The sequence below is a fragment of the Streptomyces sp. TRM49041 genome (assembly GCF_008271805.1).
In the GTDB taxonomy this organism is placed as follows: Bacteria; Actinomycetota; Actinomycetes; order Streptomycetales; family Streptomycetaceae; genus Streptomyces.
The window spans coordinates 111,048-213,511 of sequence record NZ_VSRY01000171.1 but is presented as its reverse complement, the minus strand read 5'-3'; the positions used below and the strand labels follow the sequence as shown (position 1 = coordinate 213,511).

Below are 102,464 nucleotides of genomic sequence, written 5' to 3'. Positions count from 1 at the left end.
GGGCAGGTCCCGCCGCAGGCCGCCGCCTCGCCCGCCCCGGCACCGGCGCCCGCGACCCCCGCCGATCCCTCCGCCCCCCTCGCGACGGGCTCCGGCGGCGGCGCCACGTCCTGGGCGCAGCAGGTCCATCAGCTCGCCCAGCCGCAGGGCCCCGCACAGCCGCAGCCCCCCGCCCCGGCCATGCCCACGCCGGTCCCCGGCCCCGACGCGGCAGCCGCGCAGCAGCCGGTCGTCCCCTGGAAGCCCCCGGTCAGCGACCCGTTCCTGAGGGCCGCCCAGGAGCGGGCCGCCGCCCGCCCGGCCGGGCTCGGGAAGCGGCTCGCGGCCCGCGTCGTCGACACCCTGGTCCTCGGCGCGCTCGCCGGTGCGGCCGCCGCGCCGTTCGTCATGAAGGGCGTCGACCACATCTTCGACAAGATCGAGCAGGCCAAGCGCTCCGGTGAGACGGTCACCGTCTGGCTGGTGGACAGCACGACCTCTGTCCAGTTCGGCATCGCGCTCGCGCTGCTCCTGGTCCTCGGTGTGCTGTACGAGGCGCTGCCCACCGCCAAGTGGGGCGGCACGCTCGGCAAGAAGCTGTGCGGCCTGGAGGTGCGGGACCTCGAGTCGTACGAGCCGCCGTCGTTCGGCGGGGCGCTGCGCCGCTGGCTGGTCTACGGGGTGCTCGGCCTCCTGGCGATCGGTGTCGTCAACGTGCTGTGGTGTCTGGTCGACCGGCCGTGGCGGCAGTGCTGGCACGACAAGGCGGCGGGCACGTTCGTGGCCAGGCGGTAAGCCTTCCCCCGAACGGCACATGACCGGATGCGGGTGTCGGCGGGGCGGGATGCACTGCCCCCATGAGCAACGAACCGCCTAAGTCCGGCCAGCCGCCCGAGGACGACCCGTTCCGCAAGCGCCCGCAGCAGCCGTCGGAACCCCCGGAGGGCGACAGCGCCCCACCGCCCCCGCCCCCGCCCGGGGGCGGGGGGTACGAGGGAGGGCCGCCGGGCGGCGGCGGACCGTACGACGGTGGGCCGTACGGCGGAGGGCCACCCGGGGGCGGGCCACCCGGGGACGGGCCGTACGGCGGTGGCCCCTACGGCTACGGCGGCACCGACCCGCTCGCAGGGATGCCGCCGCTCGGCGACACCGGCAAGCGCGTCCTGGCGCGCCTCGTCGACTGGCTCATCATCTTCATCCCGCTCGCCGCCCTCGGTATCCCGTTCGGCATCTACACCCGGGTGACCGACGACGGCAACGACCTCGGCGACGTGTGGACGGGCGACAACACCGGCGGCCAGTGGGCGTTCCAGCTCATCTCGATCGTGGCGTACGTCGCCTACGACACGCTCATGACGTCGAAGCGGAACGGACAGACCGTCGGCAAGCGGCTGATGGGCCTGCGCGTCGCGATGCTCAACGACGGCAGCGTCCCGACCACGAACCCCGCGCTGATCCGGGCGCTCGTGCTGTGGCTGCCCGCGCTGATCTGCTGCGCCTGTCTGTGGCCGCTGCTCCTGCTGATCATGATCCTCGTGGACAAGCCCTACAAACAGGGCTTCCACGACAAGGCGGCCAAGACGGTGGTGGTGTCAACGACGTAGTGAGGGCTGCCGTTCCGGGGCCGCGTCGGGCGTCGCCGCCCCCGCCCCGGTACCGGCCCCACGGGCACGGGCACGGGCACGGACGCGGGCGCGGAGCGGCGCGGCGAGCGTGACGCTCAGTCCGAGCAGCAGCGCGGCCGCGCCGACGAGCGCGATCCCCGCGCCGGTGGTCGTAGGGAACAGCAGGAGGAGGGCGACGGTCGAGCAGACGACAGTGGCCGAACCGTAGGCGAGCTGTGCGGCGGTCGGACGCGGCATGGCGGTTTCCGTCCTCGTGGTGGAGTCTCGCAACGCGGTCGCACTGATTGACGACTCTACGACGGTGGATGCCCGAGGGGAACCGCCAGTAAGCGTGACCTAACCCACCGTGCCGATGTATCGGGGGCGCACAGGGGCGTGGATCACAGGGGAGGCGGCGTCAAGTGTCCCGCACCGTACGTGAGATCGACGTCGCCACCGCCGTACCGTCGAGCCTCGTGACGACGGCCGGGCCGGCGACCGCCGCACAGCCGAGCCGGGCCGCGAGCGCGCCGACCGTATCCTCACGGTCCTGGTCGCGTTCGGCGACAGGGCCGACGACACCACCCGGTACGACCCGGACGGGCTGAACGGCGCCAAGCCGCCAATCGTCGAGTACGGCGGCACACCCGGGCCCCGGCACGACGAGATACCCCGGCCGGACCGGACCCCGGACAACTCCGCGGACTGGCGACCCGACTGCGACCGCGCGCCCACTACGGGAGGCTGTACTTCGGCGAGGGCCCCGGCGCCGAGTCGCTCGAGACGTAACTGCGAGCAGGTCTCCTGGGCCGCCCTTCGGTCGAGGGTGAGGTCTCGGACCGGGGCCTGGTGGAGTACGACGAGGCCCGCTACGCCCGCGCCGTTCGGCGCCGCGGCAGGGCATCCCCTGTTCCGCGTCGAAGCCGTGACCGGCCCGTTCTCCCTGTCCGGTATGCGGACCGGGGTTTCCATATAAGGCACTTGGCCTGTGCAAGTCAAGACTGTCTTTTCTCGCGTAAGTCCGGTCGAATGTCGTCCACTTGTGGCGCGACACCGCACGCGGATAAACACGTGACCCCCCATCCGCGTTGGCGGTGCGCAGGGGAGGAAACATACAAGTGACCAGCAGACGACGGGCGTTCCGCGCGTCCGCGGTGTTCGTGGCCCTGGCCGCGACCGCCGCCACCGCCGGAGCCCTCACCACGGCACAGGCCGACAACCGCCCGGATGCGGGCATCGAGCGCCACGACCCGGCGCCGGGCGCGGTCGAGGAGGGCCACGCCCACGAGAACGAGAAGGCCGCCGCGGTCGACCACGACCTCGAAGGCCCGTTCAGCGAGAAGCAGTCGAAGCAGCGCGAGGCCGCCCTCGAACAGGTCCTGGCCGGCGACTCCAAGGTGGAGAAGCGCGGCAGGTCCCAGGTCGTCAAGCTCGACGACAAGAAGTACGTCGAGCTCGGCCGGGAGAAGACCGACAAGATCTTCACCATCCTCGTGGAGTTCGGCGACAAGGTCGACACCGAGACGCTCGTCGACCGCAAGGACGACGACACGGACGAGCCGAAGCCGAAGTACGGCGGCACGCCCGGCCCGCTGCACAACCGGATAGCCAAGCCGGACCGTACGAAGGACAACTCCACGGCCTGGCAGGAGGACTACGACCAGAAGCACTTCCAGGATCTGTACTTCGGCACCGGCAAGGACGCCCAGGGCAAGCAGAAGCACTCCCTCAAGACCTACTACGAGCGCACCTCGTCCGGCCGGTACTCGGTCGACGGCGCCGTCTCGGACTGGGTCAAGGTGGAGTACAACGAGGCCCGCTACGGCTCCAACTACTGCGGCAACTCCAACTGCTCCAACGTCTGGGACGTCGTCCGCGACGGCGTGAACGCCTGGGCCGCAGACCAGGCCGCCAAGGGCAAGTCGAACGAGGAGATCAAGGCCCAGCTGGCGCAGTACGACCAGTGGGACCGCTACGACTTCGACGGCGACGGCGACTTCAACGAGGCCGACGGCTACATCGACCACTTCCAGATCGTCCACGCGGGCGAGGACGAGTCGGCCGGCGGCGGCGCGCAGGGCGGCGACGCGCTGTGGGCGCACCGCTGGTACGCGTACGGCACGAACGCCGGCAAGACGGGCCCCGAGGGGAACAAGGCCGGCGGCACCCAGATCGGCGAGACCGGCATCTGGGTCGGCGACTACACGATGCAGCCGGAGAACGGCGGCCTCGGTGTCTTCGCCCACGAGTACGGCCACGACCTCGGCCTGCCGGACCTGTACGACACCTCGGGCCGCGCGGGCGCCGAGAACTCCACGGGCTTCTGGTCCCTGATGTCGTCCGGCTCCTGGCTGGGCACCGGCAAGGACTCCATCGGCGACATGCCGGGCGACATGACCGCCTGGGACAAGCTGCAGCTGGGCTGGCTCAACTACGAGAAGGCCAAGGCGGCCACCAAGTCCAGGCACAAGCTGGGCGTCGCGGCGTACAACACCAAGAACCCGCAGGCGCTCGTCGTCGAGCTGCCGAAGAAGAGGGTCACCACCCCGATCGTCAAGCCGGTCCAGGGCGCCACCCAGTGGTGGAGCAACATGGGTGACGACCTGAAGAACACCCTCACCCGGTCCGTCGACCTGACCGGCAAGGCCAAGGCCGAGCTGACCCTCGACGCCTGGTGGGACATCGAGGACGAGTACGACTACCTGTACGCCGAGGTCTCCACGGACGGCGGCACGCAGTGGACCGCTCTCGACGGCACCGCGGACGGCCAGGCCCTGCCGAAGGACGCGAGCGGCGCCTCGGCGCTGACCGGCGTCTCGGAGTCCTTCAAGAAGCTGGCGTACTCGCTCGACGCGTACGCGGGCCAGAAGGTCGACCTCCGCTTCCGCTACCAGACGGACGGCGGCGTGGCCCAGAAGGGCTTCGCGGCCGACAACATCGTGGTGACGGCCGACGGCGCCGAGCTCTTCTCGGACAACGCCGAGACGGAGGCCCCCGGCTGGACGTCCAACGGCTTCTCGCGCATCGGCGAGGCCATCACGGACGACTACCCGCAGTACTACATCGCCGAGAACCGCCAGTACGCGTCGTACGACGCGACCCTGAAGGTCGGCCCGTACAACTTCGGCTTCACGGGCGACAAGGCGAGCTGGGTGGAGCACTACCCGTACCAGACCGGCCTGATGATCTGGAAGTGGGACACCTCCCAGAACGACAACAACACCGCCGTCCACCCCGGTGAGGGCCTCATCCTCCCGGTCGACGCGCACCCGAAGCCGCTGACGTGGGCGGACGGCACGCTGATGCGCAACCGCATCCAGTCCTACGACTCGCCGTTCAGCTGGTACCGCACCGGCGGCATGACCCTGCACAAGGCGGGCGTCGAGCGGCGCGTCGGCGGGCAGTGGGGCAACCCGGTCTTCGACGACCGCAAGGGCGTCTACTGGTTCGAGAGCAACCCGCGGGCGAGCGTCAAGGTAACTGACACCAACACCCGGATCGCGATCGTCCAGCAGCCGCGCAACGGCCGGACGATCACCGTCAAGGTGGGTCCTTCGACCAGGTAAATCGGTAAAACCGCAGGTCATAGCTTGATCGGCCGTCGCCCCCTAGCGGGGCGGCGGCCGATCGTGTTTAGGTGCACCTGACCGACTCTTATTGACACACGTCTCACGGGGGAGCGCTCAGCCATGCCCGGTGGTGGTTTCTGCAAGTTGCCCGGCGGCAGCGTGGTGGTCGCGCTGAGCCTGCCGAATCCGGCGGGGGTCGGCGAGGTGAGGATCCTGGTCCACGCGGGTAACCGCCCGAGGGCGCTGACCCGTCTGAGGAACCTGGGGCTGCGTGTCTACCTGCGCGGCAACACCCATCCCCCCACCCCGGACGAGATCACCGCGGTCCTGCACCACCCCGACGGCCTCCTGTGGCGCACGGCGCCGAGCAGCGCGCAGGAGCTGTGGCACCCGATACGGGCGCTGTTGCAGCCGTAGAGGCCCCTGACGCCACGCGGCTCGCCACGCGGTGCCGCGCGGCACCACGCGGCGCCGCGTGGCGTCCTCAGACGACCGGCTTGCCGCTGAGCTCCACCCCGGCCGCCCGGAGCTCCTCAAGCGCTCGCTGAGTGCTCTCCTCGCCGACCCCGGCCGTGAGGTCCAGCAGTACCTGCGTCCGGAACCCCTCGGCGACGGCGTCCAGCGCGGTCGCCCGCACACAGTGGTCGGTGGCGATCCCCACGACGTCCACCTCGGTCACGTCGTGGGCCCGCAGCCAGTCGGCGAGGGAGACGTCGTTCTCGTCGGTGCCCTCGAAGCCGCTGTACGCGGCGGAGTAGGCGCCCTTGTCGAACACGGCGTCGATGGCACCGGAGGCGACGGCGGGCGCGAAGTTCGGATGGAACCCGACGCCCTCGGTGCCGGCGACGCAGTGCGGCGGCCAGGAGCGGACGAAGTCCGGGCGGTCGGCGAAGTGGTCGCCCGGATCGATGTGGTGGTCCCGGGTGGCGACGACGTGCTGGTACACGACCCCGGCGGTCTCGCCCACCAGGTCCGTGATGGCGGCGGCGACATCCGCGCCCCCCGCCACCGCGAGGCTGCCGCCCTCGCAGAAGTCGTTCTGAACGTCGACGACGATCAATGCGCGGTGCATGGCGGTTGTCCTTCGGTGGGGGAGCGGTCGGTGGTCGGGAGTGGGGATGGTGTCGAGCGTAGAGACTTCCCGCACCCAGCGGGAGGGGGCGCATCCCGCTGTGGCAGGGCGTTCCGCTACGACGCCCCCGCGACGTACTCCGTGGTGATGACGGGCTCCCCACGCGACAGCTGGACGGCGGACAGCGGCAGCCCCGCCCGCGCGGCGATGTGCCGGGTCCGCGCCGCCTCCAGCGGTTCGCGCGCGACGACCTCGCCGGACTTGACCAGCCGGGCCTGCAGCCGGCGCTCGACCAGCTCGGGCGGCATCGTCCCGGTGCCCACGACCTCCGCCTCGGCGACCCCGTCGGCGTCCACCCGCCGGGCGGCCCACTTCCGGCCCCCGACGGACGCCTTCCCGCCGAGGGACCTCTTCGCGACCGGCCGCAGCGGCGCGGCGAGGTCCGCCGAGTCCGCCCGGGCGACCAGCTTGTAGACCATCGAGCAGGTCGGGTGGCCGCTCCCGGTCACCAGCTGCGTCCCCACCCCGTACGCGTCCACCGGCGCCGCCGCCAGCGAGGCGATCGCGTACTCGTCCAGGTCCGAGGTGACGACGATCCGTGTGTCCCGCGCCCCCAGCTCGTCCAGCTGCTGCCGCACCCGGTGCGCGACCAGCAGCAGGTCTCCCGAGTCGACGCGCACCGCGCCCAGCCCGGGCCCGGCCACCTCCACCGCGGCCCGCACCGCCTCGGCCACGTCGTATGTGTCGACGAGCAGCGTCGTGCCCCGCCCGAGCGAGTCCACCTGCACCCGGAACGCGTCCCGCTCGGTGTCGTGCAGAAGGATGAAGGCGTGGGCGGACGTGCCCACGGTCGGGAGGCCGTACCGGAACCCCGCCGCCAGGTCGGACGTCGAGTCGAAGCCGCCCACGTACGCGGCCCGCGCCGCGGCCACCGCGGCCAGCTCGTGCGTACGGCGGGCGCCCATCTCGATCAGTCCGCGCCCGCCGGCCGCCGCCGACATCCGGGACGCGGCCGCGGCGATCGCCGAGTCGTGGTTGAGGATGGAGAGGATCACCGTCTCGAGCAGGACGCACTCCGCGAAGGTGCCCTCGACCCGCAGGACCGGCGAGCCCGGGAAGTAGACCTCGCCCTCCGGGTAGCCCCAGATGTCCCCGCTGAAGCGGTACTCCGCCAGCCAGGCGAGCGTCGCCTCGTCGACGATGCCCCGCTCGCGCAGGAAGCCCAGCACGTCCGGGTCGAAGCGGAAGTTCTCCACGGCGTCCAGGACGCGGCCGGTGCCGGCCACGACTCCGTACCGCCGGCCCTCGGGGAGCCGCCGGGTGAAGACCTCGAAGACCGAGCGCCGGTCGGCGGTGCCACCCCTGAGGGCGGCCTGGAGCATGGTCAGCTCGTACTGGTCGGTGAAGAGCGCGGTGGACGGCACAGCCACCGGAAGCCCTAGGTCCGCAGCGTTCATGCCAGGAATCGTACCCCCAATACTCGTCAGAGTGACGATTTCTCGGTTTGTGCGGCCCCCCACCCTCAGTGGCAGCATGGACCGGGTGAGTGTTGCTCCCGTAGAGATCGAACGAACGGCACCGGCCGAAGAGAACTTCGCCGTGACCGAACCCGACGTGCCGTGGGTGACGATCGTCCACAACGACCCGGTCAACCTCATGAGCTATGTGACGTATGTCTTCCAGACGTACTTCGGCTACTCCAAGGACAAGGCGCACAAACTGATGCTCGACGTGCACCACAAGGGCCGGGCCGTGGTCTCCAGCGGTACCCGCGAGGAGATGGAGCGCGACGTGCAGGCGATGCACGGATACGGCCTGTGGGCGACGCTCTCCCAGGACCGCGGCTGATGAGCGGGCACTTCGAGGCGCTGCCCGGCGGCGGCGCGGCCGTCCCGCTCGACGAGGTCGAGATCTCCATCCTGCGCTCGCTGGCCGTCCAGATGCTGGAGCTGATCGGCCCCGGCGACGAGCCCGCCAAGGGCGAGGACCCGCTCGCCGCGCTCTTCCAGGACGGCCCCAGCGAGCCGCCGTCCGACCCGGCGCTCGCGCGCCTCTTCCCCGACGCGTACGGCGACCCGGACGCGGACGGCGACGGCGACGCCGCCAAGGAGGAGGAGCTCCGCGCCGCCTCCGCCGAGTTCCGCCGCTTCACCGAGAACGATCTGCGCGCCCGCAAGCGCGAGGACGTGCTCACCGTCGTACGCGGCCTGGACGCTCTGGCGGCGCGCGGGCAGGAAGGGGGCCGTCTGGAACTCACGACCGACGAATCACGCCACTGGCTCGGCGCGCTCAACGACCTCCGTCTCACCATCGGGACCAGGCTGGAGGTCACCGACGAGGACGAGAGCAGCGACCTCTACCGGCTGCCCGACTCGGATCCGCGCAAACCGATGGTGATGGCCTACTTGTGGCTGGGCGCACTTCAGGAGACTCTCGTCGAAACACTCCTGCCGTAGCCTCCCGCGGGCGGGAGTGGGGCCCTCGTGCGCCATGACGCGCCGTAATAGGTGCAGGCCAGGGCCGTCCGCTACACGGAAATCCAGCCCGCCGCGGCGTCCGCTCAGCGAACTACGGATTCCGCATAACGATCGCATCACCGCTCCTGCACTTCTCTTCCCCCGGGCCGCTTCGACCCGACATTGTGTGACCCGCATCACGCAACGATCAGTGAAACACGTGGTAAAACTTCGCAACTCCACAGCGGGGCCCCCAGCCGTGCCGTGGAGTGAGTGGATCGGTTCCAGCCACTCCGCACCACCTGTGTGACCCACGTCGTCCGAGTCCGCGGCCGACGGGGTGGCACATCGCCGGATCGGACAACGGCGTTCGCTCAACCGCACCCCTCACTGCTGTGCCCTGCCAGCAGATCCCCTGCGCCATTGAGGTAGTCAGATGTCACTCGACTCCATCACCGCAAACATCGACAAAAGTGTCAGCGAGTTCTTCGAACCCATCTCCAAGGGGCTCGGCGAGATCGTCTTCTACTCGGTCCCCGTAGGTGGCACCGAGCTCCCGCTCATCGTCGCCTGGCTCGTTGTCGCTGGTCTGGTGTTCACCGGCTGGTTCGGGTTCGTCCAGTTCCGCAAGTTCAAGCTCGCGGTCAACGTCGTACGCGGCAAGTACGACGAGAAGGGGTCGACCGGTGAGGTCAACCACTTCCAGGCGCTGACCGCCGCCGTCTCCGGCACCGTCGGTCTCGGCAACATCGCCGGTGTGGCCGTCGCCGTCTCCATCGGCGGCCCCGGCGCCACGTTCTGGATGATCCTCTGTGGTCTGCTGGGCATGGCGTCGAAGTTCGTCGAGGTCACCCTCGGTGTGAAGTACCGCGAGGTGCACGAGGACGGCACCGTCTCCGGTGGCCCGATGCACTACCTCCGCAAGGGTCTCGTCGACCGCTTCGGTGAGGGCGCCAAGACCGCGGGCAAGGTGCTCGCCATCGCCTCGGCCGTCATGGTCCTGTTCTTCGGCCTCTTCGGCGGCAACCTCTTCCAGGCCAACCAGAGCTACACGCAGCTGGCGTCCGTCACCGGCGGCGGCTCCTCCACGTACGCGCTGTTCTTCGGCCTGCTGATCGCCGCCCTCGTCGGCCTGGTCCTCCTCGGCGGCCTCCGCTCCGTCGCCTCGGTCACCAGCCGTCTGGTTCCGGCCATGGCGATCATGTACATCCTGGCCTGCCTGGTCGTCATCCTGACCAACGTCACCGCGCTGCCGTCCGCCGTCTCCACGATCGTCTCCGAGGCGTTCAGCCCGACCGGTGTCGCCGGTGGTGTCATCGGTGCCCTGATCATCGGCTTCAAGCGCGCCGCCTTCTCCAACGAGGCCGGTCTGGGCTCCGCCCCGATCGCACACTCCGCGGTGAAGACCAAGCACCCCGCGAGCGAGGGCCTGGTCGGTCTGCTGGAGCCGTTCATCGACACGGTCGTCATCTGCACCATGACCGCGCTGACCATCGTCATCGCGCGCCCCGAGAGCTGGCTGAAGGCCCGCGAGGGCGAGAGCATCGGCGGTGTCACCATCACGTCGGACGCCTTCGCCACCGTGATGCCGTGGTTCCCGTACCTGCTGACCCTCGCGGTCCTGCTGTTCGCCTTCTCCACGATGATCACCTGGGGCTACTACTGCCTCAAGGCCTGGACGCACCTGTTCGGCCGCAGCAAGGCCAGCGAGCTCACCTTCAAGGTCATCTACTCGCTCTTCGTGGTCCTCGGCTCCCTGATGTCCCTGGGCACGCTGATCGACCTGGCCGACTCGGTGCTCTTCCTGCTGGCCGTGGTCAACATCATCGGCCTGTACCTGCTGGCCCCGATCGTCAAGAAGGAGCTCAACTCCTTCCTGGAGTTCGTCCGTCGCCGCGACGCCGGCGAGGAGCCGGAGGAGCGCGAGGAGGAGCCGGTCAAGTCCCTCTGACCGGGCCGCTCACCGCTCAGTACGCCACGACGCCCCCCGTACCGGTCCGCCGGTGCGGGGGGCGTCGCGTTCGCCGGGTGTTCGCTCAGCGGACGCTCAACTCCGTATAACGATCTGTTAATGACAGCCGCACCCTTCGCCCCGCGAGGTGCGGCTTTGTGATGTTTCACCTGTGCGCCGGCTCACAGGGCACTTCGTCCCATATGCGTACGGCCGTGATACATCTGCACGACCGCCCGGGACCGCCACCCATGTGTCCCGGGGGCGCCACGGCCGGCCGACCGCCGGCGGCACTCCAGCCATGTCCGGGGGGATCAGCGTGGAGAAAGGCGCAGCGAAATCATGACCTCACTGCAGGTCGAGAACGACCGGAGCGGCGACGAGGCCGCCGACGGGGCAACGGGCCGGGCCACCGAAGAGGCAACGGGCCAGGCCACCGCCGAGGGCTACCAGCGGGGGCTCGGTGCCCGTCAGATCCAGATGATCGCCATCGGCGGGGCCATCGGCACCGGGCTCTTCCTCGGCGCGGGCAAGGCCATATCCAAGGCCGGCCCCAGCCTGATCCTGGCGTACGCCATCGCCGGCCTGGTCATCTTCTTCATCATGCGGGCCCTGGGCGAACTCCTCATGTACCGCCCGGTGTCCGGCTCCTTCTCGGAGTACGCCCGCGAGTTCGTCGGCCCGTTCGCGGGCTTCGTCACGGGCTGGACGTACTGGCTCTTCTGGGTCGTCACCGGCATCACCGAGGTCACCGCGGCCGCCACCTATATGACGTACTGGTGGAACATCCCCCAGTGGGTCTCGGCGCTCGTCTTCACCGTCATCCTGTACGGCGCGAACCTGATCTCCGTGAAGCTCTTCGGCGAGCTGGAGTTCTGGTTCTCGATGGTCAAGGTCACCGCCATCATCGGCATGATCCTGATCTGCGCCGGCATCCTCACGCTCGGCTTCTCCGACGCCGGGGACACCGCCTCCGTCAGCCACCTCTGGTCGCACGGCGGCTTCTTCCCGACCGGCGTCGGCGGCACGCTGATGACCCTCCAGATCGTCATGTTCGCCTTCCTCGCCGTCGAGTTGGTCGGCGTCACGGCGGGCGAGTCCAAGGACCCCGAGACGACGCTCCCCAAGGCCGTCAACACCGTGCCCTGGCGGATCGCCGTCTTCTACGTCGGCGCGCTGATCATGATCCTGTCCGTCGTGCCGTGGACCGAGTTCCAGCCGGGCGTGTCCCCGTTCGTCGCCGCCTTCGAGAAGATGGGCCTCGGCGTCGGCGCCGCGATCGTGAACTTCGTGGTCCTCACCGCCGCCCTGTCGTCCTGCAACTCCGGGATGTACTCCACCGGCCGGATGCTCCGCGACCTCGCCCTCAACGGCCAGGGCCCGAAGCTCTTCACCAGGCTGACCCGCTCCGGCACCCCGCTGGTCGGCACCACCTTCTCCGCCGCCCTCATGCTCGTCGGCGTGTGGATCAACTACCGGTGGCCCGGCGACGCCTTCAACAAGGTGGTCTCCTTCGCGACGATCTCCGGCATGTGGGCCTGGGTGATGATCCTCGTCAGCCATGTCCGCTACCGGACGCGCGCCGACCGCGGAGAGCTTCCGCAGTCCTCCTTCAAGGCCCCGGGCGCCCCCTGGACGAGCCTGTTCGCGCTGGCGTTCATCGGCCTGGTGATCGTCCTGATGGCCGTCGACGAGAGCGCCCGCGTCTCCCTCTACTGCGCGCCGGTCTGGGCGCTGATCCTGGGCGTCGCGTACTTCTTCCCGAGCCGCCGCGACCCGGGCGGAGCGGCCTTCAAGCGTCGCTGAACCCCCGGAATCCAGCGCTCCGTCCAGCATGTGGGCCCGGCCGTACCGTTCCTCGGTACGGCCGGGCCCGTCTGCTTATCCTGAACCCCATGCTGACCATCACACGGGCTCTGTACGACCAGATCGTCGCGCACGCGCGTGCCGACCACCCGGACGAGGCCTGCGGCGTGGTCGCCGGCCCGGCCGGCTCCGGACGCCCCGAGCGTTTCATCCCGATGCTCAACGCCGCCCGCTCACCCACGTTCTACGAGTTCGACTCGGGCGACCTGCTGAAGCTCTACCGCGAGATGGACGACCGCGACGAGGAGCCGGTCGTCATCTACCACTCGCACACCGCGACCGAGGCGTACCCCTCCCGTACCGACATCTCGTACGCGAACGAGCCCGAGGCGCACTACGTCCTGGTCTCCACGGCCGACACCGACGACGCCGGACCCTTCCAGTTCCGCTCCTTCCGTATCGTGGACGGCGAGATCACGGAGGAAGAGGTCAAGGTGGTGGAGACGCACTGACCTGCGACGCACAATGCCGGGATCCGTATGCTGAGCCGACATCGTCCGGCATGCGAGATCACACTCTGGTCCGCGGACCGGGAATCGATACGATGACCGCATGGTTTCCATCGACGTGAGCGAACAGACGCCGGGCACCGTCCTGCTCGTGGCGCGGCTGCACGTCGACCTGTGCCGCCTCGCGAGCGCCATGTGTCGCAGCGGCGCCGCCGCCTGAGCCGCGGCCACCGCGCACGATCCCCCGAGCACCACGCACCACGCGACCGCGTGCGCCCCGACCACGGGCGCCCGGCCCGCAGCACGTCCTGCCCTTGCCTGCCGCCTTCCCACAGGAGCCCACACCATGGCCATCGAGGTCCGCATCCCGACCATCCTCCGCACCTACACCGCCGGCGCCAAGGCCGTCGAAGGCAGCGGAGAGACCCTCGCCGAGCTGTTCGCCGACCTCGAGTCCCGTCACACGGGCATCCAGGAGCGCATCGTCGACCGTGCTGCCGGCGGTGAGCTGCGCCGCTTCGTGAACGTGTACCTGAACGACGAGGACGTCCGCTTCCTCGACGGCATCTCCACCAGGCTGGCCGACGGCGACAACGTCACGATCCTCCCGGCCGTGGCAGGGGGATCTGCCGCGGCGGAGCCGCGTCCGGCCGGTGCGGCGGCCGGACGACGGGCGGGAATGGTCTGACATGCGCTACGACAGCCCCCTAGCAGCCGTAGGGAACACCCCGCTGGTCCGCCTGCCGCGCCTGTCCCCCTCGGACGACGTACGCATCTGGGCCAAGCTGGAGGACCGCAACCCGACCGGTTCCGTCAAGGACCGTCCCGCCCTGCACATGATCGAGCAGGCGGAGAAGGACGGCCGCCTCACTCCGGGCTGCACCATCCTGGAGCCCACCAGCGGCAACACGGGCATCTCGCTCGCGATGGCGGCCCGCCTCAAGGGCTACCGCATCGTCTGCGTCATGCCCGAGAACACCTCCCAGGAACGGCGCGACCTGCTCGCCATGTGGGGCGCCGAGATCATCTCGTCCCCCGCGGCGGGCGGCTCCAACACGGCCGTCCGCGTCGCCAAGGAGCTGTCCGAGCAGAACCCCGACTGGGTGATGCTCTACCAGTACGGCAACCCGGACAACGCGGCGGCGCACTACGCCACGACCGGCCCGGAGATCCTCTCGGACCTCCCGTCCATCACCCACTTCGTGGCGGGCCTCGGCACGACGGGCACCCTGATGGGCGTCGGCCGCTACCTGCGGGAGCACAAGCCCGACGTCAAGATCGTCGCAGCGGAGCCGCGCTACGACGACCTCGTCTACGGCCTGCGCAACCTCGACGAGGGCTTCGTCCCCGAGCTGTACGACGCCGCCGTCCTCACCACCCGCTTCTCGGTCGGCTCCGCAGACGCGGTGACCCGAACCCGTGACCTCCTCCAGCAGGAGGGCATCTTCGCGGGTGTCTCCACGGGGGCGGCGCTGCACGCCGCGATCGGCGTCGGCAGGAAGGCTCTGAAGGCGGGGGAGCGGGCGGACATCGTCTTCGTCGTCGCCGACGGCGGCTGGAAGTACCTGTCGACCGGCGTCTACACGGCCCCCACCACCGAAGCCGCCATCGAAACCCTGCAGGGCCAGCTCTGGGCGTAGCGCCCTGTCGCGCGATCCCCTGCGCAGCCCCCTGGGCGGGGGCGCCCGTCGTGCCCATCCCGTTCCGCCCTGCGGAACGCCTGCCCGCAAACCGGAACGGCATGACCGCCGCGAGGGCGGTGCGCCGGCCGCCGGTCCGCTGTCGGTATGCGTTCCGCCAGGGGTGACGGGTCTCCCCCCGCTCCAGCGAAGCCGCGAGCTCGGGGGAGGGCGGGCACAGCGGACCGGCCGGTGCCCTGCCCGGCGTGCCCCCGCACCCCGCGCTCCCGCACCCCGCGCTCCCGCACCCCGCGCTCCCGCACCCCGCGCTCCCGCACCCCGCGCTCCCGCACCCCGCGCTCCCGCACGCGCGCCCCCGCGGGCGCGTCCCTCAGTCCGCCGCCAGGTGCCGCACCTGGTCCCAGACCAGCGGGTCCACGGAGCCGACCCGGCGGCGGAACTCCCACAGCGGGACGTCCCGCAGCTCGTCGGTCTCCAGGAAGCTGGCCCGCCCCCGCGCGTCCCCCACGGACCCGGGCGGCAGCGCGATCACCCCGCCCCGCTCGTCCCGGTACTTGCTGGTGATCTTCGCGACGACCGCCGAGTCCCCCCGTACGGCCAGCACCAGACAGGGCCGGTCCTTGGACCCGGGCCCGTCCTCGAAGGGCACGTCCGCCCACCAGATGTCCCCCGGCTCGGGCCGCCGCGCCGGCAGGGTGCGGATACGGGGCCCTCGGGCCCGCGCGGGAGGCCGCCTACGCCCACCGGGGCGCCGCCCGGCCCGCCCCCATCCGTCGGCCACGGCCGCCACCAGGGCGATCACCACGACGGCGCCGAGCGCCAGCCACCAGGACGTGTCCATACCTCCGGACGTTACCGGCCCACGCCGCACCCCGCGTCCATCCGAACCGGTGACAGCACGGGTGAGTTCCCCCACAACGGGCCACTGCGAAGGAGCGCCCCGCCGCGCAGCGCCTTACGCTCGACGCACCGCACGACCTCCCCCGTCAGCGCTTCCCCCGCTCCCGTCCACGGAGGTTCACGCTCCATGAAGCTCACCGTCGTCGGCTGCTCCGGGTCGTTCCCGTCCGCGGATTCGGCCTGCTCGAGCTACCTCGTAGAGGCCGACGGCTTCCGGCTGCTCCTCGACATGGGCAACGGCGCCCTGGGCGAGCTGCAGCGTCACTGCGGTCTCTACGACCTCGACGCGATCTTCCTCAGCCACCTGCACGCCGACCACTGCATCGACATGTGCGGGTACTTCGTCGCGCGCTACTACCGGCACGAGGGCGGCCGCTGCGACGCCATCCCGGTGTACGCCCCCGACGGCGCCGAGCAGCGGCTGACGACCGCGTACGCGGACACGCCGTCCCCCACGTCGATGAGCGAGGTGTTCGACTTCCACACGCTCAAGCCGGGCGTGTTCGACATCGGCCCGTTCCAGGTGCGCACGGAGCGGGTGTGTCATCCGGTCGAGGCGTTCGGCATCCGGATCGAGCACGGCGGCAAGGTCCTGACGTACTCCGGCGACACGGGCGCGTGTGACGCCCTGGACGAGCTGGCGGCGGACGCGGATCTGTTCCTGTGCGAGGCGTCCTTCACCTACGGCAAGGAGGACATCCCGGAGCTTCACCTGAACGGCCGGGAGGCGGGCGTGCACGCGGCCAGGGCCGGGGCGAAGCGGCTGGTCCTGACGCACATCCCGCCGTGGACGGACGGCGAGCGCAATCTGGCGGACGCCCGCGCGGTCTATCCGGGCCCGGCGGAACTGGCCCGGTCGGGCGCGGTGTACGCGCTGTAGAACGCGGGAAGGCCCCGGGACCTGGAACGGTCCCGGGGCCTTCGCCCTGCCGTAGGTGGCCGGCCGGCGGGCCGGCGGCGGCTACTTCGCCTCGGCCTTCTGCAGCTCCGCCAGCTCCTCGTCGGACTCGCGGCCCGGCGTCGGCAGGTTGAACCTGACGATCGCGAAGCGGAACACCGCGTAGTAGACCGCCGCGAAGCAGAGGCCGACCAGCGCCAGGCCCCACGGGTTGGACGCGATGCCGAGGTTGAGGAAGAAGTCGACCGCGCCGGCGGAGAAGCCGAAGCCGTCCCGCATACCCAGCGACCAGGTCAGCGCCATGGAGACACCGGTCAGCACCGCGTGGACCGCGTACAGCACCGGCGCGATGAACATGAAGGTGAACTCGATCGGCTCGGTGACACCGGTGACGAACGAGGTCAGCGCCAGCGAGAACATCATGCCGCCGACGACCTTGCGGCGCTCGGGACGGGCGCAGTGGACGATCGCGAGGCAGGCCGCCGGGAGGGCGAACATCATGATCGGGAAGAAGCCGGTCATGAACTGTCCGGCGGTCGGGTCGCCTTCGAGGAAGCGGGCGATGTCGCCGCTCTTGCCCTGGAACTCACCGGCCTGGAACCACGGGAAGGAGTTGAGCAGGTGGTGCATGCCGACCGGGATCAGCGCACGGTTGGCGACACCGAAGACGCCCGCGCCCACGGCTCCGGAGCTGACGAGGCTCTCGCCGACCCAGTGCAGGCCCGCGCCGAGCCACGGCCAGATCAGGCCGAAGACGATACCGGCGAGCAGACCGGCGAAGGCGGACAGGATCGGGACGAGTCGGCGGCCGCCGAAGAAGCCCGCCCAGTCGGGCAGCTTGGTGCGGTAGAAGCGCTGGTAGAGCAGTGCGACGATGATGCCCATGACCACGCCGCCGAGGACCTTGGCGTCGACCGCCTGCTCCACCATGACGATCTTGCCGTCGACGATGGCTTCCTTCTTGGGCAGGCTGCTGTCCGTGAAGGTGGCGAGCACGTTCTTGAAGACCAGATAGCCCGTCACCGCCGCGAGGGCCGTCGAGCCGTCGGACTTCTTCGCGAAGCCGATCGCGATGCCGACGGCGAAGAGCAGCGCCATGTTGTCGAGCAGGGCGCCACCGCCGGCGGCCATGTATCCTGCGATCTTGGTGATGAAGGTCGGGAACGACTCCCTGCCGAGCATGTCGGGCTGGCCGAAACGCACCAGGAGCGCGGCCGCCGGCAGCACGGCGACCGGCAGCATGAGGCTGCGGCCGATGCGCTGCATGACAGCCATCGCGCCCGCGCCCTTCTTCTTCTCCGCCGCAGGGGCGGTGCTGGCCGTGGACATCAACTTCCTCCAGTGGGCAAGGCGCCGCCCGGCATGAGGACAGGGGGACGGCGGCGTCTCGGGGGGAACGCGGCACGGGGCGAGGCCGCGTGGTCTACACCAGTAGTGGTGTAGACCTGTTGTAGCACGGTCGGGGATAGATAAGGAACCTGCAAATCCGTAACGCGTTCCCTACAGCCCGTACGCCCTCGCGAGAGCGTTATGGCCTGGTGATGTCGCGCTCGATCTCCGCCTCGACCTCCACGGGCTCGCGGCCAGGCGTCTGCAGCTTGAAGACCGTGATCGCGAAGCGGAACACCATGTAATAGACCACCGCGAACCCCAGGCCGATCGGGATGATCAGCCACGGCTTGGTGCCCAGGTGCCAGTTGACGATGTAGTCGATCAGCCCGGCCGAGAAGCTGAAGCCGACGTGCACCCCCAGCGCCCAGGTGATCACCATCGACGCGCCCGTCAGCAGCGCGTGCAGTCCGTACAGCAGCGGCGCCACGAACATGAACGAGAACTCGATCGGCTCGGTCACACCCGTCACGAACGACGTCAGCGCCACCGAGGGCATCAGCCCCGCCACCTCCTTGCGGCGCTCGGGGCGGGCCGTGTGCGCGATGGCGAGCGCGGCCGCCGGGAGGCCGAACATCATGATCGGGAAGAACCCCGACATGAACTGCCCCGCCGTCGGGTCCTCCGCGAAGAACCGGGTCAGGTCCCCCTGCACCACGGTCCCGTCGGGCCTGGTGAACTCCCCCGCCTGGAACCAGAAGAACGTGTTGATGAACTGGTGCATGCCGACCGGGATGAGCAGCCGGTTCGCCACGCCGAAGATGCCCGCGCCCCACGCGCCCAGGCCGATCAGCTGCCGCGCGAACCACTCCAGCGCATCGCCGACCGGCTCCCACAGCAGCCCGAAGGCGACACCCAGCAGGACACCCAGGAACGCCATCTGGATCGGCACCAGCCGCCGCCCGTTGAAGAACCCGAGCCAGTCCACCAGCCTGGTCCGGTGGTACCGCTGCCACACCGTGGCCGTCAGCAGCCCGATCAGGATGCCGCCCAGCACGCCCGGGTTCTGCGGAACGCCCCCGGGCGCCTCCGGGGTGACCGTCCCCTCCTGCGGGAACGCCGCCAGCACGTTGAAGTAGACGAGGAAGCCGACCACGGCCGCGAGCGCCGTCGAACCGTCCGCCTTCTTCGCGAACCCGATCGCCACGCCGATGCAGAACAGCAGCGGCAGCCCGAACGAGCCGTCGAGGATCGCCGTACCGCCCTGCAGCAGTACCTCCGAGACCCGGTCCCAGAACGCGCCGCCCAGATACGCCGAGAACAGATTGCCCAGGCTGACGAGGAGGCCGGCCGCCGGCAGCACGGCCACCGGGAGCTGCAGGCTGCGGCCGACCTTCTGCAGCCCCTGGAAGAGCGCGCTCCACCGCGACCGGCGCGGGCCGGCGGCGCTCTCCTCGCCCTCCGTGCTCATCGGCGTCCTCCCGGAGACAGGACTGGTGTAGACCAGTTGCGGTAGGCTCCCGGAAGCCCGGCCACGGGCAGGGTGCCGGTGATCGTCATCATGGGGTACGGAGCAGGACCTCGCCCGTGTAGATGGGTCAACCGTGAGTTACCGTGACGAACGCGGACCTAAGGCTCTTCGAAGGACAGGGAGAAACACATGGCCACCAAGGCTGAGAAGATCGTCGCCGGGCTCGGTGGGATCGACAACATCGAAGAGGTCGAGGGCTGCATCACCCGGCTGCGCACCGAGGTGGCCGACGCCGCCCTGGTCGACGAGACCGCACTGAAGGCCGCCGGCGCACACGGCGTCGTGAAGATGGGCACCGCCATCCAGGTCGTCATCGGCACCGACGCCGACCCGATCGCCGCCGAGATCGAGGACATGATGTGAACCGCCGCTGACCGCGGCAGCACGACCGGGGCCCTTCCCGCGGCCGTATGTACGCCCACGGCGACGTACGCCCACCTCCGGAACGGGCCCCGTCGCACGCGCCCGCTTCGCCGGCCGTCGCACTCCCCGGCGCACCGGCCCGGAGCGGGAGAGCCTCGGACACCGCCTAGGCTCTCCCCATGACGCGAATCGACGGCCGCACGCCCGAACAGCTCCGCCCGGTCACCATCCAACGCGGCTGGAGCAAGCACGCCGAGGGCTCCGTACTCATCTCCTGCGGCGACACCAGGGTCTTCTGCACCGCCTCCGTCACCGAAGGCGTCCCCCGCTGGCGCAAGGGCAGCGGTGAGGGCTGGGTCACCGCCGAGTACTCGATGCTGCCGCGCTCCACCAACACCCGCGGCGACCGCGAGTCCGTCCGCGGCAGGATCGGCGGCCGCACGCACGAGATCTCCCGCCTCATCGGCCGCTCCCTGCGCGCCGTCATCGACTACAAGGCGCTCGGCGAGAACACCATCGTCCTCGACTGCGACGTCCTCCAGGCCGACGGCGGCACCCGCACCACCGCCATCACCGGCGCGTACGTCGCGCTCGCCGACGCCGTCGCCTGGGCGCAGAAGCAGAAGCTCGTCAAGGCCGGCCGCAAGCCGCTCACCGGCACCGTCGCCGCCGTCTCCGTCGGCATCGTCGACGGCACGCCCCTCCTCGACCTCTGTTACGAGGAGGACGTCCGCGCCGAGACCGACATGAACGTCGTCTGCACCGGCGACGGCCGCTTCGTCGAGGTCCAGGGCACCGCCGAGGCCGAGCCGTTCGACCGCAAGGAGCTCAACGCGCTCCTCGACCTCGCCACCGGCGGCTGCGCCGACCTCGCGGCCCTCCAGACCGAGGCCCTCGAAGCCGCCGCCCTCTGAGCAACCCCGCCGCCACCGCGCGGCGTCTCATCGAACACGGGTGTATGAGACGTCCCGTACGCCCGTAACACCAGGGAGGGACCCGCACATGCGCCACCACCGCACCACCACGCTCGTCGCCGGCACCGCGCTCGCGCTCACGATGACGCTCACCGGCTGCGGCGCGTTGGACAAGGCAATCGGCTGCGTCCAGACCGCCGACGCCATCGCCACCAGCGTCGACCGCCTCAGCCAGGCCGCCTCCAACGCGGGCGACCCGACCCAGATCGAGGAGTCCCTGGCCGAGATCGACAAGGAACTGGCGACCCTCAAGGACGAGACCGGCGACGCCGATCTGTCCAAGGCGGTCGACGACCTCTCGAAGGGCGTCGAAGAGGTCCGCACCGCCGTGAAGAACGGCGACGCCACCCCCGACCTCAAGCCGGTCACCGACGCGGCGGCCGAGGTCGGCAAGGTCTGCACCTCCTGACCGGGTGACCTCCTGACCTCTCGACCCCCTGACCTGCGGACCGCGTGACCTCGCGGTCCGCAGGAGGCGTCGCGGTCCACAGGAGGCGCGGTCCGCCGGAGACCGGCGGACCGCGCCTCGCGATACTGGACCCCATGACCCGTCTGATCCTCGCCACCCGGAACGCCGGGAAGATCACCGAACTGCGCGCCATCCTCGCCGACGCCGGGCTCGCGCACGAGCTCGTCGGGGCGGACGCCTACCCCGACGTCCCGGACGTCAAGGAGACCGGCGTCACGTTCGCCGAGAACGCGCTCCTCAAGGCCCGCGCCCTCGCGCGGGCCACCGGGCACCCGGCCGTCGCCGACGACTCCGGCCTCTGTGTCGACGTCCTCGGCGGCGCACCCGGGATCTTCTCGGCCCGGTGGGCCGGCACGCACGGCGACGACAAGGCCAATCTGAACCTGCTGCTCGCCCAGCTCTCCGACATCGCCGACCCCCACCGCACCGCGCACTTCGCCTGCGCCGCCGCCCTCGCTCTCCCCGACGGCACCGAGCGCGTCGTCGAAGGCCGCCTCGACGGCACCCTCCGCCACACCCCCGCCGGCACCGGCGGCTTCGGCTACGACCCGGTCCTGCAGCCCGACGGCGACACCCGCACCTGCGCCGAGCTCACCCCGGACGAGAAGAACGCCATCAGCCACCGCGGCAAGGCATTCCGCGCCCTGGTGCCGGTCGTCCGCGAGCTGCTCGGCTGAGGCGCGGCGAGCCGAGCACATACACCGAAGGCGCAGCTCCAACGAGCTGCGCCTTCGGATCAAAGGTCTGGTGCGGCCGGAGGGACTCGAACCCTCACGGGTGTTACCCCACTGGGACCTAAACCCAGCGTGACTGCCAATTCCACCACGGCCGCCGACCGCCACATCGTAGCGGCCCGGGAATCCCGGACGCGGTCAGATACCCAGGTCCTTGATGATCTTTGCGACATGCCCGGTCGCCTTCACGTTGTACAGCGCGCGCTCGACGTTGCCGTCCTCGTCGACGATCACCGTCGACCGGATGACACCCTTCACCGTCTTCCCGTACAGCTTCTTCTCGCCGAACGCGCCGTACGCCTCCAGGACCTTTTTCTCCGGGTCGCCGACCAAGGTGACCTTCAGGTCCTCCTTCTCGCGGAACTTCGCCAGCTTCTCCGGCTTGTCCGGCGAGACACCGATCACGTCGTAGCCCGCGCCGGCGAGCAGCTCCAGGTTGTCCGTGAAGTCGCACGCCTGCTTCGTGCAGCCCGGCGTGAGCGCCGCCGGGTAGAAGTACACGATGACCTTGCGGCCCTTGTGGTCCGCGAGCGAGATCTCGTTGCCGTCCGCGTCGGGCAGGGTGAAGGCGGGGGCGGTGTCGCCGGGCTGCAGTCGCTCGCTCATGGCTCGGGGTCTCCTCAACGGGGATACGGGCGGTACCCGACCGAGCCTAACGGGGGTCTGTGACAGCCCCGGGCCCGTCGAGCTGACAAACTGTCCATGACGGAGCCACCCAGAGATCCACGACCACCTACGGAGGCGACTCGGTGTCGGACGCCAGGACCCCCGCGCAGATCGAGGCGGACATCGTCCGCCGGCGCGAGCAACTCGCCGTCACGCTCGACGAGATCGGCGTACGGATGCACCCGAAGACGATCATCGGCGACGCGAAGGCCAGGGTGGCGTCCACGGTCGACGAGACGGCCGGCCGGGCCTTCGTCGCCGTCAACCGGGCCGTGACCGATGTCAAGGCGCGGTTCGTCGCCGACGACGGCACCCCCCGCCTGGAGCGGGTCGTCCCCGTGGCCCTCCTCGCGGTCGGCGTCATCGGGCTCATCGCCGTGTCGTCCCGCAGGCACAGGGGCTGAGGGCCCCTGGCGCGCACCCGGGGCGGCCGGGCCAGGTAAGTTCGTGGGGTGAGCGAGAACACCCACGACAAGTTGCCCATCCGGATGCTCCACGACCGGGTGCTGGTCCGGTCCGACGTCCCCGAGGGCGAGCGGCGCTCGGGCGGCGGCATCCTCATCCCGGCGACCGCCGCGGTAGGCCGCAGGCTCGCCTGGGCCGAGGTGGTCGCGGTCGGCCAGAACGTCCGGACCGTCGAGCCCGGCGACCGCGTGCTGTACGACCCCGAGGACCGTGCCGAGGTCGAGGTGCGGGGCGTCGCGTACGTACTGATGCGGGAGCGCGACCTGCACGCGGTCGCCGCCGACCGCTTCGAGGGCTCGGAGGACTCCACGGGCCTCTACCTCTGACGTCTGCCACCGTCGACAGCACCTGCCATGGCCGGCGTTCTGCTCATCGCCGCCGGTCCGCTGGAGGTCGGCCGGTCGGTCGGTATGAGGTTCACCGACGGTTTCACCCGGCTCCGGCCGAGCCTCCTCACCGGCCCCGGCCCCGGCCCCGGCCCCGGCCCCGGCATCGTCGCCGGCATGGCGCTGCCGGCCCGGGCCGCCAGGACCTGCCGATCGGCACCGCGTACGGCGTGCGGAATCGGCATGGGCGCGGCCGGTGCGGCGGTCGTCGGGGTCTATCCGTCCTGAACGAGCCCGGGACCGCCGCCCGGATCTTCTTCTCCTTCTGCTGCTGGTCGTGGTCGGTCGCCAGATCCTCCGGCGGTCACGGTCTCCGCGTGGACCCGGGGCCGCCCCACCACCCGTCGTGGACGCCCTCCTGGAACGGCGCCCAGGGCTCCTCCTCCTGCGGCTCGAACGGAGGCTGCGGCCACGGCGGCCGGTCCGCCTCCCACGGCAGCTCCTCCATGTACCCGGCGCCCTCCGGGACCTGAAGGTCGAAGTCCCGCGCCGGGGTGTCCGCCAGCGCCGTCCCGGTGTAGTGCGCCCAGATCTCCGCGGGCGCGCCGCCCCCGTTGATCCGGGCCAGGCCCATCGCCCCGTACAGCGGCATCTGCGCGCCCGTCTTCGGGTCCTGGCCCATCAGCGCGACCACGGTCGCCAGGTCCGGCGTGTAGCCGGCGAACCAGGCGGCCTTGTCGTCCTCCGCCGTGCCGGTCTTCCCGGCCGCCGGCCGCCCCACCGCCCGGGCCGCGGTACCGGTGCCGCCCTCGACGACGCCGCGCAGTACGGCCGTCGTCGTGTCGGCGGCCTCCCGGCTCACGGCCTCGCGGACCGTGGCGTCGGTCGCGGGGAGCGGCAGCGGCTGGTCGCCGTGCGGGTCGATCCGCTCGACCTTCTCGACCAGCGTGTACAGGCCCCGCATGCCGTGGTTGGCGAGCGTCGCGTACGCCTCCGCCATGTCCAGGACGCTGGCGGAGGCCGGGCCCAGCGCGATCGACGGGGACGCCTTGAGGTCCGGGGTGTCGGCGGGCAGCCCGAGCGCGATCGCCGTCCGCCGCACCTTCTTCGGCCCGACGTCCACCGCGAGCTGCGCGTACACCGCGTTCACGGACCGGTCGGTGGCGGTACGGAGGGGGATGCCGCCGTAGCTGACGTCGTCCTCGTTGGCCGGGGCGTACGGGCCGCCCTTCCAGCCCTCCACGGGGCGCTTGTTGGTGCCGTCGTACACGGTGTTCGGGGTGATCGGCTCGCCGTACTGCGTGGTGGCGCCGTTCGCGACGGCGGACGCGAGGACGAACGGCTTGAAGGTGGAGCCGACCTGGTAGTCACGGCGGGTCGCGTTGTTCACATACTGCTTGGTGTAGTCGAAGCCGCCGTACAGGGCGACGACTTTGCCGGTGGCGGGTTCGATGGAGGCACCGCCGACCCGTACGTACCGGTCGGTGGGGTTGGCGTCCGGTGCGAGCCGGTCGAGGACCTGCTCCCGCACGGCCTCGGTGAAGGCGTCCATCTTCTGCTTCTGCAGCGTGGTGGTGATGCGGTAGCCGCCGGCGGCGAGTGCCTCCTTCGAGACGACGCCGTGGCGGGCGAGGAACGCGTTGACGGCCTGGACGGCGTATCCGCCCTGGCCGGCCAGGCCGGCGGTGGGGCGGGACGGCAGCACCGCGGGGAAGGTCAGGCGGGCCCGCTCGGCCGCGGTGAGCCAGCGCTCCTGCACCATCGCGTCGAGGACGTAGTTCCAGCGGGCCAGCGCACGCGCGCGGTTGGCGGGCCGGGCGCCGACGTCGTACGCGCTGGGCGCGTTGAGCAGCGACGCCAGGTACGCGCCCTCGGCGGTGTCGAGGTCCTGGACGTCCTTGCCGTAGTAGGCGCGGGCGGCGGCCTGGACCCCGTAGGCGTTGCGCCCGTAGTAGCTGTTGTTCAGATACCCCTCGAGGATCTTGTCCTTGCTCATCCGCCGGTCCAGCTTGATCGCGATGAAGAACTCCTTGACCTTGCGGGTGACGGTCCGCTCCTGGCCGAGGTAGTAGTTCTTCACGTACTGCTGGGTGATGGTCGAACCGCCCTGGGTGCCCTTGCCGGTGAGGGTGTTCCAGCCGGCGCGGAGCATCGCCTCCGGGTCGACTCCGGGCTCGCTGTGGAAGTCGCGGTCCTCGGCGGCGAGTACGGCCTGCCGCAGCGGGCGGGGGATACGGGCGAGTGGCACGCTCTCCCGGTTGACCTTGCCGCCCCGCGCGAGGGGGCTGCCGTCGGCGTAGAGGTAGACGTTGGCCTGCGCGGTGGCGGCGGGGTTGGCGGGCGGGATGTCGACGAGGTGGTACCCGGCGAAGAACGCGCCGACGAGGCCGAGCGCGAGGAGCAGGAACCCGCCGAGGGTCATCCGCCAGGTCGGCACGAGCCTGCGCCAGCCGGTACGCCGCCTTCGCGCCCGGCCCCGGCCCCCGCCGCGGGACCGGCGGGAGGGCGCGGCGGGGTGGCCCGGGACGGTCGGTGTGTGGACGGTGGGGTCACGGGGCTCCCAGCCTCCGGCTGAGGGCTGCGGCGGGTCGTCGCTCATGGGTCTCCGGCACGGTCGCGAACGTGGTGACTGTCCGACTTGTGGTGTTTTGTAACGCCCTCTCATAGTGCACTCCGCGCGCCCCCATCCCGCGCATCCCGCCGCCGGGCCAGCCGAAAAGCGGTCGCGGCCCCCGTCGGCCAGGGGCTAGGCTCACCCGCTTCGGCGGAGAGGGGGAGGCGGCGACATGCGGCTCTACGCGGCCGTGCTGACCGGCGGGTTCCGGCGCCATGCCACCTACCGCATGGCGACCGCGGCCGGGGTGTTCACCAACACCGTCTTCGGGTTCATCCTGACGTTCACCTATATGGCCCTGTGGAACGAGCGCCCCCGACTCGGCGGCTACGACATGTCCGAGGCGCTCGCCTTCGTGTGGCTCGGCCAGGCGCTGCTCGCCGCCTGCTCCCTGATGGGCGGCGGCTTCGAGGACGAACTGATCGAGCGGATCAAGACGGGCGACATCGCCGTGGACCTGTACCGGCCCGCCGACCTCCAGCTGTGGTGGTTCTCGGCCAACCTGGGGCGCGCCGCGTTCCAGCTGCTCGGGCGGGGGATCGTACCGATGGCCGTGGGCGCACTCGCCTTCGACCTGGCGCTGCCCGAACACCCCCTGACCTGGCTCGCCTTCCTGGTGGCGGTGTTCCTCGGGGTGACGGTGGGCTTCGGGATCTGGTTCCTGGTGGCGCTCACCGCCTTCTGGCTGATGGACGGTGCGGGGGTGGTGCAGGTGGCGTGGCTGTCGGGGACGTTCTTCTCCGGGATGCTGCTGCCGCTCACCGTCTTCCCGGGCGTACTCGGCGAGGTGGCCAGGGCGTTGCCCTGGGCGTCGATGCTCCAGGTGCCGGCCGATGTGTTCCTGGAGAAGCGGACCGGCTGGGCACTGCTGGAGGCGTACGTCTTCCAGGCGGGCTGGGCCGTGGTGCTGCTGGCGGCGGGGCGGGCGCTCCAGGCCGTGGCGACACGCCGGGTGGTGGTGCAGGGTGGCTAGGAGCACCAGGGCGGCCGCGACGGCGGAGGGCCTGCGCGTGTACGGGCTGATCGCGGCCATGTGGATCCGCTCGACGATGACGTACCGCTTCTCCTTCGCGATGACGCTGCTGTCGAACTTCACGGCGACGCTCTTCGACTTCGTCGTGATCCTGCTGATGTTCACTCATGTGCGTGGCCTGGGGGGCTTCTCCTTCGCGGAGGTGGCGTTCCTGTACGGGACGACGAGCACCGCGTTCGGGCTCGCGGACCTCGCGCTGGGCCAGGTGGGGCGGCTCGGCCGGCGGGTGCGGGACGGCACGCTCGACACGCTGCTGGTGCGGCCGGCGCCGGTGCTCGCGCAGGTGGCGGCGGACCGGTTCGCGCTCCGGCGCCTCGGCCGCGTGACTCAGGGGCTGCTCGTCCTCGTCTGGTCCCTGGTCCTGCTGGACGGGGTGGAGTGGACCCCGCTCAAGGCGGCGATGATCCCCCTGACGGCCGTGACCGGCGCCCTGATCTTCGGCTCCGTCATGACGGCGGGCGCCGCGTTCCAGTTCTGGGCGCAGGACGGCGCGGAGGTCGCCAACTCGTTCACGTACGGCGGGAACACCCTCCTCCAGTACCCGCCGACCATCTTCGCGGGCGAGCTGGTGCGCGGTGTCGTCTACGTCGTACCGCTGGCGTTCGTGAACTGGGTACCGGCCCTGTATGTGCTGGGCCGCGACGCCCCGGCGGGCCTGCCCGCGTGGGCGGCCTTCGCGTCGCCGCTGGTCGCGGCGGTGTGCGTGGGCCTGGCTGGCCTGGCCTGGCGGGCGGGATTGCGTTCGTACCGAAGCACGGGGAGCTGACTGGTGAGCACGCTGGAACCGGACTTCATCGATCTGGAAGACGTCGAGAAGGTCTTCGACGTACGCCGCAAAGTGGGGCTCCTGCGCCGGGAGAGACGGCAGGTACGGGCGGTGGACGGCATCACCTTCCGGGTGGCGCGCGGCGAGATGGTCGGCTACATCGGCCCGAACGGCGCCGGGAAGTCGACCACCATCAAGATGCTGACCGGCATCCTCACCCCGAGCGGCGGCCGCCTGCGCGTCGCGGGCGTCGACCCCTCCCGGGAACGCACCACGCTGGCCCGCCGCATCGGCGTGGTCTTCGGACAGCGGACGACCCTGTGGTGGGACCTGCCGCTGCGCGACTCGTACCGGCTGATGCACCGCATGTACCGCATCCCCGACGCTCGCTTCCGCGAGAACCTCGACCGGTGCGTGGAACTCCTCGACCTGGGCGCGCTGCTGGAGGTGCCGGTCCGTCAGCTGTCGCTGGGGCAGCGGATGCGCGGCGACATCGCGGCGGCGCTGCTGCACGACCCGGAGGTCCTCTACCTGGACGAGCCGACGATCGGCCTGGACATCGTCTCCAAGGCGAAGGTGCGGGAATTCCTCCGCGACCTGAACGCCGACCGTGGCACCACGATCCTCCTCACCACCCACGACCTCACCGACATCGAACAGCTCTGCAAACGCGTGATGGTCATCGACCACGGAAGGCTCATGTACGACGGCGCCCTGGGCGGCCTCCACGAGGTGGGCGCGAGCGAGCGGACCCTGGTGGTGGATCTGGAGCGCGAGCTGCCGCCCATCGAACCGGCGGGCGCGCGGGTGGTCCGCGTGGAGGGCCCGCGCCAGTGGCTCGCGTTCCCCGCCTCGTCGTCCGCGGCGCCGCTCGTCGCGGAGATCGCCGCCACGTATCCGCTGGTCGACCTGTCGGTCCGCGAACCGGACATCGAGGCTGTGATCGCGAAGATGTACGCCGATCGGCTGTCGGCCTAGTCTGGGGACATGACGGACCCGGACAAGCTCCCGGACAGGCTCCCGGAGAACCTCGCCGCGATGCGAGCGTCGGACACGGAACGTGAGCAGGTCGCCGAGCGGCTGCGGGAAGCCGTCGCCGAGGGCCGCCTCGACATGCCGGAGTTCGAGGAGCGGCTGGACGCGGCGTACCGGGCGAGGACCCGCGGCGAGCTGGAGCCTCTGGTCCGGGACCTGCCGGCACCGGCCTCCGGCCCCGCGCCGGTATCGTCCTCGCCCCGCGGCACGGGCGCGTGGGCGGACCGCATCGGCCGGCCGGCCACCTCACGTGGCGCGGTCGCGGTGTGCGGCGGCTTCGGGCGGCGCGGCAGATGGAGCGTTGGCCGGGCCTTCACCGCGTTCGCGCTCTGCGGCGGCGGGGACATCGATCTGCGGGACGCGGACTTCGAGGACCGGGAGGTCGTGATCCGCTGCTTCCCGATCATGGGCGGTGTCGACATCGTCGTGCCCGAGGACCTGCATGTCGAGGTGACCGGTTTCGGCTTCATGGGCGGCTTCGACGACCGCGGCGCGGGCGGGGGCACGCCCGGCTCGCCGCGCGTGCGGATCACGGGCTTCGCGCTGATGGGCGGCGTGGACGTGAAACGGAAGCCCCGAAAAGGTGAGAAACCCACCGGGCAACTGAAAAAGTAGCCGCCCGAGGAACTAGCGCCACGCCTCAGGAGTACCTGAAATAGGGCAGGAGGCGGACGAGGGCGGAGCGAATGACCGGAACCGGCACGAAGACGCAGGTGGTGGGCGGCGCGGACCCGGGCGGGAGCGTGGCGTTCTCGTACACGGCCGAGGACGAGGAGAAGCGCCGCGGGGTCCGCCGTATGAAGGCGATGGCGACGGCCCTGCTGCTCCTGGTGGCGGTCGTCTACACCCTCGCGACATGGGCGAAGTCCGCCGGAGTGACCGGCTGGCCGGCCTACGTGGCGGCGGCGGCCGAGGCGGGCATGGTGGGCGCGCTGGCGGACTGGTTCGCGGTCACGGCCCTCTTCCGGCGCCCGATGGGCCTGCCGATCCCGCACACGGCGATCATCCCGACCAAGAAGGACCAGCTGGGCGCGTCGCTGGGCCGCTTCGTGGGCGAGAACTTCCTCTCGGGCGAGGTCGTACGCACCCGCCTCCACTCCCTGAACATCGCCGGCCGCCTCGGCGTCTGGCTGGCGGAACCCGCGCACGCGGACCGCGTCACGGCGGAACTGTCGACGGCGCTGCGCGGTGCCCTGACCGTCCTGCGGGACGCCGACGTCCAAGCGGTCGTCGGCGAGGCGATCACCCGGCGCGCCGAGGCGGCCGAGATCGCCCCCGGCATCGGCAAGACCCTGGACCGCGTCGTCGCCGACGGGGCACACCACCGGGCCGTGGACCTGATCTGCGCCCGCGCCCACGACTGGCTGATCCTGCACGGCGACTCGGTGATGGGCGCGGTGCAGGGAGGAGCCCCCGGCTGGACGCCCCGCTTCGTGGACCGGAAGGTCGGCGAACGCGTCTACAAGGAACTCCTCCGCTTCGTCACGGAGATGCGCGACATGCCCGGCCACCCGGCACGCGGCGCGCTCGACCGCTTCCTCGTGGACTTCGCGTCGGACCTCCAGTCGGACACCGACACCCGAGCGCGGGTGGAACGCCTCAAGTCCGACCTGCTGGCCCGCCCGGAGGTCCAGGACATCATCGCGTCGGCGTGGGCGTCGGTACGCGCCATGATCATGTCGGCGGCGGAGGACGAGAGAAGCGAACTCCGCCTGAGGGCCCGCGCGTCCCTGCTGTCCCTGGGCACCCGCCTGAAGACAGACCCCCAACTCCAGCGCAAGGTGGAGGGCTGGCTGGAGGAAGCGGCGGCGTATGTCGTCACGACCTACCGCACCGAGATCACATCGCTCATCACCGACACGGTGGCGAGCTGGGACGCGGACCAGACATCCCGCAAGATCGAGGCCCACATCGGCCGCGACCTCCAGTTCATCCGCATCAACGGCACGGTCGTCGGCGCGCTCGCGGGCCTGCTGATCTACACCGTCTCCCACTCCCTGGGCGGATGACCGGCCCCTGCCGACCGGCCACCCGCCCAGTTACTACGGGGAGGTGCCGTTACATACGTACGCACCCCGAGCGCTGTTCAACCCTCGCGTCGCGTCACCATCCACGAGGCCAGCGCCATTCCCCCGGCCATGGAGAACACCGCAGGCCACGCCCCCACCTTCTTCGCCAACGGATGCGACCCCGCGAACGCCGCCACATACGCCGCACTCAGCCCGGCCGCCGCGACACCCCCACTGCGCCGCTGCCACTCCCGCGCGGCCACGACCCCGGCCGCGGCCAGCGCCACCCCACCGAGCGGCCGCTTCTTCGTCCACCGGGCGATCCCGTACCCCCCGACAAGCCCACCCGCAGCAACAGCCCCCACCGGCACCTTGGCCATCGCACTTCCCTCCAGCCGCGTCGATCTACCTCCCACGAGGCTAACGCGGGGCCGGGCGGCCGGGGCCGGGGCCGGCCGGGCGGGAGCCTGGGCATCGAGGTAGAGGTCCGGGAGACACGCTGTTCGACGTGCTGGTGGGCGACGGCGAGGCGCTATACGGGATCGCCGGGGAGGCTCTCGTACGTCGTGCGTAGGGCGGTCACAGTCGGGTGCCCTGTGGGCAGGGGGACGCCGTCGATGGCGGAGATCTCGCGGACGCCGACGGCTGTGTTCGTGGCGAAGGCCGCCTGCATTTCGTGTGCCGAAGGCAGCGGGACCGGTGCCGTGGCGTGCTGGTCGTGGTTCTGGAGGAGCTTCATCGTCACGCCCGGGAGGAGCCTGCCCGTCGGCCAGAGGACCTGGCCCTCCGTGTGGATGAAGCCGATGTTCCAGGTCGGGCCCTCGGTGACCTCGCCGGATGCCGGGTCGTGGAACAGTGCGTCGTCGAAACCCTGGAGTCGGGCCGCGCGGCGGGTGTGGAGGGGGCCGAAGAGGGCCGTGTGCTTGATGGCCGGCTGATCGCGGACGTACGGGGTGGACTTCACACGCAGGGGCGGGAGCGGGAGTGCTGCCGCCGGGCGGGTGGTCACCAGGACGTGAGGGGTCGCGAGGCCGGTGGCCGGGTCGGCGATGTCCAGGGCGGGGTCGTAGATCGTGATCCGTACCAGGCAGGGGTCCGGCTGGGCGGCGACCGCTCGGCGGAGGTAGGCGCGGACCCGGTCCGTGTCCAGGGGCGTACCGAAGACCGACCGGCAGTCGCGTTCCAGGCGCTCCAGGTGCAGGGCCAGGCCGCGTACGCGGTGGTTCTCCACTCGCACGGTGGTGAAGTGGCCGTAGTTGGTGAGGGCAAGGGCCTTGAGCGCCTCGGGGGTGGCGGGGGCTCCGTCGAGTTCCATCACGTGGCCAGTGTGTCAGCGGGGGTGCGGGAAACCCCTGGTGCGCCAGGTCGTGCCGTCCGGGGTGATGAGCAGCGCCTCGGTGTCGGGGAGGGCCTCCAGCCAGGCGCGGGCTCGGGTCGCGCCCATCGCGTACGCGGCGGTGGCGCAGACGTCGGCCGTGGTGAGGGCGGAGGTGATGACGGTGACCGAGGCCAGGGCGGTCGCCGGGGGCTCGGCCGTGTGCGGGTCCAGGATGTGGCAGCCGCGTTCCGCCGGACCCGAGGTGGCCACGGCCAGGTCGCCGGCTCCGAGCGACTCCACGATCGCCACCAGCGCGCCCGGGTTCAGCGGGTCACTGACGCCCGTACGCCACGGGCCGCCCAGCAGCTGTACGTCCCCGCCGCCGTTGACGCACACCGAAGAGGCGCCGCCATCCGCCGCCAGGGTGCGGGCCGCGCGTTCCACCGCCCAGCCCTTCACCAGGCCGGTCGGGTCCCACGCCGGGCCCGCGTACCGCGGCGAGAACCAGCCGCCGGTGATCCGCTCCGCCTCCTCGCACAGGGCCATGACCTCGGCGAGGTCGGGGTGGTGGTCGTCGTGCGCCGGATTGCCGCGGGACAGTCGGCTGACCTGGCTGTCCTCGCGGTACGTCGAGAAGAGCCGGTCCGCCTGGTGGAGGGAGGCCACCGCCGCGGCCAGGGCGTCCCGGGCGCGGACCTCGTCGGCGTAGCCCCGTACGTCGAAGGAGAAGACGGTGCCCATCGCGTGCTCGACGTGGCGCAGTCGCGACGCCGGTGAGGGCAGCTCAGGCACCGGCCCGGTCCAGGGCGCTCTGGAGGGACTGCCGGTAGCCGTCGCTGGTGTACGTGGCGCCGGACACCGTGTCGATGTCCGCGCTCTGCGCCTGGACCGTGGCCTCGTTGAGCTTCGGGATGGCCGTCGACGAGATCTCCCTCGTCCTCGGGGACGACGACGGCGACTTGACGGCCCTCGCAGCGGTGATCCTGCTGCCGGTGAGGGTGATCTGCACCTGGATCGGGCCGTGCGCCGTCCCGATGGCCGCGCCCGTGACGGTACGCGTCGTGGGGGCGGGCGGGGCCGAGGTGGTCTTCGGCGCGGAGGGCGTTCCGGCGCTCCTCGTGGGCGAGGGGGAGGCGGATGCCGGTGCGGACCGGGGTGAGGTCGTGGAGGCGGCCGGTTCGCCCGGGCGCGGGGAGGAGGCCGTCGTACGTGACGGCGTCGGTGAAGGGGACAGGGCACCGGTCGAGGCCGTCGCCGCTGCCGCCGGGGCTTCCGCCCGTACGACCGTCGTCGGCTTCAGCGCCAGCAGCAGCACGATGCCGGACACCGTCGCCGCGCCGGCCAGGACCGCGCGGCGGAGCGGGTGGGACTTCTTCATGGACACGGGCTCACCGGCTCAGAACTCGAAGGACTCGTGGTGGATACGCCGGTCCGGCACCCCGGCCTCGCGCAGCGCCGCATACGACTCCTCCGCCAGGCCGGGCGGGCCGCAGACGTACACGTCGTGCCGGGCGACGTCCGGCAGGATGCGGCGCAGCGTCCGCGCGGTGATCGTGGGTCGTCTGCCGTCCGGGCCGTTGACCATGTACAGGAGCTGGGCGCCGCGCGCGTCGGCGATGGCCTCCAGTTCGTCGCGCAGCGCCAACTCCTCGGGCGTACGGGCCCGGTAGAGCAGCGTCAGGTCGCCCGGGCCGCCCGGCAGCGTCTCGAACAGTGCCCGCAGCGGGGTGATGCCCGCACCGCCCGCGAGCAGCAGCACCTTGCCGCGGCTGCGGCGCGCGGCGGTCATCGCGCCGTACGGCCCCTCCGCCCACACCCGCGTGCCCGGCTTCAGCGCGGCAAGCGCGGCGCTGTGGCCGCCGACTGCCTTGACGGTGATCCGCAGCAGGTCGGGGCGGGGCGGCGCGGACAACGAGTACGGGTTGGCCGTCCAGCGCAGCCCCGGCGTCAGGAACCGCCACCGGAAGAAGTGGCCCGGCTCGGCGCCGAGCCGGTGCAGCCGCTGCCCCCGGATCAGTACGGAGACGATGCCCGGCGCCTCCCGAACGACCGACTCGACCCGCATACGGTGCTTGAGATTGAGCCGCACGGGGGTCAGCACCCGGTACCAGAGGACCAGCACACCGGCCGTGCCGTACAGGGCGTACCAGGTGATGCGGGCGGTGGCGTCGTCGCCGATGAACTCGTTGCCGGTGGTGAGCTGGTGCCAGAAGGCGAGGTAGACGGCGGCGTACGTGAGGAGGTGCAGGTAGTACCAGATCTCGTAGCGCATCCGGCGGCGCACGGCGCCCGCGGAGACCAGGCCGACGAGAAGCAGGCCGACCGTGCCGGCGGTCGCCTCGACCATGTCGGGGTACTCGGTCACGACGGTCACGGTCTGGCGTACGACACCGGTGTCGGACTGGAGCGCGTAGCCGTACAGGGTGAGGGCCACATGCGCGATGACGAGTGACAGCGCGTACCGGCCGCTCATCGCGTGCCAGCGCGCGACCCGGTCGGAGCCGACCCGCCGTTCCAGCGCGGGGACCCGCGCCATCTGCGCGACGACGAGGGCGATGACGTACGCCGCGAGGAGGCCGGTGATCCGGCCCGCGTGCACCAGCCAGTCGCCGAGAGTCGCGGGGACGGCGGGAGTGTTGCGCCACCACAGCCACAGCACCACGGCGCCGCCGGCCCAGGTGAGGGCGAGCAGGGGCACGGCCGGGGAGCGCCGGGGGCGTATCCGGCGCATGGCTTGCCGCCGTCCGGCGCGGCTCTGCTGCAGTGACGTCAAAGGCGTCTTCCCTCTTCCCTCCCGTCCTGCCTTCTACTGCGTCGTGCGGACCGGGCATGTTACCGACGCATCGGCGGCGGCGCGCGGCAGTGGCGCGCACGGCAGGCCCTGCACGGCGACGCGGGGCGCGGGGCGGCGGGTCCGGTGAACCCGGACGTACGCGTGACTGCGGGGGTGCACGGCGTGTACGACCAGGACGTCCACCTTGGGGACCGCGGTCAGCGTCGCCGGGGTCCGGGCCTGATCGGCCCCGTACAGCGATAACGCCGCCTCCCCGGTGAGGAGCGCGTCCGGACCCGCGTAGAGCAGCGCGGCGCGCAGCCGCTGGTGCGGGGTCGGCGGGGCGTCGACGCGGAGCAGCACGACCCTCGGCAGCACCCGCTGCCACGACCCGCCGGGCCGACACCGCTCCGCGACGACGTATGACGCGCAGCCGATGTCGTGGAGCTGGTGAACGGTGGCGAGGCCGTCCTGGGCGAGGACGAGGGGGTCGGTGGCGAAGCGGTCGTAAGCGGAGAGGTCGGTCATGGGCGATCTCTGCCCTACGAGCAGGGGAAACTACCCACTGTGCAGCTTCTGTTACGCCTGGCCGACGGTCCGACGGTGTGGACACCGGCCCCTCCCGTCGGCTCCTCCCGCTGGGGACTGTTCCTTCGCGCCTGTCCTCGACGCGGCAGGACCTTGCCACGCGAGACCCTCCGCGCGGGCGACCGATCCGTGAACGATGGCCATCCTGCGGCTGCGGCCGGTCCGCTGGTCGATTACCTCACTACACCTCCTGTCGTTCACGTCAGCGCCAATGGCTGACTCCGCCGGGCTCAGTGGTCGGTTCGGCTGTCGCACCGGGCAGCTCCGTCCGCCCGAGAGCAGTGCGGGAGTCGGGCTCCGGCCCATACCCTGTGAGTGTCGAGTTGCACAGAGGAAGGGCAATGCCTTGTCATCTGATGCCACCCCGGACCCGTACGCAGACCCGGTCCGCTTCGGTCAAAGGGTCCAGATCCTCCGCACTCGCCGAGGCATGACCCGCGAACAGCTCGCGGGGTTCCTCGGCCACCACGCTTCCTGGGTGAAGAAGGTGGAGACCGGAAAGTTGAAGATGCCTCGCCTGCCGGAGATCCTCCGCATCGCCGAAGCGCTCAGGGTCCGCAACCTCAACGATTTGGTGGGGGATGCTTCCGGGGCCGATGTCGAGTTGTTCATCGGCCCTGGTCACGCGAGGCTCCCCGCAGTGGCCGCGGCCATCAACGCCTTCCCGCTCAGCGCGGAAGAGCCCGCTCCTCGAATCGAGCATGTGCGCGCCCGCCTGGCCAAGGCCTGGGCGTCTCGGCACTCGTCCCCCAACCATCGAGAGGTACTGGGAGACCTCCTGCCAGGCCTGATCAGCGACGCGCAACTCTCCGTACGGCAGGCGGAGTCGGCCGCCGACCGGCGGGCGGCGCAGGCGGCGCTGAGCGAGGTCTACTCGCTCGCGCAGTTCTTCCTGGCCTACCAGCCCGAGCCGGCCCTGCTGTGGCGGGTAGCCGAGCGTGCCATGGTGGCGGCCCAGGAGTCGGAGGACCCGCACGCGATCGGGGTCACGGCGTGGCTGACGGCGCAGGCGCACCGGGACAGCGGCCCAGCGCACTTCGATGCCGCGGACGACGTCACCCTGCGGACACTGCGCTACCTCCAGCCGCTCCTACCAGATGCCCCGGTAAAGGTGCGCGCCATCGCGGGCGCCCTTACCTTCGAAGCCGCCTATACGGCCGCGAGGCGCCTGGAGACCGGCACGGCGTGGGGCTGGTGGGACCGTGCCTCTCAGATGGCCGGACGGCTCCCGCAGAGCTACTCGCATCCGGTGACGAGTTTCGGGCAGCACATCATGGGCGCCCACGCGGTGACCGTGGCGGTCGAGCTACGGAAGGGGGGCGAGTCGGTGCGGCAGGCCGCCGGGGCGGAAGCCGACGTCATTCAGTCTCGGCCCCGCCGGGCTCGCCACCGGATCGAGCAGGCTCGGGCGTACCACCTGGACGGGCAGTACGAGACGGCCGTATCGACGCTGGAACAGGCGCACAAGGCGGCACCGGAGACCATCCGCTACAACGGCTACGCGCGACGCATCGTGCTGGAGGAGACGGAGTCGCGGGTGCCGGAGCGCCGGCAGCGGGCGGCGCGGCTCGCGGTGAAGATCGGGATGACGGCCGCGTAGCGAGGGGGCCCGAACCGGGCCCCAGATCCGACTCCCACGCTCCTACCGTCGGTGTCACCACCCGCTGACCGACACTGACAGGGAGCAGACCCGCTATGACGTTGTCGCCGGACCACACGGCTCCAGCCGAGTGCGGCTTCCCGCCGTATGCGCGCCCGCGTCGCCGCCTGATCGAGAAGTGCCGGTGAGCGCCGTGAGCCGGCCACCGACCGGACTGCCGTCTCCGGCCCTGCTCACCGAGTTGCAGAGGTATGGCGTGAGCTGCGTGCATTGCGGCGTGATGCTGACCATGGGCGCCGCCGTCGAGCTGGGCACGCGGTATCACGAGGTCGACGCGGTCACCGGGCGCACGGCCTGGTACCCGCGCTCCTGCCAGGACTGCCACACGGAACGGGGTGCGGCATGAGCGTACGCGGCGTCATCCGCCTGGCCGACTGGACGATCGGCCCCGACCGGGCCACCGACATGCCCGCACCGACCCGCCGCATCGAGTGCACCACGTGCGGCAGACCGTCCGCGCCCAGCCCGAGCCAGGTCGTAACGGACCGGTGGGCGATCGACCACGCGGCTCGCACCGGACACCGCGCCTTCCGGGAACTCGCGGCAGCTTTCCTCCGCGTCAGCCCCGCGCCGGGAAACCCGCTGCGGCGGAAGGAGGGCGACCGGTGACAACACAGAGCGTCCCGCGGTACTGCAGGCACTGCGACTTGATCATCGAGGGTGAGGCGGAGGAGTTCATCCCCGACTCCGCGTCCGGCGCGCGGCCGACCGAGTACTACCACCCCACTTGCGGGCCCGCCCAGACACCGCACAACCACCGCAACCCTTACGCCCCGTACGGCAAACGTTGACGCTGCCCGCTGTGCCCGCTGCCGCCACCAGAGAACGGTCGGCCAGGGCCGCGACGCATGGCCCCGCACCGAGTCTGCTCATATATGGGTGAGTTCTCGGTATTCGCCCATGTCGGGGGAGTATCGCCGGTAGCTTCTGCGCGGCAGAGCACTTGACCACGGCCGGAGGACACCCATGCCCAGTGCCGCTCCCATGACCGCAGCCGAATACTGGGACAAGTACAGGCCCCACAGAGGAGAAGGCCGGCAGCGCCGCCCGACTGCGGAGTCCTTCGATTGGACCGGAGTCACCGGCAATGGTCCCGGCGCGGAGATCCTGGGCGACCCGAACAGCGCGCTGGACATGGGCCCCGCCGAGGGCGAGAACGCCGCGTACCTCGCGCGTGCCGGTGTCGACGTCGTCGCGGTCGACTTCTCCCCGGTCCAGGTCGCCCGCGCCCGTGAATTCTGGAGCGACGTCCCCAACCTTGAGTTCGTCCAGGCCGAGGCGTGCGTCTTCCTGGAGGAAGACCACCGGCTGTTCGACGCGGTCTATTCCACCTGGGGCGCGGTCTGGTTCACCGACCCCGAGGAACTGTTCCCCCGCGTCGCCGAACGCCTCACCCCAGGTGGCACCTTCGCGTTCTCCCACCGTGAACCGATCAACGGCCAGTACGGCGCCCAGAAGCTGGGCGGGAAGTGGCTGGAGGGTCGCGAGACCGAGTTGACCGTGTATCGCTGGCAGTACACCGCCGCCCAGTGGACGAACCTCCTGAAGCGCCACGGCTTCACCGGCATCCAAGCTGAGGTACTGCCCCACCCGGAGGCCGGCACTTTGGGCACCTTGCTCGTCGAGGCGCACATGATCTGACTGAGGTCGGAGGCAACCAGTTACGGACCCCACATGCCGCCTACCTGTGGTCAGGAAGATCCACGCCCCTGACGAACGCCTGCCAGGGATGGCTGGCAATCGCCACGACTGTGTCATCCACCTGCTTGGAGTCCCGGACGATCACGCCTTCCTCTGTCCAGGCGCATTCCACGCACTCGCCCCCGGAACCGTTGCTGTACGAGGACTTGAACCACGACGGATGGGCGGGTGCTATGTGGGGCTGACTGTTCATTTGGCGTATTCCTTCACCAAGGACCTGATCAATTGGGTTGAGCGCTGAGGGCTCGCCGCGCTTGCTCTCAGCTTGTCGAACGCCTTGCCGTACTCACTGACGTCGTGCTCCTGCTCCAGGTAGACGGCGTCCGTGATGCCGTCCCGGTACACAATGTCCGGGTCTTCCGGGTCGGGGAATCTCAGCATGGTGAACGGCCCTGTCGCCGGGTAGGAACCCGCGTCGAACGGCAGCACCTGAATCGTGACGCTTGGGAGTTCAGCTCCCTCCAGGATGCGTTCGAGTTGTTCGTGCATCAATCCCTGGTCGCCGATGACGTTCCGCAGGGCTGCTTCATGCACGATGAACCAGGCGTCCGGTGCACCCGGTCGTGTCAGCATGGCCTGGCGGTCCATGCGGATCTTTACGGCACGCTCGACGTCGTTGTCCGAGAGTTGGTTGGTTGCGCGATGCAACTCAGCGGCGTAGGCGGGCGTCTGCATGAGGCCGGGGAGGAACTCGCACTGGTACTGGCGGAACGTGGAGATGTCCTGTTCCAGGCCGATGTAGACGGAGAACCAAGGGGGGACCCCGCTGCTGCCATGGGCCTGCCACCAGCCTCGTGTCTTCGCTTGGCGGGCCAGCGACTTGAGGAACTCGCGGAGATCGTCGTCGGTGCCGTAGAAGCGGCATAGGGCGTCGATGTCGGAAGGCTGGACCCTTCCATGTCCGGTCTCCATACGGTTGACCTTGGAGCCGCTCCAGTCGAGGGCATCCCCCACTTGAGCGCAGGTGAAGCCGTTTGCTTCGCGGAGCTTCTTGAGCTCGATCGACAGCCTTCGGCGACGCACTGTAGGCGACCCAGCCATTCCTGACTCCCTCTCACCGATGGATGCTCAGTCTCTTGGGATGGTCGGCATGACCGCAATCACTCTTTGGTGGGAATCCCGCTATGCACATTGCAAGGCGGGATGATTTCGCCCCATCCTGACTGGGCGTGAGGCTCCGGTCACAGGCGGAGTTCCGGGCGGAAAGGGACAGACGTGATCCAACAGACCTGCATGTCGCGGCAGCCATGGCAACTACCGTTCCTGGCCGAGGCAGAGGAGGTGGCAGGTATTCGGAACGTGCTCCGCGTGCACTTGAGGCTTTGGGGGCTCAGCGCACAGACCGAGGCCGCGCAGGTATGCGCCAGTGAGCTGGTCGGCAACGTCATCCATCACGTCGGTGCGGGCACGCCGACGACGCTTGCTGTCTCCATGAACGGCACGTATCTGCGTATCGAGGTGCACGACCCCGACATCCGCGCCCTACCAACCCTCATGGAGGCCGCGCCGGATGCTGAGCGAGGCCGCGGCATGGCTCTAGTCAACGCCGTCGCGGACCGGTGGGGCGTACTGCTGCGAGCCGACCGCAAGGTGACATGGTGCGAGATCGCCACCGCTTTGTCCTCGCCGCATGGGCACGGCGGCGGCGTTCGAGTCACCCGAGCCGAGGAGATGATCACCATGTACGGCGCGGCCAAGGCGCCGCGGACCGCGAGCCGTACCCTGCTGAATCTCGCCGCAGCTGAGGAGGCCGCGATCGATGTGATCGCCGACCTCCTCCACTGGCTTCAAGCCCACGGCTGCGATCCTGACGAAGCACTGGACCGAGCACAACGGCACTTCGAGGCGGAGATGTTGGCGTAGGCGGCTTGCCGAGCGGTCTTAGCCAGCGGCGATCGTCGCGTACGTGTACACATCGGCCGGCAGGGCGTGCTGGAGGTCCCATGTGATCGCCATTGGCTTGCTGCCGGTGTGCTCCACGTAGGTCGCCGGGCCGAGCAGCATCCAGGGCTGGGCGCCGCCGATGTCCTTGTGCTTGTAGCGGCGGACGAAGAGCAGGACGTGGCTGCCTTCAGCGGCGTGGTTCTGGTAGCGCCGGCCAGTGGGGGAATTCTCTGGTGTGGTGCTCTGTGACTCCCAGTGGAAGCGGGTCTCGCTCAGTGCGTAGTCGTGGTACCTCGTCTGTGGCGAGAAATCCTTCTCGTCTTTCTCCAGCGTGATCAGCAGCGCGTCGGTCTTGATGGACTCGCACCACTTGACGCCCTCGCGGAAGTCGCCTGGCAGGTAGCCGCCGATGACGGACTGGCCCAGTGCCGGCAGAATCTCTTCGCGGCTGTATGAGGCGTGGATAGTGAGCGGAATACCCGCGTGGTCGCCCAGGAGCGGGATCGGGGCGTGGTCGGTGTGCTCCAGGTTGTACGCCAGTACCTGGCGGAGCTCGTCGCGTACCGCCTGATGTCGGCGGAGTGCGGCGAAGCCCTCGTCGTAGGTGGTGAATTCGCCACGGGTGGGGCCGCCGACCGGCCAGAACTGGAAGAAGAGCATGCGGGCGTATGCCTGAGCCTGAGGGTCGAGGTCCTCATACACCGGAGCGTCATCATCCAGAAGGCGGGTGTACGCCGCGACCCGCAGTGGGTCGTCCACGTGTAGGAAGGCCGGGATTCGCTTCAGTAGCGCCTCTTCCCCGGTCGGTGCGTCGCCCATGCGGAGCCCGGACTTCCGCAGCAGGTTCGTCCAGGAATTGCCCTTGCTGCGGTAGAGGTCGCTGAGCTCCCTGCCGCTCTCCTCCAGGTAGCGGCTGAGGGTGGGCAGGGCGTACTGCGCGACCTCGTGGGCGAGCGCTTTGGCGCTCACTCTGATCTGATCCTTGATGTTGGCGATAATGACGCTCTTGGCCTTCTCCTCCAGAAGGATCTGGCAGCCGGAGGGCAGCTGGGGGAAATCGTGCTCGATGTTGGCCAAGAGGCGCTTGCGGGTGAGGTTGGTCAGAGCTCGGAACTGGTTCTCGAAGCGGAACTCCTTCCGGTGCTGACCGATGAAGTCCAGGACCGTCAGCACGGCCTTGTCCTCGGTGCGCCGCAGGCCGCGGCCCAGCTGCTGGAGGAAGATCGTGGCGCTGGACGTGGGGCGCAGCAGGAGGAGCGTGTCGACATCGGGTATGTCGAGCCCCTCATTGAGGAGGTCGACGGAGAAGATCACCTGGAGGTTTCCCGCCCTGAGGTCGTCGAGCGCCTGTTTGCGCTGCTCTGGCGGGGTCTCGCCGGAGAGCGCGACCGCGTTGAGCCCCGCGTCACGGAAGACACGCGCCATGAAGTGGGCGTGGGGGACCGTGACGCAGAAGCCCAGGGCGCGCATCTTGCCCGGGTCGGCGATCTTCTCTCGGACATGCTTCACGACCAGGGCCGCACGCGCATTGTTGCCGGTCAGGATGTTGCCGAGGGCGTTGGTGTCGTAGCCGCCCCTCTTCCACGCCACCGCGCTCAGATCGGTGTTGTCGCTGATTCCGAAGTAGTGGAAGGGGCTGAGCAGATCGTTCTCCAGGGCCTCCCAGAGGCGCATCTCCGCTGCGATCCGCCCATCGAAGAACTCGTCCTGGATGTTGTCGCCGTCCATCCGCTCGGGGGTGGCTGTCAGGCCGACGAGCTCTTTCGGCCGGAAGTGTTTGAGGATGCGCCGGTAGGTCCGAGACGTTCCATGGTGGAACTCGTCGATCACGATGACATCGAAGTGGTCGGGCGCGAGCCGTTCAAGAGCGGCTGGGCCGAGTGACTGCACGCTGGCGAACACGTGTGTCCAGCGCTCAGGGATCTCACCGCTGTGCAGGGGTTCACCGAAGTTGGGATCGATGAGGACGTCCTGGTAGGTCCGCAAGGACTGTTGCAGGATCTCCCTGCGGTGGGCAACGAACAGTAGCCGCAAGTCGCGACCATGCCGCTTGCGGAGCTGCTTGTAGTCCAGCGCGGCCATCACTGTCTTGCCCGTGCCGGTGGCGGCCACCAGGAGATTCTGATGCCTACCGTGAACTGCGCGTTCCACTTCCAGGCGCTCCAGCATGTCCCGCTGATGCGGGTACGGGCGTACTTCGAGGCCAGACAGCGTGACGGGGCGTGAGGTGGTTGCGGAGGGCGAGCCGCCGGCGATCCGCAAGGCGTCGTCAAGCCGGTCCCGGTCGCGCTCGGGGTCATACGTCTCGAAGGACGGGTCGCTCCAGTACGCGTCGAAGGTGCCCTCGAACTTCCTTAGCACGTCGGGCGTGGCGATGGACGACAGACGCACGTTCCATTCGAGGCCGTCCAGGAGCGCGGCTTTGGACAGATTCGAGCTGCCGACGTACGCCGTGTCGTACCCGGTGTCGCGGCGGAAGAGCCACGCCTTGGCGTGCAGTCGAGTCGTCCGCGTCTCGTAGTTGACCTTCACTTCGGCGTTGAACTCCCGCACAAGGCGGTCCAACGCCCGGCGTTCGGTGGCGCCGATGTAGGTGGTCGTGATGACACGGATCGGCACATCACGTTCACGTGCCGCCTTCAGCGACTGCTCGATGATCCGCAGCCCGTGCCACTTCACGAAGGCGCAGAGCAGGTCTACGCGGTCGGCGGTGGTGATCTCGGCGCGCAGCTCAAAGCCGAGGCTCGGGTCGTCCGGGGCGTTGGTGATCAGCGCAGTATCGGATAGAGGAGTCGCGGGGCGGACGGCATACACGCCCGGAGCCTCCTGGCGGACGAGCGCGAGCAACTCGCGCGGGCCGTCGGCCACCATATCCACCCACTCCTTCGCGCCCTCGAGGGTGCTGATGGAGTCCAGGATGTGGTTTGCGGCATGCACACGTTCGTCAGGATGTAGGCCTTGCAGCACCCGGCGCACGGTCTCCGCGACGTGCCTCGCCAGGACGTGTGGAGTGGACTCCGCGCTCACGCTGTCGCTGATCTGACGCCAGCCGTGATCGGCGATGTCCGCCAGCTGCCGTTCCACGCGCATGGTGATGAGCTGCTCGTACAGCCCCGCTGACAGGGCTGACGTGGCGGTGCTGATCCGCGTCATAGTCGCTCCGCTCCCGAGAAGGCGTGATCACGCTCCCTCGGTTCTACCAAGGACCACTGACAGCGCGGTTACGCATGAGGAAAGAGGTCAGCCGTAGCCACACTCGACGATTGAAATCGTCTTGCATTTTGATCGTATAGGCATAGTTTTTGATCGTGTCTCTTCATGATTTGCTCATACGTGTGGCGGAGATCTATGAGCCCTACGGCAAAGCCTCCAAGGACCGGCCAGGCCAGGCGCTGCTGTTGGAGGTGAAGGGGCGCGACGATCTGCCCCTGCCTCCGCGGTGCCACGCCGAGGGCTATGGAGGCCAGGGATTCGCGAGTACGACTCCCTGGATCGGGGTCTTCGATCGGTCCATCAACGAGGAGTCGCAGGACGGGCTGTACCTGGCCTACATCTTCGATACCGCCCGCACTTCGGTCACACTCACGCTGCAACAGGGGGTGACCAAACTTCAGGACACATACGGCAGGGGGGACGCCCTCCGTCGGGTCTTGGCGGCCCAGGCGAAGACGCTGCGGGCAGCTTTGCGGCCGGCGCTGGCGCGGCAGTGGGGGGACGCGCTGCGGCTGGACGCGGCGAGAAGGCACTGGCGGCCCTACGCGTACGAGAGCGCCAATGTGGCAGCCCGGCGGTACGAGGTCGCCCACCTGCCCTCGGAGAGCATGCTGGCGGCGGACCTGCGGGATGCGGCGCAGCTACTTCAGGACGCCGCCGCAGCCCACCGCTTCCTGCGGGTCGAACCGCCGTCGGCGAAGGAGCCCGTGATCGAGTACCCGTCCGCCAATCATGCGAGCGACGACCCCCTTGCCGGGTTCAAGGCGAAGAGCAGCGACGGCTACGTGGTCGAAGTACAGGGCGGCACCTACGCCCGGGAGCAGCGGCACGAAGCGCTGATCCGCAGCTTCGCCCACCATGCTGCCGCCCGCGGCTTCGACGTGTATAGCGAGAACATGCACCCGCGCGACCTCGTCCTGCGCCACCGCGGCGAGCCAGCCAAGGAGTGGCTGGTCGAAGGCAAAGTCGTGAAGAAGGGCGGCGCTCGCCTCGCCGTGCGCGAGGCAGTGGCCCAGCTCCACGAGTACCGGCACTTCGCATACCGCCGACATGGCTATCCGGACCCGCGCATGCTGGCCCTCTTCACCCAGGACATACAGCACTACGCCCCCTACTTGGAGACGCTCGGCATTGTGTCCATCTGGGAGCGCCCCGAAGGGGGATGGTCGGGGTCGCCGCGTGCTGAGGAGATGGGTGCCGGGCGGCTCTTGAGCTAGACCCGTATTTCGCGGGTCGTTGATTCGTATGGTGTGACCGGCCCGGGGGTGTCCCGGGCCGGGGTGTGGCGTTGGTGGGGTGTGTCGATGACTTCCCGGTCCCCGCGGCCACGGTCTCAGCGTCAGCGTCTTGAAGTGGCGGTGACGTCCGTGGTGGAGAAGCGTCTGGGCGCTCTGCCCGTCGCTGCCGAGTTTCTGCGCCGGCTGGATGTCGCCGGGATCGTCGACGAGGTGTGTCCTGGTGGCGCGAGTGCGCTGGTGACGCACGGGCAGGTGATCGAGGCGTTGGTGGCCAACCGGCTGACTTCGCCCGCGCCGCTGGTGCGGGTGGAGGACTGGGCCAGGTGCTGGGCGGTGGACGAGGTCTTCGGGATCGAGCCCGGTCTGCTCAACGATGATCGTCTGGCCCGGGCACTGGATGCGATCGCTCCGCACCTGGAGCACATCGCGGGCACGGTCGGGGCGCGGGCGATCGGCGGGTTCGGGATCGATGTGGCCCGGATGCACTGGGACATGACCAGCATGTCCGTGCACGGGGCCTTCCCGGCCCAGGGTCAGGACGAGGACTTCCCCGTCATCGGCTACGGGCATCCCAAGGACCGGCGCTTCGATCTGAAGCAGGTCCAGGCCGGGCTCGCGGTGTCGGCCGACGGCGGTATCCCGCTCCATGCCCGGGTCTTCGGCGGTGGTGCGGCCGAGGTCAGCCAGGTCGTCGGCGCGATGAAGGACCTGCGGGCCATGGCCGGTGAGCGCGACTTTCTGATGGTCGCCGACTCCAAGCTGGTGTCCTACTCCAACGTCCGTGCCCTGCTGGCGGCCGGGGTTCAGTTCATCGCCCCGGCCCCGGCCGTGCAGGTCAAGGACGAGGTCTATGCCGCTCTCGATCTCGCGCAGGCCACCGTCGTGGACTGGACGCCGGACCGGGAGGCGGGCAAGCCGCCCGAGCGGCGCGAGACCTACCGTGTGCTGGAGGACACCCACACCCTGACCGGGCCCCGCAAGCGCGACCCGGTGTTCACGGTGCGGCGGATCCTGGTCCACTCCACCGCGAACGCCGCAGGCCAGCAAGCCGCCCGGGACAAACGCCTGGCCAGGGCCGCCGAGGACCTGAACAAACTCACCACTGCGGCCGGCGGACGCCACTACAAGACCCGGGAGAAGATCGTTGCCCGGATCGGTGTCATCGCCGCCAAGCGCCGTGTCACCTCTTGTCTGCGCTGGACCGTCACCGATAACGAGGACGGCACCCCGGTCCTGGCCTGGCACTTCGACACCGGCGTGCTGAAGGCCGAAGCCGCTGTCGACGGCTGGTACGCACTGCTGACGTCCGTCCCCGCCGACCAGGCGGACGCCGGGCAGGCCCTGATCCACTACAAGGGTCAGGGCGCGGTCGAGCGCAGATACCACGACTTCAAGGGCCCGCTCGCGGTCGCGCCGGTCTTCGTGCAGCACAACCGGCGTGTTGCCGCCCTGATCCAGGTCATCTGCCTGGCCCTGCTGGTCTTCTGCCTGATCGAGCGCCAGGTCAGACGGGCGCTCGGCCCCGAGCAGACCATGAGCGGCCTCTACCCCGACAACCGCCGCGTCCGCCCCACCGGCCGCATGATCTTCTACCACCTCGGCGAACTCACCCTGCGGATCGGCAACGTCACCGACCCGCCCACCGTCCAGATCACCCGCGGCGTCCAACTCCACCTCCTCGACCTCCTCGACACCGACATCGGACAGACCCGCTGGCCACAGACCTGTGGCTGAGCGCTTCAGCCAGCCTGTGAGTGCGAGAGTCGGCCCCCTCGGGCAGGTGCACCGCCCCGGTACTGGGCGCGGGCAGACTACGCACATGCAGCTCCCCGCCGAAGCCGTAGCCACCGCCGTGTTGCTGGAGGTCATAAGGATCTCCGAACTCCCGACAAAGCGGGGCGCCCCGTATCCCGGCAGGGCGGGCGCCCACTGGATCGGGAGCGAGGCAGCCGGGGTCCTGGCCTTGATCGAGAGCTTGCCCGGCAGTGAGCAGCACCGCTGCGGCTTCTCGCCGGGCTGGAGCGTCCGGGCGTACGCGGACACTCTCGACCTGGCGCTGTTCGAGGCGGCGTTCTGCTTCAGCTGCCATGAAGTCCGCATGTATGGAACCGCCGTGCCACCCGCACTGGCCACGCAGTTCTTCGACGCGGGTGCCCCGCAGGCTCACGCCCTCCTGGCCCTATTCCGCGAGGCAGCCCCGTAGCCGGTCGGCCCCAGTCACGACCTGAAACGGTGACCTGCGAAGTCCGGGGCTAGACGGCCGCGGGAGCCGCTCGGTGACGAGACGCTGCCACGGCTACTCCTTGCCGTGGCACTCCCCGTACGCCGTCCCTGAGCCGCACCAGCAAGGGCCCGTGCGGGACGGGGGCCAGGGGGTGGCTCGGCCTCGGGCGGCGAGGGTGGTGGCGTACTGGGGGAGGAGGTCGGCGTTGGACGGGGACGCTGTCTCGGAGGCGGCGAAGGCCTCGTAGGAGGGGACCGTGCCGCGGACGATGCCGAGGTTGGGCGTGCCCGCGGATGCGAGCTCGCGGAGGGACGCCTCCAGGTCGGTGAGGTGGGCCTCGTACGTGGGGTACTCCGCCTCCAGCTCCGGGTACGCCGCCAGCAGTTCGGTCAGCTCCTCGCGCGGCCACAGCAGCACTGCCACGGGGAACGGGCGTGACAGCGCCGTACGGTACGAGCCCAGCTCGCTGCGCAGGCGGGTGATCTCCGCCTTCAGCTCCGCCGGGTCCGACGAGCCCAGCGCCCAGGTGCGCTTCGGGTCGTGCAGCTCGTCCAGCGGGACCGTGCCCAGGTGCATGCGGTCCGCCAGGACGTCCCAGTCGTCGTGCCAGAGGCCCAGCAGGCGGCGGACGCGGTGCCGGGAGGTGAGGAGGGACTGGGTCGGATACGTGACCTCCTCGTCGTGCGGGAGCGGGGCCAGCGCCCGCGCCGCCGCAGTGAACGTCTCCTCCGACGCCTCCAGCTCGTCGTGCGCCTCCAGTGCCTCCCCGATGATCTCCCACGCCGTCGCGTTCGTCGGCTTCATCGCCCGCAGGCCCTCGATGATCGCCCGCGCCTCCGCCTCGTGGCCGTACTCCCACAGGTTGGCGGCCTTCAGCGCCCGTACGAGATGGGGGTTGTCCGGGGCCGGGGGAGTGGACAGCAGGGTGTCGTAGAGCGTCGTCGCGCGGGCGCGGTCGCCGGCCAGCTCCAGGTGCGCGGCCGCCCGGAGCAGCAGCGGCTCGCGGTCCCCCGGGTACTGCGTCGCGGTGCGCAGCAGCCGCTCGGCTTCGTTCGTGTGGTCAGCAGGCGTGTCGAGGCGCATGGTCACCACCGTACTGCTGTACGGCAGTGCTCTGGTGGGTTGTGGACGGACCACCTATGGTGCGCGGGTGTCACGGAGGCGGGTGGTGTTCGCGAGGGCGTGGTGGGGCTGTGGCGAGGCGCTCGTCACCGTCGGGGTGGTCGTGCTGCTCCTCGTCGTCCACCAGTTGTGGTGGACCAACCACCAGGCCCGGGCCGGTGCCCAGCGGCACGTACAGCTTCTCCAGCGGGAGTGGGAAGGGGAGGGGGAGCGGGAGGGAACGGGCGAGGGCTCGGGCGAGGGGGGACGCGATTCCGCCGCGGGCGCTTCGCCGTCGCCTTCCGCCGCCGCACGCTCCCACCCTCCCACCGGCGACGCCCGCGCCGGCACCGCACCACCCCGCACCGCCTACGCCCTCCTCCGCGTCCCCTCCCTCCGCCTCACCGTCCCCGTCGCCCACGGCACCTCCCGGCGCACCGTCCTCGACAAGGGCTTCGCCGGCCACTACCCCGGCACCGCCGAACCCGGCCGCCCCGGCAACTTCGCCGTCGCCGGCCACCGCAACTCCCACGGCGAGCCCTTCCGCCGCCTCGACCGGCTCCGTGAGGGCGACGAGGTCCTCGTGGAGACCCGGGACGCCGTCCATACGTATGTCGTCGACACCGTGCTGCCGCGGACCTCGCCCCGCGACGTGGGCGTCATCGCGCCCGTACCGCGGAGCCTCGTGCACCCCGCGTACGGGTACGAGCGCCCTGGCCGCTATCTGACCCTCACCACCTGCACCCCCGAGTACCGGGCCACCCACCGGCTCATCGTCTGGGGCGTGCTCGCCCGGTCACGCGCGCGGTGAACTCCTGTACGGTGACGGGGAGAACAGTCGTGTCGAGGGAGAGGGGAGGCAGCGTGTACGGGGTCCTCCTGCGGCTGCTGCCCGTGCTCCTCGCCGCCGTCCTGCTCGTGGACGGTTCACCGCTGTCCCCCCTCTCCGCCGTCGCGCTGGCCGCCGCCGCGCTCGTCACCTGCGCCGTCATCGGCGGCCGCAGCGCGCCCGCCGTGCCGCCCACCCGGGTGCGCACCGCCCTCCGCGACCGTGACCGGCGTACCGCCTTCCTGCCGCAGCGCGACCCCGACGCCTCGGGGCGCCCACGGCCCCGGGCGCCCGGCCGCCGCCTCCCGGCGGCGGTCGCGTAACAGCCGAGAAGGCTCCCTTCGCGCGTTCCGTCGTCCTGCCGTTCCGCATGTCCTCTGTCTTCTTCGTCGGCACGACTGGACCCGTGGGGTTTGCTTTGTCTGTCTTTGTGGCTTTTCTCGAGTGGCTTTCCGCGCTGATCTCCGCGCCCGCCGCGATCGTCCTCATCACCCTCCTCGTACGCACCGCCCTCCTTCCGCTCTCCCTCGCCGCGGCGCGCGGGCAGCGGGCCCGTACGCGGCTCGCCCCGCAGGTCGCCGCGGTGCGGAAGAAGTACGCCAAGGATCCGGAGCGGCTGCAGCGGGCCGTACTGGACCTGCACGCGCGCGAGAAAGTCTCGCCGCTGGCCGGGAGCCTGCCCGGGCTGCTTCAGATTCCGGTGTTCTTCCTCCTGTACCACCTCTTCTCCCGGACCGAGCTCGCCGGGTACTCGCTCTTCGCCGCGCCCCTCGGCGGGCGCTGGACCGACGCCCTCGCGCACGGCGGGGTGCTCGGGCCGTCCGGCCTGGTCTACCTGGCGCTGTTCGGGCTCGTCGCCGGCGTCGCCACCTATACGTACCGGCGCACCAAGGAGCAGATGGGTGCCGTCGAGGCGGGTGACGGTGTGCCGGGGATGGGGGCGATGGTCAAGGTGATGCCGCTGCTGTCGTTCGGGACGCTCGTGACCGTCGCCGTCGTGCCGCTGGCCGCCGCGCTGTACGTCGTGACCAGTACGACATGGAGTGCTGGGGAGCGGGCCGTGCTGTACCGGCCGGGGTCCTCGTCGGGCCCGACGGACCCGTCGGGCCCGACGGACCCTGTGAAGCCGGCGAGGCCGTCGGACTCGGCGCGACGCTCTTCCGGTCGGTCCGGCCGCCTTCGGTCCAGTACGTGAACACGGTCTTGCGGAGTGATCCGACCTCTTGGAGGATCAGCCAATCCTGACGATGGCCGCACTCCATCGGCCGGGGCTCACCTCGACCACAGGGAGACAGACCATGAAGCTGTTGCGTGTCGGCCCGGCGGGCGCCGAACGGCCCGCACTGCTCGACCAGGACGGCATCCTGCGCGACCTCTCCGGACTCGTCGCGGACGTCGACGCGGCCCTGCTCTCCGACGCGGCCGCGCTCGACCGCGTCCGGGCCGCCGCCGGTGCGGGCGTCCTGCCCGTGCCGGACGACGCCGCGGGGCTCCGGATCGGCCCACCGGTCGCCCGCGTCGGCAAGGTCGTGTGCATCGGGCTGAACTACCACGACCACGCGCGCGAGACGGGTGCCGAGCCGCCCACCGAGCCTGTCGTCTTCCTGAAGGCGGCGGACACGGTCGTCGGGCCGGACGACCCGGTCCTCGTCCCGCGCGGCAGCCGCAAGACGGACTGGGAGGTGGAACTCGCCGTAGTCATCGGACGTACCGCCCGCTATCTGGACTCGGCGGAGGACGCCCTGGCGCATGTCGCCGGGTACGCGGTCGGCCACGACGTGTCCGAGCGGGAGTTCCAGATCGAGCGCGGCGGCACCTGGGACAAGGGCAAGAACTGCGAGACGTTCAACCCCCTCGGCCCCTGGCTCGTCACCGCCGACGAGATCCCCGACCCGCAGAACCTGCAGCTCCGGCTCTGGGTGAACGGCGAGCTGAAGCAGGACGGGACGACCGCCGACCAGATCTTCCCGGTCGCGGAAGTCGTGCGGTACGTCAGCCGGTTCATGACGCTGTACCCGGGTGACGTCATCAGCACCGGTACGCCCGCCGGCGTCGCCATGGGTCGGCCGGAGCCGAAGCCGTACCTGCGGGCCGGGGACGTGGTGGAGCTGGAGATCGAGGGGCTCGGGCGGCAGCGGCAGGAGTTCGCGGACGCGTAGGGGTACCAGGGGCGGGGAGGCGGCCGGCGGGCGTCAGGGCTTCGCCGCCCCTCCTGGTGCGGGGCCGGCGGGCGCAAGGGCTTCGCCGCCCCCTCCCGGTGCGATGGCCGGTGGGCGTCAGGGCGTCGGTGCCTCGCACCGGGAGGCGGGTACCGTCGTCCACCTCCCGGGCCGTCACAGCGTCACCGTCACACCCTCCCGCGCCGACCGCCGCGCCGCCTCCAGTACGTCCAGCGCCGCCGCGGCCTCCTCGGCCGTGACCGGCGGGGCCGTACCGTCCCGCAGGGCGGCCGCGACGGCCGCGTAGTACGCCGGGTAGTCGCCCGGCACCGTGCGCACCGGCCGTCCGCCGCCCGTCACCGGCGACTCGCCCGCGCCGATCCGCCCCCACAGCGACTCGGGCTCCACGCCCCAGTCCTGGCCGGCGGACGGCCGGGCACCCTCCCGCAGGGCGCCCTCCTGCGGGTCGAGGCCGTACTTCACGAACCCGCCCCGCGACCCCAGCACCCGGTACCGCGGCCCCAACTGCGCCGCCGTCGCGCTCACGTACAGATGGGACCGCACCCCGCTCGCGTGCGTCACCGCGATGAACGTGTCGTCGTCCGCCGCCGCGCCCGGCCGCCGTACGTCCGACTCCGCGTACACCCGCACCGCCGGGCCGAACAGCACCAGCGCCTGGTCCACGAGATGGCTGCCCAGGTCGTACAGCAGCCCGCCGATCTCCTCCGGCGCGCCCGACTCCCGCCAGCCGCCCTTCGGCAGCGGCCGCCACCGCTCGAACCGGGACTCGAAGCGCTGTACGTCGCCCAGTTCACCGGCGCGGAGCAGTGCGCTCAGCGTCAGGAAGTCGTTGTCCCAGCGGCGGTTCTGGAACACGGAGAACAGCAGGCCCCGCTCCTCCGCCAGGGTCGCGAGCGCACGCGCCTCGGCCGCCGTACCCGCCACCGGCTTGTCGACCACGACCGGCAGACCGGCCTTCAGGGCGGCCGTCGCGAACGGGACGTGCGTCTTGTTCGGGGACGCGACGACGACCAGGTCCAGCTCGTCCGCCCGTGACCAGAGCTCCTCCGTGGACGCGGCGAGGTGTACGTCCGGGAACTCGGCGCGGGCCTGCCGCCGCCGCTCCTCGTTCGCCGTGACGACCGTGTCGAGCACCATGCCCTCGGTCGCGGCGATCAGCGGGGCGTGGAAGACGGACCCGGCCAGGCCGTAGCCGACGAGTCCGACACGCAGAGAGCCGACGGAGCCGACGGAGCCGGGGGCGCCAGGGGAGCCAGGGGAGCCGGCGGAGCCGGCCGAGCCAGGGGTGTCCGGGGTGTCCGGGGAGTCAGAGCGAGTGGTCATGTCGAGCTACTTAAGCAACGCTGTTGCGTTACCGCAAGCCTCGCCGCCAGAATGCGGGCGTGAACCTCTCCGGCCTCCGCAGCCACAACACCGCGCTCGTACTCGGCCTGCTGCGCGCCGCCGGCGAGGACGGGGTCAGCCGACTGGAGCTCGCCGAGCGCACCGGGCTCACCCCGCAGGCCGTCAGCAAGATCACCGCCCGGCTGCGGGACGAGGGCCTCGCCGCCGACGCCGGGCGCGGCGCGTCCACGGGCGGCAAGCCGCGCACCCTCCTGCGCCTGGTCCCGGGCGCCGCCCATGCCGTGGGCCTGCATCTGGACCGGGACGAGCTGACCGCGGTTCTCGTCGACCTCGCGGGCGTCACCGTCGCCGCGCGCACCCGCCCGCTGGATCTGGGCGCGGGCACCGACGAGGTCCTGGGGGTGGCCGCGACGGAGGTGGCCGCGCTGCGGCGGGACGGCACGCTCATGGGCGTCGGCGTGGCCATGCCGGGGCCGCTCGACCACACCACGGGGGTGACCCACCGGGTGACGGGCTTCCCGGCGTGGGACGGCTTCCCACTGCGCGACGCGCTGCGGGACGCACTGTCCGAGGAGCCGGGCGACGACCTGCCGGTCGCCCTCGACAAGGACACGAACGCGGCGGCGCTGGCCCTGGCGCTGAGGGGCGGGGACCCGGTGCCGCCCGGGCCGTCGTTCGCGTACGTCCACGTGGGTACGGGCCTGGGCGCCGGGCTGGTCCTGGGCGGCGGCCTCCACCGGGGCGCGCGGACCGGCGCGGGCGAGTTCGGGCACCAGACGGTCCAGCTCGACGGCGTGCCGTGCGGGTGCGGGGCGCGCGGCTGCCTGGAGGCCCTGTGCCTGGCCGCCCTGGCCCGCGGCGACCTGGAGGAGGCGGCCAGGGTCCTGGGCGTTGGCGCCGCGAACCTCGCCGGCCTCCTGGACATCGACCGCGTCCTGCTGGGCGGCCGGGCCGTCGCGGCGGCGCCGGAGCCGTTCGTACGGGGCGTGGGCGCCGCCCTCGCGGCCCGCGCCCACCGCGCGGGCGAGCCCGCGGTGCCGGTGGCTCTGGCGACGGGCTCCCCGCACCTGGTCGCGGAGGGCGCCGCGCATCTGGTGCTCGCGCCGCTCTTCGGGCGCTGAGGGGCTCGGGGCGGGAGCGGACCGGGACTAGGCGGGAGCGGACCGGGACTAGGGGCCGGACCGGGGACTGGACCGCTGGGGGAGGCGCCCATTGCGCTGATCGGGCGCAATCGACCGCCGGGCCGGGGCGGCGCCCCGTACCGCGTGGGACATCTGAGAAGACGGAGACGACCGACGGCGAGCAGCAAAGGCCATCCCCATGCGACTGCGCAGCACCGCCGCCCTGGCCGCCGGAGCAGCAGTCTCGACCCTGGTGGTCGTCATGGCACCGGCCCTGGCGCATGCAGCCCGGCCCCACGACGTGACGGTCGCGGGCCGTGAACCCACCTGCGGCGACACGAAGGCCGCCGCCTTCCCGATCCGCACCCGCATCAAGGGCGGCCCGGCGACCTACCGCCCCGGGGCGGCCCCCCAGGTCTGGCACGTCGAACTGACGAACACCACCGCACAACCCTGCCGCAACATCCATCCGGTGATCGTCCTGACGGACCGAGCGGGCACCCTGACCCCCGCCCAGGTCCGCCTGAACTTCTCCACCACGGCCGGAGCCGGTCACCGCCCGGTCCGGATCGAGCACACCGACCAGAACGAGCTCGTCGGCGTACTCGACGACGACACCGACAACGCTTTCGCCGGCTTCACGGTCCCCGCGCGCGGAACCGTCCCCGTCCCCGTCAGCCTGGGTTTCACCGCGGCCGCCCGCCCCGACGAGGTCACCGCCAGAGCGGCGATCGTCCAGCGCAGGGGCGACGACGGCGACTGGGTGGGCGAGTCCGCCGCCTACCGCTTCGCCCTGGCGGTCCCCGACGTCCCCCCGACCCCGAACCCGACCCCGCTCACGCCCACGCCCACGCCCCCGACTCCTCCCCCGACCCCGCCCGGCATCTTCCCCGAAGAACTGGCCAGCACGGGCCGCCGCGCCGCCGCCAACATCGTGCCGCTGACCGCGGCCGCCGGAGCCTCCCTCGCCGTCGGCGCGGCCGCCCTCCTCCTGACCCGCAGACTTCGCCGCCGCCCCTGAGCCTCACGGGCCCGGTCTCACTCGGCGGTACGGAGCAGACGGTCGCCTCCGCTCGCGAGCGCGAGCACACCGAGGTGGACGGCGGCGAGCGCGAGCAGTCCCTCCAGGCCCGGCACCCCAGCCGAGAAGGTCGGCTCCCTGGTCCAGGGTCGTCTTCACCGCGATCAGCCTGCCCCGTCCGGGTCGGCTGACGAGCAGCGGCGACCATGTCCCGGACTCGCACTCGACCGGGTGCAGCGCGGCGGCCGGCGCGGTGACTGCCACCAGCCCGAGGAGGTCCCGCTGTGCTGGGCGCGGCGTACCCGGCGCCGGCCGGGCTGTCGATGAACGTGACGGGGACTTCACCACCCACCACCGCCAGGAGTCCGGCCAGACCGCCCGGGTCCTCGCCTCCTTCAACGGCGGCACCCCCACCCTCGTGCGCGGCTGCACCTCCGACGTGGTCGCCCAGCCCCGGTCGCTGACCCTGGACGTGCCCGCCCGGGCCTCCTCCGTCAGCTTCCGCTTTCACTACACCGGCTCCAACAACTGGTACTGGGTCATCGACGGGGTCGAGATCCGAACATCGTGACTACCCTGGGGGCGTCGCCACAGCGCTGTCGCGGCGCCCCAGCAACGCAGTCGCAGTAGTCATCTGTACGGCAGGAGTCCCGCCCATGGCAGAGCGCAAGCCGATCGAATCCTGGCTGACCGACATGGACGGCGTCCTCATCCACGAGGGCGTTCCGATCCCCGGCGCCGACGCGTTCCTCAAGAAGCTGCGGGACATGGAGAGGCCGTTCCTCGTCCTCACCAACAACTCCATCTACACGCCGCGCGACCTCCACGCCCGCCTGGCCCGCATGGGCCTCGACGTGCCGATCCCCAACATCTGGACGTCCGCGCTCGCCACCGCCCGGTTCCTGGACGCCCAGCGCCCCGGCGGCACCGCGTATGTCATCGGCGAGGCCGGGCTGACCACCGCGCTGCACGACATCGGGTACGTCCTGACCGACCATGAGCCGGACTACGTCGTCCTCGGCGAGACCCGCACATACAGCTTCGAGGCCCTCACCAAGGCGATCCGGCTCATCAACACCGGCGCCCGCTTCATCTGCACCAACCCCGACGAGACCGGCCCGTCCACCGAGGGCCCGCTCCCCGCCACCGGCTCGGTCGCCGCCCTGATCACCAAGGCCACCGGCAAGGAGCCGTACTTCGCCGGCAAGCCCAACCCGCTGATGATGCGGACCGGCCTCAACGCGATCGGCGCCCACTCCGAGACCAGCGCCATGATCGGCGACCGGATGGACACCGATGTGCTGGCGGGGCTGGAGGCCGGCATGGAGACCTTCCTGGTCCTCACCGGCCTGACGACCCCGGCGGACGTCGACCGGTACCCGTTCCGGCCCTCCACGGTCGTCGACTCGATCGCCGATCTGGTGGAACGGGTCTGACGGCCGGAGGGGAGGTCATGGAGGGCTACCGTCCGGTAGTGACCCGGTCGGCCGTCCGCTGCGGATGCGGAGAGCGCCGACAGGAGTGAATCTTCGAGTACGAGGAGGTTCACGATGCGCCCAGGACTGGTTGCTCTCCGTGCCGCGGGCCCGGCCGCCGTGCTCGCGCTCGCCTCGGCCGCCGACGCCGCGTACGCGGACGACCCGGCCGCCGGTGCCGGTGCGCGGATCACCGCCACGGTCACCCCGGCCGCCGCCACGCCCGGCGGCGACGTGGACGTCCGCGTCGAGGGCTGCGACGGCGCGGCCGGGACGGTCCGGTCCGCGGCGTTCGTCGCCGACGCCGAGCTCTCCGGACGTACGGGCGAGGGCGGCCCGCTGCACGGCGACACCACCGTCAAGTCCGGGCTCGCCTCCGGCACGTACCAGGTCACCGTCGTCTGCGGCGGCCGCGACCACCACGACGCCGGCCACGTCCAGGTCTCCCCGACAGCGCCGCCCAGCCCCCACGCACCCGTCCGGGCCGGTGGCGGGGGCGCTGCCCCGCTCGCCGCCGAGGCGCCGAGCGTCGCCGAGCAGGGCCCCGGCACCCGGCACACGGTCATCGGACTGGTCCTCGCCGCGGTCGCCGCCGTGGCCGTCGCCCTGCGGTCCACGCGCCGCCGCCGCGGCCCGGGTACGGACTGACCGGCCATGCCGTCCGGGACCGGTACCGGCCGCCTGTTCATGGGCGTGACATGGGCGCTCCTCCTGGTCCTCATGTGGCTCTGGGGCAAGGAGGTCACCGCCGGGCAGGGCAGCCTGTCCGCCCCCACGACCGGCGACGTGGCCGCCGTCGGCCGCCCCCGCGGTGTACCGCTGCCGCCCCCGCACCGGCCCGTCGAGTCGGCCAGGCCCCAGCGGCTGGAGGTCCCGTCGCTCGGCATCACCGCGCCGGTCGTACCCCGCGGCCTGGAGGAGTCGGGCGCGATCGAGGCGCCGCCGTACGAGATGCCGCAGACCGTCGGCTGGTACGCGGCCGGCACCACACCGGGCGCACGCGGCACCGCACTTCTGGTCGGCCACGCGGACACGGAGTCGAAGCCCGCCGTGTTCCACGGCCTGAGCTCCGTCCGCCCCGGCGCCGTCGTCCACATCGGCCGGGCGGACGGCTCGGTCGCCGAGTTCACCGTCGAGGACGTCCGCGTCTTCTCCCGCCACACCTTCGACGCGCACCTGGCCTACGGCCCCCGAGACCCGTCCCGCGCCGAACTCCGCCTCATCACCTGCGCCGGCACCTTCGACCGCGCGGCCTCCGCGTACTCCGCCAACGTCGTGGTCTCGGCGTACCTGACGGCGGTGCACTGACCACCCCGGCGCGCGCGACCGGGCGCCGTCTCCTGCGACTCCCCCAAGCTCTTCGAGCAGGGGGTGTCCAGGGGGCTGAACTCGTCGGGCGTTCGAGGACGAGCGCCGCACGCCGAGCCGCGTGCGGACCTCCTTGACGGCCGGGCCGTCGCCCTCGTCCGGTACGGCCCTCGGGATGCTCCCCGGAGGCGAGCTGCCGAAAACGACCGAGGCTCCCTCGTCTGTGGCGAGGGAGCCTCGGTATCGCGTGCGCCGCCAGGGACTCGAACCCCGGACCCGCTGATTAAGAGTCAGCTGCTCTAACCAACTGAGCTAGCGGCGCCTGCTGACCTGCACAACTCTACCCGATGCCGGAGAGTGCTCCGGGCCTCCGGGCGGGGTGACCGGCTGGGAAATTTCCACCCCAATGTGCCTGTCGGATGGTCATTTTTCCCTTTCGACCGTCAAAATGCGTTATGTCCATAGATCTTGTCGAGCGTGGAGGGACCGTATGACAGTCCCGGTCTTCGAGGAGTACGAGCCCGCCGCCGACTGTCCCTGCCCCGGCTGCGCCCGGCGGCGGCGCGAGCTCGCGCTCCGGCGGGCCGCACGGGCGGGCGGGCACCCGGCGGCCCACGGCGCCCGCCGGGCGCTTGTGCTGTTCACCACCGCGGGGGTGGTCCTGGGCGGCGGCGCGAGCGCGGCGGGCGGCGCCGTCCACTCGGCGGGCAGGCCGTTCCACCCGGTGGACCCGGCCGGCCGCGACACCGACGACTCCGATACGGACACCCCGCAGGGCGGCACCGCCGGGCTGTACGGCCTCCCGCAGGTGGGGCCGACGGCCGGGCCGATGTCCGTGCCGGCGCTCCCCAAGAGCACCCGCGCGGACATCATCAGCCGGGCGCAGCGGTGGGTCGCCGAGAAGGTCCCGTACTCGATGGAGAAGTACTGGACGGACGGCTACCGGCAGGACTGCTCGGGCTACGTCTCCATGGCGTGGAACCTGCCCGCCAACGAGTGGACCGGCAGCCTCCACCGCTTCGGCGAGAAGATCGCCTGGGCCGAACTCGAGCCGGGCGACATCCTCCTCTTCCACAATGCGGACGATCCGGTCAAGGGCTCACACGTCACGATCTTCGGCGGCTGGACCGACCACCGGCGCACGCACTACATCGCGTACGAGCAGACGAAGCCGCACGCGCGGCGGCAGGCGACGCCCCTGGCGTACTGGAAGAACTCCGACCGCTATGTGGCGTACCGCTATCTGGGCGTGGCCCCGGACAGCACGTCGTCCGGGGGGAACGAGGGCCCGCCGTCGGCCACGGCCTACCCGGGGGCGGGCGCCTTCGGCCCCGGCGCGAACAACCACCACGTCACCCTTCTGGGCCAGATGCTGATCAAGTGGGGCGCCGCCCGCTTCTACAGCAAGAACCCTGGCCCGAAGTGGGACGAGGCGGACCGGAAGGCGACGGAGGCGTTCCAGCGCGCCCAGGGCTGGGAGGGCAGCGAGGCGGACGGGCTGCCGGGCCCGCACACCTGGCGGCTGCTGACCACCGGTAAGGGCAAGGACAACCCGGCTCGCGCGGCGAGCGGATCGGTGACCCCGCCGTTCCCGGGCCGCGCCCACTTCCGGCCGGGCCAGTCCAACGAGTACGTCGAGATGCTGGGCCGCCAGTTGGTGAAGCGCGGCTACGGCAAGCACTACGGCACCGGGCCGACCCCCCGCTGGGGCGAGGCCGACCGGCGCAACGTCCAGGACTTCCAACGGGCCCAGGGCTGGCGCGGCGGCGTCGCGGACGGCTACCCGGGCCCGGAGACATGGAGGCGGCTCTTCCGATGACCCATGAGCACGACGAGCGTGAGGTGGCACCCATGACCACGGCGACGCCGGAGGGCCCGCCCCCGGGCCGACGCGTCCCCTTGATCGGACTCGACACCACGGCCCCGATCCCGACGCACCTACTCTTCCGCGCGGCCCCGGAACCCTCACCGGGCGACACCCCCTTGCCGCAGACGACTTCGAGCCCGGCATCCCGCCGGGAGGGCGTGTCGGCGGCGCCCCGCCCGCAGGACCCGGCTACGACCCCCTGGCCCGACGGCCCGGCTGCGACGTCCCGGTGGCAGGACCCGGCTGCGGCGCCCCGGTGGGAGGACCCGGCTACGCCGTCTTGGCACGACGGATCGACTGCGGCGTCCCGCGCGGAGGGTCCGGACATGGCGTCCCGCGCGGAGGGTCCGGTCATGGCGTCCCGCCCCGACGGCCAGGCTGCCCTGTCCCGCCCGGAGGGTCTGGCCGCAGAGTCCCGGTCTGACGGCCCGTTCGCTGCGCCCTACCGGGAGGAACGGGCTGCGGCACCCTGCCCGGAGGCCACGGCGACGGCGTCCCGCCGCCAGGCCACGGCGACGGTGTCCCGCCCCGAGGGTCCCGCCCCGGACCACGACCCCGTCCGGGCGGCGCATCCGACGGGTGGGTACGCCACCTCGGCCACGCCCACCGGAGGCGCGAACGGTACGGCCGCCCCGGCCGCGGCGGCCGCCCCGGCCGGGCCCGCCATGGACGGCGCGGTGGCCCCGACGCGCCCGGGTGCCGCGACCGTCCCGGCAGCTTCGGGCGCTGGTGCGGCTCCGGTGGCCGCGGCCGGTTCATGCGCCGGGCCCGCCACGGAGGGCGCGGTGGCTCCGACGGGCCCGGGCGCCGTGGCGCCCCCGACGGCTCCGGTGGGCCCCGCCGCCGCACACGCCCCGGGTGGCCCCGGAGCCGCGGGCGACCGGTCCGCCGCGGGCGCCCCCGGTGACCCGGCAGGTCCGTCGGTCGGCGCGGGGCCGCCCGGACGGCTCGGAGCCGTCGCGGCGCCGCCCGCCACGGCGAAGCTCTCGGTCCTGGCCGAGTCGGGCGCTTCGGAGCGGGTGCCCGAACGCTCGGCCTCTTCGGACGGTTCGGCCGGGCAGGGCCGTGCCGGCGAGGGGCCCTCCGCCGAGAGGCCCTCCGCCGAGGGGTCTGCGAAGGGACTGCCGGATGTCGACGTGGCGCCCCTGACGGAGGCCGTGAAGCCGGCTGTCCGGGAGGGCACGGCCGGTCAGGTCCTTATGGACAAGGCGCCGTCGGCCGAGCGGCCCGCCGGGTCCCACCCGGACGGGGGCGACGCGGCGGCGCTGTGCGATCCGGGGGCGACCATGCTGCTGGGGGCAGTCGGGGAGGTCCTGCCGGGGCCTGCCGGGGGGACCCGGCGGGGCACCGGACGGGGAAAGGGCGGGCGGCACGCCGGGGTGCCGGCCGGACGACGGCCCGCGCCCAGCGCCGAACCGCGGCTCGCCGAGCGGCCCGGCGCGGTCCTGCCCGGATGGGTGGGCGTGCTGGCCGGCCTCCTCGCGGTGGCCGTGTGCGTGGTGGTGGTGTGGTGGTCGGGCGCCGTGCCCGAGTCGGCGGGGCGTGCCCTGGGCCTGCCGTTCCACCCGTGGCGGGGCCTGGCCATCGGCCCGTCCGTGCTGTTGGCCGTCGGGGTGCTGCTCGCGCTGTTCGCGTTCGGTGGGCTGGTACGCGGCCGAGTCGGGCACGCCTGGGTGCTCACCCTCTTCGGCGACTACCGCGGCACCGTCCGCCGCACCGGACTGGTCTGGGTGAGCCCGCTCCTGCTCCGCCGCCGCATCGACGTACGCCTCCGCCACTGGCGCAGCGAACCGCTCCCCGCGGTCGACGCGAACGGCACGGCCCTGCGGGTCGTCGTCCTGGTGGTGTGGCGGATCCGCGACACGGTACGGGCCGCCCTCACGGTGGCGGACCACGAGCAGTACCTCCGCGAACAGGTCGAGGCCGCCCTCGCCCGCGTACTCTCCCAGCTCCCGGCCGACGCGTTCCAGGGCGGCACGCCCACCCTCCGGGACGCCGAGTCGGTGGGCGAGGCGCTGACCCGGATGCTGGCCACCGAGTGCGCCCCGGTCGGTGTCGAGATCTTCTCGGCGCAGCCGACCCGTATCGACTACGCCCCGGAGATCGCGGCGGCGATGCGCCGCCGCCGGATCGCGGCGATCGACGCCGAGCACCGCGACGCCGTCCTCACCTCCGTCGTGGACGCCGTGGACGACATGGTCCACCGGCTGACCACGCGTGGTCTGGTCGACCTCGACGACTATGAGCGCAAGGCCCTGGTGAAGGACCTGACCGTCGCCTTCTACACCGGTCACGCCCCACCCGCCGAAGGTGCGTGATTGGTATGGACATGACTGATTCCCCTCCGTAAATTGGGGGTTGGTCCAGACCAGAGCCCCATCTCCTCGCGCGCGCGTTCCCCCACCTCCACCCCGGAGCCGCAGCATGCGACAGAAGAGACAGCAGAGGCAGAAGAGACAGAAGAGACAGAAGATACGTACCGCGCTCGTCGTCGCCCTCGGCGTCGCCGGCGCCTCGCTCCTCGCCACCGGCACCGCCGGCAGCCACGGCTACACCGACGCGCCCATCAGCCGCCAGAAGCTCTGCGCCAACGGCACCGTCACGAACTGCGGGTCCATCCAGTGGGAGCCGCAGTCCGTGGAGGGCCCGAAGGGCTTCCCGTCCGGCGGCCCCGCCGACGGCACCATCTGTGCGGGCGGCAACAGCAGGTTCGCCCAGCTCGACGACCCCCGGGGCGGCGGCTGGCCGGCGACCCGGCTGTCGAGCGGGCAGAGCTACACCTTCCGCTGGCAGTTCACCGCCCCGCACCGCACCACGGACTTCCGGTACTACATCACCCGCGACGGCTGGGACGCCTCCAGGCCGCTGACCCGCGCGGCCCTCGACCCCCGGCCCTTCCTGACCGTGCCCTACAACGGCCGGCAGCCGCCGTACACCTTCTCGCACCAGGGGAGGATTCCGAGCGGTAAGACGGGCCGGCATCTGATCCTCGCCGTCTGGACGGTCCACGACACGGCCAACGCGTTCTACGCCTGCTCGGACGTCAGGTTCTGACCGGCAGGGCGCAGCAAGAAGGCCCCTCGCTCTCGCGAGGGGCCTTCTTTCGTCTGTGCGCCGCCAGGGACTCGAACCCCGGACCCGCTGATTAAGAGTCAGCTGCTCTAACCAACTGAGCTAGCGGCGCCCGCTGACGGATTTAATACTACCTGGTCCTCGGGGGTGCTTCTGACGGCCCTCACAGCGCCAGCGACAGCACCACCGGAGCCGCCCTCCGGTTCAGCGTGTCCGCCGCCGAGCGCAGCCGGTGGGCGTGCTCGATCGGGAGCGACAGCGCCAGGCAGCCGACCGACGACCCGGCGGTCAGCGGCACGGCCGCGCGCACCGTGCCCACGGCGTACTCCTGGAGGTCCAGTACCGGGACCGTCGGCGGCTGGCTGTCCAGCTTGGAGAACAGCACCCGCTCACTCGTGATCGTCCGCGACGTCAGCCGGGCGATCCTGTGGCGGGACAGATGGTCCCGCCGGCCGTTCTGGTCCAGCTGGGTCAGCAGGCACTTGCCGACCGCGCTGGCGTGCGCGGCCGAACGGAAGTCCACCCACTCGTTGACCTTCGGCGTGTGCGGCCCGTCCGCCATCTGTGTGATCTTGACCTCGCCGTCGATGTACCGGCTGATGTACACGGCGGCGCCGACCGAGTCGCGCAGCTCCGTGAGCGTCTCCTGGAGTTTGGCTTCCAGGGCTTCGCGGCGCGTGGCGCCCGAGCCCAGCAGGACGAGCGAGTCACCCACGACATACGCGCCGTCGGCGACCTGCTCCACGTACCCCTCACGGCGCAGCATCCGCAGCAGTGGGGTCAGATGTGCGGTCGGCAGCCCGGTCTCTCGCGCGATCTGGACGTCGGTGACCCCGCCGCCGTGCCGGGACACCGTTTCCAGGACGCGCAGGGCGTACTGCACCGAATGGAACGGCGCGGTCGGCTCAGGCTTCAGCGCCACGGTTTCCCCCTACCAGGTTGTGACCGCAAGCTTCCGTACCACGATAGCCGCCAAGGGCCGGTTACGGGCCACCCGTTGACAAGAATGCGCCGCGCCCCAGGCGCATACGCTGGGGCGCGACCGATCGGCATATGCCATGGGTACCACAGGGGTGAGTAACGCGAGGTCAGAGCACCGCGCCCAGGAACTCGCGCGTACGTTCGTGCTCCGGTTCCGAGAAGATTTTCTCCGGTGAACCGGCCTCGATCACCCGTCCGGAGTCGAACATGAGCACCTCGTCCGAGATGTCCCTGGCGAAATTCATCTCATGGGTGACACAGAGCATGGTGATGTCCGTGCTCCGCGCGATGTCCCGCAGCAGGTCCAGCACTCCGGCCACCAGCTCGGGGTCGAGCGCCGACGTCACCTCGTCGAGCAGCAGCACCTTCGGCCGCATGGCCAGGGCCCGGGCGATGGCCACCCGCTGCTGCTGACCGCCGGACAGCTGCGACGGCCGGGCACTCGCCTTCTCGGTGAGCCCGACCAGGTCGAGCAGGCCGCGGGCGCGCTCCTCCGCCTCCTCCCGGCCGAGGCCCAGCACCCGCACCGGCGCCTCGGTGAGGTTGCGCAGCACGGACATGTTGGGGAAGAGGTTGAACTGCTGGAAGACCATCCCGATCTGCTTGCGCACCTCGCGCCGCTGCTTCTCGTCGGCCGGGAACAGCTGTGCCCCGTTGACGTCGATCCTTCCTCTGTCCGGCCTCTCCAGCGTCATGAGCATTCGCAGGATCGTCGTCTTTCCGGAGCCGGACGGCCCGATCAGCGTGACGTGCTTGCCCGCGTCGACCGAGAAGGACAGGTCGTCCAGGACGGTGTTCTCGCCGAAGCGCTTGCTCACGCCGTCGAAGCGGATGAGTTCGGTGGACTGGTCAGTGGACAAGGCGGCGCTCCAGGGCTCGTACGAGAAGGGAAGCCGGGTAGGCGATGAGGATGAAGGCGACACCGACGACGGTGAGCGGCTCGGTGTACTGGAAGGTGGTGGCGCTCTCCAGCCGCGCCTGCTGGAGCATCTCCAGCACGCTGATCGCGGCCAGCAGCGGCGTGTCCTTCAGCATCGCGATGACGTAGTTGCCGAGCGCGGGCGCTATGCGGCGTAGCGCCTGCGGCAGGATCACCGCGAACCAGGTGCGGTGGGCCGGCAGGCTGAGCGCCGTCGCCGCCTCCCACTGCCCGGCCGGCACGGCGTCGATACCCGCCCGGTAGACCTGGGCGGTGTACGTCGAGTAGTGCAGCCCGATCGCGATCGTGCCGGTGGTGAGCGCGGAGAACTGCACACCCCACTCCGGCAGCACGAAGAACAGGAAGAACAGCTGTACCAGCAGCGGGGTGTTGCGGATGAACTCGGTGAGGGCGTGCACCGGCCAGCGCACCAGCCGGCTGGGCGCGCGGAACGCGGCCGCCCACACCAGCCCCAGCGTGAACGAGATCAGCGAGCCGAGGACGAGGATCTGCAGGGTCACCAGCAGCCCGTCGGCGAAGCGCGGCATGAAGTCCGCTACGGCGGACCAGTCCCAGTTCACTTGACGACCACCCCAAGGTTCGCCTTCGTCTTCCGTTCCAGCGCCTTCATGGAGCGCGTGATGCCGAACGCGATGACGAAGTAGATGACGAGCACGAGCGTGTAGATCTGGGCGCTCTCCTGGGTGGCCAGCCGCACCAGGTACGCCGCGAACGACACGTCGCCGACGCCGAGCAGCGACACCAGGGCCGTGCCCTTGAGCAGCTCGACGAGCAGGTTGCAGAAGGACGGGAGCATCTCCGGCACCGCCTGCGGCAGCAGCACCAGCCGCATCCGCTGCCAGGGTGTGAAGCTCAGCGCGATCGCCGCCTCCCGCTGCGCCGGGGCGACCGCGTTGAGGCCGCCGCGTACGACCTCGGCCCCGTACGCCCCGTACGACAGGCCGAGCGCGAGGACCGCCGCCCACACGGGCACCAGCTGCCAGCCGAGCAGCGGCGGCACCACGAAGAACAGCCAGAACATCAGCACCAGGGCCGAGACGCCGCGGAAGATCTCCGTGTACGCGGTGGCGAGGAACCGTACGAACCGGGAGCGGTGCGTACGGGCCATGCCGACGGCGAACGCGACGAACGCGCCCAGCGCCGCGCTGTAGACCAGCAGCTGGATGGTGATCCAGATGCCGGGCAGCACCCAGTTCTGCCAGAGTCCTGCGGTCATCGGCACAGCTCCTCGGCGGTCAGGGTGGTCATCTCGGACTCCGTGAACCCGAAGCGCCGCAGGATCCGGAAGAGCTCGCCGCTCTTCTTCATCCGGAGGATCTCGGCGTTGAAGGCGTCGCGCAGGTCCTGGTCGGTGCGGCGGAACGCGAACCCGCCGCCGTCGATCTGCTTCTCCCCGTCCACGACGGCCGCGAACGCCTCGGTGGCCTCGGCCTTGGTGCTCTTCTTCACCACTTCGCGCGCGGTGAGGGCGGTCCCGGCGAAGACGTCCACACGGCCGGACTCGACGGCGTTCAGTCCGGCCACCTGGTCCTGAAGAATGACGATGTCCTTCTCGGGGTACCCGGCCGCCACCGCGTAGCCGATCTCCGCGTACCCGGCGCCGGTGGCGAGACGTGCCTTCCCGGCCACCACGTCCTCGTACGAGCGCAGCCCCAGCGGGTTGCCCTTGCGCACGATGAAGGAGTCGAGCATCTGGTACTCGGGGTCCGAGAACAGCACCTGCCGGCACCGTTCCTTCTTGATGTACATGCCTGCGGACACGACATCGAACTGCTGGGAGTTGAGGCCCGGGATGAGTGAGCCGAAGTCGGTGGCGACCGGCTGGACGCGGTCGATGCCGAGCCGCTTGAAGACCACCTTGGCGAGCTCGGGAGCCTCGCCCGTGAACGCCCCCTGTTCGTCGACGTATCCATAGGGCACCTCACCGGCGATGCCGAGCCGTACGGTGCCCTGCGTCTTCAGCCGCGCGAGGGCGTCACCGGACGCCACACGGGCGCAGCCGGCGGTACCGAGGGCGCCCGACACGCCGACCGCGGCCGTGCCGAGCAGCAATGAGCGTCTTCTTATGGATCCTGATTCCCTGTTGTCTCTGCGACGAGGTGTACGAGCCATGGGCGCGCGGCTACCCGGACCGCTGCGGGGTTATGCGTAATCGGCGCCTTGAGGACAGGAGGCTGGCCATGACCACCGTCGGACTTCTCCGCCCGGAGAGCCACGCGGAGGACGACTACCGCCGCATCGAGACCCTGCTCGACAGCGACATCCGGGTCGATTCCGTCGCGTACGCGGGCCCCGGCGAGGCCCCGGAGCGGCTCGCGGCCGGGGCGGAGCAACTGCGGCTGGCCGGGGCGGAGGCGGTGGTGTGGGCGTCGGCCGGGGCGTCGTTCGTGCAGGGCTGGGAGGCGGCGCACGAGCAGGCCCGTTCCCTGGCGCTGGCGGCCGGGCTCCCGGCGTCCAGTACGTCCATCGGCTTCGCGCACGCGGTACGGGCTGTGGGCGCCACGCGGGTGGCGGTGGCCGGCACGTATCCGGAGGACATCACGGAGGGGTTCTCCCGCTTCCTGGAGGCGGCGGGGATCGAGGTGCTGGGACCGCGGCGGGCGTTCCAGGCGCTGCCGCTGCCGGAGCTGGTACGGGTCGCGGACGACACGCGCGCGGAGGCGGTGCTCGTCCCGGACACGGCCCTGGCGACGGTCGCGGACCTGATGGAGGCGGAGGCGGCGGTCGGCAAGCCGGTGCTGACCGGGACTCAGGTCACGGTGTGGGAGGGGCTGCGGCTCGCCGAGCGGCGCGGGGCGTGGGCGGAGGAGCTGGGCAGGCTGTTCGCCCGGACGGAGCCGCGGGAGGTGTGGGAGCCGGGAGACACGGGTGAGCCGGGGGAGGTGCGGGAATAACCGGACGGTCCCTCCTGTTGGGTCCGGCGTACTGACGTCATGTGCGGGAGGGCCCACCGGTGAGCGACGACGAGGCGATGCGAGGAACGGCGACCGGCGGGTCGCCGACACGCGCCGCGGCCGAGGACGACTCCGCGATACGCGGCACGGCGAGCGGGACCGCGCCCGTGCCCCTGTCCGTACTGGACCTGGTCACCGTCGGCGGCGGCTCCACCGCCACCCGGTCCCTGTCCACCAGCGTGGAGCTCGCCCGGCTCGCCGAGCGCCGCGGCTACCACCGCCACTGGGTCGCCGAACACCACTCCATGCCCGGCGTCGCCTCCTCGTCCCCGGCCGTGATCCTCGCCCATCTCGCCGCCCACACCACCCGCATCCGGCTCGGCTCGGGCGGCGTCATGCTGCCGAACCACGCGCCCCTCGTCGTCGCCGAGCAGTTCGGCACCCTGGAGGCCATGGCCCCGGGCCGTATCGACCTGGGCCTCGGCCGCGCCCCCGGCACGGACGGGCGCACGGCCGCCGCGCTGCGCCGCACCGACAGCCCGGCGGAGGGCGCCGACGAATTCCCGCAGCAGCTGGCCGAGCTGGTCCGGTTCCTGGACGACGACTTCCCCGACGGGCACCCGTACGCCCGTATCCACGCCGTCCCCGGGCCGGTGCAGGGCCCCGTGGGGCGCCCGCCGGTGTGGCTGCTCGGCTCCTCCGGTTTCAGCGCCCGGCTGGCCGGCGCGCTGGGCCTGCCGTTCGCCTTCGCCCACCACTTCTCGGCCCGCAACACCATCCCGGCGCTCGACCTGTACCGTGCCTCCTTCCGCCCGTCGGCGCTGCTCGACGCCCCGTACGCCCTGATCGGCGTCTCCGCGCTGGCCGCGGACGACGCGCGCGAGGCACGGCGCCAGGCGCTGACGGGCGCGCTGTCGATGGTGCGGCTGCGCGCCGGCCGCCCCGGGCTGATCCCGACACCGGAGGAGGCCGCGGCGTACCCGTTCGGCCCCGTCGAGCGGGACTTCGTGGACGGCTGGCTCGCCGACGTCGTCCACGGCACCCCGGACGAGGTGCGGGCGGGCCTGGACGACCTGTGGAAGCGGACGGGCGCCGACGAGCTGATGATCACGGCGAACGTACACGGATCCGAGGCGCGGCTGCGCTCGTACGAACTGATCGCGGACGCGTACGGGATGGCGACGGCTGGTTCTTCCTCGGGAAGCGGCGCCGAAGGTTCCTAAGGCAGTCTTGAACCGCTCGTCACCGGTGGTGGCGAGCGGTTCTTCGCTCTGTCGGCGGGCTTCTGACGACGCCCAGGGACCCGACGCCCACGCCCCCGACTCCGACGCCCACGCCGACTCCGTCGGACCCGCCGTCGGGCTGCACCGCCCCGGCCGGGGGCGTGAGCCCCGGCGCCTTCAGGCCTTTCAGGCCACCTTCGCGCCGACCTGGATCATCTCGGCGATCCGCTTCGGCGCCACCGCCCGCGAGTACAGCCACCCCTGCCCGGTGTCACAGCCGATCCGCCGCAGCCGCGCGGCCTGCCCGGCGGTCTCCACGCACTCCGCGGTGACCGTCAGGCCAAGCCGGTGCGCGAGGTCCACCATCGCCTCGACGATCACCTCGTCGGCCGGGTTCGGGTGCGCCTCGTCCTGGAAGCCCCGCACGAACGATCCGTCCAGCTTCAGCACGGACACCGGGAGCCGGCTCAGATAGGCCAGGTTCGAGTACCCCGTGCCGAAGTCGTCGATGGCGATCTGGACGCCCATGTCGCTGAGCGCCTGGAGCGCCTGGAGGGGGCGGCCCGCCGAGCCCATCACCGCCGACTCGGTCAGCTCCAACTGGAGGAGCCGCGGGGCCAGTCCGGTCTCGGCGAGGATCTCGGCGACGTCCGCGACCAGGTCGGAGTCCCACACCTGCCGTACGGCGACATTGACGCTGACGAACAGCGGCCGCTCGTGCGGATGGTCGATGTGCCACTGCCGGGCCTGCCGACAGGCGGTGCGCAGCACCCAGCGGCCCAACTGCACGATGGAGCCGTCCTCTTCCGCGATTCCGATGAACCGATTCGGCGCCAGCGAGCCGAACTGGGGATGGTCCCAGCGGACCAGCGCCTCCACCCCCCGCACCGTCCCGTCCGCCATGCCCACCAGCGGCTGGTAGTCCAGCGTGAACTCGCCGCGCTCCACGGCCGGCCGGAGCGTCGAGGAGAGGGCCTGCCGCGTCATGCGGTGGGCGTTGCGCTCCGGGTCGAAGAGCGTCCAGCGGGCCTTGCCGTCGGCCTTGGCCCAGTACAGCGTGGTGTCTGCGGCCTGCATCAGCCCGTTGACGGTCGTGCCGTCCGCGAGCCGTTCGACGACGCCGATGGAGGCGGAGACGGACAGCCGCTGCCCCGCGAGGTCGAACGGCCGCTGCACGGCGGCCAGTACGGACCTGGCCAGATCGGCGAGCTGCTCCGTACCCGTCGAGTCCTCGACGAGGATCGCGAACTCGTCGCCGCCGAGCCTGGCCACGAGATGGCCGCCCCCGCGCGCGTGCTCGTCGCTGTCGGCGCACTCGGTGAGCCGGGTGGCGACGGCGGCGAGCAGCCGGTCGCCGACGCGGTGCCCGAGGGTGTCGTTGACGGCCTTGAAGCCGTCCAGGTCCAGGTAGCAGAGGCCGATCCGGCCGATGCCCCCGTCGTCGTACGAGGAGTTCTCCAGCGCGGAGGTGAGGCGCTCGAAGAACAGGGCGCGGTTGGGCAGCCGGGTCACCGGGTCGTGCATCTGGAGGTGGCGCAGCCGGGCCTGGAGCTCGCGGCGGTCGCTCACGTCGGCGACGGACAGCAGGACGTTACGGCTCAGGGGCACGGGCGCGACGGTGACCTCGGCCCACAGGGAGCGCCCGTCGGGGTGCTTCAGGCGGCGTGTGCAGCGGAACCGGGAGCGGTGGCCGCGCAGTACCTCGCGGTAGGCGTGCCAGGTGCGGCGGTCGGCGGCCAGATCGACGAGGTCGGCGGCGGCCTGCTCGCGCAGCGATGCCGGGTCCGTGCCGAGGAGCGCTGCGAGGGTGTCGTTCGCGCTGACGACGAGGCCGTCGGCGTCGACGACGGCCATGGCGAGGTGCGCGGCGTTGAACGCGGCGTGGATGTCGCGCAGCTCGCCGGCGGGGGTGAGGCCGGGGCGTGGCGGCAGGTCGGACCGCGTCCCGTACCACGCGCGTGGCGGGTGGCGCTCGATCGCCGCCCCGCTGTCACGCTCCGTGATCAATGGAGGGGTGGTGCAGGGCTGTACGACCGCCGTGTTTCCCGGTCCTTCTGGAGTTCCGCTCACCGCTCGCTCCCGCAGGGCAGTTGTGACGTACAGATGTGGTCGGGCGAGGTCAGCCAAGGAAAGTGTGCCGATCATAGAGGCTGCTGTGGGGCCGTTCCAGCGCCTCCGCCGGGCTGTGGAGAACCGGGGGGCCGACCGCCCGGCCCGGCCGATCGTTTCTGCGCGGGTATGGCGGGGGTCGGTCCTGGTCTGACCGTTTGTGACTGTCGGTGAAGTGACACATGTGACCCGGGTGTGTCGCTGCTCACCCGAGTGGTGCAGTGGAACAGGACGTACGCCAACAAATCGTCACAAGGTGGGGAGACGTCCTGTATCTCGCCTCCGGAGGTCGACGTGGAGGGTCAGCCGACACGCGCGCAGCCACCCGAGGGAGTGCACCGCCCGAGTCTGCGCTCCACGGCCGCAGGCCTGTTCTCCCTCGCCGCGATCGCCGCGACCGGCCTCGCCGCGGGCCCCGCGGCGGCCGCCCCGTCCGTCGGGCCGTGCGCCCTGCCGCGCACGAATGCCCACCACTCGCTGGGCCTGGACGCCTGGAACACGGCCTACCCGCGGCCCGAGCGCGGGCTCGACGCGGTGATGCTCTTCCTGTCCTTCCCGGACTCGGTGCCGGTGGCCCGGACGGACGAGATCGCCGCTGACTACTTCCCGGGAACCAGCGACTTCTTCGCGCGCGCCTCGTACGGCAGGTTCTCGCTCCGCGCCCATGTCCGGCACGGCTGGCTGCGGATGCCGCGCACCTCCACCACGTACGCCATACGGCGCGACTGGGCGCCGGACCGCCGCGCCGCCTACCTGCGGGACGCGCTCGCCGTGGCGGACCCGGTCGTGGACTTCTCGCGGTACGACATCGTCTACATGGTCGCCGACCCGGACGCACCCGGTGTCGACGCGGACGCGACGAAGGTGGTGAACCTGCGGACGCCGCTGCGCGCCGACGGTACGGACATCCCGCGCGTGGTGACCCTGTTCGAGCGGCGCCCGCCGGACCGGAACGTCCTGGCCCACGAGACGGGCCATGTCTTCGACCTGCCGGACCTGTACAACCGGCCCGTGGACGGCAAGGGCGACTGGGACACGCACGTCGGCGACTGGGACGTCATGGGAAGCCAGTTCGCCATGGCCCCGGAGCCCTTCGGCTGGCACAAGTGGAAGCTGGGCTGGCTGGGCGACCATCAAGTGCGGTGCGTACGGGCGCCGCAGCGGCTGACCCTGCTGCCCCTGGCCGGCGAGGCCGGGCAGGCGTACGGCCTCGCCGCCGTGCCGGGCACCCGGCTGGCCGTGGTGCGGACCGGCCGGAACAGCGTGCTGGCCTTCGAGGCGCGCCGCGCGGCCGGCAACGACCGGGGCACCTGCACGGAGGGCGTGCTGATCTATCGGGTGCGGGGCGAGGCGGAGTCGGGTGCGGGACCGGTCGAGGTGGTGGACACCCACCCGCTCACGGAGGCATGCCGGGACCGCTCGGTGTACCCGCCGCTGGCGGACGCGCCGCTGGGCGAGGGGGAGTCGTTCACGGTGCCGGGGGAGGGGACGAAGGTGGAGGTCGCGCACAGGACGCGCGGGGGCTCCTGGACCCTGAAGATCACGCCGTAGCGCCCTGGCCGGTTCTGGGGAACGAAGAAAGCCCCCCGCTTCCGCGAGGGGCTTTCCTCCGTCTGTGCGCCGCCAGGGACTCGAACCCCGGACCCGCTGATTAAGAGTCAGCTGCTCTAACCAACTGAGCTAGCGGCGCCTGCTGACGTCGTAGACAGTAGCACCCTGATCCGCGTCAGGAGAAATCGATATCCGCACGTCCCCGGCCGATGTGGCGCGCGCCACTCGTGCGCAGGCCCAGAGAATCACCTCGGGCCCGGGGAGCCAGGGGGAGCGGGTGTCGGGGGCCACCACCCAGCGCGGACCGTCGGACGCCCCGGCGGCGAGGGGCGGGACGGTGACCGCGTCACCGAGACCGTGGCAGAGCATGCGCGGCACGGCGTCGCCCCACTCCTCCCAGTCCAGGAGGGCGGGCAGCCGCTGGCTGGTGCCGGGGGCGGTGAACAGGAGCATCCGGCCGTTGTGGGCGGCGACGGGCCCGGACCCGGGGCCCTCGCCCCAGAGTCGGTCGAGGAGTCGGCGCCCGAAGATCGCGGGGACGTTCACGATGTCGAAGACCGTGCCGCAGGGGAGTACGGCGGGCGTGGTGGGGCGTGCCTCCCAGAGGGCGAGCGTGGAGACCGGGTACGAGGAGGCGGACACCATCCAGTCGGCACCGTCGGCGGTGACCTGCGTGGTGTGGTGCGGCGGACCGTCGACCCGGAGCCGCCGGAAGAGATCGGCGCGGCGTTCGTCGATGTCGCCGTGGGCGGGGCTCAGGGGGGTCTCGTCTCGCAGCCAGGTACTCATGACTCCGGTTTACCGGCTGTGACGAGGTGATCCCGTTGAGTTCCGGGAAACGGAGACAGATGGGGAGTGAGGCAGGTATCTTTCGCCCTCGGCATATGCCGCCTGCGCGGTCCGCCGGTGCGTGCGGTACACACCGCCTGCTCGGGCCGGGCAGCGCGTCAGTCGTCGCCGCTCCGGCCGACGCCCCTGAGGAGGTCGCGGCCGAACTCGACCATCTTCTTCGCGTAGTCCTCGGTCCACTCGGCGCGCTCGGCGATGTCGGCGGTGGTCAGCCGGTCGAACCGGCGCGGATCGGCGAGCTGCGCGGCTGCGATCGCCTGGTACTCCAGGGCCCGGTCGGTCGCCGCGCGGAAGGCCAGCGTCAGCTCCGTGGACCGGGCGAGCAGCTCTCGGGGGTCCTCGATGGACTCCAGGTCGAAGAAGTGTTCCGGATCGGCGGCCGCCTGCGCAGGCTCGAAGAGCAGAGGCGCGGGCCTGAGTCGCCGCTGCTGCTCGCTCCGCTCGGTTTCCGCCATTGGTGACTCCCATCCCGCTGCCGTGCGGCCGCCCGTCGGTTCCCGACGGCCAACGACCATTGTCCCGCCTCCCGCAAGACCGCACTCTCCCCGGCCCGGCCGGGGGCCCGTGGGCGGCTACGCAGCGTGTTCCGGCCGCTTACGGGCGGTGGTGTACGCGGTGTTCTGCCAGGTGGGGCAGGACCGTGTCACGGGCGGTGGCGGACGCGGTGTTCCGACAAGTGGGACAGGACCGCGTGGTTCGCCTCCCACCCGTCGGGGCTGTGTTTTTTTGCCGCCTGCGGCGGCGCGCCGGACTGCGTCCGGCTGTTCTGCTTCACGGGCGGTGGCGGACGCGGTGTTCCGACAAGTGGGACAGGACCGCGTGGTTCGCCTCCCACCCGTCGGGGAATTTGACCGTGACGCCGAGCTGGACCGGCTCGGTCGAGGGGTGTTCGTCCAGCAGGTCGGTGACGCCCTCGCGGCAGATGACGACGCAGGCGTGGCGGTGGCGGGAGGCCAGGACGCAGAGGCGGCCGGTCTCCAGGTGGAAGGCGGTGGCGTCCGGGCGGCCCGACAGGGGGTGGAGGACGACCGTCACGTCGTACTCGCGGCCCTGGAGGCGGTTGGCCGTGTCGACGCTGACCCCCGCGACGCCCAGGTCCGCCAGGGCCCTGCGGACGGCGGCCGCCTGGTCGCGGTGCGCGGTGCCCACGGCGACGCGGTCGGGGGTGACCGGCGCGGGGTGCTCGGAGCGTTCGCTCAGCGTGGCCGCCCCCCGGTCCAGGAGGCGGCGGACCACCAGGGCACACGCGCGCACCGCCTCGGGGTCCGTGCGGGGCGTGTGCCGGGCGGGGAGCTCCAGCAGGCCCCAGCCCGACTCCGCCGCCTCGTCCAGGACCCGGTCCGGGGCCGACGCGTCGCCGGGCACGCCGAAGGTCAGCCGGCGGTCCCCCGGGCCCGTGCCCGAGCGGAACGGCGTGTACGGGTAGAACGCGTCCGACACCAGCGGCGCCGCCGACGCCGGGAGCCGCCACGACACCGGCAGCCGGTGCTGCGGCAGCTCGGGGTTGTGCGCCAGCAGCGTCGACACCGCGCTCGCCGACGGGTCGTACGACAGGCCCGCCCACTGGTCGGCGCCCACCACGGAGAACGGGTCGAGCTGGCCGGGATCGCCCACGAACAGCGCCCGCTCGAACAGCCCCGCCACCGCCAGCAGCGCGTCCGACCGCATCTGGTACGCCTCGTCCACGATCGCGTGCCGCCACGGCTCGACGCCCTTCACATGGCCCCACTTCGCCGCCGTGGAGATGACCACCGGCAGGGCCGCCAGGTCCGCCGCCTTCGTCGACGTGCTGACATTGTCCAGGGCGTCCAGCGCCTTGTCGTACGAGTCCGTGTCGCTCGCGTGCAGGCGGCCCACGGGCAGTTCCGGCTCCTTCTCCGCGAGCCGTAGCACCAGGTCGTCGACCTGCGCGTTCGTCTGGGCGACCACCATCAGGGGGCGGCCCGCGGCGGCCAGTTCGAGCGCGGCACGCACGACGAGCGTCGACTTGCCCGCGCCCGGCGGCGAGTCCACGACCACGCCCCGCGCCTCCCCGTCGAGCGTGTCCTTCAGGATCTTGCGGGTCGCCTCGGCCGCCGCCGACGACGGGTCGAACACCTCGCGGGTCACAGAACGTCCTCCGGGGTCACGTGGTCGGGGGCCTCGGCCGCGTCCTGGCGCGGCGGGCCGCCGTGCGTCCACGGCGTCTCCTCCGGGTCCGGCAGCTTCGGCCCCACCCGCTGGTCGTGCTCGAACAGGGTCCACACGATCCGGTCGCCCTTCCGCGGCACCGAACCCTCAGCGGGCTCCCTCGACCGGCCCATCCGGTCCAGGACGCGCAGCACCACCGCGCGGCCCCCGTCCTCGTACCGTACGAACTCCGCGCTCTGCGGCCGTCCTTCCAGCGACCGGTACGCCTTGACCCTCCCCAAGCCTTCGGCCGGGGACGCCCCCACGCCCAGATGCGCCGCGTCGTCCGTCCGCACCGTCACCAGCGGGCGCGGCGACGGGCGCTTCGACTCCGTCCACGTCATCGTCACGTCCACCACCTCCCCGGCGAACGCCTCGCCCGCGAGCCGCCGACCCGCCATCACCAGCGGGTCGTCCAGCGCCTCCTGCGCCTCCAGCTGGGCCTGGGCGCTCTCCCGCGCGGCCAGCTTCTGAGCGGCCGTCACCGCGTCGTCCCGGCGCGGCTGCGGCGGCTCACCCGCCCGCACCCGGTCCCGGTGCCCGGTGAACGACCAGCGGTCCCGCGTCCAGCGGTCCGCGACCCGTTCCCCGGGCGGCAACTCCCGTACGAGCTCCAGCGCCCGCCACACCGCGTGCCACGTGGGGAGCAGCTGGGTCAGGATCAGGCGGCGGATCTCCCGCTCCGCGCGGTGCAGTTCGCCGAGCCGCTCGTCGGCAGCCGCACCGTCCTCCGCCGCGCCCAGCGCCTGCCGGGCCCGGTCGTACCGCTCGATCGCGGGTGCCAGCAGCCGGTTGTCGAACGCCGGGTCGGTCGCCGGACCGGCCGGCGGGCAGAGCAACTGCCCGTCCCGGTCCCGGCCCAGCTCCGCGCGGAGCGCCGCCGAGGCACCCGCCTCGCCCTCGGGCGGGTCGATCCACGCCAGCAGCGCGCCGAGGTGCTGGTCCTCCAGCGACGACTGCCCCGTCGCCCAGTGCCGGTTCAGCAGGTCCGTCGCCGCGACCAGCAGCGACGATCCGGGCACCCGGGCCCGCTCCGAGTAGTGCGTCAGCCACCGGCCGAGCAGCGGCACGCGCGGAGGCGCCGGGAACGGCGTCTCCGGGTCCTGCTCGGCCGTGCGCCGGAACCGCGTCGACCGCCCGAGGAGCCGTACGTACTCGACGCCGGCCCGGCTCGGTACGACCAGCTGCGGCGCGTCCGCGCACAGCTCCACCGCGACCTTCATCTTCTTGCCGGTCGCCGGGCCGGTCTCGGATCGCTCGGCCGGCTCCACCACGTCCGCGTACCCGTCGATGTACGGCAGCACCGCCTCCGCCAGGTCGGCGAGGAACGCGAACCGCAGGTCACGGTCGCGCGGCTGCGGTACGACGAGGAGCCTCGGCTCCTCCGGGTCCGTACCGACCAGTGCGCCGAGCGGCGCCCCCGCCTCACCCGCCGTCGTCAGCGGGACAAGGACCAGCGGCCCCTCCGCCACATGCCGGTGCCGCACGGTCGCCAGAGGCCGCGCCCGCCCCGCCTCGACGGCTTCGAGCCGCGCCAGCGTGGAGATCAACGACATGCGCCCACCCCCGCCCCGGCGTCGGCGACCGCCTCCGCGCGCAGTGCCGCCGCGCGTCGGAGCGCCGCCACCGCCGGATCGTCCGGGTCGCCCCCATCGCCGCGGGCCGCCGCGAGGACGTCCCCGACGGTGGTCAGGCCGCCCAGTTCACCGCGCACCGATCGTCCCAGCATCTCGACCGCGCCGGTCTCGCGGGCACGGTCGCGGCAGTGGAAGGCCAGCTCGCAGGCGGCGAGGCACTCCGGCGCGTACGCGTGCGGCACGGCCTCCACGGCGGCGGTCAGCTGCTCCGGCGAGCATGCCGCCACATCGAACGTGACGCCCTCCGGGACGGCCGCCGCGATGTCCTCGACGCGGGTCAGCCGGGCCAGCTGCCGACGGGTGACCGCCAGCTGCTTCCGTACGTCGACGACCGAGCCCGTGGGCTGGTTCGAGAAGTCCTTCGGGCAGACCAGCAGCACCGAGTGCCCGACCTCCGCGCCGTCCGTGAGCGCCGCGACCCGCTCCAGCGCCAGCACGTACACCGCCGCCTGGCGCGCGGCGGCGCCCACCTTGGCGGCGTCCGCCGAGCCGTCGATCATCGGGAACGACTTGATCTCGGCCACCGTCCACCGCCCGTCCGGGCGCACCACCACCGCGTCCGGCTCCAGATACGCGGGCGACCCGGCCACCTCCAGCGCCAGCATCGGATGGTCGAGCAGCGACCACACCCCGGCCGCCGTGGCCTCCCGCAGCGCCAGGGCCGTGCGCGCCGCGCGCCCCTCAGGCCCGGCCGCCGCGAGGTCCGGGGTGCGCACCTCGCCGGGCTCGGCCACGCCCAGCAGCCGAAGCAGCTCGGCGCCCCCGTCGGCCTTCGCCTTCGCCTCGAAGGCGTTGCCCCGCATGAACGCGAACTGCGACTGGCCGAACCCGGACGGCGCGCCCAGCGCGGAGGCCAGCGCCGTCTTGTCGACCCCGGCACCGTCCAGCAGAGCACGGCGCCGGCAGCCGGGGTTCGCGGCCAGCGCCGCCAGCGCGCGGGCATCGAGCGGATGCGGCACGGCGGCGGGGCCGCGCAGCTCGGCCAGCCGCCGCCGTAGTGTCGTCTGCGGTGCGGTCTGCGGAGTTCGCGGAGCCGGAGGACGCGGTCCGCTGCCCAGGGAATCGCTCACCGCGGAAGTCTCGCATCCGCCACTGACAATCGGGGCCCGGTCACGCGGGTCGCCCCCTTCGGAGGCTCGGGGCCGCGTGCGCGATGATGGACGGGTACGTCGCTGCACCCGCCGTCGTGTGCATCTCTCGCGTGAACCCCCAGGAGTACGCCCCATGGCACCGCGCATCCTGCTCGCCCGGCACGGTCAGACCGAGTGGTCGCTGCTCGGCAGGCATACCGGCAGGACGGACATCCCGCTGCTCGACGAGGGCCGGCGCGGAGCCAAGCTGCTGGGCGAACGGCTGCACCGCGCCCGCTGGGCGGGCCTGGAGGGCTACGAGATCCGCACCAGCCCGCTCTCACGCGCGCGTGAGACCGCCGAGCTGGCCGGCTTCGGCGGCCGCGCCCAGGAGTGGGGCGCGCTCATGGAGTGGGACTACGGCGCGTACGAGGGCATGACGCCCGCCGAGATCCAGGCGGTCCGCCCGGGCTGGCTCATCTGGCGCGACGGCGTCCCGGAGGGCGAGACCCTGGCGGCGATGAGCGCCCGCGCCGACGAGGTCGTGGAGTGGGCCCGCTCGGCCGACCGTGACGCGCTGGTCTTCGCGCACGGCCACATCCTGCGGACGATCGCCGCGCGCTGGCTCGGCGAGGACATCTCGTTCGCCGCGAGCATCCGTCTGGACCCGACCAGCCTGTCGTGCCTCGGCTGGGCGTACGGCGCCCCCGCGATCGAGCGCTGGAACGACACCGGCCACCTGGAGGCGTAGCCGCCCGCCACGGCCCACCGGGCACCCGGCCGCCGGACCCGACGCGCCGCCCCCCGGCCCCTACGCACCGCCCTCGCCGGGCGTGCCGCCCGCGCGGCGGCGGGCCAGGAACGCCGCCACCTCCGGCGTGCCGCGCAGCGGATGCAGGACCAGGGCCGTGTCGGCCAGCACCGACCGGATGCGGGTCGACTGGACCTCGTCGAGCAGGTCCAGGACCCGCTCCCCGGCGGCCGCCGCCTCCTCGGGGGCGCCGCCCCTGGCCAGGTCGGCGGCGAGCTGCGCGCGGTACAGGGCGAGGTTCCGGGCGAAGTGCGGGTTGTTCAGGGCGGTCGCCCGGCGCGCGTGGCGGGCGGCGGACGGCCAGTCGCCCAGCTGCGACCAGGACTGGGCCTCCAGGAACTCCAGCTCGGGCTCCCCGAAGAAGGACATCCACTCCGGGTCCGCGTCCGAGGGCCCGCGCCCGAACAGCGTGTGCGCCCGCCCCAGTGCCTCCTCGCACGCCGGCCGGTCGCCAAGCCCCGCCCAGCCGCCCGCCTCCCGCAGGGCCAGCAGCGAGAGCAGCCGTGGTGACGACAGGTGCTTGGCCGCGTGCTGCCCGGCCTGCGCGGCCCGTACCGCCTCCCGGAACCGGCCGGCGTCCCGCGCCAGGAACGACGTGTTGGAGAACGCGTGCGCCTCCAGCCCGGGATCGCCGCCCACGCGCGCGGTGGCGAGCGCTTCCGCGTAGTGCGAGCGGGCGTCCTCCAGTCGGCCCGAGTCATGGGCCAGCCAGCCGACGGACAGGGCGAGTTCGCCCGCGCCCGCATGGAGCCGGTCGACGGTCGACTGGCGGGCGGTCGTCCCGGAGTCGAGCAGCGCGTACGCGGCACGGAGCGGCCCCGCCGCCCTCCGGTACAGACCGTCGGCGCCGTGCCGGTCGTCGAGCAGCCGGATCTGCCGTACGGCGTCCTCGACCGCGGCCACCTCGGACTCGCCGAACCGGCCGCCGACGCGCGGCGCCGGGATCGTACCGAGCGGCGGCGGGCCGCCCGGCCCGCCGCCGGGGCCCCCGCCAGGACTGCCGCCCAGGCCGAGGGAGGCGGCCGCCACGGTGGCGGTGCCGCCCGTCATGAATGCGCGACGCAGCACGTCGCTCTCCTCATCGTTCCGGATCGTGGTGGGTGACACGGGCGCACCGGCCGCCGTACGCGTCCCCCGACCGCGTACGCGTTCCCGCGCGAGGAACCCCAGATCCGTCAGCGACAGACCGGGGAACATATGCAGGAACACCCGCTCGTACGCGTAGTTGGGGCAACGGATCTCACCCGATTCCACGCGGCCGATGTAGCGGGCGTCGCACGCCACCTGCTCCCCGATCTCCCGGGCGGCCCTGCGCACCGCGGCGGCGAACTCCGCCGGGGAGCGCTGCCCGCGCAGTCGACGGAAGGCGAGATTCGGAACTGCCCGTGACGAGGCCATGGCGAGCCCTCTCCTGCGTGCTGCCGATGCTCCGGCGGAGCAAGAACGTACCTGCTGCGACCGGTCGCACACCCGCAGTTTGGCTACAAACGGGATATCTCACCCACGATCCGCCATGAAGTGCCATCCTTTGCGGCGGCGTGCCGCCGTAGCCGTTGACGGTCTCGGGCGTTGAACCTTGTGGAGAGACGGAAGGTGTCTCCACACGGGACTCGAGCGAGGAGGCGATCCCTTGTTGGAGGTAGGCATGGAGGCCGGCCCGCGCGCCCACGACGAACCGCAGACCACGTTGCAGCACGCTCCCACGCAGGACGAGAGCGCGCGCCCCGGCGCCGTGACCGGTGCCCGTGAACACGGCGGCGGCCAGGCGTGCGACCTGGTGACCGTACCGGCCCGGCAGGGCCTGGAGGCCGTGGACATCCTCCGCCGCGGAGGCGCACCCGCCGTCGGCCCGGTCCTGCACGACGACGTCGGCGACACCCTCGGCTTCCTCGTCCCGCCGGGCACGGCGGCCGCCTGGGACGTCCCCGGCAGCGCCTGTACGCGCACCGAGGGCCGCGGTCTCCGCGTCCCGGCCGAGGTGACCACTCCCACGGCCCCGCCCGAGCCGCCCCCCGTCGGCAGCGACTGGCTTCTCCCGCCCGTCGACACCGACCCGGTCACCGACCCGGTGATCCTCCGAGAGGCCCTGGACGAGGCCGCCCGCCTCATCCGGGCGGCCGACAACTGCCGCTAGCAGCCCGAGCCGAGGACCGCGTCCGGGCCGCGCGGGCCACCGGCCGCGCAACCTGCCCCTGTACGACACCGCACAGAACCAGATCTGGCTGGAGATCGTCCAGATCGCCCTTGACCTGCTGGCCTGGATGCCCATGCTCGCCCTGACCGGCAGAACCCGCACGTGGGAGCCCCGCCGCCTCCGGCTCCGCCGCAGCCCAGATCGTCACCACCGCCCCCGCCGGCACCTGAGATTCGCACGCCACTGGCCCTGGCCGGACGTGATCACCGACGCCCTGGCACGGCTCGAAACTCTCCCGAACCCCGGCTGACCAGCGCGTTCCCGTCCCTGCAACCAGCACCACCCCGACCGGAGCCGTGGAACCGGCGCCCACCCGACGCGCCAGCCGGGCCATCAGCGTGCCCACCACCGACCCGAACAACCGAAACGGCCCCGCCGAAGAAACCGACGGACCGTCACGAAAGATCGAGGTTAGGGCGCGGCTGGGCCTGCGGAGGGGTCCCGTGCCAGTCGTCATTCGGTGGCACGCCCACCGGGAGTACCGTCCCTCGCCAGACGTGCCAGAACGGTCGGTAGGCCCGTCAGCGTGGTGATCACAGCGTCGGGCTCAGCGAGCTGCCGCAGGGTGGGGGCGTGGCTTGCCTCGCCGCGCAGCATCCAGACGGCCCGCATGCCGATCCGGTGCGCCGGGCGTACGTCGTTCTCCAGTCTGTTGCCCACGTGCACGGCGCGGTCCGGCGGGACTCCCACTTCGCCGAGTGCGTGAAGGAACAAGGCCGGATCGGGCTTGCCCGCACCGACGTCGTCGGAGAGCGCGGTGACGGCGAACAGCTCACGCAGCCCGTCGCGTTCCAGGGCCGCCAGCACCTGCCGGGGGGAGTTGGCCACGATGCCCAGGCGGTAGCGGCCGGCCAGCGCGGTGATGACCGGCGCGACGTCCGGATAGAGCGCCTCGGCGGGGTAGTGCCAGTGCCTACGGGCGAGTTGTCGAAGCTCCTCCTCACGGCCGGGGGCGAACGCCCCGGCGACCGCCCGGTGCAGCGAGCCCGCGCCGCGCTCGCGCTGCTCGTCGTACAGGTTCCAGAACTCCGCTTCGTCGACGGTGCCGCCGCCCAGATCACACGCCGCCCGGTACAGGGCCTGCGCGAAGCAGTCGTCGTCGTACAGCGTGCCGCCCACGTCGAAGAGGATCAGTTCCACGTCCTCGCCGGGGTCCGGGCGCAGGCGCACCGGATGGCCCAGCAGGGTGCCGCCGGCCCGGGCGGCGAGCCCGGCCACGTCCCCGGCGGGCTGCGCGGCCTCCGGGCGCCTGCCGCGACGGCCCGTCTCGCCGGGCAGGCGCAGGAAGGACGTCATCAGCGCACTGACCGCGTAGAGTCCGGCGAAGACCCACATGACGCCGGCGACCCCGAGGGGCACGAGCAGGACTCCCACGATCGCCGGTCCCACGAAGGCCGAGGCGCCGGCACCCAGGTTGAGGGCGGCCATGGCCTGGCCCTTGTGCTGCGGCGCCAGCGACGGCATGAGCGCGGACAGCGGGACATAGCCGGCCAGAGTGGCGCCGTACAGGCCCGCGACGAGCAGGGCTAGAGGGTAGTCGTCCCCGGCGGCCGTGGGCACGTAGTACAGCAGGAGTGTGGTGATCGCGCAGCCCACTCCGCCGAAGACGGCCACGGTGCGGCGCCAGCCGAAGCGGTCCCCCACGAGGCCGAACACCAGGTTGAAGACGATGTTGACGGCGAACATCACGGTCAGCACGCGAAGCCACTGCGAGAGGCTGAACCCGATGGTCTCCGTGAAGAAGATCGGCAGGAAGACCAGGAAGCCGAACTCCGGTGCGGTGTTGATGATCCTGACCAGGCAGCCGATGCCGATCCGGGGGTTGCGCCACACGATGGTGACGCTGCCGAGGAAGGTGGTCAGCGGCCGTTCTCCCCGTGGTGCCAGGCGGCGCCCACCCGTCGGATCGCGCACACCGAGGAGGGCGATCAGCCCGCCGGCGACCACCAGGAACAGAGCGGCCCAGAGGGTCTGGTACGGGCCGACGCGCGGTACGAGACCACTGGCCACCAGGGAGCCCAAAGTGGGGAGTCCGCCGGTGAAGGCGAACCAGAACCATCCGGCGGCGCTGCCGAGCCGGGCCGCCGGCGTCGCGGCGGCGATCCACACGAGGAAGCCGAAGGCGAACAGCGGGAACCCGAACCCCCTGAGTCCGTAGGCGACCATAAGGAGGGGGTAGTCCAGCCTCGGGATGGCGACCAGGAGGAAGAGGAGCTGGAAAGCGATCCAGATGGCCAGACCGGTCCACATGACCCGGCGCGGGCCCCAGAGGTCCGACAGCGCCCCCGACAGCCAGGCGGCGACGCCGGCGCTGACACCGTACACCGTGAACAGCAGGGCCACCCTGCTTCCGGACACCCCCTCGTCGGCCAGGTAGGGCGAGAGGTAGCCCGACTCGACACCGTCGCCGATCATGAAGACCAGGACACCGAGGAATCCCCAGGCCAGCGGCCTCGGTATGCCGAGACGGTCGAGTCGGCCCCGGTGCGTTCGCGGCGTCTTCGCGTGCAACAGTGCGTCCAAGGCGTGCGGCGGAGTGGAGGGCGGTCCCCGATTCCAGTAAGGCACCGCCTGACCGCCACCGCGAGTGGAAGCTACCCGCGGCCCACCGGGGCGACGCGGACCTGTGCACGTCCCTCCCGCAGCGGCGCGATCTCCTCGTCGTCGGCGCCCGAGTCGGTGACGATCTGGTCGAAGGCATCGAGGGGTGCGAGCAGGTAGGGGGCGCGGCGGCCGAACTTGGCGTGGTCGACCAGCAGGACAGAGCGTTCGGCGTACTCCATGAAGGTCCGCTTGACCTCGATGGTGGCCTCCGACCTGTGGTAGCAGGCGCCCGCGCCGACCGCGGTGGTGGACATGAACAGCACGTCGGCCCGCAGCTTCCGGAGGGCCTGTGCCGTCTGGTAGCCGAGGCATGCCTCCTGGAGGGGGGAAGTAGCGGCCCCCGAGGACGACCACCTCGATGCCCTTGACGGCGCCCAGCGCCCGTACGAGAGGTAAGAAGGCCGTCGACCCGAGCGGACGGAAGCTGCTCGACGAGTACGACAAGATCGCGGGCGTGGTCGCGGCCAACGACGGCACGGCGGGCGGCACGATCGCCGCGTTCAAGGCCGCGGGAGTCGGCACGGTGCCGCCCGTCACCGGCAATACCACCGAACTCGCATGCCTCGCTGCTGCAGGGCGTCGCGTCACCGAGCGCCTCTGCTTCGACTACCTCGGACTGCTCGGCGCCTCCCTCGACGGACCGGTGACCCTCACCGGTGGAGGAGCCCGCAGCCGCTACTGGTGCCAGCCGCGCGCCGACGCCCTCGCCCGCCCCCTCGGGCTGCCGGACAACGCCGAGGCCGCCCTCGGCATGGCCGTCCTCGCCCGCGCGGGCACCACCACCCCCCTCGGCGCCGCCGCCCGCGACATGGTGCGGCTGCGTACCGTGGTGGAACCGCGGCCGGACCACACGCTGCGCCTGCTGGAGAGCCATCTCAAGCTGGTCGACGCACTCGAAGAGCGCGGCTGGCTGCCCCCGGCCGTCGCCCGGCACGCACGAAGGAGCGCCCACCTGTGACCGATCTCGTACTCGTCCGCCACGGAGAGACGATCTGGCACGCCGAGAACCGCTACACGGGCCGCAGCGACATCCCGCTCACTCCGCGAGGTCGCGAACAGGCCGAGCACCTCGCCGCATGGGCCAAGCACGCCCGGCCGGATGCCCTGTGGGTCTCGCCGCTGCGGCGCGCCCGGGACACGGCCCAACCGATCGTCGAGGCCACCGGACTGGAGCCCCGGGAGGACCCCCGGCTGCGGGAGATCGATTTCGGGCGCGGCGAGGGACTCACCACCGCCGACATGCGCGATGCGTTCCCCGAGCGGCTCGCCGCCTTCTACGCGGACCCGGCGCGCCATCACCTGCCGGACGGCGAGCCCACCGCCGAAGCCGTGGAACGGGGCATGGCCTGCCTGCGGGAGGTCCACCGTCTCCACCCGGACGGCAGAGTCCTGATCGTCGGCCACAGCACCCTCAACCGACTGCTCCTCTGTCATCTGAGCGGAGTGCCGCTGTCGGAGTACCGGCGGTTGTTCCCCCTCATGCGCAACTGCGCGATCACCGAGGTCCGCTACGGCGGTGGAGACAGGGCGGCGCTGCTGCAGTTCAACACCCCGGCCGAGGCCTTTGACGGCTTCCCGGCCCCAACCGCAGTAACCGAGGAGGAGACCCCGTGACCCTCAGGATTCTCGCCGCAGGCGACCACTTCGTCCGGGCAGGCCTGCTCGCCGACGCGCTGCGTGCCGAGCACGGCGGGCCCCGCGGGGCGCTGGAGATCAGCGAACTGCACCTGCCCTGGCCCATCGAACCATTCGGCGACGTCGCCGAGGTGCACGAGGCGTCCGGCACGGAGGAGCAGCTCATCGAAGCCCTCCGGGGCGTACGGGTCTGCATGACGCAGATGGCTCCGCTCACCCGCAGGGTCCTGGAGGCGTGCCCGGACCTCGAACTGTTCGCCGTCGGCCGCGGCGGACCGGTCAACGCCAGCCTGGAGGCTGCCACGGAGCACGGCGTCGCAGTGACGTTCGCCCCGGGCCGCAACGCGACCGCCACGGCCGAGCACACCGTCGCCCTGCTGCTGGCCGCGATGCGCCGCATCCCGCACACCCACGGCGAGCTGGCCCGCGGCGTGTGGCGCGGCGACTACTACCGGTACGACGAGGTCGGCATGGAGCTGGCGGGCACCACCGTGGGGCTGGTCGGCTACGGCGCCATCGGGCACCGCGTCGCCCGCATCCTCGGCGGCTTCGGCGCGGAAGTCCTCGTCCACGACCCCTATCTGCTGCCGGACGCGGCGCCCGGGGTGCGCAACGTGGGCCTGGACGAGTTGCTGGCGCGGTCCCGGGTGCTCTCCCTGCACGCCCGGCTGACGGCGGAGAGCCGCGGCATGATCGGCGCGGAGCAGATTGCCGCGATGGCTCCCGGCTCCGTGATCGTCAACTGCGCGCGGGGCGGGCTGCTGGACTACGACGCGGTCTGCGACGCGCTCGACCGGGGGCACCTCTTCGCCGCCGCCTTCGACGTCTTCCCGGAGGAGCCCGTCCCGCCGGGTTCACGGCTGCTGCGCACCCCCGGCATCGTGATGACTCCCCACCTCGCGGGCGCCAGCAAGCAGACCGCGCATCAGGCAGCACGGATCTGCGCCGCGGAGACGGTCCGGTACCTGCGGGGCGAGCCGCTCGCGCACTGCGCCAACCCGGAGGTCCTCGCGGGCCGCGGCACAGCGGCCGGAACACCGTAGCCGGACCGCCCCGGCGGGAGCACTGTGCTTCCGCCGGGGCGGTTCGCGTGCCGGACGGCGCGGTGCCACGATGGTGGTGAGCGGGAGCGGCCCGTGCCCGGGAGGCTGAGTGTGGACGTCGATGCCACCGCAGGCCACAGCGTGCCTAGCGACGGCACGGAGGGCGGCCCTGTCGAGGCGGTGGTCTTCGACATCGGGGGCTCGATCTACGACGACGAACGCTTCGTCGAGGCGCTGTACCGCGCTGTACACGAACTCGCAGGGGAGGAGTTCGACGAGCACGCGTTCTGGTCGCTGTACGAAGCGGAACGCGAGGGCGGGGCCGGCCTGCGCACGGCGTTCGCCCGCAGGTTCCTCCGCGACGGCGACGTCGGTCTGCTGCGCTCTCACATAGCCAAGCACTGGGCCTATCCCGTCGAGTCGCTCTACCCGGACGTGGCACCGGTGCTCCGGGCCCTCGCCCACGACTACCGGCTCGGAATCCTCTCCAACTCGCCCCCGCAGGTACGGGACGCCCTGCGACGCGACGGCTTGGCCCCGTTGTTCGGCGCCGTCGTTCTCGGCGGGGTCGACTCCGCCGAGAAGCCCGCCCCGGAGGCCTTCTGTACCGTACTCGACAGGCTGGGCGTCCCCGCCGAGCGCGCCGTCCACGTCGGCAACCGGCTCGACACCGACGTCCGGGGAGCGGCGCGAGCGGGGCTGCGCACCGTGTGGATGCTCCGCGGTGAGGCCCCACCTGCTCCAGGCCGGGACGAACTGACGGAGGCCGACGCGGTCATCACCTCCCTGACCGGCCTGCCGGTCGCGCTCTCCCGGCTGGCCGGCGGCCCCCGGCCTCCGCGGGCGCGCCTGGCATCCGCCTCCGCCCTGGACATCACCGGTCAGTACCGCACCCGGCAGAGGCTCGCGGTCATGAACGCCGCGAGCGTCCGTCTGGGCACCTCCCTGGACGTGTCCGAGACCGCGCGTGAGCTGGCGGAGGTGGCCATCGGCTACTTCTCCGACTTCGCCGCCGTCGATCTCTTCGAGGACGTGCTGCGCCCGGACGCCTCCCCGGCCCGGCACGGCAAGCCGGCGCTGCTGCGCGCCGCGCAGAGCTCCGTTCTGGAGCGCTGCCCCGAGTCCGCGCTACGGCCAGGGGAGCCGTGCGACTACCATCCGCTGTCGCCCATGGCCCGCGCTCTGACAGCCGACGTGCCGTCGGCGCACTGGGCCGAAGACCGGGATGTCCGGCGATGGCTCGGCAGCGACCCCCGCTACGCGGCGAGCCTGCGGCTCCACCGCGTCCACTCCCTCATCACTGCACCGCTACGCGCCCGTGGAACACTGCTCGGCGTCGTCCACTGCATGCGTCACCGCACACCGGACGTGTTCGACACCGACGACATCCTGCTCACGTGGGAGATCACCACCCGGGCCGCACTTGCCGTCGACAACGCCCGCCGCTACGCGCGCGAACGCGGCACGTCCCTGGCCCTGCAGCGCAGCCTGCTCCCACGCCACCACGTACGCCTCTCGGCGGCGGACATCGCGACCCGCTACGTTCCGGCGGAGTCCGGCGCGGGTGTCGGAGGCGACTGGTTCGACGTCATCCCCTTGTCGGGGGCGCGCGTGGGGCTGATGGTGGGAGACGTCGTGGGACACGGCATCGAGGCGTCCGCGACCATGGGCCGACTGCGCACGGCCGCGCTGACCCTGGCCGACATTGACATTCCCCCCGACGAGTTGCTGACCCATCTCGACGACCTCGTTCTGCGCCTCGATGAGGAGGAGAACACGGTGGGGGAGCAGACACCGTCACAGCACACACCGGTCGCCGGGGCCACCTGCCTCTACTCGGTGTACGACCCGGTGTCCCGGCACTGCACCATGGCCCGCGCCGGGCATCCCGCGCCCGCCATCGTCTCCCCGGATGGCGTGGTTCGATTCCCGGACCTTCCGAGTGGTCCGCCGCTGGGCATCGGCGGGCTGCCCTTCGAGAGTCACGTTCTCGAGCTGCCCCGAGGCAGCGTCATCGCGCTCTACACCAACGGTTTGCCGCACTCCGGAAACCGTGATCTCGACGACGGCCTGCGGCTTCTCGGCGAGCTGCTCACCGACCCCGCGGCCTCACTGGAAAGCCTCTGTGACACAGTGCTGCGCGGTTTCTCACCTGCGGAACAGGAGGACGACGCGGTTCTCCTCCTGGCGCGCACCCGGGCACTGCCCCCTTCCCACATCGCCACCTGGGCCGTCGCTGCCGACCCCCCCGAGGTCGCGCGGGTCCGGCGCCTCGTCACCGAGCAGCTGGCGGAGTGGGGGCTGGAGGAGCTGTCGTTCACCACGGAACTCGTGGCAAGCGAACTGGTCACCAACGCAATCCGCTACGCCCGTCCTCCGCTGACGCTGCGCCTCATCCGCGACTCCGAGCTCATGTGCGAGGTGTCCGACGCCAGCAGCACCACGCCGCACATGAAACGGTCCCGGGCGTTCGACGAGGGCGGACGCGGACTTCTCCTGGTGGCCCAGCTCACCCGGCGCTGGGGCACGCGGTACGCACCTGGCGGCAAGACGGTCTGGGCCGAGCAGGACCTGTGAGGGGTCGCCCCGCAGAAGCGCGCAGGTGACGCGGACTGCCCACGAGGCCGCATCGCCCCCTTCCACGTGTACGGAGTCAGCCAGCCCCGGCGGACCGCAGTCGCCAAGCAATGGCCCGCCGCTGCCACTACCTGCGGCGTTGTCGCACGTTCGAGGGGCGGTCCCCATGAGACCACCCCCGCACGACCGAAGTCCCGCTACACTCCCGCCACCCGGCGAAAGGCCAGGTCAGGCAGCGAAATCCTGCTGGAGTACCAGGCACCGGCTCCCCGTACCCCGGCCTGTCGAGGCCGGGGTACCGCCTTCTGCTCTTCTGCCTTCTGCCGTCCGCCTTCTGCCTGTCGCCCCCTGCCTTCCGCCTTCCTGCCTTCTGTCTTCCTGCCTTCTGTCTTTCTGCTTTCCGTATGTGAAGATCGCGTGGGCGATTCGAGGCGTTATGCTTTTGGTTCACTCGTTCGAGGGATCATTTGGACGTCGGTGCCCATTCCGCGTCTGCGGCGCACCGACGCGGCGAACTCGGCACGCGTGTGACATCGCACACGCGATGACTCGCCCGAAGAGTGTGGACTCCTGAAGTCGCGCTCCCTGCCGTGGTGTCCTTGAAGGGACGCATCGCATGGCGCGCCGCCCCGGCCCGTTCACCGACCGATGAATGCAAGGAAGCACGTGGTTTCAGTTCCCAGTTCGGCCCGATCCCCGAGGCCCGGGCGACCGTCCCGCTTGGCGGCCCTGGACGGCCTGCGGCTGATAGCCGCCCTGATGGTGGTGCTGTATCACTACATAGCCCTCGGGTCGGGATGGCAGACTCCCAGCGAGGCCCTGTTTCCCACGGCCTTCCCCTTTGCGGCCTACGGGTGGCTCGGTGTTCAGCTGTTCTTCCTCATCAGCGGTTTCGTCATCTGTATGAGTTGCTGGGGCCGTTCACTGGGGGAATTCTTCACCTCCCGAGTGGTCCGGCTCTATCCGGCGTACTGGTTCGCGGTCCTCGCCACAACGGCCGTGCTGGTCCTTGTGCCGGGCGGTTACGAGCGACGCCCCTGGGCCGATGTACTGATCAATCTGACGATGCTCCACGAACCTCTCGGAGTACGTCCGGTCGATCCCGTGTACTGGACCCTCTACGCCGAACTGCGCTTCTACCTGCTGTTCGCCCTGGTCGCCTGGCGTGGACTGACATACCGACGCGTACTGCTGTTCTGCTGCCTCTGGGGTGTGGCCGCTCTGGCGTTCACCAAGTTCGGCGGGGAGGCGCTGGGGCAGTTCCTGCTGCCGGGGCACTGCTGGTACTTCATCGCCGGCATGGCCTTCTACCTCATGTACCGCTTCCGGCCGACCGCGCTGCTGTGGGGCATCGTGCTGGTGTGTTTCGCCGCCTCGCTGCCGACCGCGCGCGCGACGTGGCGGGCATCCGTCAGGCAGTTGGACAAGGGGATGCCGTTCTGGCCGGTGCTGGTCGTACTGGCACTGTCCTTCGCGGTGATGGCGCTCGTCGCGACCGGCAGGGCCGACTGGATCAGGTGGCGCTGGCTGACCGTCGCGGGGGCCCTCACCTACCCGCTCTACCTGCTGCACCAGTACATCGGCTGGGAGATCCTCGGCTATGCGGAGACGCACGCCGACCTCAGCCCCTATGTGCTGCTCGGGTCCCTGGTCGGGGGACTGATGCTGCTCGCCTTCCTGGTTCACCGGCTCGTCGAGAAGCCGCTGAGCCGCTGGCTGAAGCGGAAGGTCCGGGCGGGTCTCGAGGAAGCGGCGGCGCACAGCGCACCCTCGGGAGACAACCGGCTCCGCGTCCGGCCCGGACACCGGAACGCGGAGGTACGCGGCCTCCGGAAGGGCGGAGGCCGGGTGGAGGCCGAACCGGGAGCGCACGCGTCGGTCCTGACACACGCGGGACGCGCCGGGGACGACGGGCACCGGTAGCCGTGCTGCGGCGCCGGGACCCGGCCTTCGGGCCTCCGGCTTCGGCCCCGCGGTCCTCCGGCGCCGGCTTCGGCCTCGCGCCCCGGCCCTTGCCTGCGGCTCCGGCCTTTGGCCGTGGCTCCGGCCCTGGCCTTGGCCGGACCGCCGGCCTCAACCCGGACAGCGCCGCAGCCAGTTCGATCGGGTCGCGGAACGCCGCCGCGTCGGGATGGGCGTTGGGGTGCGGGTTCACCACCATCAGCTGATCACCTCCAAGGGCACCACGCGCACCACCGCGTACGCACCGACCGCGACCTCCGCCGCCCGGAACCGGCGCCCGACGAGCTGCTCGTCGCGCGCGGAACGGGAAACGCTTAGCACGTCGGGCAACACCGGGGGCGCCGACAACGGCAGCAGCGCCTGGTACGCGGTCGAGCCAGGGAGCGATGCGGGCGCCCCATCCAGAGGCGGGACGGGCGAGAGCTGTCCGGGGCGTACGATCGCCCCGGACCTTCCCACAGCAGAACCGCCGTCCCGCCTTGCGGCTTCAACTGACCTGTGTGCTCGTCCAGTTCGTTGGCAGAGGCGCCGTCCGCATCCCTCCACAGCCGGACCTCATCGTCGAGCAGCCCTTCCACGACCCGCCGCACACCCGACAGATCAAGCGCCACGGGCCCACTCCACCAGCTGCCGTAGCACCGCCGCCGTCCCCTCCCCCACCCGGTACGTTCTCCAGGTCCAACCGTGCCAGGGCCGCGCGCTCCACCTCCAACGGTTCCAGCGCCTCCAGGAACGCGGCGGCGGCTGGACCGGGGTCCGGGGGTGTACCGATCTCAACGCGAGCGAGGAGATCGAGTTCGGCGGGCCACGCTCTGGTCGGACGGAGGTGCAGCACGACACGTGGCAGCTCGTGAGCCTCAGCGTGTAGGTCCACGGCAGCGACGTGCTCGCTCACGTCCTTGCCGTCCACAGTGAGGGCGTACGAGCGCCCGTCGAAGGTCATCTGGAAGCGGCTCGGCGTCGTCACCGGCGGAGCCTAAACCCATGGGCGGACACCGCGTTCGCCCGATAGCGTCCAGCAGACGAGGAGAGGCAACATGGCGCAGCCGAAGAAGCGTTCACGCACCATCTCTGTGGACGGGACGTCGTACCGCTGGTACGTGCGCGGTCGGCCCACGTACTGCCAGGGCATGGCATGGTCGTCCATGATGTACGCCGTCGAGCACTCCGAGCGTCCAGGCGCGGTGCTCATGGTCGAGACCGACCGCGCTCACACTCGCAACTGGGTGGGAGCCGAAACGGTCCCTGTCCTGCCTGCCGAGGTCGCTGACAGCATTCGGCGCGCACGTCTTCTGGGCTGGGAACCGACGAGCCTCGGGAAGCCCTTCCGGCTCACGTCAACGACGGGCACGGCATCAGTCGGTGTCCATAGCCGCCAGCACCGTGACCCGAGTCCGCTCCTGGTCCAGAGTGGCCAAACACGGCACTGACCGGGTACCGGCTTACCTTCCGTGGGCCCTGTTCTGTAAGTTTCCCAGGAGGTGTCCAGCTACGGGGGGGGATTCATGGCCTGGGATGAGTGGGAGCAGACCAAGGCGGATGTGGCGTCCCGCCAGACCGCCCGGATGCGGCTCAATCAGCTTGCTCCGGCAGCAGGAGGAGGCGGTGGGGACAGGCCGGATCTGGCCTCCAGCCCGGCGGAGAAGAAGACGGCGGCGAAGGCGATCCACGAGGTTCTGACACCCGGCGTCACGCGAGACAGCAAGCACACGGCCGTCTGCACGAAAGCAGCTGTCAAGGAGTTCGGGGCGAAGGACGGCGATGGCTGGGACACGTCCAGTGCTTTGAAGAAGGCACATCAGACGTGGGAGAAGCAGGTCAAGACGCTGCTCGACCGTCTTGCGGCGGAGAAGGCCGCTCTCAGCAAGACGGGCATCGACTTGCGCAACAATGATCTCGACATTGGCGGGCGCCTCGCTCGGCAATCTCGGATCAACAACTACTGACCAATGACGGATCGGCTGCGGGGGACATGTGCCGACCTACCACGAAGTGATGACAACCAACCTGTCCAAGCTCACTGCGGTTGCCGACAAGTGGGACGAGATGGCGGGCAAGTTCAAGACGCTCGGTGACCTGTACCAGCGGGACGTCCACGGCATCTCACTCGGTGAGTCCTGGATCGGGCTGAGCGCCCATGCTGCGGACCAGAGGTTCACCGTGACGCTTGAGGAGCTGCGAGGGGCGCAGAAGGAGGCGAAAGCCGTCGCTTCCCTCCTGCGCGAGGCGCATACGCAGCTCGTCGATCTCAAGGGCAGGGTGGAGTCCGTGCGCGCGGCCGCCGTCAAGGATGGCATGCGGGTATCCGATCAGGGGGTCGTGGCGTTCGACACCTCGCAGCTCACCCAGGGAGAGCGCACCGCCTACGTGCACGACCCGAGCTTCCAGGAGAGCGCTCGCGCCACGGCGGCCGAGTGGGCCCAGCGTCTCAACCAGGCAGTCAAGGCGGTCAGCGACGCCGACGACGGTCTCCGGCTCGCCCTCGACGCCGCCGTGCGAGACTCCGACTACATGGACGGGACGGTCAACGGCTTCAACAGAAATCCCACCGCCAGCCCCTACCCCTCCTTGGAAGAGGCCGGCAAGGCCGCCAACATGCCCAAGGGCAGGAAGGCGGTCGCGGAGTGGTGGCGCGACCTCGATCCGGTCACCCGCGGCATCCTGCTGCGAGAACGCGGTGACGAACTGCGGGCAGCGGGGGTCACGGCTCCTCTGTACAACTGGAAGTCACCTGACCCTGGTTCGGGCCCATTCGGCGTGGAAGAGGTGATACCGCGGGATGCGTGGCTCCACTCTCAAGCCGTGGGCATCGCGACAGCCGGAGACCTCATCGGGGAGACCGGGGCATCGCGCAACATGCTGCACTACCTGAGCGGCACCGGTGAGACCCTCACGCTGGATGTCGACCGGATGTTGCACGACGACGATGGGTTCCGTTCAGGAATCGAGCAGGAACATCTGGTGGCCAATCAGGGTGCCTGGCGGCAGAAGGCGCTGGATGAGTTTCACCGGGCCGGAGGGGACAAGACCGTGGTCATTCCGGTCGAGAGTGACGTAAGGCACCGCACTCTGCGGAGCGACGAGTGGTTCCACGCGATCGGATCCCACGCACAGAATGTCTCCGGCATGGTCACCGTCACACCGAGCGCTGACGACGGCGAGCCCAAGATCTCGCTCGACTATCAGGTCAACGTGTGGGACCGCTACAACTGGGACAAGGGCAAGTCAACCGAGTTCCCGGGGGGAGTCACCATCAAGGACGAGGACATGGGGCGGCTCCACGCAGTCGGCCTCGCCCAGGAATTCGACATGCGAGGTAGTAGCCCCACCTACACTCACGACCTCAGCGGCCACACGCACCCCACTGTCACACCGGGCGACCCTGGACGCGAGGGAACGCGCGGGGACGTGTCCCGCGGTGACAAGGAGAACCGGTGAAGCTCTCGCATGGCTCCTTGAAGCGCCTGGTAGCGGTTGCGACGGCCGCCATTGTCAGTGGACTCCTGCTCGCCGCCTGTTCGACGCCGACGCAGCCAGAACGTGTCACTCGCAAGGAGTACCCCTACTGGGAAAAGGGGGCCGGCGCGCCTGAGGCTGCCGAGTTCATGAAGATCGATGTCCCCGAGGGCGCGACAGAGGTAAGGGGCGCAGTACGGGTTCAGCCGCAGGAGGATGTCTACCTGCTGTCGTTTGTCACCGACGCGAAGACAGCGGAGTCGGTGGTCGACGACCTTCGGCCCGATCATCCGCTGAAGGCTGTTAACGCCACTTCCTCCTTGACCGGGGACGGATTCAAACACCTGGGTCTCAAGCTGCCTCAGGACATCAAGGGTGTACGCATGGCCAGTGCATGTCCGCCCTGCGTCGGCGATTCACGGCGGAGCCACATCCAGGCCATCGAGATCCACGTCGGCGACGTAGCAGGCAGCCGTGTGCGCGTCTACCTGGCCGCATTCTGACCCTGGCCCCAAACCCGCCTGCGGGGACGGGGGGTACGATGCGTGCATGAAGCTGACGGATAAATCGCAGCGGCTGGCAAGGTTCGAGTGGCTGGGTGAGGTCCTTCACGGGCGCCTCATAGCCACCGGCGGCAATGATGCCCTGGAGGCGCTGACGCCGATCCGCTGAGAGGCGCGGCGGAGTCCACAGGCCGCCGCGTCCCCCTCGCTGACGTACGTCTGCTCGCCCCGATCACGCCCAGGAAGATCATCGCGGTCGGCCGGAACTACGCTGACCACATCACCGAGTTGAGCCTCGACACGCCAGCCGCGCCCCGGCTCTTCTTCAAGCCGCCGTCCGCGGTGATCGGCCCCGGCGAGCCGATTCGCTACCCGGCCCAGTCACGCGAGGTGCACTACGAGGTCGAGCTCGCCGTCGTCATCGGCCGCACGGCTCGCGACATCCTCGCCGAGCAGGTACTGGACTACGTCTTCGGCACACCTGCGCCAACGACGTGACCGCCCGCGAGATCCAGCGGGAGGACCGACAGCCGTCCTGGACGAAGGCGTTCGACACCTTCTGTCTGCTCGACCCGTGGATCACCACCGACCTCGACCGGACGAAGTTGGACGTGCGGTGCGAGGTCAACGGAACCGAGCGGCAGTCGGCCGGACGGACACGATGCTGCATTCGGTCGCCTCTCTGCTGGCGTCCATCACGGCGGCGGTCACCCTGGAGCCGGGCGATGTGCTCCTGACCGGCACGCCCGCAGGGGTGGGCACGGTCGTTCCGGGCGATGAGGTGGCGGTGCACATCTCCGGCATGGGTTCGGCCATCAGCTAACTCCAGCGGGTACTTTCTCGGGGCAGGCATCGCCTGGGCTCCTCTCATGGGTCCCAACTGACCTGCTGTCACCTTTCCCCGCATCTAGGGGGAACCTCAGGCCGATCGCCGAGTCCGGCAGCATGGCCGTCCCGTACGACGAGCGGAGGAGCTGGTCAGTCGGCTGATCAACGACTTCGGGCCGACTATGACGAACCCCTCCCGGGCACGCGAGCGGGCGGCGATGCCGTTCGTGCACTTGGAGCGCGCGCTGTGGGAGCTGCGGGACCGGGACGGCCAGCACATCCTCTTCGACCTCGGCGTCCTCGGGCTCCTCCCCGACCTGCGGATCCAGGTCTCCCAGCTGTACGTGGGCCGAGGTCGTGCGGGACAGGCCATCGACTCTCTCCATGGGCAGTCCGTCGCGATGCCCCCGGCCCGGTCGGCCCGCCATTGACCCGAAGTTCGTCCTCTGGCACGGTCGGCAGGTCTTCAAGCGACCCGGTGGCAGGCCGCGTAGGTCAGCGGCTGCGTCGGCGCAGCAGAGGCACCGGGGTCGCGGACGCACTCTCGTTCGGCACGATGTGCCCCAGGGCCGCGATCTGCCGCTCCAGCGCCCTGACCCCTGGCTTTGGCCCTCGGCCCCTTCCTCCTCCTCCGCCCGCCCCGGTCCCGGACCGCGGCCCGCGTCGCGGCGTCGATAATGGTGCCGTGGCGAGGAACAGACAGCGGCGCGGCCGGGCGGCGGCCTCCGAGACGGTCAGCGAGACCGTCGACGGCGGGCTCGCCGAGCTCGTACCCGACCGGGAGCGGCCCAGGGCGTGGACGCTGCTCATCGACGGGGCCCCGCAGTCGCATGTCGACCTCGACGACCCCGCCCACCTGGAATTCGCCTACCAGCGGCGCCTCGGGCACGTCATCGACCTCGCCGCGCAGCCCGGGCGGCCCCTGCACGCCGTGCACCTCGGCGGCGGGGCCTTCACGCTCGCCCGCTACCTGGCCGCGACCCGCCCCCGCTCCACGCAGCAGATCGTCGAGATCGACGCACCGCTCGTCCAGTTCGTCCGCCGTGCTCTGCCCCTCGACCCCGCCGCGCGGATACGGGTACGCGGCGGCGACGCGCGCGCGGGGCTCGGCAAGCTCCCGGACGGCTGGGCGGACCTGGTCGTCGCGGACGTCTTCAGCGGTGCCCGCACCCCGGCCCACCTCACCAGCACGGAGTTCCTCACCGAGGTACGGCGGGTGCTGAAGCCCGGCGGGCACTACGCCGCGAACATCGCCGACGGGCCGCCGCTGGCCCATCTGCGCGGCCAGATCGCCACCGCGGCCGCCGTCTTCCCCGAACTGGCGCTCGCCGCCGACCCGGTCGTGCTGCGCGGCCGCCGCTTCGGCAACGCCGTCCTCGTCGCCTCCGACACCCCGCTGCCCGTCACCGAGCTGGCCCGCCGTGTCGCGACCGACCCGCACCCGGGCAGGGTGGAACACGGGCGTGCCCTCGCCGACTTCACGGGCGGTGCGGCCGCGGTGACCGACGCCGGCTCCAAGGCGTCGCCGGAACCGCCCCCTTCGGCGTTCCGCCGGTAAGGGCACTAGGTACGGCGGTCGTCGATCTCCACGCGGGGTGCCGTGTCGTGCCAGACGCAGAACACCGAGATCTCCCGGTCGTCCCGGGTGAAGGTGACCCGGATCCAGGTGTCCTGCTTCCACACCTGCATCTGCCAGCCGGACGCCGGGGTCGCCGACACCAGTTCGGCCGAGGTGTCGCCCATGTCGAAAACGACCCGGCCGCCGTCGACGACGTAACTCTTCACGGACCCGGTGGACGTGCCCGCGGCGGACGGTACGGGCGACGGCGGGGGCGTCGCCGTGCGGCTCCGGTCCGCCGGGCCCGACGGCGCGGTCGGCCGCGGGGCGGTCGAGGAGGCGGCCGGAGGACGGGTCGACGGGGAGGTGCTCGGGCGCGGGCGCTGCGTCGACGACGCCTGCGGCTCGGGCCGCGGCGCCGCCGGGCTGTCGCCGGTCGCCGTGAGCGGCACGGCGCTCGGCCGGTCGTACACCGTGCCGGACATCACCGTGTGCACGCCCCACCACGAGAGGGTGACCGCCGCGCCTGTGGCGAGCGACCACGCCAAGGCGTGAACGAGTCCTCTTCGCATCCGGGCCATAGTGCACCACGCGCCCACGGCGTCAACATCGGTCCCCCTCATTCCGCCTTATGGCGTACGGTGCCGCCCATGGCAAGTGTGCTCGTGGTCGAGGACGACCAGTTCGTGCGCTCCGCCCTCATCCGGCACCTGACCGAGGCGTCCCACACGGTACGGAGCGTCGGCACGGCACTGGAGGCGCTGCGCGAGGTGGCCCATCTCCGCTTCGACGTGGTCGTCCTGGACCTCGGTCTGCCCGATCTGGACGGGGCGGAGGCGCTGAAGATGCTGCGCGGCATCACCGACGTACCGGTGATCATCGCGACCGCCCGGGACGACGAGGCGGAGATCGTACGGCTCCTCAACGACGGGGCCGACGACTACCTCACCAAGCCGTTCTCGGTGGAGCACCTGTCCGCGCGGATGGCCGCGGTGCTGCGCCGCGCGCGCGGCGGCGGTGCCGGGGAGGAGGCGCCGAGCACGGTCATCCGGGTCGGCGGCCTCGCCATCGACCCGCTGCGCCGCCAGGCCGAACTCGACGGCCGACGGCTCGACCTGACGCGCCGTGAGTTCGACCTGCTGGCCTTCCTCGCCGGGCGGCCGGGTGTCGTCGTACCGCGCCGGGAACTGCTCGCCGAGGTGTGGCGGCAGGCGTACGGCGACGACCAGACCATCGATGTGCATCTGTCGTGGCTGCGCCGGAAGCTGGGCGAGACCGCGGCGAGCCCGCGGTACCTCCACACCCTCAGAGGCGTCGGCGTGAAGCTGGAGCCGCCGCAGTGAGATGGGCACTGGTCAAGGTGGCGCTGGCCGTCACGGCGATGGTCGTCGTGGCCTTCGCCGTACCACTCGGCCTGGTCATCAAGGAGCTGGCCCGCGACCGGGCCTTCGGCAACGCCGAGCGGCAGGCCGCCGCGATCGGCCCCACCCTGTCCATCACCACCGACCGGGCCGCCCTCGACCGGGCCGTCGCCTCTACGCAGGCCGGCGCTGACGGGCGCATGGCGGTGCACATCCCGGCGCCGCCGGACCAGCCGGGCGCCCCTGACATGGAGATCGGCACGGGCCGGGCCGCGGAGAAGGACCTGGCGACCGTACGCCGCGTGCCGCGCGCCTCGACCACCGACGTGGACGGCGGTTCCGTACTGCTCCAGCCGACCGCGCTCGGCACCGGCCAGATCGCCATCGTCGAGGTCTTCGTCCCGGAGGGCGAGCTCACCAACGGCCTGGCCACCGCGTGGCTCGTCCTCACGGGCGTGGGCGTCGCCCTGATCGTGGGCTCCGTCGCGGTCGCCGACCGGCTCGGCGTACGCATGGTGCTGCCCGCCCAGCGCCTGGCGCGCGCGGCGCACGACCTGGGCGAGGGCAGGCTCGGCGCGCGTGTGCCGGAGGACGGGCCCGCCGAGCTGAAGTCCGCGGCCGTCGCCTTCAACTCGATGGCCGACCAGGTCGTCCAACTCCTCGCCAACGAGCGGGAGCTGGCCGCCGACCTCTCCCACCGTCTGCGTACGCCACTGACGGTCCTGCGCCTGAACGCCGCGTCGCTCGGCGAGGGCCCGGCCGCCGACCAGACCCGGGCCGCCGTGGAGCAGCTGGAGCGGGAGATCGACACCATCATCCGTACGGCCCGCGAGGCCAAGCCGCAGACCCAGGCGGCCGGGCCCGGCAGCGGCTGCGACGTCTCCGAGGTCGTACGGGACCGGATGGCGTTCTGGTCGGCGCTCGCCGAGGACGAGGGCCGCAAGGTACGGCTGGCCGGTGTCGACCGGCCCGTACGCATCCCGGTGGCCAGGCCGGAACTGGCGGCCGCGCTGGACGCGCTGCTCGGCAACGTCTTCCGGCACACCCCGGAGGGCACGGCGTTCTCGGTCGACGTCCACAACGGCGACGACGCGGTGATCGTCCTCGTCTCGGACGCAGGGCAGGGCATCGCCGACCCGGATGCGGCGCTCGCCCGCGGCAACAGCGGGGCGCGCGACGGGTCGACGGGCCTCGGCCTGGACATCGTCCGCCGCGTCGCCGAGTCCACCGGCGGCGACGTACGCATCGGCCACTCCGTCCTGGGCGGCACGGAGGTCCGTATCTGGCTCGCTCTGGACGGCCGGCGCCTCGGCGGCCGGGGTGTCGGCCGCCGAGGCCACCGGGTGGGCCGCCGGAGGACCAGGGCGGCGGCCTAGCGCCCCTTAACCCTTGCCGATGCGTTCCTTAAGCGGACCCTAAGATCCTCAACCAGCGTCCCGAAGTGGGTATTTGTCCGATTCGGGGTCGCTAGCGTGCTGCCACGTATCCACCCCCCACCCCCGTACACGAGGCAGGCACGCGATGGGCACAGTCACGCACCGGCGCAGGACGAGCGGCAGGGCGAAGGTGATCGGGGCACTGGTGGCGGCCGCGGTGGCCGGAGGCGCCGCGTTCGCCTTCACCGGTACCGCGCAGGCCGCCGCTGTGAGTGCGGCGTACACCAGGACCAGCGCCTGGGACGGCGGCTACACAGGCCAGTACGTCATCACCAACACCACCGGCACGGCCCGGTCCGGCTGGACCCTGGAGTTCGACCTGCCCGCCGGCACGCGGGTCAACTCCCTCTGGAACGGCGACCACACGGTCGACGGGCAGCACGTCACCGTCAAGCCCGCCAGTTGGAACCGGGAACTCGCACCGGGCGCCTCCGTCACCGTCGGGTTCGTGACGGGCGCGAGCGGCGGCACGGCCGGCGACCCGGCGGGCTGCCTCATCAACGAGGTCAGGTGCTCCGCCGACGAAGGCCCGACGCCACAGCCCAGCGGCCGCCCCACCGAGCAGCCGATCCCGACCCCGGCCCCGACTCCGACCGGCACGCCGACGCCGACGGCCACCCCGACCGCCGCTCCAGTCCCGAGCGCGACGACCGCCCCCACGCCCACGCCGAGTACGACCCCGACCGGCGGCCCGGCGCGCGGCGCGCGGTTCGCGCCGTACGTCGACACCTCCCTCCACCCCGCCTACGACCTGCTCGACACCGCCGCCCGGACGGGCGTGAAGGAGTTCAACCTCGCGTTCATCACCGCCGGCGGAGGCTGTGACCCCCGCTGGGGCGGTGTCACCGACCTGGCGAGCGACCGGGTCGCCGCGCAGATCGGCGCCCTGCGCGCCAAGGGCGGTGACGTACGGGTGTCGTTCGGCGGGGCCGCCGGGCGCGAGCTGGGTCTCAACTGCGCGACCGCCGCCGAGCTGGCCGCCGCCTACGGCAAGGTCATCGACCGGTACGAGCTGACCAAGGTCGACTTCGACATCGAGGGCGCGGCCCTGCCGGACCGCACCGCGAACACCCGCCGCGCGCAGGCCATCGCCCAGCTCCAGAAGGCGCATCCGGACCTGAACGTGTCCTTCACGCTGCCCGTCATGCCGGAGGGGCTCACACAGCCGGGCGTGGACCTGCTCGCCGACGCCAGGACGAACGGCGTACGCATCGACGCGGTCAACATCATGGCGATGGACTACGGCCCGGCGTACAGCGGCGACATGGGCCAGTACGCGATCGAGGCGGCGACGGCGACACAGGCGCAGCTGAAGGGAGTGCTCGGGCTGTCCGACGCGGCCGCGTGGAAGACCGTCGCGGTCACCCCGATGATCGGCGTCAACGACGTCACGACGGAGATCTTCAAGGTCGACGACGCGACGCAGCTCGTCGACTTCGCGAAGTCGAAGGGTATCGGCTGGCTGTCGATGTGGTCCTCGACCCGTGACAAGCAGTGCGCCGCGGGGGCCGTGAACCACGCCGACGCGACGTGCAGTTCGATCCTTCAGCAGCCGCTGGCCTTCACGAAGGCGTTCGCCGCCTACAAGTAGTACGAGGAACACGAGGAACAGGGCGAGCAGCCGTACGAGCAGGCAGTACGAGCAGGCAGTACGAGCAGCCACAGCCCCGGGGCAGGCCCCGCCCCGGGCACCCCCCCACACCGCGCGCGCTCCGGCCGTCACCCCACCCCGGCCGGAGCGCGCGCCCTCGCGTGCCTTCACGCCCCCGGCACGTCCGGAAGCACGCCGGTCCGTGCGAGCCTGCCGTACCAGCGGGCGCTCGCCTTCGGGGTGCGCTCCTGCGTGTGATGGGAGCGCTCCCACCACCCAGGGTCAGGAACTGGCCATCCCGCTGAGGCCGGGGAGCGCAGCAGGCTCTAGTTTGGGCTGCGGCAGAAGCTTCGCGGCCCCGGGCAGCGGCTTCGCGGCCACCGGCTCCGCGGTGGGCCGGCGCGCTGAGTACGGACGGGAGACGTGACGCGATGGCGGTGAACGGACGGCAGACGGGCAGGCCCACGCTTGAGGAGGTCGCGGCCCGTGCGGGCGTCGGCCGGGGCACGGTCTCCCGCGTGATCAACGGTTCGCCGCGGGTGAGCGACCGCGCCAAGGCCGCCGTCGCGCGGGCCATCGCCGAGCTGGGTTACGTACCGAACCGCGCCGCCCGCGCGCTCGCGGGAGCCCGTACGGACGCGGTGGCACTGGTGATCCCGGAGACGGAGGCCAGGCTGTTCGCGGAGCCGTACTTCCTGGACATCATCCGAGGCGTCAGCGCCGAACTCGCGGACGCCGACAAGCAGCTCCTGCTCACCCTGATCCGCTCCAGCAAGGAGCGCCGGCGCTTCGAGCAGTACCTCGCCGCCCAGCGCGTCGACGGCGTCCTCCTGGTCTCCGTCCACGCGGACGACCCGCTGCCGGACG

The 102,464-nt window shown here is 71.4% G+C and carries 102 protein-coding genes, 4 tRNA genes and 7 pseudogenes (1 of these 113 only partly in view); 71 read left to right on the top strand and 42 right to left on the bottom strand.

The window, feature by feature from the left end; genetic code table 11:
- Together FVS66_RS32250 and FVS66_RS32245 are read left to right on the top strand one after the other, a co-directional pair.
- The coding region (locus FVS66_RS32250; RefSeq protein ID WP_149184789.1) for an RDD family protein at positions 1–774 on the top strand (774 nt) is incomplete at its 5' end.
- A 62-nt stretch (positions 775–836) separates the two neighbouring features.
- Complete coding sequence (locus tag FVS66_RS32245) at positions 837–1,583, top strand: RDD family protein (RefSeq protein ID WP_149184788.1); 747 nt, start codon at positions 837–839, stop codon at positions 1,581–1,583.
- On the opposite strand, the gene FVS66_RS32240 is transcribed toward FVS66_RS32245, so the two are convergent.
- Entirely contained in the window at positions 1,572–1,841 is a 270-nt protein-coding gene (locus tag FVS66_RS32240) for a hypothetical protein (protein WP_149184787.1), read from the bottom strand. The genes FVS66_RS32245 and FVS66_RS32240 overlap by 12 nt on opposite strands.
- A gap of 160 nt (positions 1,842–2,001) precedes the next feature.
- Entirely contained in the window at positions 2,002–2,244 is a 243-nt protein-coding gene (locus FVS66_RS32235; RefSeq protein ID WP_149184786.1) for a hypothetical protein, read from the bottom strand.
- Positions 2,245–2,701: 457 nt separating this feature from the next.
- Between FVS66_RS32235 and FVS66_RS32230 the strand changes: the two genes are divergently transcribed.
- Together FVS66_RS32230 and FVS66_RS32225 are read left to right on the top strand one after the other, a co-directional pair.
- Complete coding sequence (locus tag FVS66_RS32230; RefSeq protein ID WP_149184785.1) at positions 2,702–5,149, top strand: immune inhibitor A domain-containing protein; 2,448 nt, start codon at positions 2,702–2,704, stop codon at positions 5,147–5,149.
- A gap of 123 nt (positions 5,150–5,272) precedes the next feature.
- Positions 5,273–5,569, top strand: coding sequence for a hypothetical protein (locus FVS66_RS32225; RefSeq protein ID WP_149184784.1), 297 nt, complete (start codon positions 5,273–5,275; stop codon positions 5,567–5,569).
- A 67-nt stretch (positions 5,570–5,636) separates the two neighbouring features.
- Here FVS66_RS32225 and FVS66_RS32220 read toward each other — a convergent pair whose 3' ends face one another.
- The gene (locus FVS66_RS32220) at positions 5,637–6,224 is read right to left on the bottom strand and encodes an isochorismatase family protein (RefSeq protein ID WP_149184783.1); all 588 of its coding nucleotides are present in this window, start codon (positions 6,222–6,224) and stop codon (positions 5,637–5,639) included.
- A 116-nt stretch (positions 6,225–6,340) separates the two neighbouring features.
- Positions 6,341–7,681 (bottom strand): nicotinate phosphoribosyltransferase, encoded by a 1,341-nt coding sequence (locus tag FVS66_RS32215; protein WP_149184782.1) that lies wholly within the window; start codon positions 7,679–7,681, stop codon positions 6,341–6,343.
- A 76-nt stretch (positions 7,682–7,757) separates the two neighbouring features.
- On the opposite strand from FVS66_RS32215, the gene clpS reads away from it, so the two are divergent.
- From clpS to FVS66_RS32180, 8 genes are all read left to right on the top strand, one after another.
- Positions 7,758–8,072 carry an ATP-dependent Clp protease adapter ClpS gene (gene clpS / locus FVS66_RS32210; protein WP_149184781.1) on the top strand — a complete coding sequence of 105 codons (315 nt, stop codon included), beginning with the start codon at positions 7,758–7,760 and terminating at the stop codon, positions 8,070–8,072.
- Positions 8,072–8,680 carry a DUF2017 domain-containing protein gene (locus FVS66_RS32205; protein ID WP_149184780.1) on the top strand — a complete coding sequence of 203 codons (609 nt, stop codon included), beginning with the start codon at positions 8,072–8,074 and terminating at the stop codon, positions 8,678–8,680. Before clpS ends, FVS66_RS32205 begins: the two co-directional genes overlap by 1 nt.
- Before the next feature lie 436 nt (positions 8,681–9,116).
- Positions 9,117–10,631, top strand: coding sequence for an alanine/glycine:cation symporter family protein (locus FVS66_RS32200; protein WP_149184779.1), 1,515 nt, complete (start codon positions 9,117–9,119; stop codon positions 10,629–10,631).
- Positions 10,632–10,973: 342 nt separating this feature from the next.
- Positions 10,974–12,437, top strand: a complete 1,464-nt coding sequence (locus FVS66_RS32195) for an amino acid permease (RefSeq protein ID WP_149184778.1) — start codon at positions 10,974–10,976, stop codon at positions 12,435–12,437.
- An 89-nt stretch (positions 12,438–12,526) separates the two neighbouring features.
- Entirely contained in the window at positions 12,527–12,949 is a 423-nt protein-coding gene (locus FVS66_RS32190; RefSeq protein ID WP_149184777.1) for a M67 family metallopeptidase, read from the top strand.
- Between the two features lie 100 nt (positions 12,950–13,049).
- A complete protein-coding gene (locus FVS66_RS36665; protein ID WP_316248241.1) occupies positions 13,050–13,166 on the top strand; it encodes a putative leader peptide in 117 nt (38 codons plus the stop codon).
- A 126-nt stretch (positions 13,167–13,292) separates the two neighbouring features.
- Complete coding sequence (locus FVS66_RS32185) at positions 13,293–13,634, top strand: MoaD/ThiS family protein (protein WP_149184776.1); 342 nt, start codon at positions 13,293–13,295, stop codon at positions 13,632–13,634.
- A 1-nt stretch (position 13,635) separates the two neighbouring features.
- Positions 13,636–14,586, top strand: a complete 951-nt coding sequence (locus FVS66_RS32180) for a cysteine synthase (RefSeq protein WP_149184775.1) — start codon at positions 13,636–13,638, stop codon at positions 14,584–14,586.
- A 370-nt stretch (positions 14,587–14,956) separates the two neighbouring features.
- Here the strand turns inward: FVS66_RS32180 and FVS66_RS32175 are convergent, their stop codons facing one another.
- Entirely contained in the window at positions 14,957–15,427 is a 471-nt protein-coding gene (locus tag FVS66_RS32175) for a type II toxin-antitoxin system PemK/MazF family toxin (protein ID WP_149184774.1), read from the bottom strand.
- A 186-nt stretch (positions 15,428–15,613) separates the two neighbouring features.
- Here FVS66_RS32175 and FVS66_RS32170 point away from each other — a divergent pair, with 186 nt between their 5' ends.
- A complete protein-coding gene (locus tag FVS66_RS32170; RefSeq protein WP_149184811.1) occupies positions 15,614–16,366 on the top strand; it encodes an MBL fold metallo-hydrolase in 753 nt (250 codons plus the stop codon).
- A gap of 81 nt (positions 16,367–16,447) precedes the next feature.
- Here the strand turns inward: FVS66_RS32170 and FVS66_RS32165 are convergent, their stop codons facing one another.
- Together FVS66_RS32165 and FVS66_RS32160 are read right to left on the bottom strand one after the other, a co-directional pair.
- Positions 16,448–17,713: a PTS transporter subunit EIIC gene (locus FVS66_RS32165; RefSeq protein ID WP_149184773.1), complete on the bottom strand. Its 1,266-nt coding sequence runs from the start codon at positions 17,711–17,713 to the stop codon at positions 16,448–16,450.
- A gap of 199 nt (positions 17,714–17,912) precedes the next feature.
- Positions 17,913–19,184, bottom strand: a complete 1,272-nt coding sequence (locus FVS66_RS32160; protein WP_149184772.1) for a PTS transporter subunit EIIC — start codon at positions 19,182–19,184, stop codon at positions 17,913–17,915.
- 189 nt (positions 19,185–19,373) lie between these two features.
- Between FVS66_RS32160 and FVS66_RS32155 the strand changes: the two genes are divergently transcribed.
- From FVS66_RS32155 to rdgB, 4 genes are all read left to right on the top strand, one after another.
- Positions 19,374–19,607, top strand: a complete 234-nt coding sequence (locus tag FVS66_RS32155; RefSeq protein WP_149184771.1) for a PTS glucose/sucrose transporter subunit IIB — start codon at positions 19,374–19,376, stop codon at positions 19,605–19,607.
- Between the two features lie 179 nt (positions 19,608–19,786).
- The gene (gene rph, locus FVS66_RS32150) at positions 19,787–20,521 is read left to right on the top strand and encodes a ribonuclease PH (RefSeq protein ID WP_149184770.1); all 735 of its coding nucleotides are present in this window, start codon (positions 19,787–19,789) and stop codon (positions 20,519–20,521) included.
- 88 nt (positions 20,522–20,609) lie between these two features.
- The gene (locus tag FVS66_RS32145) at positions 20,610–20,990 is read left to right on the top strand and encodes a hypothetical protein (protein WP_149184769.1); all 381 of its coding nucleotides are present in this window, start codon (positions 20,610–20,612) and stop codon (positions 20,988–20,990) included.
- Positions 20,991–21,124: 134 nt separating this feature from the next.
- Positions 21,125–21,727, top strand: coding sequence for an RdgB/HAM1 family non-canonical purine NTP pyrophosphatase (gene rdgB, locus FVS66_RS32140; protein ID WP_149184768.1), 603 nt, complete (start codon positions 21,125–21,127; stop codon positions 21,725–21,727).
- A gap of 68 nt (positions 21,728–21,795) precedes the next feature.
- Here rdgB and FVS66_RS32135 read toward each other — a convergent pair.
- Positions 21,796–21,882: transfer RNA gene (locus FVS66_RS32135), tRNA-Leu, on the bottom strand.
- A gap of 40 nt (positions 21,883–21,922) precedes the next feature.
- A complete protein-coding gene (bcp, locus tag FVS66_RS32130; RefSeq protein WP_149184767.1) occupies positions 21,923–22,390 on the bottom strand; it encodes a thioredoxin-dependent thiol peroxidase in 468 nt (155 codons plus the stop codon).
- A 143-nt stretch (positions 22,391–22,533) separates the two neighbouring features.
- Between bcp and FVS66_RS32125 the strand changes: the two genes are divergently transcribed.
- The 3 genes and pseudogenes from FVS66_RS32125 to FVS66_RS32115 form a co-directional block, all read left to right on the top strand.
- Positions 22,534–22,854 (top strand): DUF3618 domain-containing protein, encoded by a 321-nt coding sequence (locus tag FVS66_RS32125; RefSeq protein ID WP_149184766.1) that lies wholly within the window; start codon positions 22,534–22,536, stop codon positions 22,852–22,854.
- 48 nt (positions 22,855–22,902) lie between these two features.
- Positions 22,903–23,241, top strand: coding sequence for a co-chaperone GroES (locus FVS66_RS32120; RefSeq protein WP_010474424.1), 339 nt, complete (start codon positions 22,903–22,905; stop codon positions 23,239–23,241).
- Positions 23,242–23,268: 27 nt separating this feature from the next.
- Positions 23,269–23,561: pseudogene (locus FVS66_RS32115) on the top strand (SMR family transporter); the annotation flags it as partial.
- 44 nt (positions 23,562–23,605) lie between these two features.
- Here FVS66_RS32115 and FVS66_RS32110 read toward each other — a convergent pair.
- Complete coding sequence (locus FVS66_RS32110) at positions 23,606–25,840, bottom strand: transglycosylase domain-containing protein (protein ID WP_149184765.1); 2,235 nt, start codon at positions 25,838–25,840, stop codon at positions 23,606–23,608.
- A gap of 187 nt (positions 25,841–26,027) precedes the next feature.
- Between FVS66_RS32110 and FVS66_RS32105 the strand changes: the two genes are divergently transcribed.
- From FVS66_RS32105 to FVS66_RS32085, 5 genes are all read left to right on the top strand, one after another.
- A complete protein-coding gene (locus FVS66_RS32105; protein WP_149184764.1) occupies positions 26,028–26,828 on the top strand; it encodes an ABC-2 family transporter protein in 801 nt (266 codons plus the stop codon).
- 58 nt (positions 26,829–26,886) lie between these two features.
- Positions 26,887–27,654 carry an ABC transporter permease gene (locus tag FVS66_RS32100; RefSeq protein WP_149184810.1) on the top strand — a complete coding sequence of 256 codons (768 nt, stop codon included), beginning with the start codon at positions 26,887–26,889 and terminating at the stop codon, positions 27,652–27,654.
- A gap of 12 nt (positions 27,655–27,666) precedes the next feature.
- The gene (locus FVS66_RS32095) at positions 27,667–28,632 is read left to right on the top strand and encodes an ABC transporter ATP-binding protein (protein ID WP_149184809.1); all 966 of its coding nucleotides are present in this window, start codon (positions 27,667–27,669) and stop codon (positions 28,630–28,632) included.
- 60 nt (positions 28,633–28,692) lie between these two features.
- The gene (locus FVS66_RS32090; RefSeq protein ID WP_149184808.1) at positions 28,693–29,304 is read left to right on the top strand and encodes a DUF1707 domain-containing protein; all 612 of its coding nucleotides are present in this window, start codon (positions 28,693–28,695) and stop codon (positions 29,302–29,304) included.
- Between the two features lie 71 nt (positions 29,305–29,375).
- Positions 29,376–30,698: a DUF445 domain-containing protein gene (locus tag FVS66_RS32085; RefSeq protein ID WP_149184763.1), complete on the top strand. Its 1,323-nt coding sequence runs from the start codon at positions 29,376–29,378 to the stop codon at positions 30,696–30,698.
- 77 nt (positions 30,699–30,775) lie between these two features.
- Here FVS66_RS32085 and FVS66_RS32080 read toward each other — a convergent pair whose 3' ends face one another.
- The 6 genes from FVS66_RS32080 to FVS66_RS32055 all read right to left on the bottom strand — a co-directional run bounded on the left by FVS66_RS32080 (position 30,776) and on the right by FVS66_RS32055 (position 35,317).
- Positions 30,776–31,078 carry a hypothetical protein gene (locus tag FVS66_RS32080; protein WP_149184762.1) on the bottom strand — a complete coding sequence of 101 codons (303 nt, stop codon included), beginning with the start codon at positions 31,076–31,078 and terminating at the stop codon, positions 30,776–30,778.
- Positions 31,079–31,230: 152 nt separating this feature from the next.
- A complete protein-coding gene (locus FVS66_RS32075; RefSeq protein WP_222947004.1) occupies positions 31,231–32,013 on the bottom strand; it encodes an aminotransferase class IV in 783 nt (260 codons plus the stop codon).
- Positions 32,014–32,028: 15 nt separating this feature from the next.
- Entirely contained in the window at positions 32,029–32,757 is a 729-nt protein-coding gene (locus FVS66_RS32070) for an FAD:protein FMN transferase (protein ID WP_149184807.1), read from the bottom strand.
- Positions 32,758–32,800: 43 nt separating this feature from the next.
- Positions 32,801–33,394, bottom strand: coding sequence for an FMN-binding protein (locus tag FVS66_RS32065; RefSeq protein WP_149184760.1), 594 nt, complete (start codon positions 33,392–33,394; stop codon positions 32,801–32,803).
- Positions 33,395–33,412: 18 nt separating this feature from the next.
- Positions 33,413–34,747: a ferredoxin reductase family protein gene (locus FVS66_RS32060; RefSeq protein ID WP_149184806.1), complete on the bottom strand. Its 1,335-nt coding sequence runs from the start codon at positions 34,745–34,747 to the stop codon at positions 33,413–33,415.
- A gap of 75 nt (positions 34,748–34,822) precedes the next feature.
- Positions 34,823–35,317: a hypothetical protein gene (locus FVS66_RS32055; protein ID WP_149184759.1), complete on the bottom strand. Its 495-nt coding sequence runs from the start codon at positions 35,315–35,317 to the stop codon at positions 34,823–34,825.
- A 406-nt stretch (positions 35,318–35,723) separates the two neighbouring features.
- Between FVS66_RS32055 and FVS66_RS32050 the strand changes: the two genes are divergently transcribed.
- From FVS66_RS32050 to FVS66_RS32030, 5 genes are all read left to right on the top strand, one after another.
- Positions 35,724–36,977, top strand: coding sequence for a helix-turn-helix transcriptional regulator (locus FVS66_RS32050; protein ID WP_187645792.1), 1,254 nt, complete (start codon positions 35,724–35,726; stop codon positions 36,975–36,977).
- Positions 36,978–37,161: 184 nt separating this feature from the next.
- Positions 37,162–37,383: a hypothetical protein gene (locus FVS66_RS32045; protein WP_149184757.1), complete on the top strand. Its 222-nt coding sequence runs from the start codon at positions 37,162–37,164 to the stop codon at positions 37,381–37,383.
- Positions 37,380–37,646 carry a hypothetical protein gene (locus FVS66_RS32040; protein ID WP_149184756.1) on the top strand — a complete coding sequence of 89 codons (267 nt, stop codon included), beginning with the start codon at positions 37,380–37,382 and terminating at the stop codon, positions 37,644–37,646. Before FVS66_RS32045 ends, FVS66_RS32040 begins: the two co-directional genes overlap by 4 nt.
- A complete protein-coding gene (locus FVS66_RS32035) occupies positions 37,643–37,828 on the top strand; it encodes a hypothetical protein (protein WP_149184755.1) in 186 nt (61 codons plus the stop codon). Before FVS66_RS32040 ends, FVS66_RS32035 begins: the two co-directional genes overlap by 4 nt.
- A 193-nt stretch (positions 37,829–38,021) precedes the next feature.
- Positions 38,022–38,678: a class I SAM-dependent methyltransferase gene (locus tag FVS66_RS32030; RefSeq protein ID WP_316248240.1), complete on the top strand. Its 657-nt coding sequence runs from the start codon at positions 38,022–38,024 to the stop codon at positions 38,676–38,678.
- 40 nt (positions 38,679–38,718) lie between these two features.
- Here the strand turns inward: FVS66_RS32030 and FVS66_RS32025 are convergent, their stop codons facing one another.
- Together FVS66_RS32025 and FVS66_RS32020 are read right to left on the bottom strand one after the other, a co-directional pair.
- The gene (locus tag FVS66_RS32025) at positions 38,719–38,931 is read right to left on the bottom strand and encodes a DUF397 domain-containing protein (protein ID WP_149184753.1); all 213 of its coding nucleotides are present in this window, start codon (positions 38,929–38,931) and stop codon (positions 38,719–38,721) included.
- Positions 38,928–39,779, bottom strand: a complete 852-nt coding sequence (locus FVS66_RS32020) for a helix-turn-helix transcriptional regulator (RefSeq protein WP_149184752.1) — start codon at positions 39,777–39,779, stop codon at positions 38,928–38,930. Before FVS66_RS32020 ends, FVS66_RS32025 begins: the two co-directional genes overlap by 4 nt.
- A gap of 174 nt (positions 39,780–39,953) precedes the next feature.
- Here FVS66_RS32020 and FVS66_RS32015 point away from each other — a divergent pair, with 174 nt between their 5' ends.
- The gene (locus FVS66_RS32015) at positions 39,954–40,601 is read left to right on the top strand and encodes an ATP-binding protein (RefSeq protein ID WP_149184751.1); all 648 of its coding nucleotides are present in this window, start codon (positions 39,954–39,956) and stop codon (positions 40,599–40,601) included.
- Between the two features lie 18 nt (positions 40,602–40,619).
- On the opposite strand, the gene FVS66_RS32010 is transcribed toward FVS66_RS32015, so the two are convergent.
- Positions 40,620–43,775 (bottom strand): DEAD/DEAH box helicase, encoded by a 3,156-nt coding sequence (locus FVS66_RS32010; protein ID WP_149184750.1) that lies wholly within the window; start codon positions 43,773–43,775, stop codon positions 40,620–40,622.
- Between the two features lie 182 nt (positions 43,776–43,957).
- Between FVS66_RS32010 and FVS66_RS32005 the strand changes: the two genes are divergently transcribed.
- From FVS66_RS32005 to FVS66_RS31995, 3 genes are all read left to right on the top strand, one after another.
- Positions 43,958–45,052 carry an MrcB family domain-containing protein gene (locus tag FVS66_RS32005; RefSeq protein WP_187645791.1) on the top strand — a complete coding sequence of 365 codons (1,095 nt, stop codon included), beginning with the start codon at positions 43,958–43,960 and terminating at the stop codon, positions 45,050–45,052.
- Positions 45,053–45,187: 135 nt separating this feature from the next.
- On the top strand, positions 45,188–46,807 hold the full coding sequence (locus tag FVS66_RS32000; protein WP_262387322.1) for an IS1634 family transposase: 1,620 nt from the start codon (positions 45,188–45,190) through the stop codon (positions 46,805–46,807).
- 85 nt (positions 46,808–46,892) lie between these two features.
- Entirely contained in the window at positions 46,893–47,276 is a 384-nt protein-coding gene (locus FVS66_RS31995; RefSeq protein WP_149184748.1) for a hypothetical protein, read from the top strand.
- 93 nt (positions 47,277–47,369) lie between these two features.
- Here FVS66_RS31995 and FVS66_RS31990 read toward each other — a convergent pair whose 3' ends face one another.
- Positions 47,370–48,380 (bottom strand): SEC-C domain-containing protein, encoded by a 1,011-nt coding sequence (locus tag FVS66_RS31990; protein WP_149184747.1) that lies wholly within the window; start codon positions 48,378–48,380, stop codon positions 47,370–47,372.
- Between the two features lie 67 nt (positions 48,381–48,447).
- On the opposite strand from FVS66_RS31990, the gene FVS66_RS31985 reads away from it, so the two are divergent.
- The 4 genes from FVS66_RS31985 to FVS66_RS31970 all read left to right on the top strand — a co-directional run bounded on the left by FVS66_RS31985 (position 48,448) and on the right by FVS66_RS31970 (position 51,386).
- Positions 48,448–49,209, top strand: a complete 762-nt coding sequence (locus tag FVS66_RS31985; protein WP_262387321.1) for a class E sortase — start codon at positions 48,448–48,450, stop codon at positions 49,207–49,209.
- Between the two features lie 53 nt (positions 49,210–49,262).
- On the top strand, positions 49,263–49,550 hold the full coding sequence (locus FVS66_RS31980; RefSeq protein ID WP_187645789.1) for a DUF6412 domain-containing protein: 288 nt from the start codon (positions 49,263–49,265) through the stop codon (positions 49,548–49,550).
- Between the two features lie 95 nt (positions 49,551–49,645).
- Positions 49,646–50,422 (top strand): membrane protein insertase YidC, encoded by a 777-nt coding sequence (locus tag FVS66_RS31975; protein ID WP_149184744.1) that lies wholly within the window; start codon positions 49,646–49,648, stop codon positions 50,420–50,422.
- A gap of 103 nt (positions 50,423–50,525) precedes the next feature.
- Positions 50,526–51,386 (top strand): fumarylacetoacetate hydrolase family protein, encoded by an 861-nt coding sequence (locus FVS66_RS31970; RefSeq protein WP_149184743.1) that lies wholly within the window; start codon positions 50,526–50,528, stop codon positions 51,384–51,386.
- A 174-nt stretch (positions 51,387–51,560) separates the two neighbouring features.
- Here FVS66_RS31970 and FVS66_RS31965 read toward each other — a convergent pair whose 3' ends face one another.
- Positions 51,561–52,730 (bottom strand): Gfo/Idh/MocA family oxidoreductase, encoded by a 1,170-nt coding sequence (locus FVS66_RS31965; RefSeq protein WP_149184742.1) that lies wholly within the window; start codon positions 52,728–52,730, stop codon positions 51,561–51,563.
- A 59-nt stretch (positions 52,731–52,789) separates the two neighbouring features.
- Here FVS66_RS31965 and FVS66_RS31960 point away from each other — a divergent pair, with 59 nt between their 5' ends.
- The 6 genes and pseudogenes from FVS66_RS31960 to FVS66_RS31935 all read left to right on the top strand — a co-directional run bounded on the left by FVS66_RS31960 (position 52,790) and on the right by FVS66_RS31935 (position 57,676).
- Positions 52,790–53,872, top strand: coding sequence for an ROK family transcriptional regulator (locus FVS66_RS31960; protein WP_149184741.1), 1,083 nt, complete (start codon positions 52,790–52,792; stop codon positions 53,870–53,872).
- 199 nt (positions 53,873–54,071) lie between these two features.
- The gene (locus tag FVS66_RS31955; RefSeq protein ID WP_149184740.1) at positions 54,072–54,893 is read left to right on the top strand and encodes a hypothetical protein; all 822 of its coding nucleotides are present in this window, start codon (positions 54,072–54,074) and stop codon (positions 54,891–54,893) included.
- Positions 54,894–55,230: 337 nt separating this feature from the next.
- Positions 55,231–55,464 (top strand): annotated as a pseudogene (locus FVS66_RS31950) (nucleotide pyrophosphatase); the annotation flags it as partial.
- Positions 55,465–55,549: 85 nt separating this feature from the next.
- Positions 55,550–56,329, top strand: coding sequence for an HAD-IIA family hydrolase (locus tag FVS66_RS31945; RefSeq protein WP_149184739.1), 780 nt, complete (start codon positions 55,550–55,552; stop codon positions 56,327–56,329).
- A gap of 114 nt (positions 56,330–56,443) precedes the next feature.
- Entirely contained in the window at positions 56,444–57,016 is a 573-nt protein-coding gene (locus tag FVS66_RS31940; protein ID WP_149184738.1) for a hypothetical protein, read from the top strand.
- A gap of 6 nt (positions 57,017–57,022) precedes the next feature.
- Positions 57,023–57,676, top strand: coding sequence for a class F sortase (locus FVS66_RS31935; RefSeq protein ID WP_149184737.1), 654 nt, complete (start codon positions 57,023–57,025; stop codon positions 57,674–57,676).
- A 248-nt stretch (positions 57,677–57,924) separates the two neighbouring features.
- On the opposite strand, the gene FVS66_RS31930 is transcribed toward FVS66_RS31935, so the two are convergent.
- A tRNA-Lys gene (locus FVS66_RS31930) sits at positions 57,925–57,998 on the bottom strand.
- A gap of 168 nt (positions 57,999–58,166) precedes the next feature.
- Between FVS66_RS31930 and FVS66_RS31925 the strand changes: the two genes are divergently transcribed.
- From FVS66_RS31925 to FVS66_RS31915, 3 genes are all read left to right on the top strand, one after another.
- Positions 58,167–59,495 carry a peptidoglycan-binding protein gene (locus FVS66_RS31925; RefSeq protein WP_149184736.1) on the top strand — a complete coding sequence of 443 codons (1,329 nt, stop codon included), beginning with the start codon at positions 58,167–58,169 and terminating at the stop codon, positions 59,493–59,495.
- Between the two features lie 374 nt (positions 59,496–59,869).
- Entirely contained in the window at positions 59,870–61,861 is a 1,992-nt protein-coding gene (locus FVS66_RS31920) for an SPFH domain-containing protein (protein WP_262387320.1), read from the top strand.
- A 106-nt stretch (positions 61,862–61,967) separates the two neighbouring features.
- Positions 61,968–62,597 (top strand): lytic polysaccharide monooxygenase, encoded by a 630-nt coding sequence (locus FVS66_RS31915; protein WP_149184735.1) that lies wholly within the window; start codon positions 61,968–61,970, stop codon positions 62,595–62,597.
- A 56-nt stretch (positions 62,598–62,653) separates the two neighbouring features.
- Here the strand turns inward: FVS66_RS31915 and FVS66_RS31910 are convergent.
- The 6 genes from FVS66_RS31910 to ehuB all read right to left on the bottom strand — a co-directional run bounded on the left by FVS66_RS31910 (position 62,654) and on the right by ehuB (position 66,648).
- Positions 62,654–62,727 (bottom strand) — tRNA-Lys (locus tag FVS66_RS31910).
- A 51-nt stretch (positions 62,728–62,778) separates the two neighbouring features.
- The gene (locus FVS66_RS31905; RefSeq protein WP_149184734.1) at positions 62,779–63,537 is read right to left on the bottom strand and encodes an IclR family transcriptional regulator C-terminal domain-containing protein; all 759 of its coding nucleotides are present in this window, start codon (positions 63,535–63,537) and stop codon (positions 62,779–62,781) included.
- Between the two features lie 166 nt (positions 63,538–63,703).
- Complete coding sequence (ehuA, locus tag FVS66_RS31900; protein ID WP_149184733.1) at positions 63,704–64,456, bottom strand: ectoine/hydroxyectoine ABC transporter ATP-binding protein EhuA; 753 nt, start codon at positions 64,454–64,456, stop codon at positions 63,704–63,706.
- Complete coding sequence (ehuD, locus tag FVS66_RS31895) at positions 64,446–65,096, bottom strand: ectoine/hydroxyectoine ABC transporter permease subunit EhuD (RefSeq protein WP_149184732.1); 651 nt, start codon at positions 65,094–65,096, stop codon at positions 64,446–64,448. The genes ehuA and ehuD overlap by 11 nt, the downstream gene beginning before the upstream one ends.
- The gene (gene ehuC / locus FVS66_RS31890; RefSeq protein ID WP_149184731.1) at positions 65,093–65,752 is read right to left on the bottom strand and encodes an ectoine/hydroxyectoine ABC transporter permease subunit EhuC; all 660 of its coding nucleotides are present in this window, start codon (positions 65,750–65,752) and stop codon (positions 65,093–65,095) included. Before ehuC ends, ehuD begins: the two co-directional genes overlap by 4 nt.
- Positions 65,749–66,648 (bottom strand): ectoine/hydroxyectoine ABC transporter substrate-binding protein EhuB, encoded by a 900-nt coding sequence (gene ehuB, locus FVS66_RS31885; protein WP_149184730.1) that lies wholly within the window; start codon positions 66,646–66,648, stop codon positions 65,749–65,751. The genes ehuC and ehuB overlap by 4 nt, the downstream gene beginning before the upstream one ends.
- Positions 66,649–66,716: 68 nt before the next feature.
- Between ehuB and FVS66_RS31880 the strand changes: the two genes are divergently transcribed.
- Both FVS66_RS31880 and FVS66_RS31875 read left to right on the top strand, forming a co-directional pair.
- Positions 66,717–67,430 carry a decarboxylase gene (locus tag FVS66_RS31880; RefSeq protein ID WP_149184729.1) on the top strand — a complete coding sequence of 238 codons (714 nt, stop codon included), beginning with the start codon at positions 66,717–66,719 and terminating at the stop codon, positions 67,428–67,430.
- 77 nt (positions 67,431–67,507) lie between these two features.
- Complete coding sequence (locus FVS66_RS31875) at positions 67,508–68,653, top strand: LLM class flavin-dependent oxidoreductase (RefSeq protein WP_149184803.1); 1,146 nt, start codon at positions 67,508–67,510, stop codon at positions 68,651–68,653.
- A gap of 186 nt (positions 68,654–68,839) precedes the next feature.
- Here FVS66_RS31875 and FVS66_RS31870 read toward each other — a convergent pair whose 3' ends face one another.
- Positions 68,840–70,723 carry an EAL domain-containing protein gene (locus FVS66_RS31870; RefSeq protein WP_187645788.1) on the bottom strand — a complete coding sequence of 628 codons (1,884 nt, stop codon included), beginning with the start codon at positions 70,721–70,723 and terminating at the stop codon, positions 68,840–68,842.
- Between the two features lie 333 nt (positions 70,724–71,056).
- Here FVS66_RS31870 and FVS66_RS31865 point away from each other — a divergent pair, with 333 nt between their 5' ends.
- Positions 71,057–72,313, top strand: a complete 1,257-nt coding sequence (locus FVS66_RS31865) for a M6 family metalloprotease domain-containing protein (protein ID WP_149184727.1) — start codon at positions 71,057–71,059, stop codon at positions 72,311–72,313.
- Positions 72,314–72,378: 65 nt separating this feature from the next.
- Here the strand turns inward: FVS66_RS31865 and FVS66_RS31860 are convergent.
- The 6 genes from FVS66_RS31860 to FVS66_RS31835 form a co-directional block, all read right to left on the bottom strand.
- Positions 72,379–72,452, bottom strand: a tRNA-Lys gene (locus tag FVS66_RS31860).
- Positions 72,443–73,102: a bifunctional DNA primase/polymerase gene (locus FVS66_RS31855; protein ID WP_149184726.1), complete on the bottom strand. Its 660-nt coding sequence runs from the start codon at positions 73,100–73,102 to the stop codon at positions 72,443–72,445. Before FVS66_RS31855 ends, FVS66_RS31860 begins: the two co-directional genes overlap by 10 nt.
- Positions 73,103–73,260: 158 nt before the next feature.
- The gene (locus tag FVS66_RS31850) at positions 73,261–73,617 is read right to left on the bottom strand and encodes a hypothetical protein (protein WP_149184725.1); all 357 of its coding nucleotides are present in this window, start codon (positions 73,615–73,617) and stop codon (positions 73,261–73,263) included.
- Between the two features lie 316 nt (positions 73,618–73,933).
- Positions 73,934–75,271, bottom strand: a complete 1,338-nt coding sequence (locus FVS66_RS31845; RefSeq protein ID WP_149184724.1) for an AAA domain-containing protein — start codon at positions 75,269–75,271, stop codon at positions 73,934–73,936.
- Positions 75,268–76,887 carry a hypothetical protein gene (locus tag FVS66_RS31840; RefSeq protein WP_149184723.1) on the bottom strand — a complete coding sequence of 540 codons (1,620 nt, stop codon included), beginning with the start codon at positions 76,885–76,887 and terminating at the stop codon, positions 75,268–75,270. Before FVS66_RS31840 ends, FVS66_RS31845 begins: the two co-directional genes overlap by 4 nt.
- A complete protein-coding gene (locus FVS66_RS31835) occupies positions 76,878–78,038 on the bottom strand; it encodes a hypothetical protein (RefSeq protein WP_149184722.1) in 1,161 nt (386 codons plus the stop codon). Before FVS66_RS31835 ends, FVS66_RS31840 begins: the two co-directional genes overlap by 10 nt.
- Before the next feature lie 154 nt (positions 78,039–78,192).
- On the opposite strand from FVS66_RS31835, the gene FVS66_RS31830 reads away from it, so the two are divergent.
- Positions 78,193–78,789 carry a histidine phosphatase family protein gene (locus FVS66_RS31830; protein WP_149184721.1) on the top strand — a complete coding sequence of 199 codons (597 nt, stop codon included), beginning with the start codon at positions 78,193–78,195 and terminating at the stop codon, positions 78,787–78,789.
- Positions 78,790–78,849: 60 nt separating this feature from the next.
- Here the strand turns inward: FVS66_RS31830 and FVS66_RS31825 are convergent, their stop codons facing one another.
- Positions 78,850–80,247 (bottom strand): tetratricopeptide repeat protein, encoded by a 1,398-nt coding sequence (locus FVS66_RS31825; RefSeq protein WP_149184720.1) that lies wholly within the window; start codon positions 80,245–80,247, stop codon positions 78,850–78,852.
- 232 nt (positions 80,248–80,479) lie between these two features.
- Between FVS66_RS31825 and FVS66_RS31820 the strand changes: the two genes are divergently transcribed.
- Both FVS66_RS31820 and FVS66_RS31815 read left to right on the top strand, forming a co-directional pair.
- Positions 80,480–80,983: a hypothetical protein gene (locus FVS66_RS31820; protein ID WP_399226710.1), complete on the top strand. Its 504-nt coding sequence runs from the start codon at positions 80,480–80,482 to the stop codon at positions 80,981–80,983.
- Positions 80,980–81,293 (top strand): annotated as a pseudogene (locus FVS66_RS31815) (transposase); the annotation flags it as partial. The gene FVS66_RS31820 and the pseudogene FVS66_RS31815, both read left to right, overlap by 4 nt.
- A 203-nt stretch (positions 81,294–81,496) precedes the next feature.
- Here FVS66_RS31815 and FVS66_RS36660 read toward each other — a convergent pair.
- Both FVS66_RS36660 and FVS66_RS31805 read right to left on the bottom strand, forming a co-directional pair.
- Positions 81,497–83,566 carry an RbtT/DalT/CsbX family MFS transporter gene (locus FVS66_RS36660; RefSeq protein ID WP_222947003.1) on the bottom strand — a complete coding sequence of 690 codons (2,070 nt, stop codon included), beginning with the start codon at positions 83,564–83,566 and terminating at the stop codon, positions 81,497–81,499.
- A gap of 71 nt (positions 83,567–83,637) precedes the next feature.
- Positions 83,638–83,976, bottom strand: a pseudogene (locus tag FVS66_RS31805) (DeoR family transcriptional regulator); the annotation flags it as partial.
- Between the two features lie 71 nt (positions 83,977–84,047).
- Between FVS66_RS31805 and FVS66_RS36390 the strand changes: the two are divergent.
- From FVS66_RS36390 to FVS66_RS31780, 6 genes and pseudogenes are all read left to right on the top strand, one after another.
- Positions 84,048–84,206, top strand: a pseudogene (locus FVS66_RS36390) (ABC transporter substrate-binding protein); the annotation flags it as partial.
- Between the two features lie 84 nt (positions 84,207–84,290).
- Complete coding sequence (locus FVS66_RS36385; RefSeq protein ID WP_262387324.1) at positions 84,291–84,605, top strand: FGGY-family carbohydrate kinase; 315 nt, start codon at positions 84,291–84,293, stop codon at positions 84,603–84,605.
- Positions 84,602–85,261, top strand: coding sequence for a histidine phosphatase family protein (locus tag FVS66_RS31795; RefSeq protein ID WP_149184716.1), 660 nt, complete (start codon positions 84,602–84,604; stop codon positions 85,259–85,261). Before FVS66_RS36385 ends, FVS66_RS31795 begins: the two co-directional genes overlap by 4 nt.
- On the top strand, positions 85,258–86,325 hold the full coding sequence (locus FVS66_RS31790) for a 2-hydroxyacid dehydrogenase (RefSeq protein ID WP_149184715.1): 1,068 nt from the start codon (positions 85,258–85,260) through the stop codon (positions 86,323–86,325). The genes FVS66_RS31795 and FVS66_RS31790 overlap by 4 nt, the downstream gene beginning before the upstream one ends.
- A 111-nt stretch (positions 86,326–86,436) precedes the next feature.
- Positions 86,437–88,902, top strand: a complete 2,466-nt coding sequence (locus FVS66_RS31785) for an HAD-IA family hydrolase (protein WP_187645786.1) — start codon at positions 86,437–86,439, stop codon at positions 88,900–88,902.
- A 720-nt stretch (positions 88,903–89,622) separates the two neighbouring features.
- Positions 89,623–90,825: an acyltransferase gene (locus FVS66_RS31780; RefSeq protein WP_262387318.1), complete on the top strand. Its 1,203-nt coding sequence runs from the start codon at positions 89,623–89,625 to the stop codon at positions 90,823–90,825.
- Positions 90,826–91,062: 237 nt separating this feature from the next.
- Here the strand turns inward: FVS66_RS31780 and FVS66_RS36955 are convergent, their stop codons facing one another.
- The 3 genes from FVS66_RS36955 to FVS66_RS35310 all read right to left on the bottom strand — a co-directional run bounded on the left by FVS66_RS36955 (position 91,063) and on the right by FVS66_RS35310 (position 92,056).
- Positions 91,063–91,185 (bottom strand): hypothetical protein, encoded by a 123-nt coding sequence (locus tag FVS66_RS36955; protein WP_399226707.1) that lies wholly within the window; start codon positions 91,183–91,185, stop codon positions 91,063–91,065.
- Positions 91,186–91,351: 166 nt separating this feature from the next.
- Positions 91,352–91,831, bottom strand: coding sequence for a hypothetical protein (locus FVS66_RS31775; RefSeq protein WP_149184712.1), 480 nt, complete (start codon positions 91,829–91,831; stop codon positions 91,352–91,354).
- Positions 91,832–91,840: 9 nt separating this feature from the next.
- Positions 91,841–92,056 carry a hypothetical protein gene (locus FVS66_RS35310; protein WP_187645785.1) on the bottom strand — a complete coding sequence of 72 codons (216 nt, stop codon included), beginning with the start codon at positions 92,054–92,056 and terminating at the stop codon, positions 91,841–91,843.
- A gap of 313 nt (positions 92,057–92,369) precedes the next feature.
- On the opposite strand from FVS66_RS35310, the gene FVS66_RS31765 reads away from it, so the two are divergent.
- The 8 genes and pseudogenes from FVS66_RS31765 to FVS66_RS31740 all read left to right on the top strand — a co-directional run bounded on the left by FVS66_RS31765 (position 92,370) and on the right by FVS66_RS31740 (position 97,209).
- On the top strand, positions 92,370–92,810 hold the full coding sequence (locus FVS66_RS31765) for a hypothetical protein (RefSeq protein ID WP_149184711.1): 441 nt from the start codon (positions 92,370–92,372) through the stop codon (positions 92,808–92,810).
- A gap of 49 nt (positions 92,811–92,859) precedes the next feature.
- Positions 92,860–94,302 carry a hypothetical protein gene (locus tag FVS66_RS31760; RefSeq protein ID WP_187645784.1) on the top strand — a complete coding sequence of 481 codons (1,443 nt, stop codon included), beginning with the start codon at positions 92,860–92,862 and terminating at the stop codon, positions 94,300–94,302.
- Entirely contained in the window at positions 94,299–94,823 is a 525-nt protein-coding gene (locus FVS66_RS31755) for a hypothetical protein (protein WP_187645783.1), read from the top strand. Before FVS66_RS31760 ends, FVS66_RS31755 begins: the two co-directional genes overlap by 4 nt.
- Before the next feature lie 46 nt (positions 94,824–94,869).
- Entirely contained in the window at positions 94,870–94,992 is a 123-nt protein-coding gene (locus FVS66_RS36380) for a hypothetical protein (RefSeq protein WP_262387317.1), read from the top strand.
- 119 nt (positions 94,993–95,111) lie between these two features.
- Positions 95,112–95,321 carry a fumarylacetoacetate hydrolase family protein gene (locus FVS66_RS36375; RefSeq protein WP_262387316.1) on the top strand — a complete coding sequence of 70 codons (210 nt, stop codon included), beginning with the start codon at positions 95,112–95,114 and terminating at the stop codon, positions 95,319–95,321.
- A pseudogene (locus FVS66_RS36370) lies at positions 95,318–95,646 on the top strand (fumarylacetoacetate hydrolase family protein). Before FVS66_RS36375 ends, FVS66_RS36370 begins: the two are co-directional and overlap by 4 nt.
- Before the next feature lie 107 nt (positions 95,647–95,753).
- A pseudogene (locus tag FVS66_RS31745) lies at positions 95,754–96,128 on the top strand (hypothetical protein); the annotation flags it as partial.
- Between the two features lie 208 nt (positions 96,129–96,336).
- Positions 96,337–97,209 (top strand): fused MFS/spermidine synthase, encoded by an 873-nt coding sequence (locus FVS66_RS31740; protein WP_262387313.1) that lies wholly within the window; start codon positions 96,337–96,339, stop codon positions 97,207–97,209.
- Between the two features lie 5 nt (positions 97,210–97,214).
- Here FVS66_RS31740 and FVS66_RS31735 read toward each other — a convergent pair whose 3' ends face one another.
- Positions 97,215–97,790: a hypothetical protein gene (locus FVS66_RS31735; RefSeq protein WP_149184708.1), complete on the bottom strand. Its 576-nt coding sequence runs from the start codon at positions 97,788–97,790 to the stop codon at positions 97,215–97,217.
- A gap of 69 nt (positions 97,791–97,859) precedes the next feature.
- Between FVS66_RS31735 and FVS66_RS31730 the strand changes: the two genes are divergently transcribed.
- The 4 genes from FVS66_RS31730 to FVS66_RS31715 all read left to right on the top strand — a co-directional run.
- Complete coding sequence (locus tag FVS66_RS31730) at positions 97,860–98,552, top strand: response regulator transcription factor (RefSeq protein WP_187645781.1); 693 nt, start codon at positions 97,860–97,862, stop codon at positions 98,550–98,552.
- Positions 98,549–99,946 carry a HAMP domain-containing sensor histidine kinase gene (locus FVS66_RS31725; RefSeq protein ID WP_149184706.1) on the top strand — a complete coding sequence of 466 codons (1,398 nt, stop codon included), beginning with the start codon at positions 98,549–98,551 and terminating at the stop codon, positions 99,944–99,946. Before FVS66_RS31730 ends, FVS66_RS31725 begins: the two co-directional genes overlap by 4 nt.
- Positions 99,947–100,091: 145 nt before the next feature.
- A complete protein-coding gene (locus FVS66_RS31720) occupies positions 100,092–101,597 on the top strand; it encodes a cellulose binding domain-containing protein (protein WP_149184705.1) in 1,506 nt (501 codons plus the stop codon).
- Between the two features lie 431 nt (positions 101,598–102,028).
- A protein-coding gene (locus tag FVS66_RS31715; RefSeq protein ID WP_149184704.1) for a LacI family DNA-binding transcriptional regulator crosses the window boundary here: on the top strand, positions 102,029–102,464 show its 5' portion. Its footprint extends 593 nt past the window's final position; the window shows 436 of its 1,029 coding nt (coding positions 1–436); the start codon lies at positions 102,029–102,031; the stop codon falls past the right edge of the window.

Bases quoted from the DNA above. Each gene is read 5' to 3' on its own strand.
- FVS66_RS32215 (WP_149184782.1), bottom strand. From the start codon at position 7,681: ATGAACGCTGCGGACCTAGGGCTTCCGGTGGCTGTGCCGTCCACCGCG.
- FVS66_RS31915 (WP_149184735.1), top strand. From the start codon at position 61,968: ATGCGACAGAAGAGACAGCAGAGGCAGAAGAGACAGAAGAGACAGAAG.
- FVS66_RS32225 (WP_149184784.1), top strand. From the start codon at position 5,273: ATGCCCGGTGGTGGTTTCTGCAAGTTGCCCGGCGGCAGCGTGGTGGTC.
- FVS66_RS31735 (WP_149184708.1), bottom strand. From the start codon at position 97,790: ATGGCCCGGATGCGAAGAGGACTCGTTCACGCCTTGGCGTGGTCGCTC.
- FVS66_RS32175 (WP_149184774.1), bottom strand. From the start codon at position 15,427: ATGGACACGTCCTGGTGGCTGGCGCTCGGCGCCGTCGTGGTGATCGCC.
- FVS66_RS32110 (WP_149184765.1), bottom strand. From the start codon at position 25,840: ATGAGCGACGACCCGCCGCAGCCCTCAGCCGGAGGCTGGGAGCCCCGT.
- FVS66_RS32020 (WP_149184752.1), bottom strand. From the start codon at position 39,779: ATGGCTGGGTCGCCTACAGTGCGTCGCCGAAGGCTGTCGATCGAGCTC.
- FVS66_RS31935 (WP_149184737.1), top strand. From the start codon at position 57,023: ATGCCGTCCGGGACCGGTACCGGCCGCCTGTTCATGGGCGTGACATGG.
- FVS66_RS32155 (WP_149184771.1), top strand. From the start codon at position 19,374: ATGGCCACCAAGGCTGAGAAGATCGTCGCCGGGCTCGGTGGGATCGAC.
- rdgB (WP_149184768.1), top strand. From the start codon at position 21,125: ATGACCCGTCTGATCCTCGCCACCCGGAACGCCGGGAAGATCACCGAA.
- FVS66_RS31875 (WP_149184803.1), top strand. From the start codon at position 67,508: ATGCGAGGAACGGCGACCGGCGGGTCGCCGACACGCGCCGCGGCCGAG.
- bcp (WP_149184767.1), bottom strand. From the start codon at position 22,390: ATGAGCGAGCGACTGCAGCCCGGCGACACCGCCCCCGCCTTCACCCTG.
- FVS66_RS31925 (WP_149184736.1), top strand. From the start codon at position 58,167: ATGACAGTCCCGGTCTTCGAGGAGTACGAGCCCGCCGCCGACTGTCCC.
- FVS66_RS32070 (WP_149184807.1), bottom strand. From the start codon at position 32,757: ATGGGCACCGTCTTCTCCTTCGACGTACGGGGCTACGCCGACGAGGTC.
- FVS66_RS32145 (WP_149184769.1), top strand. From the start codon at position 20,610: ATGCGCCACCACCGCACCACCACGCTCGTCGCCGGCACCGCGCTCGCG.
- FVS66_RS32030 (WP_316248240.1), top strand. From the start codon at position 38,022: ATGACCGCAGCCGAATACTGGGACAAGTACAGGCCCCACAGAGGAGAA.
- FVS66_RS32245 (WP_149184788.1), top strand. From the start codon at position 837: ATGAGCAACGAACCGCCTAAGTCCGGCCAGCCGCCCGAGGACGACCCG.
- ehuC (WP_149184731.1), bottom strand. From the start codon at position 65,752: ATGACCGCAGGACTCTGGCAGAACTGGGTGCTGCCCGGCATCTGGATC.
- FVS66_RS36665 (WP_316248241.1), top strand. From the start codon at position 13,050: ATGGTTTCCATCGACGTGAGCGAACAGACGCCGGGCACCGTCCTGCTC.
- FVS66_RS31850 (WP_149184725.1), bottom strand. From the start codon at position 73,617: ATGGCGGAAACCGAGCGGAGCGAGCAGCAGCGGCGACTCAGGCCCGCG.
- FVS66_RS31940 (WP_149184738.1), top strand. From the start codon at position 56,444: ATGCGCCCAGGACTGGTTGCTCTCCGTGCCGCGGGCCCGGCCGCCGTG.
- FVS66_RS32090 (WP_149184808.1), top strand. From the start codon at position 28,693: ATGCGAGCGTCGGACACGGAACGTGAGCAGGTCGCCGAGCGGCTGCGG.
- FVS66_RS35310 (WP_187645785.1), bottom strand. From the start codon at position 92,056: ATGAGCACCGCGCCTGGACGCTCGGAGTGCTCGACGGCGTACATCATG.
- FVS66_RS32165 (WP_149184773.1), bottom strand. From the start codon at position 17,713: ATGTCCACGGCCAGCACCGCCCCTGCGGCGGAGAAGAAGAAGGGCGCG.
- FVS66_RS31840 (WP_149184723.1), bottom strand. From the start codon at position 76,887: ATGTCGTTGATCTCCACGCTGGCGCGGCTCGAAGCCGTCGAGGCGGGG.
- FVS66_RS31830 (WP_149184721.1), top strand. From the start codon at position 78,193: ATGGCACCGCGCATCCTGCTCGCCCGGCACGGTCAGACCGAGTGGTCG.
- FVS66_RS31855 (WP_149184726.1), bottom strand. From the start codon at position 73,102: ATGAGTACCTGGCTGCGAGACGAGACCCCCCTGAGCCCCGCCCACGGC.
- FVS66_RS31825 (WP_149184720.1), bottom strand. From the start codon at position 80,247: ATGGCCTCGTCACGGGCAGTTCCGAATCTCGCCTTCCGTCGACTGCGC.
- FVS66_RS32195 (WP_149184778.1), top strand. From the start codon at position 10,974: ATGACCTCACTGCAGGTCGAGAACGACCGGAGCGGCGACGAGGCCGCC.
- FVS66_RS31920 (WP_262387320.1), top strand. From the start codon at position 59,870: ATGGCGTCCCGCGCGGAGGGTCCGGTCATGGCGTCCCGCCCCGACGGC.
- FVS66_RS32180 (WP_149184775.1), top strand. From the start codon at position 13,636: ATGCGCTACGACAGCCCCCTAGCAGCCGTAGGGAACACCCCGCTGGTC.
- FVS66_RS32025 (WP_149184753.1), bottom strand. From the start codon at position 38,931: ATGAACAGTCAGCCCCACATAGCACCCGCCCATCCGTCGTGGTTCAAG.
- FVS66_RS32100 (WP_149184810.1), top strand. From the start codon at position 26,887: ATGTGGATCCGCTCGACGATGACGTACCGCTTCTCCTTCGCGATGACG.
- FVS66_RS32080 (WP_149184762.1), bottom strand. From the start codon at position 31,078: ATGGCCAAGGTGCCGGTGGGGGCTGTTGCTGCGGGTGGGCTTGTCGGG.
- FVS66_RS32185 (WP_149184776.1), top strand. From the start codon at position 13,293: ATGGCCATCGAGGTCCGCATCCCGACCATCCTCCGCACCTACACCGCC.
- FVS66_RS31765 (WP_149184711.1), top strand. From the start codon at position 92,370: ATGGCCTGGGATGAGTGGGAGCAGACCAAGGCGGATGTGGCGTCCCGC.
- FVS66_RS32040 (WP_149184756.1), top strand. From the start codon at position 37,380: ATGAGCGTACGCGGCGTCATCCGCCTGGCCGACTGGACGATCGGCCCC.
- FVS66_RS31945 (WP_149184739.1), top strand. From the start codon at position 55,550: ATGGCAGAGCGCAAGCCGATCGAATCCTGGCTGACCGACATGGACGGC.
- FVS66_RS36380 (WP_262387317.1), top strand. From the start codon at position 94,870: ATGAAGCTGACGGATAAATCGCAGCGGCTGGCAAGGTTCGAGTGGCTG.
- FVS66_RS32220 (WP_149184783.1), bottom strand. From the start codon at position 6,224: ATGCACCGCGCATTGATCGTCGTCGACGTTCAGAACGACTTCTGCGAG.
- FVS66_RS32205 (WP_149184780.1), top strand. From the start codon at position 8,072: ATGAGCGGGCACTTCGAGGCGCTGCCCGGCGGCGGCGCGGCCGTCCCG.
- rph (WP_149184770.1), top strand. From the start codon at position 19,787: ATGACGCGAATCGACGGCCGCACGCCCGAACAGCTCCGCCCGGTCACC.
- FVS66_RS32160 (WP_149184772.1), bottom strand. From the start codon at position 19,184: ATGAGCACGGAGGGCGAGGAGAGCGCCGCCGGCCCGCGCCGGTCGCGG.
- FVS66_RS32065 (WP_149184760.1), bottom strand. From the start codon at position 33,394: ATGAAGAAGTCCCACCCGCTCCGCCGCGCGGTCCTGGCCGGCGCGGCG.
- FVS66_RS32060 (WP_149184806.1), bottom strand. From the start codon at position 34,747: ATGCGCCGGATACGCCCCCGGCGCTCCCCGGCCGTGCCCCTGCTCGCC.
- FVS66_RS31995 (WP_149184748.1), top strand. From the start codon at position 46,893: ATGCAGCTCCCCGCCGAAGCCGTAGCCACCGCCGTGTTGCTGGAGGTC.
- FVS66_RS32010 (WP_149184750.1), bottom strand. From the start codon at position 43,775: ATGACGCGGATCAGCACCGCCACGTCAGCCCTGTCAGCGGGGCTGTAC.
- FVS66_RS32055 (WP_149184759.1), bottom strand. From the start codon at position 35,317: ATGACCGACCTCTCCGCTTACGACCGCTTCGCCACCGACCCCCTCGTC.
- clpS (WP_149184781.1), top strand. From the start codon at position 7,758: ATGGACCGGGTGAGTGTTGCTCCCGTAGAGATCGAACGAACGGCACCG.
- FVS66_RS32075 (WP_222947004.1), bottom strand. From the start codon at position 32,013: ATGGAACTCGACGGAGCCCCCGCCACCCCCGAGGCGCTCAAGGCCCTT.
- ehuB (WP_149184730.1), bottom strand. From the start codon at position 66,648: ATGGCTCGTACACCTCGTCGCAGAGACAACAGGGAATCAGGATCCATA.
- FVS66_RS32200 (WP_149184779.1), top strand. From the start codon at position 9,117: ATGTCACTCGACTCCATCACCGCAAACATCGACAAAAGTGTCAGCGAG.
- FVS66_RS31990 (WP_149184747.1), bottom strand. From the start codon at position 48,380: ATGCGCCTCGACACGCCTGCTGACCACACGAACGAAGCCGAGCGGCTG.
- FVS66_RS31760 (WP_187645784.1), top strand. From the start codon at position 92,860: ATGACAACCAACCTGTCCAAGCTCACTGCGGTTGCCGACAAGTGGGAC.
- FVS66_RS32105 (WP_149184764.1), top strand. From the start codon at position 26,028: ATGCGGCTCTACGCGGCCGTGCTGACCGGCGGGTTCCGGCGCCATGCC.
- FVS66_RS31955 (WP_149184740.1), top strand. From the start codon at position 54,072: ATGCGACTGCGCAGCACCGCCGCCCTGGCCGCCGGAGCAGCAGTCTCG.
- FVS66_RS31720 (WP_149184705.1), top strand. From the start codon at position 100,092: ATGGGCACAGTCACGCACCGGCGCAGGACGAGCGGCAGGGCGAAGGTG.
- FVS66_RS31880 (WP_149184729.1), top strand. From the start codon at position 66,717: ATGACCACCGTCGGACTTCTCCGCCCGGAGAGCCACGCGGAGGACGAC.
- FVS66_RS32240 (WP_149184787.1), bottom strand. From the start codon at position 1,841: ATGCCGCGTCCGACCGCCGCACAGCTCGCCTACGGTTCGGCCACTGTC.
- FVS66_RS31970 (WP_149184743.1), top strand. From the start codon at position 50,526: ATGAAGCTGTTGCGTGTCGGCCCGGCGGGCGCCGAACGGCCCGCACTG.
- FVS66_RS31730 (WP_187645781.1), top strand. From the start codon at position 97,860: ATGGCAAGTGTGCTCGTGGTCGAGGACGACCAGTTCGTGCGCTCCGCC.
- FVS66_RS32170 (WP_149184811.1), top strand. From the start codon at position 15,614: ATGAAGCTCACCGTCGTCGGCTGCTCCGGGTCGTTCCCGTCCGCGGAT.
- FVS66_RS32190 (WP_149184777.1), top strand. From the start codon at position 12,527: ATGCTGACCATCACACGGGCTCTGTACGACCAGATCGTCGCGCACGCG.
- FVS66_RS31965 (WP_149184742.1), bottom strand. From the start codon at position 52,730: ATGACCACTCGCTCTGACTCCCCGGACACCCCGGACACCCCTGGCTCG.
- FVS66_RS32085 (WP_149184763.1), top strand. From the start codon at position 29,376: ATGACCGGAACCGGCACGAAGACGCAGGTGGTGGGCGGCGCGGACCCG.